Origin of the sequence: Nocardia sp. NPDC058658 (assembly GCF_042716665.1) — a bacterium.
In the GTDB taxonomy this organism is placed as follows: Bacteria; Actinomycetota; Actinomycetes; order Mycobacteriales; family Mycobacteriaceae; genus Nocardia.
The window spans coordinates 76,588-191,930 of sequence record NZ_JBHXRR010000002.1 but is presented as its reverse complement, the minus strand read 5'-3'; the positions used below and the strand labels follow the sequence as shown (position 1 = coordinate 191,930).

The 115,343-nt window shown below is 68.0% G+C and carries 101 protein-coding genes (2 of these 101 only partly in view); 50 read left to right on the top strand and 51 right to left on the bottom strand.

Annotated elements, in window-relative coordinates; genetic code table 11:
• Together ACFWUP_RS06130 and ACFWUP_RS06125 are read left to right on the top strand one after the other, a co-directional pair.
• Positions 1-666 carry the 3' portion of a PadR family transcriptional regulator gene (locus ACFWUP_RS06130; protein ID WP_379231291.1) on the top strand. The gene continues 6 nt to the left of window position 1, outside the view, so the window shows 666 of its 672 coding nt (coding positions 7-672); its start codon lies off the left edge, out of view; the stop codon is at positions 664-666.
• A 28-nt stretch (positions 667-694) separates the two neighbouring features.
• Positions 695-2,182, top strand: coding sequence for a DHA2 family efflux MFS transporter permease subunit (locus ACFWUP_RS06125; RefSeq protein WP_379231289.1), 1,488 nt, complete (start codon positions 695-697; stop codon positions 2,180-2,182).
• Positions 2,183-2,279: 97 nt separating this feature from the next.
• On the opposite strand, the gene ACFWUP_RS06120 is transcribed toward ACFWUP_RS06125, so the two are convergent.
• The gene (locus ACFWUP_RS06120) at positions 2,280-3,836 is read right to left on the bottom strand and encodes a molybdopterin-dependent oxidoreductase (RefSeq protein ID WP_379231288.1); all 1,557 of its coding nucleotides are present in this window, start codon (positions 3,834-3,836) and stop codon (positions 2,280-2,282) included.
• A 107-nt stretch (positions 3,837-3,943) separates the two neighbouring features.
• On the opposite strand from ACFWUP_RS06120, the gene ACFWUP_RS06115 reads away from it, so the two are divergent.
• Entirely contained in the window at positions 3,944-4,366 is a 423-nt protein-coding gene (locus ACFWUP_RS06115; RefSeq protein ID WP_379231286.1) for a hypothetical protein, read from the top strand.
• Between the two features lie 72 nt (positions 4,367-4,438).
• Positions 4,439-5,149, top strand: coding sequence for a cutinase family protein (locus ACFWUP_RS06110; protein WP_379231284.1), 711 nt, complete (start codon positions 4,439-4,441; stop codon positions 5,147-5,149).
• Positions 5,150-5,203: 54 nt separating this feature from the next.
• Here the strand turns inward: ACFWUP_RS06110 and ACFWUP_RS06105 are convergent, their stop codons facing one another.
• The 4 genes from ACFWUP_RS06105 to ACFWUP_RS06090 all read right to left on the bottom strand — a co-directional run bounded on the left by ACFWUP_RS06105 (position 5,204) and on the right by ACFWUP_RS06090 (position 10,434).
• Positions 5,204-7,000, bottom strand: coding sequence for an AMP-dependent synthetase/ligase (locus ACFWUP_RS06105; protein ID WP_379231282.1), 1,797 nt, complete (start codon positions 6,998-7,000; stop codon positions 5,204-5,206).
• 92 nt (positions 7,001-7,092) lie between these two features.
• Positions 7,093-8,046 carry an alpha/beta hydrolase gene (locus tag ACFWUP_RS06100; protein WP_379231280.1) on the bottom strand — a complete coding sequence of 318 codons (954 nt, stop codon included), beginning with the start codon at positions 8,044-8,046 and terminating at the stop codon, positions 7,093-7,095.
• A 13-nt stretch (positions 8,047-8,059) separates the two neighbouring features.
• Positions 8,060-8,893, bottom strand: a complete 834-nt coding sequence (locus ACFWUP_RS06095; protein WP_379231278.1) for an SDR family NAD(P)-dependent oxidoreductase — start codon at positions 8,891-8,893, stop codon at positions 8,060-8,062.
• Positions 8,890-10,434: a flavin-containing monooxygenase gene (locus ACFWUP_RS06090; protein ID WP_379231276.1), complete on the bottom strand. Its 1,545-nt coding sequence runs from the start codon at positions 10,432-10,434 to the stop codon at positions 8,890-8,892. Before ACFWUP_RS06090 ends, ACFWUP_RS06095 begins: the two co-directional genes overlap by 4 nt.
• A 68-nt stretch (positions 10,435-10,502) precedes the next feature.
• Between ACFWUP_RS06090 and ACFWUP_RS06085 the strand changes: the two genes are divergently transcribed.
• Positions 10,503-11,138 (top strand): TetR/AcrR family transcriptional regulator, encoded by a 636-nt coding sequence (locus tag ACFWUP_RS06085; RefSeq protein ID WP_379231274.1) that lies wholly within the window; start codon positions 10,503-10,505, stop codon positions 11,136-11,138.
• A gap of 9 nt (positions 11,139-11,147) precedes the next feature.
• Here the strand turns inward: ACFWUP_RS06085 and ACFWUP_RS06080 are convergent, their stop codons facing one another.
• From ACFWUP_RS06080 to ACFWUP_RS06070, 3 genes are read right to left on the bottom strand one after another with little or no spacing between them, the layout of a single operon-like run.
• Positions 11,148-11,552 (bottom strand): type II toxin-antitoxin system VapC family toxin, encoded by a 405-nt coding sequence (locus ACFWUP_RS06080; protein WP_379231272.1) that lies wholly within the window; start codon positions 11,550-11,552, stop codon positions 11,148-11,150.
• Positions 11,549-11,785, bottom strand: a complete 237-nt coding sequence (locus ACFWUP_RS06075; RefSeq protein ID WP_379231270.1) for a hypothetical protein — start codon at positions 11,783-11,785, stop codon at positions 11,549-11,551. Before ACFWUP_RS06075 ends, ACFWUP_RS06080 begins: the two co-directional genes overlap by 4 nt.
• 36 nt (positions 11,786-11,821) lie before the next feature.
• Positions 11,822-12,418, bottom strand: a complete 597-nt coding sequence (locus tag ACFWUP_RS06070) for a helix-turn-helix domain-containing protein (RefSeq protein WP_379231268.1) — start codon at positions 12,416-12,418, stop codon at positions 11,822-11,824.
• A gap of 82 nt (positions 12,419-12,500) precedes the next feature.
• Between ACFWUP_RS06070 and ACFWUP_RS06065 the strand changes: the two genes are divergently transcribed.
• A complete protein-coding gene (locus tag ACFWUP_RS06065) occupies positions 12,501-13,595 on the top strand; it encodes an NAD(P)/FAD-dependent oxidoreductase (protein WP_379231266.1) in 1,095 nt (364 codons plus the stop codon).
• Between the two features lie 83 nt (positions 13,596-13,678).
• On the opposite strand, the gene ACFWUP_RS06060 is transcribed toward ACFWUP_RS06065, so the two are convergent.
• Together ACFWUP_RS06060 and ACFWUP_RS06055 are read right to left on the bottom strand one after the other, a co-directional pair.
• On the bottom strand, positions 13,679-13,897 hold the full coding sequence (locus ACFWUP_RS06060) for a hypothetical protein (protein ID WP_379231264.1): 219 nt from the start codon (positions 13,895-13,897) through the stop codon (positions 13,679-13,681).
• Positions 13,898-14,034: 137 nt separating this feature from the next.
• Positions 14,035-14,640 (bottom strand): TetR/AcrR family transcriptional regulator, encoded by a 606-nt coding sequence (locus ACFWUP_RS06055; protein WP_379231262.1) that lies wholly within the window; start codon positions 14,638-14,640, stop codon positions 14,035-14,037.
• 79 nt (positions 14,641-14,719) lie between these two features.
• Here ACFWUP_RS06055 and ACFWUP_RS06050 point away from each other — a divergent pair, with 79 nt between their 5' ends.
• Positions 14,720-15,334: a hypothetical protein gene (locus ACFWUP_RS06050; RefSeq protein WP_379231260.1), complete on the top strand. Its 615-nt coding sequence runs from the start codon at positions 14,720-14,722 to the stop codon at positions 15,332-15,334.
• A 105-nt stretch (positions 15,335-15,439) separates the two neighbouring features.
• Here ACFWUP_RS06050 and ACFWUP_RS06045 read toward each other — a convergent pair whose 3' ends face one another.
• Positions 15,440-15,817, bottom strand: a complete 378-nt coding sequence (locus tag ACFWUP_RS06045) for an ADP-ribosylation/crystallin J1 (protein ID WP_379231258.1) — start codon at positions 15,815-15,817, stop codon at positions 15,440-15,442.
• Positions 15,818-16,064: 247 nt separating this feature from the next.
• Between ACFWUP_RS06045 and ACFWUP_RS06040 the strand changes: the two genes are divergently transcribed.
• Positions 16,065-16,496 (top strand): VOC family protein, encoded by a 432-nt coding sequence (locus tag ACFWUP_RS06040; protein WP_379231257.1) that lies wholly within the window; start codon positions 16,065-16,067, stop codon positions 16,494-16,496.
• Position 16,497: 1 nt separating this feature from the next.
• Here the strand turns inward: ACFWUP_RS06040 and ACFWUP_RS06035 are convergent, their stop codons facing one another.
• From ACFWUP_RS06035 to ACFWUP_RS06010, 6 genes are all read right to left on the bottom strand, one after another.
• Positions 16,498-17,670, bottom strand: coding sequence for a hypothetical protein (locus ACFWUP_RS06035; RefSeq protein ID WP_379231255.1), 1,173 nt, complete (start codon positions 17,668-17,670; stop codon positions 16,498-16,500).
• Between the two features lie 286 nt (positions 17,671-17,956).
• Positions 17,957-21,736 carry a multifunctional oxoglutarate decarboxylase/oxoglutarate dehydrogenase thiamine pyrophosphate-binding subunit/dihydrolipoyllysine-residue succinyltransferase subunit gene (locus ACFWUP_RS06030; protein WP_379231253.1) on the bottom strand — a complete coding sequence of 1,260 codons (3,780 nt, stop codon included), beginning with the start codon at positions 21,734-21,736 and terminating at the stop codon, positions 17,957-17,959.
• Between the two features lie 104 nt (positions 21,737-21,840).
• Positions 21,841-25,488: an ABC transporter ATP-binding protein gene (locus ACFWUP_RS06025; protein ID WP_379231251.1), complete on the bottom strand. Its 3,648-nt coding sequence runs from the start codon at positions 25,486-25,488 to the stop codon at positions 21,841-21,843.
• The gene (locus ACFWUP_RS06020; protein WP_379231249.1) at positions 25,488-26,273 is read right to left on the bottom strand and encodes an ABC transporter permease subunit; all 786 of its coding nucleotides are present in this window, start codon (positions 26,271-26,273) and stop codon (positions 25,488-25,490) included. The genes ACFWUP_RS06025 and ACFWUP_RS06020 overlap by 1 nt, the downstream gene beginning before the upstream one ends.
• Positions 26,270-27,226 (bottom strand): ATP-binding cassette domain-containing protein, encoded by a 957-nt coding sequence (locus ACFWUP_RS06015; protein ID WP_379231247.1) that lies wholly within the window; start codon positions 27,224-27,226, stop codon positions 26,270-26,272. Before ACFWUP_RS06015 ends, ACFWUP_RS06020 begins: the two co-directional genes overlap by 4 nt.
• Entirely contained in the window at positions 27,223-27,939 is a 717-nt protein-coding gene (locus ACFWUP_RS06010) for a hypothetical protein (RefSeq protein ID WP_379231245.1), read from the bottom strand. The genes ACFWUP_RS06015 and ACFWUP_RS06010 overlap by 4 nt, the downstream gene beginning before the upstream one ends.
• A 160-nt stretch (positions 27,940-28,099) precedes the next feature.
• Here ACFWUP_RS06010 and ACFWUP_RS06005 point away from each other — a divergent pair, with 160 nt between their 5' ends.
• Together ACFWUP_RS06005 and ACFWUP_RS06000 are read left to right on the top strand one after the other, a co-directional pair.
• The gene (locus ACFWUP_RS06005) at positions 28,100-28,894 is read left to right on the top strand and encodes an enoyl-CoA hydratase/isomerase family protein (protein WP_379231243.1); all 795 of its coding nucleotides are present in this window, start codon (positions 28,100-28,102) and stop codon (positions 28,892-28,894) included.
• Positions 28,895-28,971: 77 nt separating this feature from the next.
• Positions 28,972-30,216: a class I adenylate-forming enzyme family protein gene (locus ACFWUP_RS06000; protein WP_379231241.1), complete on the top strand. Its 1,245-nt coding sequence runs from the start codon at positions 28,972-28,974 to the stop codon at positions 30,214-30,216.
• A gap of 384 nt (positions 30,217-30,600) precedes the next feature.
• On the opposite strand, the gene ACFWUP_RS05995 is transcribed toward ACFWUP_RS06000, so the two are convergent.
• Positions 30,601-31,344, bottom strand: a complete 744-nt coding sequence (locus tag ACFWUP_RS05995; protein WP_379231239.1) for a tyrosine-protein phosphatase — start codon at positions 31,342-31,344, stop codon at positions 30,601-30,603.
• A 314-nt stretch (positions 31,345-31,658) separates the two neighbouring features.
• Here ACFWUP_RS05995 and ACFWUP_RS05990 point away from each other — a divergent pair, with 314 nt between their 5' ends.
• Positions 31,659-32,195 carry a TetR family transcriptional regulator gene (locus ACFWUP_RS05990; RefSeq protein WP_379231237.1) on the top strand — a complete coding sequence of 179 codons (537 nt, stop codon included), beginning with the start codon at positions 31,659-31,661 and terminating at the stop codon, positions 32,193-32,195.
• A gap of 46 nt (positions 32,196-32,241) precedes the next feature.
• Entirely contained in the window at positions 32,242-33,420 is a 1,179-nt protein-coding gene (locus ACFWUP_RS05985; protein WP_379231235.1) for an amino acid deaminase/aldolase, read from the top strand.
• Between the two features lie 175 nt (positions 33,421-33,595).
• Here ACFWUP_RS05985 and ACFWUP_RS05980 read toward each other — a convergent pair whose 3' ends face one another.
• A complete protein-coding gene (locus tag ACFWUP_RS05980; protein ID WP_379231233.1) occupies positions 33,596-34,216 on the bottom strand; it encodes a phosphoribosyltransferase in 621 nt (206 codons plus the stop codon).
• Positions 34,217-34,227: 11 nt separating this feature from the next.
• Complete coding sequence (locus ACFWUP_RS05975) at positions 34,228-35,085, bottom strand: carbon-nitrogen hydrolase family protein (RefSeq protein WP_379231231.1); 858 nt, start codon at positions 35,083-35,085, stop codon at positions 34,228-34,230.
• Between the two features lie 62 nt (positions 35,086-35,147).
• Here ACFWUP_RS05975 and ACFWUP_RS05970 point away from each other — a divergent pair, with 62 nt between their 5' ends.
• Together ACFWUP_RS05970 and ACFWUP_RS05965 are read left to right on the top strand one after the other, a co-directional pair.
• Entirely contained in the window at positions 35,148-36,950 is a 1,803-nt protein-coding gene (locus ACFWUP_RS05970) for a DEAD/DEAH box helicase (protein ID WP_379231229.1), read from the top strand.
• Positions 36,951-37,082: 132 nt separating this feature from the next.
• Entirely contained in the window at positions 37,083-41,093 is a 4,011-nt protein-coding gene (locus ACFWUP_RS05965) for an AAA domain-containing protein (RefSeq protein WP_379231738.1), read from the top strand.
• Between the two features lie 11 nt (positions 41,094-41,104).
• Here the strand turns inward: ACFWUP_RS05965 and ACFWUP_RS05960 are convergent, their stop codons facing one another.
• Genes ACFWUP_RS05960 through ACFWUP_RS05945 form a run of 4 tightly spaced genes read right to left on the bottom strand, consistent with a single transcriptional unit; the run spans position 41,105 to position 44,179 of the window.
• Positions 41,105-41,809, bottom strand: a complete 705-nt coding sequence (locus tag ACFWUP_RS05960; protein ID WP_379231227.1) for an ESX secretion-associated protein EspG — start codon at positions 41,807-41,809, stop codon at positions 41,105-41,107.
• Positions 41,806-43,164, bottom strand: a complete 1,359-nt coding sequence (locus tag ACFWUP_RS05955; protein WP_379231225.1) for a WXG100 family type VII secretion target — start codon at positions 43,162-43,164, stop codon at positions 41,806-41,808. Before ACFWUP_RS05955 ends, ACFWUP_RS05960 begins: the two co-directional genes overlap by 4 nt.
• Positions 43,157-43,555 carry a hypothetical protein gene (locus ACFWUP_RS05950; RefSeq protein ID WP_379231223.1) on the bottom strand — a complete coding sequence of 133 codons (399 nt, stop codon included), beginning with the start codon at positions 43,553-43,555 and terminating at the stop codon, positions 43,157-43,159. The genes ACFWUP_RS05955 and ACFWUP_RS05950 overlap by 8 nt, the downstream gene beginning before the upstream one ends.
• 18 nt (positions 43,556-43,573) lie before the next feature.
• On the bottom strand, positions 43,574-44,179 hold the full coding sequence (locus tag ACFWUP_RS05945; protein WP_379231221.1) for an alpha/beta hydrolase: 606 nt from the start codon (positions 44,177-44,179) through the stop codon (positions 43,574-43,576).
• A 299-nt stretch (positions 44,180-44,478) separates the two neighbouring features.
• Here ACFWUP_RS05945 and ACFWUP_RS05940 point away from each other — a divergent pair, with 299 nt between their 5' ends.
• A complete protein-coding gene (locus ACFWUP_RS05940) occupies positions 44,479-45,393 on the top strand; it encodes an SMP-30/gluconolactonase/LRE family protein (RefSeq protein WP_379231219.1) in 915 nt (304 codons plus the stop codon).
• A gap of 168 nt (positions 45,394-45,561) precedes the next feature.
• Here ACFWUP_RS05940 and ACFWUP_RS05935 read toward each other — a convergent pair whose 3' ends face one another.
• Positions 45,562-46,368: a hypothetical protein gene (locus ACFWUP_RS05935; RefSeq protein ID WP_379231217.1), complete on the bottom strand. Its 807-nt coding sequence runs from the start codon at positions 46,366-46,368 to the stop codon at positions 45,562-45,564.
• A 168-nt stretch (positions 46,369-46,536) separates the two neighbouring features.
• On the opposite strand from ACFWUP_RS05935, the gene ACFWUP_RS05930 reads away from it, so the two are divergent.
• The 3 genes from ACFWUP_RS05930 to ACFWUP_RS05920 all read left to right on the top strand — a co-directional run bounded on the left by ACFWUP_RS05930 (position 46,537) and on the right by ACFWUP_RS05920 (position 50,138).
• On the top strand, positions 46,537-47,679 hold the full coding sequence (locus tag ACFWUP_RS05930; protein ID WP_379231215.1) for an RNA-guided endonuclease InsQ/TnpB family protein: 1,143 nt from the start codon (positions 46,537-46,539) through the stop codon (positions 47,677-47,679).
• Between the two features lie 149 nt (positions 47,680-47,828).
• Positions 47,829-49,001 carry an acyl-CoA dehydrogenase family protein gene (locus ACFWUP_RS05925; protein WP_379231214.1) on the top strand — a complete coding sequence of 391 codons (1,173 nt, stop codon included), beginning with the start codon at positions 47,829-47,831 and terminating at the stop codon, positions 48,999-49,001.
• A gap of 9 nt (positions 49,002-49,010) precedes the next feature.
• The gene (locus tag ACFWUP_RS05920) at positions 49,011-50,138 is read left to right on the top strand and encodes an acyl-CoA dehydrogenase family protein (RefSeq protein ID WP_379231212.1); all 1,128 of its coding nucleotides are present in this window, start codon (positions 49,011-49,013) and stop codon (positions 50,136-50,138) included.
• Positions 50,139-50,249: 111 nt separating this feature from the next.
• Here ACFWUP_RS05920 and ACFWUP_RS05915 read toward each other — a convergent pair whose 3' ends face one another.
• Positions 50,250-50,825 (bottom strand): hypothetical protein, encoded by a 576-nt coding sequence (locus ACFWUP_RS05915; protein ID WP_379231210.1) that lies wholly within the window; start codon positions 50,823-50,825, stop codon positions 50,250-50,252.
• A 256-nt stretch (positions 50,826-51,081) separates the two neighbouring features.
• Here ACFWUP_RS05915 and ACFWUP_RS05910 point away from each other — a divergent pair, with 256 nt between their 5' ends.
• Positions 51,082-51,366: a hypothetical protein gene (locus ACFWUP_RS05910; RefSeq protein WP_379231209.1), complete on the top strand. Its 285-nt coding sequence runs from the start codon at positions 51,082-51,084 to the stop codon at positions 51,364-51,366.
• A 53-nt stretch (positions 51,367-51,419) separates the two neighbouring features.
• Positions 51,420-52,262, top strand: a complete 843-nt coding sequence (locus tag ACFWUP_RS05905; RefSeq protein ID WP_379231207.1) for a GNAT family N-acetyltransferase — start codon at positions 51,420-51,422, stop codon at positions 52,260-52,262.
• Here the strand turns inward: ACFWUP_RS05905 and ACFWUP_RS05900 are convergent.
• From ACFWUP_RS05900 to ACFWUP_RS05890, 3 genes are all read right to left on the bottom strand, one after another.
• On the bottom strand, positions 52,244-53,545 hold the full coding sequence (locus tag ACFWUP_RS05900) for a protein kinase (RefSeq protein WP_379231205.1): 1,302 nt from the start codon (positions 53,543-53,545) through the stop codon (positions 52,244-52,246). The genes ACFWUP_RS05905 and ACFWUP_RS05900 overlap by 19 nt on opposite strands.
• Complete coding sequence (locus tag ACFWUP_RS05895; RefSeq protein ID WP_379231203.1) at positions 53,545-55,377, bottom strand: protein kinase; 1,833 nt, start codon at positions 55,375-55,377, stop codon at positions 53,545-53,547. Before ACFWUP_RS05895 ends, ACFWUP_RS05900 begins: the two co-directional genes overlap by 1 nt.
• A 137-nt stretch (positions 55,378-55,514) precedes the next feature.
• Positions 55,515-56,690 (bottom strand): serine/threonine-protein kinase, encoded by a 1,176-nt coding sequence (locus tag ACFWUP_RS05890; RefSeq protein WP_379231201.1) that lies wholly within the window; start codon positions 56,688-56,690, stop codon positions 55,515-55,517.
• 121 nt (positions 56,691-56,811) lie between these two features.
• On the opposite strand from ACFWUP_RS05890, the gene ACFWUP_RS05885 reads away from it, so the two are divergent.
• From ACFWUP_RS05885 to ACFWUP_RS05860, 6 genes are all read left to right on the top strand, one after another.
• Positions 56,812-57,579: a deoxyribonuclease IV gene (locus ACFWUP_RS05885; RefSeq protein WP_379231199.1), complete on the top strand. Its 768-nt coding sequence runs from the start codon at positions 56,812-56,814 to the stop codon at positions 57,577-57,579.
• A gap of 102 nt (positions 57,580-57,681) precedes the next feature.
• Entirely contained in the window at positions 57,682-58,611 is a 930-nt protein-coding gene (locus tag ACFWUP_RS05880) for a TauD/TfdA dioxygenase family protein (RefSeq protein WP_379231197.1), read from the top strand.
• A gap of 137 nt (positions 58,612-58,748) precedes the next feature.
• Positions 58,749-59,969, top strand: a complete 1,221-nt coding sequence (locus ACFWUP_RS05875) for a CaiB/BaiF CoA transferase family protein (protein WP_379231196.1) — start codon at positions 58,749-58,751, stop codon at positions 59,967-59,969.
• A gap of 163 nt (positions 59,970-60,132) precedes the next feature.
• The gene (locus ACFWUP_RS05870) at positions 60,133-61,059 is read left to right on the top strand and encodes a hydroxymethylglutaryl-CoA lyase (RefSeq protein ID WP_379231194.1); all 927 of its coding nucleotides are present in this window, start codon (positions 60,133-60,135) and stop codon (positions 61,057-61,059) included.
• 116 nt (positions 61,060-61,175) lie between these two features.
• The gene (locus ACFWUP_RS05865) at positions 61,176-61,946 is read left to right on the top strand and encodes an ABC transporter ATP-binding protein (protein WP_379231193.1); all 771 of its coding nucleotides are present in this window, start codon (positions 61,176-61,178) and stop codon (positions 61,944-61,946) included.
• Positions 61,943-64,474: an ABC transporter permease gene (locus tag ACFWUP_RS05860; protein ID WP_379231191.1), complete on the top strand. Its 2,532-nt coding sequence runs from the start codon at positions 61,943-61,945 to the stop codon at positions 64,472-64,474. Before ACFWUP_RS05865 ends, ACFWUP_RS05860 begins: the two co-directional genes overlap by 4 nt.
• Positions 64,475-64,563: 89 nt before the next feature.
• Here ACFWUP_RS05860 and ACFWUP_RS05855 read toward each other — a convergent pair whose 3' ends face one another.
• From ACFWUP_RS05855 to ACFWUP_RS05835, 5 genes are all read right to left on the bottom strand, one after another.
• A complete protein-coding gene (locus ACFWUP_RS05855; protein WP_379231189.1) occupies positions 64,564-66,708 on the bottom strand; it encodes an ADP-ribosylglycohydrolase family protein in 2,145 nt (714 codons plus the stop codon).
• Positions 66,709-66,966: 258 nt separating this feature from the next.
• A complete protein-coding gene (locus tag ACFWUP_RS05850) occupies positions 66,967-68,130 on the bottom strand; it encodes a VWA domain-containing protein (RefSeq protein ID WP_379231187.1) in 1,164 nt (387 codons plus the stop codon).
• Between the two features lie 97 nt (positions 68,131-68,227).
• Entirely contained in the window at positions 68,228-71,020 is a 2,793-nt protein-coding gene (locus tag ACFWUP_RS05845) for a DUF5682 family protein (RefSeq protein ID WP_379231185.1), read from the bottom strand.
• 48 nt (positions 71,021-71,068) lie between these two features.
• The gene (locus ACFWUP_RS05840; RefSeq protein WP_379231183.1) at positions 71,069-72,169 is read right to left on the bottom strand and encodes an AAA family ATPase; all 1,101 of its coding nucleotides are present in this window, start codon (positions 72,167-72,169) and stop codon (positions 71,069-71,071) included.
• Positions 72,166-75,048 carry a DUF5691 domain-containing protein gene (locus tag ACFWUP_RS05835; RefSeq protein WP_379231181.1) on the bottom strand — a complete coding sequence of 961 codons (2,883 nt, stop codon included), beginning with the start codon at positions 75,046-75,048 and terminating at the stop codon, positions 72,166-72,168. Before ACFWUP_RS05835 ends, ACFWUP_RS05840 begins: the two co-directional genes overlap by 4 nt.
• Positions 75,049-75,430: 382 nt before the next feature.
• Here ACFWUP_RS05835 and ACFWUP_RS05830 point away from each other — a divergent pair, with 382 nt between their 5' ends.
• The 4 genes from ACFWUP_RS05830 to ACFWUP_RS05815 are packed head-to-tail and all read left to right on the top strand — an operon-like array spanning position 75,431 to position 79,085.
• The gene (locus tag ACFWUP_RS05830) at positions 75,431-77,944 is read left to right on the top strand and encodes an AAA family ATPase (protein ID WP_379231179.1); all 2,514 of its coding nucleotides are present in this window, start codon (positions 75,431-75,433) and stop codon (positions 77,942-77,944) included.
• Positions 77,945-77,967: 23 nt separating this feature from the next.
• Positions 77,968-78,366 carry a hypothetical protein gene (locus ACFWUP_RS05825; RefSeq protein WP_379231178.1) on the top strand — a complete coding sequence of 133 codons (399 nt, stop codon included), beginning with the start codon at positions 77,968-77,970 and terminating at the stop codon, positions 78,364-78,366.
• 26 nt (positions 78,367-78,392) lie between these two features.
• Complete coding sequence (locus tag ACFWUP_RS05820) at positions 78,393-78,791, top strand: YchJ family protein (protein WP_379231176.1); 399 nt, start codon at positions 78,393-78,395, stop codon at positions 78,789-78,791.
• Positions 78,792-78,809: 18 nt separating this feature from the next.
• Entirely contained in the window at positions 78,810-79,085 is a 276-nt protein-coding gene (locus ACFWUP_RS05815) for a SelT/SelW/SelH family protein (RefSeq protein WP_132369677.1), read from the top strand.
• A gap of 4 nt (positions 79,086-79,089) precedes the next feature.
• Here the strand turns inward: ACFWUP_RS05815 and ACFWUP_RS05810 are convergent, their stop codons facing one another.
• Entirely contained in the window at positions 79,090-79,311 is a 222-nt protein-coding gene (locus tag ACFWUP_RS05810; RefSeq protein WP_379231174.1) for a zinc ribbon domain-containing protein, read from the bottom strand.
• Between the two features lie 356 nt (positions 79,312-79,667).
• Between ACFWUP_RS05810 and ACFWUP_RS05805 the strand changes: the two genes are divergently transcribed.
• On the top strand, positions 79,668-81,242 hold the full coding sequence (locus tag ACFWUP_RS05805) for a carboxylesterase/lipase family protein (protein ID WP_379231172.1): 1,575 nt from the start codon (positions 79,668-79,670) through the stop codon (positions 81,240-81,242).
• Positions 81,243-81,341: 99 nt separating this feature from the next.
• Here ACFWUP_RS05805 and ACFWUP_RS05800 read toward each other — a convergent pair whose 3' ends face one another.
• Genes ACFWUP_RS05800 through rfbD form a run of 3 tightly spaced genes read right to left on the bottom strand, consistent with a single transcriptional unit; the run spans position 81,342 to position 84,219 of the window.
• Positions 81,342-82,421: a sugar phosphate nucleotidyltransferase gene (locus ACFWUP_RS05800; protein ID WP_379231170.1), complete on the bottom strand. Its 1,080-nt coding sequence runs from the start codon at positions 82,419-82,421 to the stop codon at positions 81,342-81,344.
• A 35-nt stretch (positions 82,422-82,456) separates the two neighbouring features.
• Entirely contained in the window at positions 82,457-83,356 is a 900-nt protein-coding gene (locus tag ACFWUP_RS05795) for a glycosyltransferase family 2 protein (protein ID WP_379231168.1), read from the bottom strand.
• Positions 83,357-83,367: 11 nt separating this feature from the next.
• A complete protein-coding gene (rfbD, locus tag ACFWUP_RS05790) occupies positions 83,368-84,219 on the bottom strand; it encodes a dTDP-4-dehydrorhamnose reductase (RefSeq protein ID WP_379231166.1) in 852 nt (283 codons plus the stop codon).
• A 216-nt stretch (positions 84,220-84,435) separates the two neighbouring features.
• On the opposite strand from rfbD, the gene ACFWUP_RS05785 reads away from it, so the two are divergent.
• The 3 genes from ACFWUP_RS05785 to ACFWUP_RS05775 all read left to right on the top strand — a co-directional run bounded on the left by ACFWUP_RS05785 (position 84,436) and on the right by ACFWUP_RS05775 (position 87,997).
• Positions 84,436-85,848 (top strand): LCP family protein, encoded by a 1,413-nt coding sequence (locus ACFWUP_RS05785; RefSeq protein WP_379231736.1) that lies wholly within the window; start codon positions 84,436-84,438, stop codon positions 85,846-85,848.
• 3 nt (positions 85,849-85,851) lie between these two features.
• The gene (locus ACFWUP_RS05780) at positions 85,852-86,565 is read left to right on the top strand and encodes a TIGR03089 family protein (RefSeq protein ID WP_379231164.1); all 714 of its coding nucleotides are present in this window, start codon (positions 85,852-85,854) and stop codon (positions 86,563-86,565) included.
• A gap of 76 nt (positions 86,566-86,641) precedes the next feature.
• Complete coding sequence (locus ACFWUP_RS05775; protein WP_379231162.1) at positions 86,642-87,997, top strand: cytochrome P450; 1,356 nt, start codon at positions 86,642-86,644, stop codon at positions 87,995-87,997.
• A gap of 18 nt (positions 87,998-88,015) precedes the next feature.
• On the opposite strand, the gene ACFWUP_RS05770 is transcribed toward ACFWUP_RS05775, so the two are convergent.
• On the bottom strand, positions 88,016-88,714 hold the full coding sequence (locus ACFWUP_RS05770) for a response regulator (RefSeq protein WP_379231160.1): 699 nt from the start codon (positions 88,712-88,714) through the stop codon (positions 88,016-88,018).
• Positions 88,711-90,264, bottom strand: a complete 1,554-nt coding sequence (locus ACFWUP_RS05765) for an ATP-binding protein (protein WP_379231158.1) — start codon at positions 90,262-90,264, stop codon at positions 88,711-88,713. The genes ACFWUP_RS05770 and ACFWUP_RS05765 overlap by 4 nt, the downstream gene beginning before the upstream one ends.
• A 96-nt stretch (positions 90,265-90,360) precedes the next feature.
• Between ACFWUP_RS05765 and ACFWUP_RS05760 the strand changes: the two genes are divergently transcribed.
• Complete coding sequence (locus ACFWUP_RS05760; RefSeq protein WP_379231156.1) at positions 90,361-91,722, top strand: cation:dicarboxylate symporter family transporter; 1,362 nt, start codon at positions 90,361-90,363, stop codon at positions 91,720-91,722.
• A gap of 61 nt (positions 91,723-91,783) precedes the next feature.
• Here the strand turns inward: ACFWUP_RS05760 and ACFWUP_RS05755 are convergent, their stop codons facing one another.
• Together ACFWUP_RS05755 and ACFWUP_RS05750 are read right to left on the bottom strand one after the other, a co-directional pair.
• The gene (locus ACFWUP_RS05755; RefSeq protein ID WP_379231154.1) at positions 91,784-92,002 is read right to left on the bottom strand and encodes a DUF4287 domain-containing protein; all 219 of its coding nucleotides are present in this window, start codon (positions 92,000-92,002) and stop codon (positions 91,784-91,786) included.
• Between the two features lie 71 nt (positions 92,003-92,073).
• Positions 92,074-92,490 (bottom strand): DUF4267 domain-containing protein, encoded by a 417-nt coding sequence (locus ACFWUP_RS05750; RefSeq protein ID WP_379231152.1) that lies wholly within the window; start codon positions 92,488-92,490, stop codon positions 92,074-92,076.
• Positions 92,491-92,598: 108 nt separating this feature from the next.
• Here ACFWUP_RS05750 and ACFWUP_RS05745 point away from each other — a divergent pair, with 108 nt between their 5' ends.
• Both ACFWUP_RS05745 and ACFWUP_RS05740 read left to right on the top strand, forming a co-directional pair.
• Entirely contained in the window at positions 92,599-93,171 is a 573-nt protein-coding gene (locus ACFWUP_RS05745) for a TetR/AcrR family transcriptional regulator (RefSeq protein WP_379231150.1), read from the top strand.
• A 222-nt stretch (positions 93,172-93,393) separates the two neighbouring features.
• Positions 93,394-94,863 (top strand): phytoene desaturase family protein, encoded by a 1,470-nt coding sequence (locus ACFWUP_RS05740; RefSeq protein WP_379231148.1) that lies wholly within the window; start codon positions 93,394-93,396, stop codon positions 94,861-94,863.
• Here ACFWUP_RS05740 and ACFWUP_RS05735 read toward each other — a convergent pair.
• From ACFWUP_RS05735 to ACFWUP_RS05700, 8 genes are all read right to left on the bottom strand, one after another.
• Positions 94,860-95,810: a cation diffusion facilitator family transporter gene (locus ACFWUP_RS05735; RefSeq protein ID WP_379231146.1), complete on the bottom strand. Its 951-nt coding sequence runs from the start codon at positions 95,808-95,810 to the stop codon at positions 94,860-94,862. The two genes, ACFWUP_RS05740 and ACFWUP_RS05735, sit on opposite strands and share 4 nt — an antisense overlap.
• Positions 95,811-96,014: 204 nt before the next feature.
• Entirely contained in the window at positions 96,015-96,929 is a 915-nt protein-coding gene (locus ACFWUP_RS05730) for a cation diffusion facilitator family transporter (RefSeq protein WP_379231144.1), read from the bottom strand.
• A gap of 85 nt (positions 96,930-97,014) precedes the next feature.
• The gene (gene manA / locus ACFWUP_RS05725; RefSeq protein WP_379231142.1) at positions 97,015-98,235 is read right to left on the bottom strand and encodes a mannose-6-phosphate isomerase, class I; all 1,221 of its coding nucleotides are present in this window, start codon (positions 98,233-98,235) and stop codon (positions 97,015-97,017) included.
• A complete protein-coding gene (locus tag ACFWUP_RS05720) occupies positions 98,235-99,455 on the bottom strand; it encodes a tobH protein (RefSeq protein ID WP_379231140.1) in 1,221 nt (406 codons plus the stop codon). Before ACFWUP_RS05720 ends, manA begins: the two co-directional genes overlap by 1 nt.
• Positions 99,456-99,591: 136 nt before the next feature.
• Positions 99,592-100,971: a phosphomannomutase/phosphoglucomutase gene (locus ACFWUP_RS05715; protein ID WP_379231139.1), complete on the bottom strand. Its 1,380-nt coding sequence runs from the start codon at positions 100,969-100,971 to the stop codon at positions 99,592-99,594.
• A 52-nt stretch (positions 100,972-101,023) separates the two neighbouring features.
• A complete protein-coding gene (locus ACFWUP_RS05710; RefSeq protein ID WP_084472805.1) occupies positions 101,024-101,401 on the bottom strand; it encodes a DUF3499 domain-containing protein in 378 nt (125 codons plus the stop codon).
• Positions 101,402-101,593: 192 nt separating this feature from the next.
• Positions 101,594-102,076, bottom strand: coding sequence for a metallopeptidase family protein (locus tag ACFWUP_RS05705; RefSeq protein ID WP_194826429.1), 483 nt, complete (start codon positions 102,074-102,076; stop codon positions 101,594-101,596).
• Positions 102,077-102,196: 120 nt separating this feature from the next.
• Positions 102,197-102,430, bottom strand: coding sequence for a WhiB family transcriptional regulator (locus ACFWUP_RS05700; RefSeq protein WP_133733920.1), 234 nt, complete (start codon positions 102,428-102,430; stop codon positions 102,197-102,199).
• Between the two features lie 545 nt (positions 102,431-102,975).
• On the opposite strand from ACFWUP_RS05700, the gene cofD reads away from it, so the two are divergent.
• The 9 genes from cofD to ahcY all read left to right on the top strand — a co-directional run bounded on the left by cofD (position 102,976) and on the right by ahcY (position 111,178).
• Positions 102,976-103,944: a 2-phospho-L-lactate transferase gene (gene cofD / locus ACFWUP_RS05695; RefSeq protein ID WP_379231734.1), complete on the top strand. Its 969-nt coding sequence runs from the start codon at positions 102,976-102,978 to the stop codon at positions 103,942-103,944.
• A complete protein-coding gene (locus ACFWUP_RS05690; protein WP_379231137.1) occupies positions 103,941-105,287 on the top strand; it encodes a coenzyme F420-0:L-glutamate ligase in 1,347 nt (448 codons plus the stop codon). Before cofD ends, ACFWUP_RS05690 begins: the two co-directional genes overlap by 4 nt.
• 91 nt (positions 105,288-105,378) lie before the next feature.
• On the top strand, positions 105,379-105,906 hold the full coding sequence (locus tag ACFWUP_RS05685; RefSeq protein ID WP_379231135.1) for an NUDIX hydrolase: 528 nt from the start codon (positions 105,379-105,381) through the stop codon (positions 105,904-105,906).
• 203 nt (positions 105,907-106,109) lie between these two features.
• Positions 106,110-107,345 carry an alkane 1-monooxygenase gene (locus ACFWUP_RS05680; protein ID WP_379231733.1) on the top strand — a complete coding sequence of 412 codons (1,236 nt, stop codon included), beginning with the start codon at positions 106,110-106,112 and terminating at the stop codon, positions 107,343-107,345.
• The gene (locus tag ACFWUP_RS05675) at positions 107,342-107,515 is read left to right on the top strand and encodes a rubredoxin (protein ID WP_379231133.1); all 174 of its coding nucleotides are present in this window, start codon (positions 107,342-107,344) and stop codon (positions 107,513-107,515) included. Before ACFWUP_RS05680 ends, ACFWUP_RS05675 begins: the two co-directional genes overlap by 4 nt.
• Positions 107,512-107,694: a rubredoxin gene (locus tag ACFWUP_RS05670; RefSeq protein WP_379231131.1), complete on the top strand. Its 183-nt coding sequence runs from the start codon at positions 107,512-107,514 to the stop codon at positions 107,692-107,694. The genes ACFWUP_RS05675 and ACFWUP_RS05670 overlap by 4 nt, the downstream gene beginning before the upstream one ends.
• Positions 107,691-108,350, top strand: coding sequence for a TetR family transcriptional regulator (locus tag ACFWUP_RS05665; RefSeq protein WP_379231129.1), 660 nt, complete (start codon positions 107,691-107,693; stop codon positions 108,348-108,350). The genes ACFWUP_RS05670 and ACFWUP_RS05665 overlap by 4 nt, the downstream gene beginning before the upstream one ends.
• A gap of 131 nt (positions 108,351-108,481) precedes the next feature.
• Positions 108,482-109,639 carry an alkane 1-monooxygenase gene (locus ACFWUP_RS05660; RefSeq protein WP_379231127.1) on the top strand — a complete coding sequence of 386 codons (1,158 nt, stop codon included), beginning with the start codon at positions 108,482-108,484 and terminating at the stop codon, positions 109,637-109,639.
• A 57-nt stretch (positions 109,640-109,696) separates the two neighbouring features.
• Positions 109,697-111,178 (top strand): adenosylhomocysteinase, encoded by a 1,482-nt coding sequence (ahcY, locus tag ACFWUP_RS05655; RefSeq protein WP_379231125.1) that lies wholly within the window; start codon positions 109,697-109,699, stop codon positions 111,176-111,178.
• A gap of 55 nt (positions 111,179-111,233) precedes the next feature.
• Here ahcY and ACFWUP_RS05650 read toward each other — a convergent pair whose 3' ends face one another.
• A complete protein-coding gene (locus tag ACFWUP_RS05650) occupies positions 111,234-111,527 on the bottom strand; it encodes a hypothetical protein (protein WP_379231123.1) in 294 nt (97 codons plus the stop codon).
• Between the two features lie 75 nt (positions 111,528-111,602).
• On the opposite strand from ACFWUP_RS05650, the gene ACFWUP_RS05645 reads away from it, so the two are divergent.
• The 4 genes from ACFWUP_RS05645 to lpqB all read left to right on the top strand — a co-directional run.
• The gene (locus ACFWUP_RS05645; protein ID WP_379231121.1) at positions 111,603-112,250 is read left to right on the top strand and encodes a dTMP kinase; all 648 of its coding nucleotides are present in this window, start codon (positions 111,603-111,605) and stop codon (positions 112,248-112,250) included.
• A gap of 77 nt (positions 112,251-112,327) precedes the next feature.
• The gene (gene mtrA / locus ACFWUP_RS05640) at positions 112,328-113,005 is read left to right on the top strand and encodes an MtrAB system response regulator MtrA (protein ID WP_379231119.1); all 678 of its coding nucleotides are present in this window, start codon (positions 112,328-112,330) and stop codon (positions 113,003-113,005) included.
• A 70-nt stretch (positions 113,006-113,075) separates the two neighbouring features.
• Positions 113,076-114,905, top strand: coding sequence for an MtrAB system histidine kinase MtrB (gene mtrB, locus ACFWUP_RS05635; RefSeq protein ID WP_379231731.1), 1,830 nt, complete (start codon positions 113,076-113,078; stop codon positions 114,903-114,905).
• Positions 114,902-115,343, top strand: the beginning of a protein-coding gene (gene lpqB, locus ACFWUP_RS05630) for an MtrAB system accessory lipoprotein LpqB (protein ID WP_379231117.1). The gene runs 1,376 nt beyond the window's last position; only the first 442 of its 1,818 coding nucleotides appear in the window; its start codon is at positions 114,902-114,904; its stop codon lies beyond the right edge, outside the window. Before mtrB ends, lpqB begins: the two co-directional genes overlap by 4 nt.

Sequence of the window (115,343 nt, the reverse complement as noted above, 5' to 3'; positions counted from 1 at the left end):
CGGAGTGCGTTGACGCCGTTGGCTATCGCGGTGCTCGCGTTGCTCGATGAGCGGCCTATGCATCCGTATGAGATGTATCAGCTGCTGATCGCTCGGCGGGAGGATCTGCTGGTCAAGGTGCGGCCGGGGTCGCTGTATCACGTGGTGGCGCGGTTGGCTGATGACGAGATGGTGGTTGCGGAGGGGGTCGGGCGGGCGGGGAATCGGCCCGAGCGGACCACGTATCGGATCGCCGAGGCGGGGCGTAGCGCGTTGCGGGGGCGGATCGCGGAGCTGTTGCGCCTGCCGGTGCAGGAGTATCCGATCTTCCGGGTGGCGCTGTCGGAGGCGCACACCCTCCCGCAGGATCAGGTCGTCGCGCTGCTCGAGGAACGCGCGGAACACCTGAACCAGGCCTGCGTCGACATGGACGCGCTGCTCGACTGGACGCGCGGCCGTGCCATGCCGCGCCGCTATTACGTTGTCCTGGAATACATTCGCGCCACCGTCCACGCCGAACTCACCTGGATCACCGACTTCGCCGCCGAACTCGGCAGCGGTGCCGTGCCGTGGGAGCAGTTCGATCCCGACACCGGCGAACGGATCACCGGCGATCACACCCACGAATGGCCGAGCGGGGATCACCCGGACGCCGCGCCTCGGCCGCGCTGGGCCGCCCGAAGCTGAATCCTTCTCCCCGATTGGAACGAATTCGATGACCACCCAACGTAATCCGTGGCTGGCGCTGTTCGCGCTGGTGGTCGGGTTCTTCATGATCCTGCTGGACATGACGATCGTCGCGGTCGCCAACCCGGCCATCATGACCGAGCTGCACACCGACATCTCCAACGTCATCTGGGTGACCAGCGCCTACCTGCTCACCTACGCGGTGCCGCTGCTGGTCACCGGCCGTCTCGGCGACAAGTTCGGGCCGAAGAACATCTATCTGATCGGCCTCGCGGTATTCACCGCAGCCTCGCTGTGGTGCGGCCTGTCGGGCAGCATCGGGATGCTGATCGCCGCCCGCGCCGCGCAGGGCATCGGCGCCGCGCTGATGACCCCGCAGACCATGGCCGTGATCACCCGCACCTTCGCGCCGGACAAGCGCGGCGCCGCGATGGGTCTGTGGGGTGGTGTCGCCGGGCTGGCCACGTTGATCGGCCCGATCATGGGTGGTGTGCTGGTCGACAACCTCGGCTGGGAGTGGATCTTCATCGTCAACGTGCCGGTCGGGGTCATCGCGTTCGGGCTGGCCGTGTGGTTGGTGCCCGCGCTGCCGACGAGCGACCACAAGTTCGACATCGTCGGCGTCGTACTCAGTGGAATCGGCATGCTGGCCCTGGTTGTCGGTATCCAGGAAGGCAATTCGCAGGATTGGTCGTTGCGGATCTGGCTGTTGATCGGCTTCGGCGTGGTGATGCTGATCGTGTTCGTGATCAACCAGGCGCGCAACAAGGGCGAACCGCTGGTGCCGCTGAGCCTGTTCCGCGACCGCAACTTCGCGCTGTCGAACCTGGCGATCGCCGCCATGGGTGCCGCGGTGACGTCGATGATGGTGCCGTCGTACTTCTATCTGCAGGCGGTGCGGGAGATGTCGCCGACCATGTCGGCGCTGGTCTTCGCGCCGATGGCGATCATCACCGGTGTCACCGCGCCGTTCATCGGCAGGGTGTCGGACAAACTACCGCCGCGACTGTTGCCGACCATCGGGTTCGTGCTGTTCGCAGGCTCGGTGGCGTCCTTCGGTGTGCTCATGAGCCCGGACTCGTCGATCATCTGGTTTCTGATCGCCGCCGGCGTCGGTGGACTCGCCAGCTCCTGCATCTGGGCCCCGCTCGCCTCGACCGCCACCCACAACTTGCCGGTCACCCTGGCCGGAGCGGGTGCGGGCATCTACAACACCACCCGCCAGGTCGGCGCGGTCCTCGGCAGTGCCGCGATCAGCGCCCTGATCGCCGCCCGCCTCACCGCCAACGGCCTCGGCGACAGCGGCCCGGTCGGCGAGGGCGCCGCCACCGGCCCCCTCCCGCCCCACATCCTCGACGAATTCAGCACCTCACTGGCCCAGTCGATGATCCTGCCCGCCGCCATCCTGCTGATCGGCGTGGTCGCCTCGGCTTTGTTCGTGGGACACGGGAAGTCGGGCGCGCGCAAGAAGGCCACCGATTCGACCGGTGAATATGTGGGCGGCGTGCCCCGGTAGACCCGGTTCGGACCGGCGTAATCACACACTTCGCGCGTTTTGAATCAGTTTTCTGACTGAACAGGCACGAAGTGTGTGATTACGCCGGTGGTGGCACTCAGCTCACCTGGATGGTGAGGGCGGGGTAGCCCGTCGCGCCATCGGGGATGACGTCCTGGGAGACGGCGGTTTGGGGGCCGGTGGGGTCGAGGGTGCGCGCGCGGAAGGTGTGTTGGCCGGGGGTGGCGTCCCAGTCGTAGGTCCATTGGCGCCAGGTGTCGATGGTGACCTCGGTGGACAGCTGGGCGGGCTGCCAGTCGCCGTCGTCGATCTGGACTTCGACGGCGGTGACGCCGCGATGTTGGGCCCAGGCGACACCGGCGATCACGGTGCGGCCCTGCGGGATTCGACCCCGGCCGCGTGGGGTGTCGATGCGGGTGCCGGTTTTGATCGGGCCGTGGGCGGCCCAGCCGCGGCGGGTCCAGTAGGCGGTGGCTTTGTCGAAGCGGGTGACCTCGAGTTCGGTGACCCACTTGGTGGCGGAGACATAGCCGAAGAGACCGGGGACGACCAGGCGGGCGGGGTAGCCGTGCTGGATCGGGAGGGGCTCGCCGTTCATACCGATGGCGAGCAGGCCGTCGCGTCCGTCGGTGAGGGCCGCGAGGGGACTACCCGCTGTCCAGCCGTCACTGCTGTGAGACAGAACCATGTCGGCATCGGGGAGCGGGCGGGCCTGGGCGAGGAGTTCGTCGAGGCGGTAGCCGAGCCAGCGGGCGTTGCCGATGAGGTCGCCGTTGACCGGGTTGGAGACGCAGGCGAGGGTGACCAGGCGCTCGACCGGGGTGCGGCGCAGGAGGTCGTCCCAGGTGAGCGTGATTTCCTGTTCGACCATGCCGTGGATGCGCAGGGACCAGGTGTCTGTGGATACCTGGGGAACGATCAGCGCGGTATCGATGCGGTAGAAGTCGCTGTTGGGGGTGAGGTACGAGGTCAGCCCGGGTACCCGTAGATCGGCACCCGGCGGAAGCTTCGGCAAAGGTGTTGCGGGCGTGGGCAGTTCGACTGCTGCCCGCTCGGCCGTCACATCACGTCGTGCCCCGCCGAGCAGCCTTCCCGCGAGCCCGGCCCCGATCGCCAACACCCCGGTCGCGGCGATCCCACCGAGCACCCGCCGCCGCCCGGCCTTCGCGACGAGTTCCTCAGCGCCACTGGCATTCGATTCCGGCGCAACATGTTTCGCCGCCGACCGTTCGGATGTTGTGTCGATCCGCCGCGTGAGTCCGCGCAACGCGAGAATCCCCGCCGCGGTCCCGATCAGCGCGGGGAGTGCCCCGGCGAAACCGCCGATCCGACCGGCGCCGATCGCCGCGGCTCCCACACCGAACACCGCGAAAACCACCGACCCGATCGGCCGATTCTTACGTTCCAGCACCCCGGCGATCCCGGCGACAACCACCGCCACCACACCCATGCAGACGAACAACACGGCCTTGTCATGCGTCCCGAAGGTCGAGATCGCCCACTCCCGAAGTCCGTCGGGCGTGTGGTCGACAACGGTCGCACCGAGCGCGTACGCGGGCGCGCTACCGACCCCGGCGAACACCGCGACCAACTCCGCAACACCGAGCACCAGTGCCGCGGCCACGACCCCGGCCACCGCCCGCAAGAACACCATCAACCGAGCCTACGTCGGTGACCAACTCGTGACGGCCGAACCCTCCCGCGAACACCTGCTGAAAACTACACTGTGTAGTAGGAAGTCCACCCTCGGCAGGAGGCAACATGACCGAGACATCACCCGAACAGACACTGCGCGTCACCGCCGCGGTCTTCACCGTCGCCCTCCTGGTGCACGGCGCCGACCACATGCGCCGCGGCATGGACGCGACCTCAGCCCTGGTCAACACCCTCGGCACCCTGCAACTCCTCTTCGCGCTGTTCACCGTGTTGCTGGTGTTCCGCGGCCATCGCGAAGGCGCCCGTGCCGCTGTCTTCATCGGCTTCGCCAGCGCGGCCGGCTTCACGATCGTGCACCTGCTCCCGGACTGGTTCGGCCCACTCAGCGACAGCTTCATCAACGCCCCGCCCAGCGCCGGAGTCACCGGATTCTCCTGGTTCGCAGCACTTTTCGAGATCACGGCCGACATCGCGATCGCCATCGCCGGCCTGCGCGTGCTGCGGTCGAGGCAGGTGAGCGTGGCCTGAGGCGGCATACCTATGGCGGCGCGCCGGTGGTGAAAGCGCTGGTGAGCGGCGGCGGTCGGTAGTCTGCGCGGCATGACAGCACGTTCTCTTCCACGATTCGTGTCTGCAGTCTTGATGGCAGCCGCGATTCCCCTGGTATCGCCCATCCACTCCGCCACCGCCGCGCCGTGCTCCGACGTCGAGGTGGTGTTCGCGCGCGGGACCGCGGAGCCCGGTGGCGCGCTCGGTCTCACCGGTTTGTCGTTCGTCGAAGCGTTGCGCGCGAACGCCGGTGGACGTTCGGTCGGCTCGTACGGGGTCGACTACCCGGCGAGCAGCGACTTCGCCGACCGGCTCGGCTTCGCGCACACCGTCCTGCAGGGGATCGACGATGCGCAGCGGCGGGTCGAGTACGTGGCGACCAACTGCCCCGGCACCCGGATCGTCCTCGGCGGATACTCGCAGGGCGCGGCGGTCGCCGGGTTCGCCACCGACGGTGACGTGCCGGAGGGTGTGCCGCCGGAGTACGAGCGGTATCTGCCAGAGCCGATGGCACCCGAGGTGGCCGAGCACGTGGCGGCGGTCGTGCTGTTCGGCAAACCGTCGGACCGGTTCATGCGTGACGCCGAAGCACCCGCGGTATCGCTGGGCACGGCCTACCGGAACAAGACCATCGACCTGTGCATCCAGGCCGACAACATCTGCGACGGTTCCCCACTGGCCCAACCCAATGCCCTGCACACCCTCTACGGCATCAACGGAATGACCGTCACCGCAGCACAATTCGCTGCACAACGACTCTAGAGAAGCCGAAAGGCCGGTTGCCACAAGAGCAACCGGCCTTTCGAACAGCGAGGATCAGGAGTAGATCTTGTCTACTTCGCCCGCGTACTGCTTCATCACGACGGCGCGCTTGAGCGACATCTTCGGGGTGAGCTCACCGGTCTCCTGGGTCCAATCGACCGGCAGGATGCGGATCTTCTTGATCGCCTCGGCCTTGGAGACTTTGCTGTTGGTCTCGTCGATCGCGGCCTGGATCTCGGCGACGAGCGCCTCGTTCTCGATCAGGGTCTCGATCGCGGTGTCGGCGGCGACGCCGTTGCGATCCTTCCAGCCCGGCAGGGCTTCGGGATCGAGGGTGATCAGGGCGCCGATGAACGGCTGACCGTCACCCACGACCATGACCTGGCTGATCAGCGGGTGCGCGCGCAGGGAGTCCTCGAGGATCGCCGGGGAGACGTTCTTGCCGCCCGCGGTGACCAGGATTTCCTTCTTGCGACCGGTGATGGTGATGAAGCCGTCGGCGTCGATGGCACCGAGGTCGCCGGTCTTGAACCAGCCGTCCTCGAACGACTCGGCGGTGGCCTCGTCGTTGCCCCAGTAGCCGCCGAACACGACCGAGCCCTTGAGCAGCAGCTCACCGTCGTCGGCGATCTTGGCCGCGTGGCCCTGGATCGGGCGACCGACCGAGCCGACCCGGATCTGCGACGGGGTGTTGACGCTGAACGCGGCGGTGGTCTCGGTGAGTCCGTAGCCCTCGTAGATCGTCACGCCCGCACCACGGAAGAAGTGGCCCAGACGCGCGCCCAGCGGGCCACCGCCGGAGACAGCGGCCAGGCACTGGCCACCGAGGGCCGCGCGCAGCTTGCTGTAGACCAGCTTGTCGAACACGAAGTGCTTGACCTTGAGGGCCAGGCTCGGGCCCTCCTTGGTCTCCAGTGCGGTGCTGAAGGCGATCGACACGTCAGCGGCGGCGTCGAAGATCTTGCCCTTGCCCGCGTCGTGCGCCTTCTGCTTGGCGGAGTTGAACACCTTCTCGAACACGCGCGGCACCGAGAGGATGAAGTCCGGCTTGAACTCGCCGAACTGCTCGACCAGCGTGGTCCAGTCCGAGCTGTGGCGGATGGTCACCTTGGAATCGAAGGCGATCAGCGCGACGGCGCGGGCGAACACGTGCGCCAGCGGCAGGAACAGCAGGGTCTTCTGGCCCTCGGCGACGAACGCGCTGAGTTCGATGCCGCCCGAACGCGATTCGGCCCACAGGTTCGCGTGGGTGAGCTGCACGCCCTTGGGCTTGCCGGTGGTGCCCGAGGTGTAGATCAGGGTGGCGGGGGAGGCCGCGCCGACCTGCTTGCGACGCTCGTGCACGACCGAATCGTCGAGCTCGGCACCACGCTCGGTCAGGGTGGCGATCGCGTCCTTGTCGATCTCGAGGGTCTCGGCGAGCGCGGGCAGCGAGCCTGCTTCGATCTCGTCGATCGTGGCGCGGTGCTTGGCGTTCTCGACGACCAGCAGCTTGGTCTCGGAATCCTGCAGGATCCACTTGGCCTGCTCGGCGGCCGAGGAATCGTAGATCGCGACGGTGACGCCGCCGGCGGCCCAGATCGCGAAGTCGAGCAGCGTCCACTCGTATCGGGTGGCCGCCATGATCGCGACGCGGTCGCCCAGCTCGATGCCGGAGGCGATCAGGCCTTTGGCGACGCCGGTGACGGCTTTCTCGAACTGTGCCGCCGTGACGTCATTCCAGCCGCCGCTGCCGTTCGGGACGTTGAACAAGACCGTGTTCGGCGTCTCCTGCGCGAAGCGGAAGACGTTGTCGGAATTGTTCGCATCGTCCGGGATGGTGTAGGAAGCCGGAACTTCGAACTCTCGCATCTGTGCCCTTCCAGTGGGTTCTACTCGCCAGTAATCTACGACACGTTCGGCCGGGTCGCGATATCGCCGCCCGAATTGCCCGTCACCAGGCTTTATCGTAAATCGTTGATCGATACCGGCTGTATTGCTTCTCGCAGGAATTCTGCGAGTTCGCTGAGTGCCAACGCTGCCTCGGTGACCAGCGCGGCTTGCAGTTGCGCGACGTGCCAGAGGCCGCGGGTTTCGGTGAAGCGGACGTGCACTCCGGCTCCACGCAGGGCTGAGACGAGCTTGCAACACTGGTCGTGCAGGAGTTCGCTCACATCGACTTGCACATAGGTAGGTGGCAGGCCGATCAGGTCTCCCGAGAGCGGGGCGTAACCCACTTCGGTTGCGGCGGCGTCGCCGAGGTAGTAGGCGGCGCACGCCTGTGACCACGCCCGGTTGATCACCAGGTCGCGGTCCTTGCTCGGCACTTCGGTGGGGTCGACCCACGGTGCGATGAGGCCCAGTGCGGCGGGCGTCATCTGGTGCCGTTCGATCAGTCGCTGGGTCAGTGCCATCGCCAGGCCGCCGCCCGCCGAGTCACCGGCCAGACAGATCTGATCCGGTCGGTAGCCGACATTGCCGACCAGCTCCAGGAACGCGGCCTCGGCGTCGTCGAGACCGGCCGGGAACGGGTGCTCCGGCGCCAGCCGGTAGTCCAGCGAATAGACCGCGCACGAGGTCTCGAGCGCGAGCCTGGCCACCAGCGACCGGTGCGTGGCCAGCGAACCGACCACATAACCGCCGCCGTGCAGGTACAAGATCGCCCCCGCCGCACGTTCCGGCGGGACCGCCCGGGTACGCGAACCCGGAATGGCGGTTTCGGCGATCACGCGCTCGGCCGGGCGGCCACCCAGCTGCAGGTGCTGCACGACGGAACCGTCGGGCATCAGCTGCAGCCGGGAGGCGACGTCGAGCAGCACGCGCTGCACCGCGACCGGCATCCGTGCGTGCAGACTCACTCGGTAGACCGGGTCGAGCACCGCGCGCACGATCGGCAGCGGAATCTTGAACTCGCGCATGGAGTTTCCTGTGTCAGTTCGGCATGAAGCGGCCGTTGATCACGGCCGAGATGCGGTTGTAGCCGGAGGCGAGGAAGCGCACGCTCACGTCGAGCACCTTGGCCTCCCAGCCGATCAGCACGCGGGCGTGGCCCTTGCGCACACCCTCGGTGATGGTCTGCGCGGCCATCTCGGGGGAGTGAATCGCCAGGTACTTGTCGAACAGAGTGGCGGCCTGGGCGCCGTCCATGCCCTCGGCGTAGGTGGCGTTGCGGGCGACCGCGGTCTTGATGCCGCCGGGGTGCACACAGGTGACCTTGACGGGCGCCTTGGCGACCTTCATCTCCTGGTAGAGCGCCTCGGTGAAGCCGCGAACGGCGAACTTGGCCGAGTTGTAGGCCGCCTGGCCGGGCACGGTGACCAGGCCGAACAGGCTGGAGACGTTGACGACGTGGCCGTCGCCGGACTCGATCAGCATCGGCAGGAACGCCTTGGTGCCGTTGACGACGCCCCAGAAGTCCACATCCATGATGCGTTCGATGTCTTTGAACTCGGTCTTGATCACGTCACCGTGGTAGGCGATGCCCGCGTTGTTGTAGATCTGGTGCACGACGCCGAAGTGCGCCTTCACCTGATCGGCGTAGAGCAGGAACGCCTCGCGCTCGGCCACGTTGAGCCGATCGGACTTGACCTGCGCGCCCAGCTTCTCGCAGGAGGCGACGGTCTGGGCCAGGCCCTCGGCGTCGATGTCGGACAGCGCGAGCTTGGCGCCACGGGCGGCCAGGTTCTCGGCCAGCGCGCGTCCGATGCCGGAACCGGCTCCGGTGATCACGCAGACTTTGTTCGTGAAGTAAGCATCTTTGCTCACTGAGCTACCACTTTCTGATCGTCTGCGCGCGCGGCGGCAGAGGTTGTCACATTGTAGGCGTCGGCGTCGAATTGTCTTGTGAGACTGCGGAACCGGAAGGTGAAATCGGGCCACAGGGTGGTGTTGTTGCCGTGCTTGTCCAGGTACCAGCTCGCGCAACCACCAGTGTTCCAGACGGTCTTGGCGAGCTTGTCCTGCAGTTCGCGGTTGTAGGCCTGCTGGACATCCTTGCGGACCTCCACCGTGCGCAGGCCCTCGGCGTCGATGGTCGCGAGCGCGTCGGCGACGTAGTTGATCTGCGATTCGATCATGTACACCATCGAGGTGTGGCCGAGGCCCACGTTCGGGCCGACCAGGAAGAACATATTCGGGAAGTTCTCGATCGCCGCACCCTTGTACGCCTGCTGGCCCCCCTCGTCGAAGACCTCCGACAGCGAGCGGCCGTCGCGGCCGTACACCGTCTCGTAGACCGGGGAGTCGGTGACGTGGAAGCCGGTCGCCACGATCAGCGCGTCGATTTCGCGCTCGGTGCCGTCCTTGCTCACGATCGAGCCCGGCTTCACCTCGGCGATGCCGTCGGTGATCACGTCGACATTGTCGCGGTCCAGCGCCGGGTAGTACTCGTTGGAGATCAGCATGCGCTTGCAGCCGATCCGGTAGTTCGGGGTGACCTTCTTGCGCAGTTCGGGATCGCGGATCTCGATCTGCAGCTTGGCGCGCGAGAGGCCCTCGAAGGCCTTCATCAGCAAGGGCAGCCTGGTCAGGCCGACGACCTGGGTCTCGCGGATGGCGTAGATGGCCGCGCGGGACAGGCGCTGGAAGCCGGGGATGTGCTTGAACGCCAGGCGCTCGGGCAGCAGGTAGGGGCGGTCCATGCGCGGCAGCAGCCACGGCGCGGTGCGCTGGTAGACGTCGAGCGAGGCGACCTCGCTCGCGATCGAGGGCACGATCTGGATCGAGGAGGCGCCGGTGCCGATCACCGCGACGCGCTTGCCCGCGAGGTCGGCGTCGTGGTTCCAGCGGGCGGAGTGGAAGATCTCGCCCTCGAAGTCGTTGATGCCCTTGATATCCGGCAGCGACGGCTCGCACAGCGCGCCGATGGCCGAGACCACGGTGTCGGCGGTGAACTCGCCCTGGCTGGAACCGATTTCCCACCGGGCGGTGTCGTTGTTCCAGCGGATGCTGGTCACGTCGCAGTCGAAGATGTGGTTGCCGAGCACGTCGTGGCGCGCGGCGACCGACTTGATGTAGCTCTGGATCTCGCCCTGCTTGGAGAACGAGCGCGTCCAGTCCGGGTTCAGCGCGAACGAGTACGAGTACAGGTGCGAAGGCACGTCGCAGGCGGCACCGGGGTAGGTGTTGTCGCGCCAGGTGCCGCCGACATCGCTGCCGCGCTCGAGCACGAGGAAGTCCTCGCGGCCCTGCTGACGCAGGCGGATGGCCATGCCGAGGCCGGCGAACCCGCTACCGACGATGATCGTCTTCGCGTGGCGGGCGTCTGCTCGGGGTTCGACAACTTTGTCTGTAACCTTGCGACTCATGTAAAGCAGAATACGGTCTTATTGAGACGGAGTCAACAGCTATTGAATCATATTCAGTAGTGGTTAGGATGGCCGTTGTGAGCACCAGGAATGCGGGAGAGACCAAGCGTGTGCGCCTCAGTCCCGAGGAGCGCAGGCTGCAGCTGATCACCCTCGGCGCCGAGATGCTGGTCGACCGGCCGCTGGAGGGGATCTCGGTCGACGACATCGCCAAGTTGGCGGGTATCTCGCGCGGGCTGCTGTTCCACTACTTCGCCTCCAAGCAGGAATTCCACGAGGCGATCGCCCGGCACGTGAGCACCGAGTTCTTCACCGCGGTGATGCCCAATCGCGAACTGGGGCTGTTCGACATGCTGCGCGACTCGATCGAGCGCTACGTCGACTACGTCACCGAGCACTCCGCGCCCTACCGCTCGGTGCTGCGCGGGCCGGCCAGTGTCACCCCCGACATGGCCGGTTACGTCGACCAAACCCGTGGTGCCATCGCCGATCTCATCATCAGCGAACTGCCGCTGCCGCCCGAGGGCGCCGAACTCGCCCGGCTCGCCATGGCCATTCGTGGCTGGATCGCGTTCGTCGAGGAGACCATCCTGATCTGGATCATCGAGAAGCCGATCAGTCGCGAGGCATTGGTCGACCTGCTGGTGGAGTCGTTGCCCGCACTGACGTTGAGCCCGGCGCTCATCGCCGCGCTGCAGGGCTGAGGGCTGTTCTTACAGCAGGGTTACCTGGATGTTCGGTGCGGCGATCCCGGCGGCCTTGGCGAGGCGGGCATCGAAGGTCACCACTGGGGCATCGTGAACGGCGGCGACTACCAAATATGCCGCGTCATAGGCAGAGACGTTGTTGCGCATAGCCCAGACCGCGTGGAGCAGACCTGCGCTCATGTCGATGTAGTCGATCTGCATCGCCGACAACGCACCGAACGCGGCATCCGCGTCGGCACTGTCCAGGCGTTTGCCGAGTACGGCCTTGCGCAGTGTCCGCAGTACCTCGAGCGGCATATGCGCGGGCGCGATCCAGTTGTCGTCGGCGAGCATGGCGGATCGGGCGGAGTCGCCTTGAGATGTCGGGTTGGCAAGTGCCATCACCATGACATTGGCGTCAATGACGATCACTCGTCGCCTTCCCTGCCGCCACGGATCTCGTCAACTACCTCGTCGGCGCTCATTGTCAGATGTCGACGCCCGATCGTGCCCTCGAGGAGCGTTCGGTTTCGCTCGGCGCGGAACTCGCGATCCAGCAGCGCGCGAAGGTAGGCCTGTGTCGACTGGCCGCGTGCGGCCGCGCGTGCGGAGATCGCGTCTCGGACCGCCTCGGGTACGTCTTTGATCTGAATAGCTACACCCATGAATCCATAGTACATGCGCATGGCATGCGCATGTCGCTATTTCGTGTGCTGGGTGGCGCTCTTGGGTTGCGCGCGCAGGTGAGCGCGCTCGCCCTGTTTGCCGAAAAGGCTGATGAACTCGACGGATTGCTCGTCGGCGGCACCGAACCAGTGCGGGATATGGGTGTCGAATTCGGCGGCCTCGCCGGGGCTGATGACGAGGTCGTTGTCGCCGAGGATCAGGCGTAGGCGACCGTTGAGGACATAGAGCCACTCGTAGCCCTCGTGTACCTGCGGCGTCTGGGGTCGATCGCGGGCGCCAGGGGCGATGATCATCTTGAAAGCCTGGATGCCGCCCGCCCGTTTGGTGAGCGGAATCATCGTCATGCCGTGGCGGGTGATCGGGCGCATGTGGATACGCGGATCGCCGGTGGGCGGGGCGTCGACGAGCTCGTCGAGGGTCACGCCGTGCGCCTTGGCGAGGGGGAGCAGAAGTTCGAGGGTGGGTTTGCGGTCGCCGGATTCCAAGCGCGACAGGGTGCTCACCGAGATGCCGGTTTCCTGCGAGAGGTCGGCGAGGGTGGTCTGGCGCTGTTTGCGCAGGGTGCGCAGGCGGGGGCCGACCGAGTCGAGGGTTTGATCGAGGTCGTCCATGGGGCCCAGTTTGCCATATCGGCAAAGAAGGTTGCCAGTATTTGATGCTGGGGAGCACTGTGGAATCTCGAAGGAGGTCGAGATGACGCAACTGAACGATTCGTATGACGTGGTGGTGCTCGGTGGCGGCGCCGCCGGGCTGAACGCAGCGCTGATGCTGGCGCGTTCGCGGCGCTCGGTGCTGGTGATCGACGCGGGTTCACCGCGTAACGCACCTGCTCAGGGGGTGCACGGACTACTGGGGCGCGAGGGGATGTCGCCGTTGGAGCTGCTCGAGCTGGGGCGTGCCGAGGTGCGCGGGTACGGCGGGGAGGTGGTGTCCGGCGAGGTGGTGTCGGTCGATCTCGTCGCTGAATCTGTATCGGGCGCACGAGCGTTCGGCAGCGATGGTTCGAGGCAGTCGGCGGTCGACAGTGCGGACGTCGAGAATCGTGACCTCCAGGGCGACGGTGCGGGTAGCGCACTCGATGACGGCGGGGCGAATTTCGCGGACTTCCGGGTGACGCTGACCGATGGGCGAACCGTGCGCGCCCGGCGCATCCTGATCGCGACCGGCCTCGCCGATGTGCTTCCCGAGATCCCCGGCTTGCGGGAGCGTTGGGGCAACGAGGTGCTGCACTGCCCGTACTGCCACGGCTGGGAAGTGCGCGATCAGCGGATCGCGGTGCTGGCGAGCGGGCCGATGTCGGTGCACCAGGCGCTGCTGTTCACCCAGCTCAGCGATGACATCGTGTTCCTGACCCATACGTCGGACGCGTTGAACGCCGAAGACGCGGAAAAGCTTGCGGCACGGGGTGTTCGGATCGTCGAGGGTGAGGTCGTCGAGGTACTCGCCGACGACCATCTGACCGGAATCCGCCTGGCCGACGGCACCGTCCTCGACCGCGATGCCGTGGTGGTGGCCCCGCGCATGAACACCCGCGCCACCTTCCTGACAAGCCTCGGCCTCACCCCCGAACCCCACCCCGCGGGCATCGGCGACCACATCCCCGCGGACCCAGTCGGCCGCACCTCGGTCCCCGGCATCTGGATCGCGGGCAACGCCACCGATCCCACCGCCCAGGTCGGCGCCGCCGCGGCAGCCGGTGCGATGGCCGGCGCGCAGATCAACGCGGAGCTGGTGATGGCCGACACCGCCACCGCGGTCGCGGAACGCGCGGCCGGAATCCGCGTCTGAAGCGGCCCGCCGACGCGAAAAGCGTGGTCTGACAGGACGATTGCCCCGTCGCAGGACGCGGCGGGGCAATTCGGCCGGGTTGCTCAGTTGTCGGTGGCCGGGCACACCGTGCTGCTGAACGGGCACGGCTTGAACAGTTCCTCGATGAACATCGCCAGGGTGGCGCTCCCGCTGGTCGCATCGGCGCTACCGCTGTCCGCGACCGGTGCGGTTACGGTCGGCGCGGCCATGGCGGTGGCGGGCGCCAAAGCTCCCAGCGCCACGACCGTCATCCCGGCCATGACAATTTTTCCGATCGACACGCTGTCTCCCAAGTTCGAAAAGTGTTGCCACAGAGCGGGCCACAGGAATCATTCCTTCTGAACCGACCGACCGGTAGCCCTGAAAACGTGGGCATCCACTCGGCTCGGTGTGAGTGTGCGAGCGCGGTGGCCGGGGATCAGTCTTGATCTGCTGCTGGTTCGTCGTCGGTCAGGAAGGGGTTGTGGCCGCGTTGGCGGTAGCCGTTGACGTCATCTATGGCCGCCGTCAGCAGTGCCTGCGCCTTCTCCGGGGAGAGTTGGCCGATGGTGACGTGCAGGGCGAGGCCGTCGAGTAGTGCGAGGAGAGATTCGGCGGCAGCGGTGGGGTCGGGGTGGTCGGTGATCATGGTGGCGATGTGGTCGCGGAAGCCCACACCGTTGGTAGCGAGGGTTTCGGCGATGTGGGGGCGGACCGAGGCGAAGGCCAGGTAGCCGATCAGGACGCGGGCGTCGGCGGCCGATTCGGGCCCGGTGGGCAGGAGCGCGGTGAGGATCTGGTGCAGGTCGGGGTCCGGGCCCGCGGCGGTGATGCGGGCGGCGATCCGTTCGGCGATGGTGGTGGTCGCGAACTCCATCATCGCCTCCTTGCTGGGGAAATAGTGCTGCACCTGACCCGCGGAAACCCCTGCCTCGGCGGCGACATGACGCAGGCTGATCGACTCCAGGCCGTCGCGGGCGAGCAGCCGCATCACCGCGTCGCTGATCGTCGCGCGTCGGGAACTGTGATCCACCTGCTTCGGCATTGGCTCATCTTTTCACAATGCACTTGTATTGCCATGCTTCCCATCTTTACAATGCGAGTGTATTGAAAAGGAGGGTCCGATGCGCCCGATCACCCGACTCGCACGAGGTTTCGTCCGCCTCGAAATCGACATGTGGGTGAGCCTCGCGCGCGCCTTCGCCCGGCGACCCGACATCGCGGGCGGCACCCCGATCCGCTACGCGGGCGCGGAATCGGCATTCCTCTGGGCGTTCCTGGTGATCAGCGCCGTGGAGATCCCCGCTGTCCACCTGCTCATCCCGTGGCCGCCGGTCCAGCTCGTCGCCCTGATCCTCGGCGCCTGGGGACTGTTGTGGATGGCAGGCATGCTGGCCGCGCACCACATGTATCCCCACCTGCTCACCGACGAACACCTGCGCGTCCGCTACCTACGTCGACTCACCCTCGACCTCCCACTGGCCGACATCCGCGCCGTCCGCAATGACCTCCGCGCCTACGACGGCCCAAAAACCTTGCAGCTCACCGGCCCCAACGGCACAACCCTGGCCGTCATCCTCGGCAACTCGACCAACATCCGCATCGACCTGACCGAGCCGCGAACCTTCCACACCCCACACGGCGACTTCACAGCGAGCACCATCGCGTTCTGGGCCGACGACCCGCAGACCACCGTCGCATCAATCCGCGTGGCGATGGTCGCCGACCGAACCGCCTGACTTCTGCGTCGAACTCGGAGGGAGCCCGGCATTTTCGTACAATTCGCGGCGTTCCAGTCAGAAAACTGACTGAACGGAGACGAATTGTACGAAAATGCCGGATATTCACGGCCGGTCAGGAAGCGGCGCGTCCGCCGGGAACCTGCGGACGACCTCGATCTCGCCGACCAGGTTCCGATTGAACGCGTCGAGATCCTCTGCGGGGATCCAGTATTCGAGGATGTCGCGGCCACCGGCCTGCTGCACGTCGTAGTTGTCGAGGTAGTCGGTGCGGACTTCGAATCGGGTGACGTAGCCGGCGCCGGACGCGGGCACGTTCCAATCGCGAGCGATCAGCACCGCGTAGGCCTCGTTGAGAACCGGGTAGAAGATCGGCTGGTCCGGCAGCCGCGGCGGCCATGCACGCCACCCGGATTCAGCCACCAGCGCCAGCTCGCTGGGACCGGTCGGACGCCAGAGCGTGGTGGTGCGTGCGGTTGTCATCGTTACTCCTTCGCGAGAACCGCACCGTATCCGAGCGGGCGCGTGGCAGGCCATCGGTTATTCGGCGGGCGACGACAGCCGCAGATCTCGACGAGCACAGTAGTTTCCGGACCGTCGGCGAAGGCGCCGAGGCGATTGTGGCGATGCCTTGCGCCGCTGGGTCGATCCCGCTGATCCGGGAGCCGCACCGCCGCACGCTGTGCCAGCATTGCGGGGTAGTGCCCGTTCGCGAAAGGAGCACCATCCGATGACGTCCAGCGATTCATCGATACCCCGATTCCACCTGGCTGTGCCCGTTGACGACCTGACCGCCGCGCGGCACTTCTACGGCGAGGTGCTCGGGCTGGAGCAGGGCCGCAGCTCCGACAGGTGGGTGGACTGGAATCTGCACGGCCACCAGTTCGTCACGCATCTAGCGCCGGGTCCTGTTGCGCGAGCGCACAATCCGGTGGACGGGCACGACGTGCCGGTGCCGCACTTCGGACTCATCCTCCCCGTCGCGCAGTTCCACGCCCTGGCGGACAAGCTGCGTGCGGCGAACACGGAGTTCGTGATCGAGCCCTACGTGCGTTTCGAAGGTCAAGCCGGCGAGCAGTGGACGATGTTTTTGCTCGACCCGGCGGGTAATGCCCTCGAGTTCAAGGCTTTCGCCGACGAGTCGCAGATCTTCGCCGTGTAGGTCAGCGGTGGCCGCCGCCGTGGTCGCCGTGGCCGCAGGCGTCGGTGCGGCGGCCGTCGGGGGCGGCTGCCTGGCCCGCGCCGTGGCCTTCGAGGGCGGCGAAGGGGCCGCATTCGTGCGGGGCGATCCACACGTGCACCATCGGATTGCCCGCGCCGGGGTTGATCGAGTTGGGCGGGCAGTTGCCCTGTTCGTCGGTGACCCCGGCGACCTGCGGGCCGTTGTCGCCCGCCTTCCAGCACAGGTTGTCGTGGACGTGCCACTGCATCAGCGACCCGCCGAAGTCGGTGAGGGCCGGGTCGTCGATCTTCTTGCCGTTGGCGATGTACATGGCCGAGACGAGCGTGCGGTTCGTGCCGTCGACCCGGTAGACCAGCGACTCGGGGTGGGTGGCGTCGAGGAAGTTGTTGTCGCGGATGAAGCCGGTGTTGATGTAGTGCTCGTAACCGGTCGCCGCGTCGCCGATCGAGCGGAAGCCGAGCGCGCCAACGGTATTCACATCGGCGAAGGCGGGCAGGCCGTCGAGGGTGCTGCGGACCAGGTTGGTTGCGCGGGTCTGCTGCTCGGCGGTCACGCCGGAGACACCTGACAGGTCGATCGGCTTGGTCGGGTCCCAGGGGCGAGGCCAGTTCGAATCGGAGCCGTGGTCGTCGCCCGCACCGTGTGCGTGGTCGTCGCCCGCGGCGTGCGCGTGATCGCCGGTGTCGCCGTGACTGTGGACGTGTCCGACACCGTTGAGCATCGCAGCCAGCGCGAGCACACCCACCGCGGCGGCCGCGATCCCGGAGCGCAGCGGCGGCAAGGTGGCGTCAGGTCGGAGCAGGCCGATTCCTGCGGCGAGAGCAGCCAGCGCACCCAAAGCGGCGCACACGGTGTCGGCCACCTGCGGTGACTCCGCGGTCAATCCGGCGATCCACCCCACATCGGCGAACCGAGTGAACGCCCACATTGCCACCGCGAAACCGTTCACTGCGAGCATCGAGCTCACCACGATCTTGCGCTCGCTGAGGAGCACCGCCAGTCCGGTCGCGCACTGGATCGCCGCGAGTACCACCATCAACCGCGCCAACGTCGCGTGCTCGGTGTGCATCCCGGCCGCCATGAAATGCACGGCCCCGGCTCCGACCGAGGCGATCCCGCCCAACAGCAGGTATCCATTACGTCCACTCGCCATACCAAGCTCCTGCGTTTTGGAGCGCCGGCGCGCTCGAGGCGGTGCCCTTCGGGCCCATGATCTTCCCTCCGCCGGGGACTCCTTCGTCGCGGGAGTGCCCGTCAGCTCCAACCCGGGGTCCAGATCAGGGCGGGCCCCTCAGGAGAATTCGGACACTACCGGGACACACTGTGGCGCCGTTGCCGCCCGGATAAGAGAACTCTGTGACCCACGTCTCGCCCGGAAACGGCGAACGCCGAGCGGATCGCGATGATCCACCCGGCGTCAACCGTTGTGCGAGAAGAACTTACGTGGTCGGCGCGAAGGCCTCGCCGATGATCTCGGCCTGTTCCACGGCGTGCACCTTCGACGAACCCGAGGACGGGGCCGACATGGCGCGACGCGAGATGCGGCGCAGTCGGCCCAGGCGCTCGGGCAGCACCTCGGGCAGGTTGAGGCCGAAGAACGGCCAGGCGCCCTGGTTGGCGGGTTCTTCCTGGACCCAGGCGATGTCGGTCGCGTTGGGGTACTTGGCCAGTGCCTCGTTGAGGCGGTACGTCGGGATCGGGTAGAGCTGTTCGATCCGGACGATGGCCACGTCTTCGCGCTTGTGCTTGGCCTTCTCCGCGGCGAGCTCGTAGTAGAGCTTGCCCGAGGTCAGCAGGATGCGCTTGACCTTGGCGGTGTCGCCGACGCCCGATTCGTAGGTGGGCTCGTCGAACACCGAACGGAACTTCGACTCGGTGAAGTCCTTGACGTCGGACACCACAGCCTTGTTGCGCAGCATCGACTTCGGGGTGAAGACGATCAGCGGACGACGGATCCCGTCGAGCGCGTGGCGACGCAGCAGGTGGAAGTAGTTCGCCGGGGTGGACGGCACCGCCACGGTCATCGAGCCCTCAGCGCACAGCTGCAGGAACCGCTCGATACGACCGGAGGTGTGGTCGGGACCCTGACCCTCGTGGCCGTGCGGCAGCAGCAGCACCACGTCGGAGAGCTGGCCCCACTTGGCCTCGCCGGAGGAGATGAACTCGTCGATGATCGACTGCGCGCCGTTGACGAAGTCACCGAACTGCGCCTCCCACAACACCAGTGCGTTGGGATTGCCGAGGGAGTAGCCGTATTCGAAACCGACAGCGGCGTATTCGCTCAGTGCGGAGTCGTGCACCGCGAACCAACCCGGCTTCTCCGAGCCGATGTTGTGCAGCGGGGTGTACTCCTGCGCGTTGACCCGGTCGATGATCACCGAGTGGCGCTGGGTGAACGTGCCGCGACGCGAGTCCTGACCGGTCAGGCGCACATCGTGGCCCTGGTCGATCAGCGAACCGAAGGCCAGCAGCTCGGCGAAGGCCCAGTCGACCTTGCCCTCGTAGGCCATCTCGCGACGCTTCTCCAGCACCGGCTTCACACGCGGGTGCACGTTGAAACCGTCGGGAGTGTTCAGGAACGCGTCGCCGATACGCTGCAGGACCGACTTGTCGACCGCGGTGACCACGGTGGCGGGCACCTTCTGGTCGTCCTCGACGGACTCCGACGGCTCAGGAACGTACTTCTCCAGCTCGCGGACCTCGTTGAACACGCGCTCGAGCTGACCCTGGTAGTCACGCAGCGCGTCCTCGGCCTCCTTCATGGAGATGTCGCCACGGCCGATCAGCGATTCGGTGTAGGCCTTACGCACCGAACGCTTGGTGTCGATGATGTCGTACATCTCCGGTTGGGTCATCGAGGGATCGTCGCCCTCGTTGTGCCCGCGACGGCGGTAGCAGACGAGGTCGATGACGACGTCCTTGCGGAACTTCTGCCGGAAGTCGACAGCCAGGCGCGCGACCCAGTCGCAGGCCTCGGGGTCGTCACCGTTGACGTGGAAGATCGGCGCGCCGATGAACTTCGCGATGTCGGTGGAGTACTCGGTGGAGCGGGAGTTCTCCGGTGCGGTGGTGAAGCCGATCTGGTTGTTCACCACGATGTGAATGGTGCCGCCCACGCGGTAACCACGCAGACCCGACAGGTTCAGCGTTTCGGCGACCACGCCCTGACCGGCGAACGCGGCGTCACCGTGCAGCATCAGCGGCATCACCGAGAAGCCGTCGGGGCCGTCGCCCTTGTCCAGCAGGTCCTGCTTGGCGCGGACCAGACCCTCGAGCACCGGGTCGACCGCCTCGAGGTGCGAGGGGTTGGCGGTGAGCGAGACCTCGATCTCGTTGTCGCCGAACATCTGCAGGTACTGGCCGTGCGCGCCGAGGTGGTACTTCACGTCGCCGGAGCCGTGGGTGGCCGCCGGGTTCATGTTGCCCTCGAACTCGGTGAAGATCTTCGAGTACGGCTTGCCGACGATGTTGGCGAGCACGTTGAGGCGACCGCGGTGCGGCATGCCGATGACGACCTCGTCCATGCCGTACTCGGCGCACTGGTCGATGGTGGCGTCCATCATCGGGATGACGGCTTCGGCGCCTTCGAGCGAGAACCGCTTCTGGCCGACGTACTTGGTCTGCAGGAAGGTCTCGAACGCCTCGGCGGCGTTGAGCCGGTTCAGGATGTACTTCTGTTGCGCGACAGTCGGTTTGACGTGCTTCTGCTCGACCCGATCCTGCATCCACTTGAGCTGGTCGGTCTCGAGGATGTGGGTGTACTCCACGCCGACGTGGCGGCAGTACGCGTCACGCAGGATCGAGAGCACATCGCGCAGCTTCATCCGCTCCTGGCCGTGGAAACCGCCCACGTCGAAGGTGCGGTCCAGGTCCCACAGGGTGAGGCCGTGCTGGGTGACGTCGAGGTCGGGGTGGCTGCGGAACTTGTCCTTGACCAGGCGCAGCGGATCGGTGTCGGCCATCAGGTGACCGCGGTTGCGGTAGGCCGCGATCATCTCGAGCACGCGCGCGCTCTTGTCGACACCGCGCGCGCTGATGTCCTTGCGCCAGCGGATCGGCTCGTACGGCACGCCCAGGCCGTGGAAGATCTCGTCGTAGAACTCGTCGGAGATCAGCAGGTTGTGGATGGTGCGCAGGAAATCGCCCGACTCGGCACCCTGGATGATGCGGTGGTCGTAGGTCGAGGTCAGCGTCATCAGCTTGCCGACGCCGATATCGGCGAGGCGTTCGTCGCTCATGCCCTGGAACTCGGCCGGGTACTCCATCGCACCGGCGCCGATGATCGCGCCCTGGCCCGGCATGAGGCGCGGCACCGAGTGCACGGTGCCGATGGTGCCGGGGTTGGTGAGCGAGATGGTGACGCCGGCGAAATCGTCGGCACCGAGCTTGCCCTCCCGGGCGCGGCGCACGATGTCCTCGTAGGCGGCGTGGAACTGACCGAAGCTCATGTCTTCGGTTTCCTTGATGGCCGCCACGACCAGCGAACGGTTGCCGTCCTTGCCCGCGAGGTCGATCGCCAGGCCCAGGTTGGTGTGGGCCGGGGTGACCGCGTTCGGCTTGCCGTCGATCTCGGCGAAGTGGCGGTTCATGTTCGGGAACGCCTTGATGCCCTGCACGATCGCGTAACCCAGCAGGTGGGTGAACGAGATCTTGCCGCCGCGAGTGCGCGCGAGGTGGTTGTTGATCACCAGGCGGTTGTCGATCATCAGCTTGGCCGGGATGGCGCGCACCGAGGTCGCGGTGGGGATCGTCAGCGAGGCCGACATGTTCTTGGCGATGGCAGCGGCGGGACCGCGCAGCACCTTGTTCTCCGGACCGGCGGCGGGCGCCTTGGGTGCGGAGGTGGTGGCCGGTGCGTTCGACACCGGTGCAGGTGTGGTCTGCGGTGCGCGCACGGTCTTGGGCGCGGGCGCCGCAGCGGGGGCAGCGGCAGGCTTCGGCGGTGCCGTAGCTACCGGTGCCTTGGGAGCCGGGGCCTTGGGCGCCGGAGCCTGCGCGGCGGCGACCTCGGGAGCCGCGGCTGCCGCGGGAGCGGTGGAGGCTACCGGTGTGCTGCTACCGGCTTCGGTGGCTTCCGGGGTGTAATCCGCGAGGAACTCGTGCCAACTCGCGTCGACCGAGGACGGGTCCTGTTTGAACTTCTGATACATCTCGTCGACTAGCCACTGGTTCTGTCCGAACTGGGAAGTTGAGCTGCTCACAGCTGGTGTTCGCCTCATTTCGTTCTTCGCGCTGCGACGTTTGTGACGTGCCCGGCAGGGGTATCAGCCATGTCTGCCGATGCGCCCGCACCGAGCATATGCCCAGCGGTTGACAGGCGTCGCTACCGGTCTTGGGTCGACACTATGCCCTCTGCCTGCCTCCCCGCCGCCCAGAGTCGGGAGTACGGTCCGCTACTGGCGAGTAATTCCGACGGGGAGCCGAATTCCACGATACGGCCGTGTTCGACCACCGCAACCAGATCGGCGCGCGCCGCGGTCGCGAGTCGGTGCGCGACCACCACGGTGGTCCGGCCGCGCGCCAGCGATCGGCTCGCTACCAGCACCGATGCCTCGGTTTCCGGGTCGAGGGTGGAGGTTGCCTCATCGAGTAGGAGCAGGTCGGGATCGACTAGTTCGGCCCTGGCCAGCGCGATCAGCTGACGCTGTCCCGCCGATAATCCGCGCCCGCGTTCGCCGACCGGATGCGCCATTTTTCGTGGTAATCCGTTGATCATCTCGGTCGCGCCCACCTTGTCGGCGGCGGTCGCGATGTCCACCGATGTAGCGAATGTTTGCCCGAATGCAATGTTGCTCGCCACGTCGCCGGTGAACAAGTGAACTTCTTGGGGGACTATTCCCAGCCGCGAGCGGTAGTCGGTGAGCACAAATTTACGTAAATCGACGCCGTCGATCCGGATCGCGCCCGCGGCCGGGTCGGGCGGCAGGTCGTAGAGGCGGGCGAGCAGTTTCACAATGGTCGATTTGCCCGCGCCGGTGGGGCCGACGAGGGCCAGCGTCGCGCCGGCCGGGACGGTGAAGGACACGCCGTCGAGCGCGGGGTTGTTAGCGCCCGGGTAGCGGAATCCGACGTCGTCGAAGACGATCTCGCCGCGCAGTCGCTCGATGCCGATCGCGTCGGGTGGGTCGGCGGCGATCGAGGACTCGGTGCGCAGCAACTCGCCGATGCGCCGAAGACCGACTCTGGCCTGCTGATATCCGTCGAAGACCTGCGACAACTCCTGGATGGGACTGAACAGCAGGCCGAGATAGAGCACGAAGGCGACGAGCGTTCCGGTGGTCGTCCGACCGTCGGCCACGGCGTTCGCGCCGAGAAAAACCACCACGGCCAGCGCCAGGTCGGCCCAGGCCAGCCCGAACGAGAAATACGCCGCGATGGCCCGCTGCGCGCGAATCCGCGCGTCGCGGTAGCGGTGGGAGTATTCGGCGAAGCGGCGCGCGGCCCTCGGTTCGTCGCGGGCGGCCTGCACGGCGCGCAGGCCCGCGATGTTCTCCTGGAATCCGGCATTGACCGCCGAGACCCGTTCGCGCGAGACGGTGTAGGCCGCCGAGGAAACCCGCCGGAACAGCAGCGTGGCCAGCAGCATCGGCAACACGATGATCAGCACGACCGCGGCCAGCCCGGCGTCGATGAAGAACAGCCCGATCGCGACACCGACCAGGGTGATCAGCGCGACCAGTCCGGTGGCGACGCCGGTCTGCAGGAACGTCGACAGTGCGTCGACGTCGGTGGTCATCCTGGTCATGATGCGGCCGGACAGTTCGCGTTCGTAGAAATCCAGGCCGAGGCGTTGCAGCTGGGCGTAACTGCGCACCCGCAGCCCGAACAGCACGCGCTCGCCCGTGCGCGCGGTGAGCACGGTGACCGCGGCGGTGACGACCAAGCCGGCCAGGACCAGCCCGATCCCGATCACCCCCGAAAGAACGAGCGCGGTGTCGTCGCCCGCGGTGACGCCGGTGTCGATGGCATAGCGGACCAGCGGTGGGAAGGCGATGCCGAGCAGGGCGTCGACGATGAGCAGGCCGACGACCACGCACACCAGGCGAGGCACCGGGCGCAGGAGTGCGCGCAGACCGAAGTCGGGTTGGGGTGCGCGCAGGTCGCCGGGCAGAGCCGGTTGTTCGGTCGCCGGTGGCAGGGCGTCGACGGCGGCACGCAGTTCCGGTGTTTCGCTGAGGTCGTTCGACGCCGACGACATCGAGCGCGGTTTGCCCGCGTCGCCGAGGGTTTTGGTCAACGCGGCCACCGTCGGTGCCATCGACCCGGTGCCGGGGTCGACGGCGCTGTCGGCGGCCCGGCGCGGGTTTCCGGGTGCGGGCAGCCGGATGACGCGGTCGGCGTGGGCCAGCGTCGACTCGCGGTGCGCCAGGATCAGCGTGGTGCGCCCGCCCGGATCGGGCAGCCTGCGGAAGATCTCCGCCTCGGTGACGGCGTCGACCGCGGAGGTGGCGTCGTCGAGCACCAGCACGCGCGGGCGGGTGAGCAACACTCTGGCCAGGGCGATGCGCTGGCGTTGGCCGCCAGACAGCGTGAGCCCGCGTTCGCCGATGACGGTGTCGTAGCCCTCGGGCAGCGCGTCGATGAACTCGTCCGCGGCGGCGGCCTTCGCGGCTTCGGCGATCGCGGCGTCGGTGGCCTCCGGCACGCCGAGCGCGATATTGGCGGCGATGGTGTCGGAGAACAGGAACGGATCGTCGAAGACGACACCCACCGCACCGCGTAGTTCCTCGGCGCGCAGGTCGGCCAGATCGACGCGGATGCCGTCGGTGCCGACGAGGTTGATCCGGCCCTCGTCGGGTGCGTAGAAGCGGGGGAGCAGCAGCGACAGCGTGGACTTGCCCGAGCCCGCGGGCCCGATCACCGCGACCGTCTCACCGGGCCGCACGCTGAGATCGAGGTCGTGCAACACCGGCCGATCGGCTTCGAAACCGAAACTGACGGCATCGAATTCGATGCCGAGCGGACCGGGTGGCAGCGAGGTGGGGTCGTCGGGGTCGACCAGGACCGGCGCCGCGTCGATGACTCCGAACACGCGATCGACCGCGGCCTTGGTGAGCTGGGCCATGATCACCACCGAGGTGATCGTGCGGGCCGAGGACGTCATGGTGGCGAGGTAGGCGGTGAACGCGAGAAAGGTGCCGATGCCGATCGTGCCGTGCGAGGCGAGCACGCCGCCGACGATGATCACCGCGACGAGCCCGGCCTGCGGTAGCGCCGACACCAGCGGTGCGAACCTGGCATTGATCCGCGCGGCGCGCATCCGCTCGGCGAACAACAGCCGGCCGTGGTCCTCGAGGATGTCGACCATCCGGGCTTCCTGCCCGAAACCCTTTACCACCCGCACGCCCGTCACCGTCTGCTCGACGTGCTCGGCCAGGTCGGCCGCGCGCTGGGACGCCGACCAGGTGGCCGCGTAGAGCCGGGGCCGCAGCCGCAACACGATCACCGCCATCGCGGGCGCCACCAGCAGCGCGGCCAACGCGAGCGGCGGACTCAGCCACACCATCACGACCGCCGACAGCACGAACTGCAACACCGCCAAACCCGACCACGGCACCATCGCCAGCAGTCCCTGCACCAGTTGCAGATCGGTGATCGACCGCGACACCACCTGCCCGGTCCGAATCGCGTCCTGGCCCGCGCCGTCGAGCCGCTGCAGCGCGCCGAGCAGCGAAACACGAAGGCTGTGTTGCACTTCCAGCGACAGCTTGCCCGCCCAGAGCCTGCGCGCGAAGGTGACGACGAACCGGGTCACCGCCAGTACGGCGAGCAGTGCGGCGGCGCCGCCGATCACCGCGGTATCGCCCACCTGCGCGGCGTCGACCGCGCGTTTGGTGGCCAGCGGCGCGGCGATCGCGACGGCCGCACCGGCCAGCACCGAGACCGCGATCCCCGCCAGCAACCGGGGATGTTCCAGACACAGGCGCCACAGCCTGCGGATCCACCCGGGCGTTCCCGTGGCGGCAGGCACTACAGGTCTCGGTTGCGCAGGTCCCACCACCCCGCGGCGCCGACCGCCGCTGTCCACAGCAGCAGGACAACCAGTGCCGCCGGAGTCGGCGCGAAGACCTCGGCCTCGTCGAACGAGCCCGCGCTCACCCCGGCCACCGTGGCCGAAACGGGCAGCAGCGCGGCGAGCCAGCCCGCCCCGAAACCCTTGGCCACCACCCAGATCAGCGGTTCGAGGACGAAAGCCCAGCCGAGCACCAGCCAGGCCGCGCCGCTGACAGTGCGCAACAGCAGCCCGATTCCGGCGCCGAGCACGGCCCAGCACATGGCGACAAGGAGCCCGGCGGCGAGCACTTCGATCAGCCGCCAGCCGAGTTCGAATTTTCCACGCGCGGCGACCAGCAGCACCAGGAAACTCACCAGTTCGGCGGCCAACGCCAGCGTGAACGCGACAGCCGCGCCCGCGACGTATTTCGCCGTGACCAGCCGGTCGCGATCGGGCGCGAACAGCACGGTCAGCGCCATGGTCTTGTGCCGGTATTCGCCACCGGTCGAGGCGATGCCGAGCAGTGCGGCGACCACGAAGACGGCCACCATCCCGACATAGAGGCCGATCGTGGCGGCCCCGGTCGCTGGCTGGCCCTTGGGATCGGCCGGTCCCGACATGATCGCCGTGATCAGCGTCGCGACCAGCGCCAACGCGATCGGCGCGGCCAGCAGCAGCCGGGTCTGGCGCAGCGCGACGATCTTGCGCGCCTCGGTCTCGATCCCGGGAACGAGATCGGCGGGGATCACGGAGGTGGTCATCGAGGCATCCCATACGAGGTCGGTGCGGGGGCGTACGCGGCGGGCGCCGGGGTGGGCACGGTGTGGCGGTGACGGCGCGGTTTGGTCAACGAGGCCAGCACCCGGTCGGGGTGGATGGGGTCGGCGACGATGCTGCCGAGCTTGACCTGCGCGCTCGCCGCGATCGACCGGATGGTCGCCTCGTTCGCCTCGGCGACGGCCAGGCGTCCGTCGGGTCGCATGACCGCGTCGGTGAAGCCATGACCGGCCAGTGCTGTCGCCAGTGCGATCGAGGGTTGCGCGGCGACGACGAGACGATCGGGATGGCCGCGGCGCAACTTGGCCGGTGTGCCCTGCCAGACGACGGTGCCCTCGCTGAGCACCACGAGTTGATCGGCGCTCGACACCACATCGGCCAGCGCGTCGGAACTCACCAGCACGGTGCCGCCGCGGTTGGCGTGGCGGCGCAGCAGTTCGTGCAGCCAGCCACGTTCGATGCCGTTCGCACCGGCGAACAGATCGTCGAGCACGAGCAGCGGGGGATCGGCCAGCAACGCCAAGGCCAGGGCCAGGCGCGTCTGCTGGCCCGGATGCAACTGGCCCACAACAGTTTCGGCGGCGGCGGTCAGCCCGGTCTCGTCGAGCACCGCGGCGACCCGACGCCGCGACGCACCCGCGACCGGCGCGTAGCACCCGAGCTGATCGCGCACCGTGCGGCCCGGATGCAGGCCACGCGGACTCAGCACGGCGCCGACCGCGGCCGGGCCACGCTCGACGCCGGCGATGCTGCCCGTGGTCGGCTGCTGTAATCCGAGCACCATCTGCAGCACCGTCGACTTGCCCGCTCCCGCGGGTCCGACGAGCGCGGTCACCGAACCCGTCGGCACGGCGAAGTCGATCTCGTGGACCGCGCTCACCTGGCCGAACTGTTTGCCGACGCCACGCACCAGCACGACATCACCGCTCTTGCTCACTTCTTGGTCACCTTGCTGCCGATCGCGGGCAGCGGATCGGCGTCGATCACGTTGTGCAGCGGGGTGAGCCACAGCGCGGGCGGGGGCCCGAAAGCCTTCTGCGCGTTCTCGATGGTCACCTTGCCCAGCGCCCGGTTACCCGCGCCACCGATGGCGGCACCGATACCCGCGGGCAGCACCTTGCCGGCCATCAACGCGACCCGCTTGGTGATGAACCGCTTCATGAACTGCTGCAGCAGTTTGCTGTTGATCCCGCCGAGGCCGGGAACCTTGCCCGCCAGCGCGCCCGCCCAATTCTTCGACTGGGTGCTCAGCCCCTTCTGCACGATCGCCATCCCCGCGTCGCCGAGTACGACCGCGAGCACCAGCGCGCGCCGCGCCTCCTTGTCCTCGGGCTCGATGCCGTGCACCGCCGCCCTGGCCAGGGTGAACAGGGCCGACGCCTCCATGAAGAACACGGTCTCGGCGCTCACGGCCCCGAGCGCGGCGATGGTGCCGATACCGGGCACCGCCGCGGTGGCGCCGACCGCCGCGCCGCTACCGGTGACGGCGAGCAGATACTGCTTCTCCAGCCGCGCCACGATCTGGCCCGGACTCTCCCCGGGATGACGCTCACGCAGGAACTCGACATAGCGGCGCACGGCAGGCGCCTGCAGCTTGGACCCGGTGTCGAGCACATCGACCACGGCTTTTTCGATCGCGTTCTTGAACACGGGTTCGCCTCCTCTTCGCCCCAACGAGTCGAACTGTAGGGCACTTCCGTGCCGGTGGGTTCATCATCCCAACGACCACCGACAGTCCGCGGTTCCGTGACGTAGGTGACCAGTTTCCACTGCCCTGTCGGCGGCGGGGCGGAAGTTCTACGCTGACCCGATGAGCGAAACCCTGCCGACCCGACTATCGCGCGAGTTCACCGAAGGTGGTGCCGAGGTCGCGACGATCACGATCGACCACCCGCCGCTGAACCTGTTCGATCGCGCCCTCATCGACGCGCTGATCGCCGATATCGCCGCAGTGAGCGCGCAGCCGCCGCGGGCGCTGTTGATCAGGGCCGAAGGCAAAGTTGTCTCGGGTGGCGTCGATGTGAACATCTTCGACGGGCGCACCGTCGAGGAGGGCGCGCAGCTGTGGCGTGAGCTGTTCGAGCAGATCATCCACCCCCTCGAAGCGCTGCCGTGCCCGGTGGTGTTCGCCGCGCACGGGCTCACGCTGACCGCCGCGTTCGAAATGTCCCTCGCCTGCGACATCATCCTGGCCGCGCCGAAGGCCAAGTTCGGGCTCGTCGAGACCGTCGTGGGGCTGACGCCGTCGATGGGTGGACCGCAGCGCCTGGCCGAACGGGCGGGCTCGGGCCGCGCCCGCGAGTTCGTGATGACCGGCGACCTCTACACCGCCGCGACGATGGCCGAGTGGGGCGTGGTGAACGCGATCCACGAAGACCTGGAAACCGCCGCTCGCGCCCTGGTCACCCGGCTCGCCGACGGCCCCACCCGCGCGCACGCCGCGACCAAGCAGATCATCGAGGCGTGGCGTTCCGGCGGTGTGGCACACGCCGATTCGGTGACCCCGAAGATCTCGGGCGAACTCTTCGGCACCGCGGACCTGCGCGGCGCGGTCCGCAGCTTTCTCGACATCGGCCCGGGCAAGGCGACCTATCGCGGCGAATAGGGGCGCCGAGTGCCTGACAGCGGTGTGATCCACGTCATATAGTCGTGTTGCGGCTGTATCGACGTACGGAGGTCCGGATGGGTCATGGCGAGCACGAACCGGGCGCGGCCGTCTTCGAGTTCCCCGCCACCGGTGCGGCAACGCAGCTGCGGCGGGGCACCGACGGGGTGCTGCGCTATGGCGACCTCAATCCGGCCCTCACGGAACTGCTCGATCTGCGGGTGCACTCGTTCACGAATCGGGAGGCGGTCGTCGAGGTCGGCGGGCCGCGCCTGACGTATCGCGAACTGTGGCACAGCGCCTCGCGGATCGCGGGCGGGCTGCAGGACCACGGCATCGGCTACGGGGATCGGGTCGCGGTGCACATGCCGACCGGTGCGCGCTGGGTGCAGGCGTTTCTCGGGGCTTTGCTCTCCGGGGCGGTGCCGGTGCTGGTGCCCGATGCGTTGCCCGCTGGGATCGCCGAGCGGGTGATCGCTGACAGCAGAGCGGATTTCGTGCTCGGGCCGGATGGGCCGCTGCCCGACAGCACCGCTTACATCGATGATGGTGCGGCGCTGGATGATCCGGCGCTGCTCTGCTACACCGGGGCGCGTCAGGCGATGCCCGCTGGTGTCGAGTTGACCAATGAGAACTTGCTGTCTGCGGTGTCGTCGGTGGTCGGTGCGCTCGGGTTGCCCGCCGATGGGTTGCGGAATTTGGTGCTGCTGCCGTTGGCGCATGCCAGCGGATGTGTGGATCAGTTGCTGCCCACCTTCGCTGTCGGTGGCACTGTTGTTCTCGCGCCGGGTGCTCGTCGGTTCGCCGATGTGCTGGTCAGTGAGCGGATCGACACGGTCTCGGCGACGCCGCGGATCTTCGCGGGGCTGGTGCCCGAGCTTGTCGCTCGCCGGGCCGGGGCTGGTGTGCGGCGGATCAGCAAGGCTTGTCACCGCTCCGAGCGTGCTGCCGCCGCCGCGCCCGCGACTCTCACCACCGCGCTGCGCGGGCTGTTTCCTGAGGCCAAGCAGTGGTCGGTCTGGGGGGCTACCGAGACGAGTGGTATCGGCCTGATGGTCGATGACACCGACCTCGCTGATTCCGATGCGACGCTCGGGTTCGCTTTTGGTGGAACGGAATTGGCGCTTGCTGGACCGCAGGCCAGTGCTGGTCATGGCGAATTGCTGTGTCGTGGACCGAATGTCAGCCGACGCTACTGGAACGATCCTGGTGCCTCGGCTGCTCGGTTCAGTGGAAGCTGGTTCCATACGGGGGATTTCGTGAGTATCGATGCTGATGGGCTGGTTCGGGTGGAGCCGGTTCGGCGGGTTAGTGGGTTGTGATCGGTGCGGGTTGGAGGGGGAGCCGAGGTTTGGGGTTTTGAGTGGGCCCGGGGTGGGTTGTGTGGGAGGGCTTCGGGGTTTGAGTTGTCCCAGAGGTTTGAGGCTGTGTTTATTGGAGCGCTGGCGCGCTCGAGCGCGGCCCCCTTGGGGCCGCGAGTTAGCCGCCGTTGCTAGAGGCTGCGCCTCGACGCAACGGCGGCTAACTCGCGGCCGGGCCGCTACGCCGCTTCGCGGCGGCCCTCCCCAGGGGTCGGGCGTGGGGGTTGGGAGTGCGGGTGTGGCGGATACGGGGTGTGCGGTGTGGTTGGGAGTGGGGGTGTGGCGGATGGGGGGTGTGGCGTGTGGCTGGGGGTGTGGGTGTGGGTGTGGCGGATTTTGGGTTGTTTACACCAGGCGGGACTGTAGGGCTGCGCGTAGTTCGCCGGTGAGGCCGACGGTGGTGAGGTAGTTCTCGATGTTGCCGTGGTGCTCGTGGACGGCGGCGTCGGCGGTGCGTAGGTATTCCTCGCGCACGCCGAGGAGGTCGGCGGAAAGGGCGTCGCCGTTGCCGATCTTGGGTTCGAGGAGTCTGCGCAGGGGTTCTACGGCGGCGTTGCTGGACAGGAAGTCGGCGTAGACGTCGTCCTCGGTGACGCCTACCGCGCGCAGGAGGGTGGCGACCGCCCAGCCGGTGCGGTCTTTGCCTGCGGCGCAGTGGACCAGGACGGCGCCGTCGCCGCGGACGATCGAGCCCGCCAGTTCGGCGATTGCGGTGTGGGCTTCGGGCAGGGTGGGGAAGGCTCGGTAGACCTCGATCATGTGGGCGAAGGCGGAGATGGTCTTCGCCTCGTGCGGGGGCGCCTCTTCCATGCGCGAATCGAACGGTGTGACGTGCAGGCGCACGTCGTCAGGGAGGGCGTCGTGGCCGATGTGGTCGATCTCGACGATGCCGCGCAGGTCGTGTACGTCGGTGACGCCCCATTCACGCAGGGTGGCGTGGCCTTTGTCGTCCAGACCGCTCAGTTGGGCGGAGCGCAGCAGCACGCCGGGGCGCACCGTGGTGCCGTCGGCGGTGCGCAGGCCGCCCACATCGCGGAAATTGAAGGTGCCGCTGAGGGCGAACTGGTCGGCGGGAGGCGAGAGAGTCACCCGATCAGGTTATCGGCGATTCCGGTGCCGCCGCGCCCGAGTTCGCGGATCGTCATCGGATGTGTCGCGTCCGTTCCCGCAGGTGCCACTGTGCCGTCGCCCACACCCCGCGGGGTCGGCCATAGCCAACTTGTACAATTGACCAGGTGCGCGGATTCCGGCGCGGGGGTGCTGGATATCCAGGGATGCGAAAAATTGAGGCCGTATGGTCGGTTTTACAAAAGGTCGCATTCGGATAACAAAACAATCTTTCAGTCTGAAAAGGATGGCTGAACCAGTTCGTGAATCCTGAAAACCTTCTAAGATCGAGCTCGGTGACCACCAAGCTCGCATCGCCGCGGGCAGCGATATTTGTTGCCGAGGAGTCGTCGTTGAGCGCCAGTCGTGAACTAACAGAAATTTCGCTACGGCCTGCCGTTTGCGATGCCGTCGAACAAGCCGCCGCCAGTACCGACGCCACCGGTGTCCGTGCGCTGCGGATTTTCCTCCATGCTGGGCTCAGCACGTACTGGCCATTGGTGAAGGCCGCGCCCGCTCGGCGAATAGCCGCCTACGAAGCCGCGCTGCAGACGCTGCGTCAGCGGTGGGTGCCCTCGGGTGAAACCGTCGGCGATCCGACCGCGGTCGCGATGTTCCGCGAGATGGACAACGAGGCCACCGACTTCCTCACGATGTGTGCGCGCCTGTCCGGCACGCAGTGGCTCGAGCCGGTCGATTCGGTCGCGGGCTACCTCGTGTCGGTGTTCCATGGCGCGGTACTGCGCTGGCTCGCCGACGGCAACGACGAGACCATTCTCGTGGTGATCGACGACCTGGTCGGCTGCCTGACCCTGAAGGCCGTCGAAAGCTGATCACGCGGTGCTGGACGATTGACCAAATAGGTGGTTCAGTAGACGCGTGACCGAGACGACATCGCTGCACCAGCTGCACGCGGCGACCGCGGAGCTCGACCCGCCGCTGGCCGCCGTCGACCTGACCGCGCTCGACCGCAATGCCGCCGACCTCGTTCGACGGGCGAACGGCATCGCGGTGCGGGTGGCCAGCAAATCGGTGCGCTGCCGGGCCGTGCTCGAGCGCGTGCTCGGTGATGGCCTCACCGCCCGCGACGGCTTCGCCGGGATCATGGCGTACTCGCTGCGCGAGGCCATCTGGCTGGTCCGCCTCGGTGCGCGCGATGTCCTGCTGGGCTACCCGGTCCTCGACCGCGCGGCGCTGGCCGAACTCGCCGCCGCGCCCACCCTGTTCGACGCGATCACGCTGATGATCGACGACGTCGCCCAGCTCGAACTCACCCGCGCCGCGCTGGGAACCGATCTTGCCCATCCGCGCGTCTGCCTCGATGTCGATGCCGCGCTGCGGATCGGCCCGCTGCATCTGGGCGCCCGCCGCTCGCCGGTGCGCACTCCCGAAGAGGCCGCCGAACTGGCCGCCGAGGCTGTGCGTCGCGGATTCAACGTGGTCGGCGTGATGACTTATGAGTCACAGATCGCCGGCCTGCCCGACAGCAACCCCGCCGTCCGCGTGGTGAAACGCCTGTCCGCCCTCGAAATCGGACGCAGGCGCACCCGGGTGCTCGACGCGGTCCGCGCGGTGGTCGGCGAATTGGAGATCGTCAACAGCGGCGGCACCGGTTCGATCGAAGTCTCGATCAGCGACCCCGACGTCACCGAGGTGACCGCCGGTTCCGGCCTCTACGTGCCGACCCTGTTCGACCACTACCGCTCGTTCACGCCCCGCCCCGCGCTGTTCTTCGCCACTCCGGTCCTGCGCAAACCCGCCCCGACCATCGCGACCGTCTTCGCGGGCGGCTACATCGCCTCTGGTCCCGCGGGCCCCAGTCGCGTGCCGGTTCCCGTGTGGCCCGCCGGGCTGAAACTGCTCGGCTCCGAGGGCGCCGGCGAGGTCCAGACACCCCTCGCGGGTGGCGCGGAACTCGAGATCGGCGACCGGGTCTGGTTCCGTCACGCCAAGGCGGGCGAGCTGTGTGAGCGCTTCGCCGAGATTCACCTGGTCGACGAGTCCGGTTCGCGCACAACGGTTCCCACCTACCGTGGCGAAGGGCAGTGCTTCGGCTGAGACCGCACGGCGCGGCAGCACGAACTGCCTCGGTGCGGCAGCACGAACTGCCTCGGCGCGGCTACGCGAACTACTTGGCGGGGTTGCGCGCCTGCCTTGGCGCGGCCGGCTCGGCGGGGTGCGCGATTGGCTCGGCGGAGTTGAGCGAACGGCTCAGCGCAGTAGCGCGAACGGCTCAGCGCAGTAGCCCGATGACCTCGTCGTCGGCCAGCTGATGGAAGTCGCCGTACGCCATGCCGACCCCGCCGAGATCGGTAGGCGTCCACAGGCAGACGAGTTCATCGCACTCCCGCTCCACCCGCGCAGCCGCCTCGGGTGAGGACACCGGCATCGCCACCACCAGCCGATCCGGCCGCTGCGCCCTGGCCACCCGGCACGCGGCCACCACCGTCGCCCCGGTCGCCATTCCGTCGTCGACGATCACCACCGTGCGCCTCGACAGGGGGATCGGCGCGCCGACGCGCAGCAGCGCCTGCCGACGACGGAGTTCGGCCCGCTCGGCCTGCTCCACTTCGTCGAACGCCTCGGCGGTGACCCCACTGCGCTCGACGACATCACGATTCAGCACCAGAAGCCCGCTCTCCCCGAGCGCCCCCATCGCCAGCTCCGGCTGCCACGGCAACCCCAGCTTGCGCACCAGCAGCACATCGAGTTCCCCGCCGATCGCCGCGCTCACCGCCGCCGCCACCGGCACACCCCCGCGTGGCAGCCCGAGCACCAGCGGACGGGTGGTCCGCAGGTGTTCGAGGGCCGTGCCGAGGGCGCGGCCCGCCGCTGCGCGATCCGGGTAGACCATCGCCTCGAACGCTACTCCGGTGCCGCGGCCTCGGAAATGGTGAAACGTCGCAGTGAAAGGCTGGGATTGGCGGCCCGCACCTTCGCCAGGTGCGCCGGATCCACGGTCGCGGTGAGCACGCCCGGCTCGTCGCCGAGTTCGGCCAGTACGGTTCCCGCCGGATCCACGATCATCGACGCGCCCGCACCGCGCGGCGCGCACTGATCGGCCGCCGCCACGTACACGGTGTTCTCGATGGCGCGGGCCCGCAGCAGCGTCGTCCACTGGTCGACCTTGGCGGGCCCCGGAATCCATTGCGCGGGGAGCAGCAGCACGTGCGCGCCCGCCGCCGCGACACGCCGACACCCCTCCGGAAATCGCAGATCGAAACACGTCTGCATGCCGAATATCACACCGTCGACGGTGAATGTGGCAGGCGCGACGATCGGTCCGGCGGCCACCACATCCGATTCCAGATGCCCGAACGCGTCGTACAAATGGACCTTCCGATACAGCGCCACCCGCGCGCCGTCGGGACCGTGCGCGACGAGCGTATTGCTGATCCGGGTGGCGCCCGGCGCGGGCAACTCCACCACGCCGGCCACCAGGAACACTCCGAATTCGGCTGCGAGCGCGGCGAGTCCGGTGGTGAAAGGACCGTCGAGCGGCTGCGCGATCGCCACGACACGCTCGTCCAGGCGCGTCACGGCAAACATCGAGTATTCGGGTGCGACCACCACGCGAGCGCCCGCGTCGGCAGCCGTCCGAACGTGTTCGCGCAGGGTCGACAAATTCGTGTCGGGGTCGGTTTCGGGCGCGAATTGGACCACCGCGATCGGCACCGTCACCGGCTCGAGTTCCTGATGTGTTGACCCGTTCTGCAGTTGCATAGGTCTCACCGTATTCACCTGGTGGTTGGGGCAGCTACCTCCAGGCAGTAAACTCGTGGTCAATGAACACAAATGAGGTCGACAGCGTTCCTGCCGACAACGACAGGAACGACACCGGCCCGACTTTCGCCGATCTCGGGATCGATGACCGCGTGCTGCGGGCCATCGCCGATGTGGGCTACGAAACCCCGTCCCCGATCCAGGCGGCGACGATCCCCCCGCTGCTCGCGGGCGCGGACGTCGTCGGCCTCGCGCAGACGGGCACCGGCAAGACCGCCGCATTCGCGATCCCGATTCTGATGAATCTGGACACCGCGCAGAAGAAGCCGAGCGCCCTGGTGCTCGCGCCGACGCGTGAGCTCGCGATCCAGGTCGCCGAGGCCTTCGGCAAGTACTCCTCGCACATCCCCGGCCTGCACGTGCTGCCGATCTACGGCGGGCAGAGCTACGGCGTGCAGCTGTCGGGTCTGCGTCGCGGCGCGCACGTGGTGGTGGGTACCCCCGGTCGCGTGATCGACCACCTGGAGAAGGGCACGCTCGATCTCTCCGAGCTGCGCTACCTGGTGCTCGACGAGGCCGACGAGATGCTCAAGATGGGCTTCCAGGAAGACGTCGAGCGCATCCTGCGTGACACCCCCAAGGACAAGCAGGTCGCGCTGTTCTCGGCCACCATGCCGGGCGTGATCCGCAAGATCTCCAAGCAGTACCTCAACGACCCGGTCGAGATCACGGTCAAGTCAACGACCCAGACCAGCTCGAACATCACCCAGCGCTACGTGCAGGTGTCGCATCAGCGCAAGCTAGATGCCCTGACTCGCGTGCTCGAGGTCGAAGCCTTCGAGGCGATGATCATCTTCGTGCGCACCAAGCAGGCCACCGAGGAGCTGGCCGAGAAACTGCGCTCGCGTGGTTTCTCCGCCGCCGCGATCAACGGTGACATCGCGCAGAACCAGCGTGAACGCACCATCGGGCAGCTGAAGTCCGGTGGCATCGACATCCTCGTCGCCACCGACGTGGCTGCGCGTGGTCTGGACGTCGACCGCATCTCGCACGTGGTCAACTACGACATCCCGCACGACACCGAGTCCTACGTGCACCGCATCGGCCGCACCGGTCGCGCGGGCCGTTCGGGCGAGGCGCTGCTGTTCGTGGCCCCGCGTGAGCGGCACCTGCTCAAGTCGATCGAGCGGGCCACCAAGAGCGCGCTCACCGAGATGCAGTTGCCGTCGGTCGACGACGTCAACGCCACTCGCGCGTCGAAGTTCGGTGACTCGATCACCGAGAACCTGGCCTCGGACAACATCGCGCTGTTCCGCAAGCTGATCGAGGACTACGAAGCCGAGCACAACACCCCGCTCGCCGACATCGCCGCGGCCCTTGCCGTCGGCGGCTACGACGGTGACAACTTCTTCATGTCGCCCGAGCCGGAGCCCGCGCCGCGCCGCGAGCGTGACTTCGATCGCGACCGTGAGCGCGCACCGCGCCGCTACGACGACGAGGACCGGGCCCCGCGTCCGCCGTCGTTCAACCGGGAGAACGGCGAAGAACTCGCCACCTACCGGATCAGCGTCGGCAAGCGCCACCGGGTGGTGCCGGGCGCGATCGTCGGCGCCATCGCCAACGAGGGCGGCCTGCGTCGCAGCGACTTCGGGCACATCAGCATCCGGCCCGACTACAGCCTCGTCGAGCTGCCGGCCAACCTGCCCAACGAAACGCTGGAAGCCTTGCGGCGCACCAGGATCAGCGGCGTGCTGATCCAGCTGACGCCCGACCAGGGCGCCCCGGCGCAGCGGCTGAACGCTCGTGGCCCGCGCCGCGACCGTGAGGCGCGTCCGCGTACCGAACGGCGCAAGCCGCGCACCTGAGTCCCGCTCGTGTGCACCACGCCCGTGGTCGGCGCCTTCGCGCTGTTCGCGGGTAGTGTGCTGGTCTTTCGCCACGCTGGTTAAGGTGTTGGGCGTCGGGTGTGCGTGAACACAGGAGGGCCGCGCTTGTTCGTGTCGGGTGATCGGGTGGTCGGTGCCGTCGGCGATCTCGCGCGCGCGGCGAACTGTGAGTTCGCGGTGCTGCGCGGAATCGACGCCGCCCTCGGCAACCTGCCCGGAGTACCCGACACCACTGCGCTCGTGCGTTCGGCCGAACCATCCGCCGAACTGCTCGCTCATTTCGGTGAGCGGCTGGTTCGGATTCCGTCGGCCGAGGTGGTCGGTGGGGATGCGTCGGCTCGGATCGCCGCCCTTTCAGCTGCCGCTGAGGCGACTGCGCAAGCCTTGTCTGCCGGTGCCGAGGCGATTCACGGTGCGGTGTTCTTCGATGGTCGATTCGCCTGCGGTGCAGAACTATTGGTCCGCTCTACCGACCTTGCTGACGAGCAATCGCGCGGTGCTGACGGGGAATCAGGACCTGGCGGTGGCGAATTGCGCTACACGCTGCACGGCGGTGTCGGTCGGGTAGCGGTTGGCGTGCCCACGTCGTTGCGGAGCGGGGCCGTCGCGCAGGCATGGATGGCGGGGGTCGACTCGGAGGCGGCAGTCGGACAATCTGCTGCGAGTTCCGGGGCAGTGCTGCCGAATTCGGATGTTTCGGGCTGGTCGCGTGCTGTCGATTCAATGCCGGAGTCGGGGTCTGCCGGCGGCGAGACCAGTGGATTCGTCGGGGCGACGGTTTCTCCCGCCGATGGTCGGGTGCTGCGGCGCGAATTGGCTGCTGGGCGGACGCCTTTCGAGCGCATCGCGGCCTCGGTGCAGGCGGTCAAGGTCGACTCTGCCCGTGAAATGCTGTGTGCTCGGCTCGAATTCGCGGCATGTGCGCAGGCGCTTGCCGACATGGGTGTTGGCGTTGATCCCTCGGCGTATCTGTCGACGGCTGAAGGTGTGCGGCGGGTGGCGACACACGAGTTGGCGCCGGTGTATTCGGCGCGGCGGGCTCGGGTGGAGCTGATCATCGAGGACAAGCTGGCGGAATTGCTGCCGGTGCAGTGGGGTGATCCGCGCTATCTGGCGTGCGGTCGGTGCCCCACTTGTCGTGCGGCCGCGGCTAATGCGCGAGACCTGTTGCTGGTCGCGGGAATCCGTGCCGCGCAGCGAGCCAGGCTGCGCGAGGCGGGCGTGCTCACCATCGACCGCCTGGCGACCTCCGACACTCCCGTCCCGGGCCTCGCGCCCCGCACTCTCGCGGCCCTGCGCAAACAGGCCGACATCCAACTCGTCCGCGAACGCACCGGCCGCCCCGCCTACGTCCTGCGCGACGCCACCGCCCTCGGCGCCCTCCCCGCCCCACGCCCCGGCGACCTCGCCCTGGTCATCGACCTGGACCGCCACGGCTCCATCACCGGCCTCGAACTAGCCGACGCCACCACCATCGTCTTCCGCCCGGTCATCGCCGGTATCGCGCAGTCGAGCACCGCCGGCCATCGAACTGCCACGGTCGGTCCGAGGGACACGAACGCCGTGGTCTTCGGCCCCGGTGGCGTCGAACCCGCGAATCCGGCCGGTTATCCGCGCGCCGACTCGTCGGGTGCGGGTGCTGTCGGACGAATGGACGATGGCCTCACCGCCCACGGTCGCGCGGACGGTGGTGTCGACGGTGGTACCCGTGGCCCTGATCATTCTGTAGTCGGTGGGGCGATCGGTTCTCTGCCGGGGGCAAGCGAAGCCCGCACGGCCGGTCCGGGCGAGTTGAACCCGGTGAATGCGGGCGGTGGCGCAAGCGGTTTTCGGCCGGATGCAAGCGCTGCCCGAGCGCCCGATCTCGGCGAATTCGACGCGGTGACCGTGGGGGGTGGCGCCCCGTCGGCGCAGGGCGTGCTCGAGGAGTTGCTCGAGATCATTGCCGAGCATCGGGCGGTGGATCCGAATGTGCGGGTGTACCACTACGGTTCGGATGTTCGGACGGCCCTGCTCGATGGGGCGGGACAGCTCGGGACCGGGGCTGATCTGCTGGACGAACTGCTGGCTGATCGGGCGCTGGTGGATCTCGCGCCGATCGTGCGCACCGCGCTGCTGATCGGTGAACAGTCTTATGACGCAGCGGGTCTCGCCGCGTTACTGCCGGATACGCCGGGGCGCGCGGCGACGGTGCTCGGTATCCGGGACTGGTTGCTCGATCGGGCGGCGGAAGCGGGAATCGCGGTGCCGGGCAACGGGTTCGTCGTCGCGGAATCCGATGTGCCGCCATCGCTGCATCCGGGTTCGCTGGAAGCGGCGCTGAGCGAGTTCGCCGCTGACGCGCAAGGAGAGTCGGCTCGTGCGGCCTCCTTGACAGCGGCTGTTCTCGGCTATCACCGGCGCGAACGGCAGCCTCGCTGGTGGGCACATATCGATCGCCTCGGCCATCCCGTCGGCGAGTGGGCCGACGCGCCGGGCGTGCTCGTCGTGGAGTGGGGCACTGTCGACACCAAATGGCATCGCACGCCGCAACTTCCGACGATGCGCCGTTACCTCACGCTCACCGGCAGGCTCGGCACGGGCGCCACGCTCACCCCCGGAACGCAGATGGTCACCATCTACGACGGTGCCGCCGCGGCGGGCATGACCCAGACCCTCGGCCGCCGCGCCACCGCCACCGCCACCGTGCTCGGTTGTGCTGTCGACCCGAATTTCGACGACACCGTGCGGCTGGAAGAACTGCTCCCGGCGGGTTGCCCGCCCTACGACGACCTGCCCGCCGCGATCGCCCCCGGTCCGCCCGAGGGCGAAGCCGAAATCGAGGCCGCCCTCGAGTACACCGCCCAGGACCTGCTGATGAGCCTGCCGTGGGTGCCGGAGAACGCGGTCTACGACCTGCTGCTGCGCCGTGCGCCACGACTGCGCGACGGGATGGCGCTGCCGCGGCCCCACGACGACCTCGGCGCCGTCCTCGCCCACGCGGTCGGTGCTCTCGACGCCTCGTACCTGGCTGTGCACGGCCCGCCCGGCACCGGCAAGACCGGGATCACCGGGCGTGCGCTCGAGCGGCTCGTCACCCGGCACAAGTGGCGGATCGGCGTGGTGGCGCAATCGCACGCGGTGATCGAGCGAATCTTCGACGCGGTGGTCGAGGCGGGGTTGCTGCCCGAACTCGTGGCGAAGAAGGACGTCGCGTCGGTCGGTCCGGAATGGTCGGCGATCGATGCCACGCGGTATCCGCGCTTCCTCGACAACGCTGTGAACGGTTGTGTAATCGGTGGCACCACAGCGGATTTCGTCGACGACCGGCTGATCGCGCCCGGGGCACTCGACCTGTTGGTGATCGCGGACGCGGGTGAATGCTCGCTGGCCGACACCGTCGCGGTCGCAGTGAGTGCGCGCAACCTGCTGCTGATCGGTGATCCGGTGCCTGCCAGGTCGCAGGCGAAACATCCGGAGCCGGTACAGGTTTCGGTGTTGGAGTGGCTGTGCGAGGGTGCGGCGACGTTGCCCGTCGAGCGCGGGTACTTCCTCGACCGTACTTGGCGCATGCACCCGGCGATCTGTGAACCGGTTTCGGCGAGCTGCTATGACGGGCGGTTGCTGGCGGACGAAGCGATCACGCTGACAAGGGATTTGGCGGGTATCGCACCCGGGGTGAGTACGGTGCTGGTCGAACATCGGGGCAGTGCCACGGAATCCGACGCCGAGGCGCGGGAAGTGGTGCGTCAGGTGCGGGTGCTGCTCGGTGAGAGCTGGACTTCCGATGGGGGCACTCGCAAGCTCCATCCGCACGACATCGTTGTCGTCGCGCCCTATGCGGCGCAGGTGGCGCGGATTCGAACATTGTTGGCGCGGGCCAAGATCGAGGATGTGCTCGTAGGGACACCTGATCGTTTCCGTGGGCGCGAAGCCGCGGTTGTGCTGCTGTCGATGACTACGTCGACGCCTGCTGACGCACCGTTCGGGATGCGACCTCTGTTGTCGCGCACTGTCATTCACGCCACGCTGTGCCGGGCGATGTGGAAGGCCATTGTCATCCGGTCGCCGTTGCTCACCGAGTACCTTCCCGACACGGAGGAAGAGCTGGCTGATCTGGCGGGGTTCCTTCAGCTCGGCTAGTGGCTGGTGATTCAGGCGCTGCGGAGTAGGCGGCGTAGCCATTCGACGGCGGAATCGGGGGTGGCGGGGGTGATGTCTATGTGGCGGCTGGCGTGGACGAGGTAGCGGCCGTCGCCGGACAGGTCGATCCAGGACAGCACGCCCGCGGGTTTCGGGTCGGTGCCTGCGGCTACGAGGATCTGGCCGATGCCGGTGCGGGGGCGTTGGAGGAGCCGGCGGATGCGGGCGGCGTCGGAAGGGCCCGCTACGGGGGCGGTGACCAGGTCTCGGCTGTCTTCTTCGACGCGGGTCGCGGGGGCGGTGATGCGGGGGACGAGGCCTGGGGGTTGGGGTGGGAGGCGGGAGAAGATCTGGGCGGCAAGGCGTTTCGTGCTGCCTACCTGTACGTGGACCTGGCCGCCGCGGTCGGGTGCGCTGCCGGGGTCCTGTACCGCGAGAACCGCGACGTCGGTGGTGACCGCACCGAGCATCCGCACCGGGGCGGGTGCGTGGCCGCAGACCTCGACCCGGATCTCCGGCTTCGCCAGTACGCGCAGGGCGGCCGCGAGGTCGGCGTCGAGGGTGCGCGCGCACCAGGCGTCGAGCGCGGGTTGCTGGGCGGCGCGCTCGACGGTGTCGCGCGCGGACGCACGGACGGCGAGCGGATAGGGGATCCGGTCGCCGTCGGTGCGGGCCCAGGTCAGCGCGAACTGGTCCGGGGTGAAATGCCAGTTCACTCCCGTTCGGTCCACTCACCGAGCACGGCGGGACTGGTCGGCTCCATCTTGCCGATCAGCGCGTTCACCTCGTCGGCGGGCTCGAGGTAGGTCGGCTCGTCCTCGAGGTATCGCAGGAACTCGTCGTCCTCGTCCTCGGGCTCCTCCGCCTGCGGCGCGGGCCGAGGCCCATTGGCCGGCCGTGCCTGATCGGCGGCGGCGATCGCCCCACCCATCATTCCGCCGACAGCGCCCGCACCCATCCCCGCCGCGGCCTCACCGCCGGACACCGTGGCGTCACGCTCCTGCCGCCCGTCGCCGGCGGGCTCGGTCGAAGTGCTGCTGTCCTGGCCGGCGGCCGAGGAGGCGCTGCCCGCGCCGGTGTCGGCTGCCGCGCTGCTGGTCGCACTGGTATCCACCGGGGTTGGACGGGTCTGCGTCTGTTCAGCTTTCGCCGCAAGACGGGGTCGGTTGCCCGTGGGCACTGCGCCAGACGAAGTCCCGGTGGTCGCTGCCGGGGCGGCGCCGGCGCTGGTCAGCGGCTGGCCGGGGGTCGGCGTCGCGGCGGGAGCTGTAGTGGCCGGGGTTGTCGCGTTGGCGGAAACACCAGGGGCCGTGGCGTTTCCGATGGCTGCGGATGCACCGCTGCTCGGCACAGCCGTCGTGCCCGCGCTGACGATCGCCGTCGATCCGGCGGGCATCGTGGCAGCGGCCGTGGTCGCCGGTGTGGCCGCCGAGGCGATGGCCGCAGATGCGGTCGACTGCGGAGTTCCAGCAGACGGCACGGTGCCCGACGGAGCTGCACCGGCAGGCGCGGTCCCTGTCTCGGCGGCGACTCCGGTGAAGGCGGGCACGCCCGACCCGGTCGGCAGGAAGGCGCCGACGTAGATGGTCTCCATCGCCTGCACCGCATCGAGTCGCGCGTTCTCGGCTTCGCGAGCCATCGTGGCGTTGTTGGCGGCCTGCTCGGAGTCGAGCAGAGCGGCAGCCGGATCAGGCTGTGCCCCAGTCGGTTCCGCGACAGCGGCGCGAACGGACTCAGCCGCATCGCTGGCCTGGCTGAGCCGTACACCGACCGCCGTCAGCACGTCGGCGATCCGCCGACCCGCCTGCTCGAAATCGCGCACCGTGTCCGAGGCCTGCTGGGCGGCCGCACCGCGCCAGCCGTCGGCGATCGCGGCCCGGATCTCACCGTGCGCGATCTCCACTCCGTCACCGAGACCGGTCGCGGTGGTCAGGAACGTCTCGCCGGCACTCGCCAGCGCAGCGGGATCGAGTTGCCTTACCGCACTGTGTATTTCGGCGTGAGTGAGGTTGTCGAAAACTTCGACGACGGACACGAAGTCCGCGTCGGTACGCCCGGAAAGACTACGCATCGCCGCCTCCGGGAACCTCGATCGCGCCCACCGCGCCCGCCAGTGCCTGATCGGCCTCTCGGTAGCTCGCCCCGGCGGCGCGGAACACCGCGGCCAACTCGCGCGCGGTGCTCGCGTAGGCACGCAGTTCGTCGAGCGCCGCGATCGCCTTGGTCTCGAAGCCGGTGCGCAGGGCAGCGCCCGAGTCGAGCCCGCCGAAACCGGGAATGACCGCGGTCTGGCTCAGCGCGCGCACCTGGGCGTCGACTTCCTCGGCCAGGCGCTCGTAGCGCAGCGCGCACCGTTCGGGCGCGCCGTCGGCGACGAGCACCCCGTCGATCCACAGCCCGCCCTCGTCGACGGCTCGGCCGAGGGCCGCCGTATTCGGCAGCCCCGTTCGATTCGGTTGCACCGGTTCCCCCTTCGTCGTTCATCGCACCGCGGCGAGTACCCACTCCGCGATATCGGCCGCCACGCGGTGCTGCACCGGTTCGTGCAACAGGTCGTGTCCGGCGTCGGCGTACTCGCGCAAATCTACCGATCGGTGCCGCTGTGTCCATAGCCGGATTACATCGATGGGTGCCCGCCGGTCGTCCACACCGTGCACCGCGAGGACCTCCAGACCAGGGTCCACGGTGATGTCGGCGGCCCGGCGTGGGGTGCCGCAAACGATGAGTCCGGCCAGGTCGGAAGGGTTTTCGCGCGCGAGGTTCAGTGCGGTCACCGCGCCGAGGGAGTGACCCATCAACACCGGCGCGCCAGTGTGATCGGCTCGGACGAGTTCGAGAAATCCGCGCGCGTCGGCGGTCAGCTCGTCGATGGTGCCCGGCGCGTCGGGATCGCCTTCGCTCAGTCCCTGCCCCGAGGTGTCGAGGGTCCACAACTCGATCCCCGCGGGCCGCAGCGCCGCGGCGAACCGGTGGTAGTGCCCGCTGTGCTGACCGGTTCCCGGCAGCAGCGCCACCCGCGCCGCGGGTCGGTCGACGGCCCACCGGCGGCAGTGCAGTTGTCCGCGTTCGGTTCCGAAGAAGGGCACAGCCGATTATCACCGCAGAACGCGAAGCCCGTTGTGCGGCCCGGAGCCGCAGGTGTTCGGAGCCTCCGTGCGACGCGAGCCACCGACTGCGCACCTGGCCGCCGCGCTGGTGCAACTCGATGCGAGCCATCGGACGACGGCCACCGAAGGCCCGGCGCGGCCCGATGAATTGTCATGGGAGACAGCACTAGTACGTGATACGCCGTGATCGCAACCGCAGGTGACATGTGTTGCCCACGGCGGGCCCGCAGCCGTTAGACTTCGCGCGTCGAACCGGTCAACAGAGTCGAGGGTTGCAGATGTTGTCGTTGGGCCGTGGCGTCGTCCGTGTCGTGGTCGGCGCGGCTGTCGTGAGCTGCGCGTCGCTCGGTTCCGGTGCCGTCGCGGGGGCCGCGCCGCTGGCCTCGTGCGGTCCGGCCCGCCAGGATGTCGCGATCAGATCGAGTGTGCCGCTGCTGGACTGGTCGGAGAATTTCGGCATCGACGCCAAGGGTGACCTGTGGGTTTCCCGGGTCATGCGCGGCGAGGTGCAACGCTACGACCGCGACGGTCGACTGACCGCCACCGTCGCCGTGCCTTCACCCGGCGCGGTCCGGCTCGGCCCCGACGGCCTGCTCTATGTGGTCACCGGCAACTCACCGCTGGCCGGTTCCGGCGGCATCGTCCGCTTCGACCCCGCGGCCGCGAACCCCACCCCCGTCGCCTTCGCGACCGGGTTCCCGCATCCGAACGGCGCGGCGTTCGACGCCGAGGGCAATCTGTATGTGACAACCGGCAACGGCCTGCACCGGCTGCGCAGCGACGGCAGCGAGGACATGGACTGGTGGTCGGCCGTCGATATCGACGGCCCCAACGGCATTGCGGTGTCGGGTGATTCGGTCTACGTCACCGCGAACTTCGCCGGGAGCGAGGGCCCGGTGGGTCGGGTGCTGCGACTGTCGCGCACCAACCCGGCGGCCGTGACCACCGTCGCCGACCTGACTTCGTTCGGCGCGCTGCCCGATTTCGTCGACGACCTGGTCGTGCGCGACGGCGCCCTCTACGTGACCACGCTGGCCGGACACCTCGTCCGCGTCAACCCGACCACCGGCACCGCCTGCATCGTCGTCTCCACCACGCCGCTGACCGCCGTCGTCGCCGACCCGTCCGACCCGTCCGCGCTGCTCGCCGGGTCCGAAGAAGGCACGGTTCTGCGTATCCGGCCGATCAGCTGAGTTCCGCAGTGGCCCACTGGGTCGGCAGACCGGCGTAATCGTCCAAAACGTCGCTCGAAAATCAGTTTTCTGATTAATCGGCGACGAATTGTACGATTACGCCAGTCCATCTCGTTCTACGCAGGCGCGTCCATCCGCTCGGGGACCGGCATACATCAGCTCGGTGAATCAGCCGCCGACATTGGTCGCTGCCGGCGGGGCCGGGCGAGCGGACGTGGGGGCAGGCTGCGGCGTTTCGGCCGGGGCCGCAGCGGCGGGGGCCCGTGATGTCGGTGTGCCAGAGGCGGATTCGCCCGAGCCGGGGTTCACGGCCTGCGGTTCGGGAGCGGGCGGAGCCGCGGGAGCTTCGGGGACCACGACCGGCAGATCGGGCACAACGAACGTGCCGACGGTCGGCGTCATCACGCAGCGCGCGCCCGCGTAGTCGATGGTTCCCCACATGGAGGCGACCACCGTGCCCGCGCCGCTCTGCACGGTCTTCGACAGCGACGGCAGGTTGAATTCGGTCTGATCGTCGAGGCCGACGATGCCGCTCTGACCGTTGTTGACGTTGACCCAGGCGACATTCAGGCCCGAGGCCAGGGGGACACCGGTGTGGCGCGGGCTCGCGCTGAAGCGGATGTCGCCCGGCATCATGCTGGTGTCGGTGCGCGGGCCCGGCCCCTCGAACGAGGCCGCGGCGATGATCGTGGTGATCGGTCCGTTGCTGCCGCAGCCGAAGGTGGGGGCCGCGTAGGTGAAGGGGGTGAACTGCGTCGAGATGTCACGCAGGGTGTCGGCGCCGACGATTTTCGTGAAGCTGGCGATCGCACCGACACCGGCCTTCGTCGAGGCGTCCTCGCCCGCGAGGTGGGTGAGGTGGTTGATCGCGTCGTCCACCGGTGTCGCAGTCGCGCTCGGTGCCAGCAGCGCCAGTGCGCCGAGACCGGCCGCGGTGATCGCCGCCGCTTTACCTGCGATGGATCTGCCGTTCACCCGTAACTCCTCGGTGGATGCTCGTCGCCGGATAGTCCGGTTCGTCTTGGAACGTACCAGGTCGTCGCAACGGTCGCCGAGCACGCGCCGGGTTGGCGGGCGACGGTGTACGGGCTGGATTCAGCGCAATTGGTCGATCATGACAGCGCGGCCTGATAATTTGTCACGATGGCCGCCACGGTGGTGAGACGCGCATACAGGTACCGCTTCTACCCTACCGGCGAGCAGGCGGAGCAGCTTGCGCGGACCTTCGGGTGCGTCCGCTATGTGTACAACCGGGCTCTCGCCGAGCGTTCCCGCGCGTGGGCGGTGGAGCAGCGTCGGGTCTCGCACGCGGAGACGGACAAGATGCTCACCGCGTGGAAGCGCGACCCTGAGACAGGTTGGCTGGCCGAGCCGTCCAAGGGGCCGTTGCAGGCAACGCTGCGTCATTTGCAGGGAGCTTTCGACAAGTTCTGGCGAAAGCAGTCCGCTTATCCGAAGTTCAAGAAGAAGGGTAAGTCGACAGAGTCGGCCACTTACTTCTCGAACTGCTTCACCTACCGCGACGGGCGGGTGAAGCTGGCGAAACAGTCCGAACCGCTCGACATCGTGTGGTCTCGGCCGCTGCCCGAAGGGGCGGTGCCCTCTCAGGTCACCGTGTCCAGGGACGCGGCCGGGCGTTACTTCGTGTCGATCCTGGTGGAAGCGACCGTCGTTGACCATGCGCGGACAGATACGACGGTGGGCGTGGACGCGGGGATCACGTCGCTGTACACATTCTCGACCGGGGAGAAGGTTCACAATCCTCGCCACGAGAAGCGCGACCGGGCCCATTTGGCGAAGGCGGCGCGGGAGCTGTCGAGGAAACGGAAGGGTTCGGCGAATCGAGCGAAGGCCCGGCTGAAGGTGGCTCGTGTTCATGCGCGGATCGCGGATCGCCGCCGCGATCATCTGCACAAACTGTCGACTCGGTTGGTACGCGAGAACCAAGTGATTGCCATCGAGGATCTGAGTGTGCGGAACATGGTTCGAAATCGCTCGTTGGCGCGGGCGATCTCGGATGCCGGTTGGTCACAGTTCCGGTCGATGGTGGAGTACAAGGCTGCCTGGTACGGGCGTACTGTGGTCGTGATTGATCGGTTCTATCCGTCGTCGAAAACGTGTTCGGCCTGTGGACGGATTGCAGGCGAGTTGCCGTTGCGTGTCAGGGAATGGAGGTGCCGGTGCGGCATTCTCCATGACCGGGATGTGAACGCGGCCATCAATATACGTGCCGCAGGGCTTGCGGTGCTCGCCTGCGGAGATGGTGTGAGACCGTCCCGCGGTTGACGCGGGAAGGCGACTATCGGTGAAACAGGAATTCTCTGTCGTGAGGCAGGGATTCCCGGTCTCTCGGGGCCGGGAGGATGTCAATGGGAGACCCGTATGAGTTCTTTTCCGTCACCTCTAGGCCACCGAGATCCCGATGGGAGATCCCTATGAAGTTAGCCCTGTCCCCTGAAGAGGTCGCCTTCCGCGACGAGCTCCGGCATTTCTACACGACCGAGATCCCCGCCGACATCCGCGACCGGGTGAAACACGGCGAGGATCTGTCCCGCGAGGACATCGTCACGGCGAACAAGATCCTCAATGACAACGGTCTGTGTGTGCCGAACTGGCCGCCTGCGTGGGGCGGCAAGGACTGGACGCCGATGCAGCGCCACCTGTGGCTCGACGAGATGCAGCTGGCCTCGGTGCCGGAGCCGCTCACGTTCAACGCCTCGATGGTGGGCCCGGTGATCGCGCAGTTCGGTTCCGAGGAACTCAAGCAGCGCTTCCTGCCGCCCACCGCCGCGCTCGACATCTGGTGGTGCCAGGGCTTTTCCGAGCCCGACGCGGGTTCGGACCTCGCCTCGCTGCGCACCACGGCGGTACGCGACGGTGACTCCTACATCGTGAACGGCCAGAAGATCTGGACCACACTCGGCCAGTACGCCGACTGGATCTTCTGCCTCGTGCGCACCGACCCGAACGCGCCGAAGAAGCAGGCGGGCATCTCCTTCCTGCTCTTCGACGTGCGCTCGCCCGGTGTGACCATGCGCCCGATCAAGCTGATCGACGGCAGCTACGAGGTCAACGAGGTGTTCTTCGAGAACGTCCGGGTGCCCGCCGATCAGCTCGTCGGCGAGGAGAACCAGGGCTGGACCTACGCCAAGTACCTGCTCGGCAACGAACGCACCTCCATCACCGGCGTCGGCAAGACCAAGGTCAAGCTCGGCCTGGCCAAGGACTACGCCCGTCAGACCAAGACCGGTCGCGGCACGCTGCTCGAGGATCCGGTGTTCGCGGCACGGGTCGCCGAGCTGGAGAACGAACTGCTCGCCCTGGAACTCACCCAGCTGCGCGTGGTCTCCAATTCGGTTGCCGGCAAGCCGAATCCGGCCTCCTCGGTGCTGAAGTTGAAGGGCACCGAGTTGCAGCAGGCAGCCACCGAACTGCTCCTCGACATCGCCGGAGCCGACTCGCTGCCCGTCGACGCCGAGAACATCGCCTCACCCGCGTGGGCCCAGCACACCGGCCCCGGCTACCTGAACTACCGCAAGGTGACCATCTACGGAGGCTCGAGCGAAGTTCAGCGCTCGATCATTTCCTCCACGATCCTCGGATTGTGAGGCGCTGACATGGAACTCGCACTGACCGAAGAACAGACGATGCTGCGTGACACCGTGCGCGAACTGCTGCACCGGTTCTACGACGGCGAAGCCCTCACGAAGGTGGGCGACACCGACCCGGGCTGGAGTCGCACGGTCTGGAAGCAGCTCGCCGACCTGGGCGTACTCGGGCTGACCATTCCCGAGGACGACGGCGGCGTCGGCGCGGGCCCGGTCGAGGCGATGCTGGTGCAGGAGGAGCTCGGTCGCGCGCTGGCCAAGGAGCCGGTGCTCGACTCGGTGGTGATCCCCGCCGAACTGCTGCGCTTGGCGGGCAGTGCCGAGCAGCGCGGGCGATTGCTGCCCGCGCTGTCCGAAGGCACGACGCTGCTCGCCTTCGCCCACACCGAACCCGGCATCCGCTGGCCGTCCACCGAGCTGACCACCACCGCGGTGGCCAAGGGCGACAAGTACGCGCTGACCGGCGTGAAGAATCCGGTGCCGCGCGGCGATGTGGCCGACGAGCTGATCGTGAGCGCGGCGCTGCCCGACGGCGGGACCGGGCTGTTCCTGGTCGACCCGAATCAGGATGGGGTGCAACGGCGAACGTATCGGACCTTCGACGGGCTGCGCGCCGCCCAGTTCGATCTCGACAACGCCGCCGGCGAACTGCTCGGTGACAACGCCGACGCGGCCGCGCATATCGCGCAGACCCAGAACTACGCGCAGGCGGCCCTGTGCGCGGAATCGGTGGGCGCGATGGAGGTCGCGCTCACGCTGACCACCGAATACCTCAAGACCCGCAAGCAGTTCGGGGTCACGCTGTCGAAGTTCCAGGTACTCACCCAGCGGGCGGCGGACTGCTACGTCTCGCTGGAACTGGCCCGCAGCATGAGCCTGTACGCCACGGCCGCGCTGGCCGACGGCGGCAACGATCCGGCGGTCGCGTCACGGGCGCGGTTGCAGGTGGGCAAGTCGGCCGAACACATCGGGCAGGAGGCGATCCAGATGCACGGCGGCATCGGCGTCACCGCGGAGTATCCGGTGAGCCACTACGTCGCGCGGTTGACCGCGATCGGGCAGACGCTCGGTGGGGCACTGGAACATCGGCGCGAGCTGGCCGATCGGATCGGCGACTACGACCTGGTCGAGCTGTAGTCGGTCGGCTCGAGCCACGCTGGGCGGACAATTTCCGTCGCCACGGTCAGATTCTCGACCGTTGCGCCAGAGAATGTCCGCCCAGCGTGGTCTCGGCGGGCGGTTGCCGCGTCAGCCCTCGTAGGTGCGCGGGTTCTCGATGACCGTGGGACTCGGGTCGGTCGCGTTGTCCTGGGAGTGAGTGGGCTCCACCGTTTCCTCCTCGCTGACGTGCGGCGGGGTGACGGTGCGCGTCGGGATCGGCCGGGTGGTGATCGGGGGCCTTGTGGTGATCGGCGGCCGGGTGGTGGTCGGCTCGTCCTCGGTGGTCACCGGCGGGCGAGGTGTCGTCTCGGCGGGCCGGGTTTCGGTGGTCGGCTCGCCAGGAGGGGGCTCTGGGGCTGGTTCGCCCGGCGAGGGCGTCTCCGACGGGGAGGGCTCGGTGGAGCTGAGGCTGAACGGTTTACGCGGCGACATGTACGGCGCGATCCGCCAGGTCGGTGACGGCGGAATCGGGATCTGCACCGTCGTCGACGTGGCTTCGTCGGCCACCCGCGCGGGCGCGGCGGCCAGATCCGCGCTCAACGGCGGCGCCGGCACGTAGACATCCTGCTGTCCGACACCGCACGCACCGATGATGATCAGTCCGAGCGACACCGCGCCAACAGCGACTGCCGGACCTACGAACTTGGCCCTGCTGTTATCCATCGCCTGTTACTCCTCGTCGGCTTCGAGATCGCCTCACAGTAGTGCAGGTCGGTCGAATCGGCGCATTTTAAACATTGCTGGTCCAGATATCGGATTGATCAAATCAGCGTGTCGTGGGGACGTGTCGCGCGCACTCGGCGTCACCGAGTCGTAGCGTGTGTGAGCAAAGTTACGCATGAGACGCCCGGAACGAAACCCCTGTCGCGCGAAGTCTGCGCTGTGCAAGTATCTGATCGGCGTCATCGAGGAGAATCTCATGGGAGCACTCTCGACACCCCGGCTGGACGCTTCGACACCCCGGCTGGAAGCCACGGCGGCGAACGCCGATTCGGCGGTTGCCGAGCAGGAACCGCCCGGCGCCTTCCCGGTTGTCGCGCGGATCATGGGCTGGCTGTTCTTCGTCGGCGGACTCGTCGGCGCGGGCCTCGGTATCGCGGGCCTGCACGTGGAGATCACCGTCGCCGGGCTGATCCTGGCCTGTACGGCTGGACTCATCCTATTGAAACTGCGCACCGATCGGGAAGCGCGCGAAACAACCTGAGACACCTCATAATTCGAATGCGGCCGCCGGTGTGAAGGCTTACCGTCGGTGTGGTGCGCATCGACATCACCACCGACGCTGCCCGGCTGCTGAACGACACCGAGTCGTTCCTGCGGCGTGACCCGTTGCGCCACACGGTGATCGCGACGGTCCTGGTCAACCGGATCAACGGCAGGTCCGGCGCGATGGAGACGCAATTCCTGAGCGTCCGTGACAGCGCGGGCGTGGTCGTCGGTATCGCCCAGTGCACGAACGGCGCCGTCTACCTCGGAGAACTACCCGCACACAGTATTTCGGCCGTCGCCGATGCCTTCCTCGCCCATGGCATCGTGTTGCGCAGCGTCGAAGGCGACAACGCCGATGCTGCTGCCTTCGCGGCACATTGGTCGGCGGTCGGCGGCGGTACCTTCTGTGAGAAGTACTCGACCCGCCTGTTCGGTCTCGGCGAGTTGTCCACGCCCGAGGCCGTCGGCGCTCCCCGCCAGGCCGTTGTCGACGACGTTGCCCTCGTCATCGAGATGATCGAGGCGTTCGGGGTGGAGGCCGATGTGTCGCATCGCCTCGACGAAGCGGCGGTGCGCAAGCGCATCGAGGCCGGAACCACGTGGTTGTGGGAGCACGACGCGACGCCCGTCACGCTGGTCGCCCGGCACGCAGCGGTGTTCGGCTGGGCCAGGATCGGGCCGGTCTACACGCCACCGCGGTTCCGGGGCAACGGATTCGCCAGCGCGCTCACGGCGACGGTCGCGAGCCGGATCCGGGCCGAAGGCGCCGATGCCTGCCTGTTCACCGACCTGGCCAATCCGACGTCGAACAAGATCTACCAGCGCATCGGCTTCGAGCCGGTCCGCGACTTCGTGCACTACGCGCTGACCGATCAGCCCATCGGGACGTAGAACAGGATCCAGAAGATCCACCCGAGAAACGCGACGATCGCGAGCATCGCGAGCCAGCCGATCGGCGAGGCCTGCCAGCGTGATTCCCGCTTCTTGCCGAGATACTGATCGCGCACCGAGGGGCGCTCGCCGGTCGACCTGGCTCGCGCGGCTTCACGGGAGCGCTGAGCGAGCGCGCTCGGCTGGTACGGGGCCGACCCAATGGGCCACGAAGGGTTGTGCTGCGCGGGCCGTTCCGACGCCCCGGCGGGCCACGGCTGGTTGGGAGCCCATTGTGGGTGGTAACCCGCGGGCAGCGGCGGGCTCGCGGCCCACGGTTGGTCCGTTGCGCCCGGCCGAGAGGCTTGCCCGCCCGGACCGGCTACCGGGTATCCGCCGCCAGGGGTGTACGCCGAGTTCGGCGGATAGGTCCTGGTCGGCGCCGCGCCGGGAAACTGTTGGGCGACAGCGTGACCGGACAGTGCCTGCAGTGCGGCCGAAGTGAACTCGGTGCAGGAGGCGAAGCGTTCTTCGGGGCGTTTGGCCATGGCGCGAGCGAGGGCCGCGTCCAGAGCCGGGGTGATGCCCGACCGCAGCGTGCTCGCGCGGGGCGGGGGTTGCTGGAGGTGGCCCTGGATGACCGCGACAGGGTTGGTGGCGTCGAACGGGGTGGTGCCGGTGAGCAGGCTGAAAAGGGTGCAGGCCAACGAATACTGATCGGCGCGACCGTCGAGGGCGATGCCGGAGAGCTGTTCCGGCGAGGCGAAAGCCAGTGTGGCCGTGAAGGTTCCGGTCTGGGTCAGTTTGACGGCATTGTCGTCGTGCAGGCGGGCGATACCGAAATCGGTGAGGTAGACGCGTTCGGTACCGTCGACCGGTTCGATCAGGATATTGGCGGGCTTCACGTCGCGGTGCAGCACACCTCTGCTGTGCGCGAAGTCCAGTGCCGCAGCGGTTTCGGCGACGATGCGGACCGCGCGGGCCGGGTCGACGGGAGACGGCAGCGATGACGCGTCGGCACCGTCGATGAAGCGCATCGAGATCCACAGCTGATCGTTCTCGACACCCCGGTCGTACACGGTGACGATATTCGGGTGATCCAGCTGCGCCACGAGATCGGCCTCGCGTTCGAACCTGGCCCTGATCTCGTTGTCGAAGAACAACTCCCGGTTCAGCAGCTTCATCGCGGTGCGCCGGGGCAGGCGCGGATGGCGCGCCAGATACACCGAGCCCATGCCGCCACGGCCGAGCAGTCGCTCGATCGTGTACCCGGCGAAAACGCTGCCGTCTGTCTGCGTCGTCATCAGTTCAGCGGAGCCGTCCGCCACCAGCGCAGCAACTCGGCCGCGTCGTCGTAGTTGTAGGTGAACATGACGAACTGGGCGCGGTCGGGGTCGCCGGTGAACTGCGTGATGATCTTGTTCCCGTTGTCGGTGTACTTGTAGTTGGTGTACTGCTTGCCGCCGTTGCTGTCGGTGGACTTGGTGTTGGTCGGCAGGCCGTCGAGCATCGCCTCGACGTCGGCGGCGGAGTTGAAGGCGTAGATCCGGTAGAACGGATCGTCGTTGTCGCCGCCGAAGCAACTCCACAGGTGCGCCCATGCGCCGAAATCCGGGTCGCCCTCCGAGGGCTCCGGGGGATCGCTGCTGTCGGTCTGCCAGCAGGTGGCTCCGTTGTACCCGGTGGAATCGTCGGTGCTCGCGGGCACGATCCGGCCGAACTCGGCGCTGATGGCCTCCGCGCTCGGGGTGATGACGGGGGCCGCTGCCGCGGTCGTTGTCGTTGTGCGGTTGCCGCCGCCGGTGTCGTCACCGCTGGCCGCGACGCCGATGCCGATCAGGAGCGCGATCACGAGCACCACCGCGACGACGATGCCGATGATCAGCCCGGTGTTCGACTTCGACGGTGGTCGCTGCGGGTATTGGCCGAAATCCTGTGGGCGCGGCGCGGATCGGTGCTGCGGGCGCGACTGCTGGGTGTAGGGATTCTGCGCGGCACCGGTCGTGGGGCGCTGGGCGCCGCCGGTCATCGGGCCTTGCGCGGTGCCCATCGGACCTGCGGTCATCGGGCCTTGCGCGGTGCCCATCGGACCCGCGGTCATCGGGCGCTGCGCGGTGCCCATCTGGCCGCCGGTCAGGGGACTCTGCGTACCCATGGGACCGCCGGTCATCGGACCCTGTGTCGCAACGGGATACGGCAGCCCGGTCTGCGGAATCGCCCCACCCGTGGTGGGTCGTCCGGCTATCGGGTGCGCGCCACCGGTGCCCGGTCGCGGCCCGACGATCGGCAACGCGGGCGCGCTCGGACTGTTCAACGCCTCGATCGCGGCCGCGGCGAAATCCGAACAGGAATCGAACCGGTCATCGGGCCGCTTGGCCATTGCCTTGGCGAGCACGCCGTCGAGTGCGTAGGACAGGCCGGGCCGCATGCTGCTCAGCGTCGGCGGCGGTTGCTGCAGGTGACCCTGGATGACCGCGGCCGGGTTGGTCGCGGCGAACGGTCCGGAGCCGGTGAACAGCCAGAACAGCGCGCAGGCAAGGGAATACTGGTCGGACCGGTGGTCGAGGGCGGCGCCGGTGAGCTGTTCGGGGGAGGCGTAGGCCAGCGTCGCGGTGAAGGTGCCGGTCTGGGTGAGATGGCCGGTGTCGTCACGCAATCGGGCGATGCCGAAGTCGGTGAGGTAGACCCGTTCGCCACGGCCCGCGCCCGAGCGGGCGAGCAGGATGTTCGCCGGTTTCACGTCGCGGTGCAGCACACCCATGCCGTGCGCGTAGTCGAGGGCGTCGGCGGTTTCCTTCACGATCTGCAGCGCGCGGGCGGGCGGCAGCGTCTGCGGATCCACCGAGGCGGCATCGACGCCGTCGATGAACTGCATGGAGATCCACAGCTGTTCGTCGTCGTGGCCGCGGTCGTAGACGGTGACGATGTTCGGATGATCGAGGCGCGACACGAGATCGGCCTCGCGCTCGAACCGCGCGCGCACCTCCTCGTCGAAGAACATCTCGCGGTTGAGCAGTTTCAGCGCCGTCATCCGCGGCAGGCGAGGATGTTTGGCGAGATAGACCGAACCCATGCCACCACGGCCGAGCTGCCGTTCGATGACGTAGCCGGCGAAGACATCTCCGTTGGCCAGCATGTCTGCTCCACTTCCCGCGGCGCGCCGGGACCCACCAGCGCACGCGCGTACAGCATAAAAGCCGCGGCCGAGGTTGCCCGCCACGGGAAAATTCAACGAAACCTTATCAGTCGGCTACGCGCCGAAAGCGGCCACGATCACGGCGGACGTCGCTGCTGGGGCGGCACGATATAGCCGGGATGATTACGGCCACCGGGGAAGTCGATGGTGCCGGGACGTGCGGTTCCGCGTCGCGGTGGCACCGCCGGACCATGGGGCCGCGGCGCGTGTGTGTGCGGCTGCGCGGGAGTGGTCGGCTGGACGTGCGGGTGCGGCTGGGCGGGAGTCGTCGGCTGCACGTGGGGGTGCGGCTGCGGCGGGGGCGCCTGGCGGTAGGGCTGCGCCGGGGTGTGCGGTCGTGGTGGCTGCGGGTAGGTCTCGCGGGCGCGCAGCACGACGCCGGGCGGGCTGTACTGCTGCTGGTGATGCCACGGACCGGGCACCGCGAACAGCGCGGCTTTGGCGGCCTTGGCGAACTCCGCACAGCTGGCGAAGCGCAGATCGACCCGCTTGGCGGTGGCCCGTGCCAGCACCGCGTCGAGGGTGGCGGGCAGGTCGGGGCGCAGGCTGCGCAATGGCGGCAGCGGCTTGCTCATGTGCGCCTGGATCACCGCGGCCGGACTCGGCCCCGGGAACGGCACCGAGCCGGTGAGCATCCAGAACAGCGTGCAGGCCAACGAGTACTGATCGGCGCGATGGTCGAGGGGTGCGCCCGCCAGGTGCTCGGGTGCGGCGTAGGCCAGGGTGGCGGTGATCGTGTCACCCGAGGACAGCGTGGTCTCGCTGTCGCGCACCGCGGCGATGCCGAAGTCGGTGAGTACCACGCGTTCCGGGCGGCCGATCGGGGGTTTGGCGAGCAGGATGTTGGCCGGTTTCACGTCGCGGTGCAGTACCCCGCTCGCGTGCGCGAAGTCGAGCGCGGTGGCGGTCTCGGCGGCGATCTGTACCGCCCGGCCCGGGGTCAGCACGTTCACGTCGGCGGTCGCCACGTCGGTGCCCGCCACGAACTGCATGGAGATCCACAGCTGGTCGTCGTCGTTGCCGCGGTCGTAGACATTGACGATATTGGGGTGCTCGAGCTGGGCGACCAGATCGGCTTCGCGTTCGAAGCGGCGGCGGATCTCCTCGTCGACGGACAGGTCGCGGCTGAGCAGCTTCAGCGCGGTCAGCCGGGGCAGACGCGGGTGGCGGGCCAGGTACACCACGCCCATGCCACCCTGGCCGAGCACACGCCGGATCGTGTACCCGGCGAACACGTCGCCTTTGCGCAACACGCGAAGTCACCCCCTCCAGGGCAGAGCACCCGCCCGAATTCTACCGATGTATCTCCCGAAGCCACCACGGTGCAACATCGCGGGCAAAAGTTTGTCGGTGCCCGATATTAAGGTGGGATCTATGCGCATTGGAGCACACGTTCGCGACGAGAGCGATCCGATCGGCTTCGGCGAAAAGCTCGGTGCCGAGGTCGTGCAGATGTTCGTGGTCGATCCGCAGAGCTGGGACAAACCCCAGCCGCATCCCAAGGCTGCCGAGATTCTCGCCAGTCCGATCGACGTTGTCGTGCACTCGTCCTATCAGATCAATGTGGCGAGCCTGAACAACCGATTACGGATGCCCTCGCGCAACGCGGTGGCCCAGCAGGCGAAGGCCGCGGCCGAGCTCGGTGCGTTCGGGCTGGTCGTGCACGGTGGACATGTGCGTTCCGACGCCGAGTTCGACACCGGAATCGACAACTGGCGCAAGCTGTTCGAACGTCAGCAGGACAAGGGCGGGTTCGCCGTGCCGATCCTGATCGAGAACACCGCCGGTGGCAATCACGCGATGGCCAGGCATTTCGATACGATCGCGCGGCTGTGGGACGCGGTCGGCGAGTACGGTGCGGGATTCTGTCTCGACACCTGTCACGCCTGGGCTGGTGGTGAGGAACTGGTCGGGGTGGTGGAGCGGATCAAGGCCATCACCGGGCGCATCGATCTGGTGCACCTGAACTCCTCGCGCGACGAATTCGATTCCGGCGCCGACCGGCACGCCAATTTCGCCGACGGCACCATCGACCCGCAACTGCTGGCCGAGGTCTGCCGCACGGCCGGTGCGCCGGTGATCCTGGAAACCCCGGCCGACGGGGTGGCCGAGGACCTTGCCTACCTGCGGGAGAACCTCTAGCGGGTTTGGGATCACCCCGAGGCAAAACCTGTCTGTCGAACCGGATTCGCGGTGTGCTTGACGCGTACCAACCGATCGAGAACGACAGTGAAGGTGATCCCCATGACGGTCGACCACGCCATCCCCGCCACCGTGACGGTGACCAAGCTCGGCGCCCACATCGGCGCGCAGATCGATGGTGTCCGGCTGGGTGGTGACCTGGACGCGGCAACCGTGGCGACCATCCGGCGCGCGCTCAACGAGCACAAGGTGATCTTCTTCCGCGGACAGAACCACCTCACCGAGGACGGCCAGTACGAATTCGCGCAGCTGCTCGGTACGCCGACCACCCCGCATCCGACGGTGAAGTCGGCCGGGGTGAAGAGCCTGGCCATCGACTCCGAGCGGGGTCGCGCCAACTCCTGGCACACCGACGTGACGTTCGTCGATCGGGTGCCGAAGGCATCGATTCTTCGTGCCGAGTACCTGCCGACCTATGGCGGCTCGACTACCTGGGCATCCACGGTCGCGGCCTACAACTCGCTGCCCGCGCCGCTCAAGGCGCTGGCCGAGAACCTGCGCGCGGTGCACACCAACCTCTACGACTACGCCGGGGCGGTCGACAGGGTTCGGCCGGGGCAGGTCGAGTACTCGCGGGAATTCCAGTCGGATGTGTACGAGACCGAGCACCCTGTGGTGCGAGTGCACCCGGAGACCGGTGAGCGTTCGCTGCTGCTCGGCCACTTCGTGAAGCAGTTCGTGGGGATCCCGTCCAAGGAGTCCGAGCAGCTGTTCCGGTTGTTGCAGGATCGGGTCATCAAGCTCGAGAACACCACCCGCTGGAACTGGTCCGACGGCGACGTCGCGATCTGGGACAACCGTGCCACTCAGCACTACGCCATCGACGACTACAACGACCAGCCCCGTCGCCTCACCCGAATCACCCTCGCCGGCGACATCCCGGTCGGCATCGACGGGCAGACCAGCAAGGTATTGAAGGGTAACGCCGAGGACTACTCGATCATCGAGGAAGTGGAACTTCTGGCCAGCTGAGCTGGGAGAAAGGGGACGAGACCCAGTGATTTCGCGAGCACATGGGTAACTTCCCAGCCACCTCGCGGCTGTGGCGTGCGTGACGTTAGCCCGACTGCCAACGGTCGAGCTACCGGGCGGCACGCTAGAGTCGCGGGGTGGCGGACAAGCGTATTCGGCCCCTGGACGGAGTTCGTGTCCTGGAACTCGGTAATTATGTTGCCGCTCCCACTGCCGGACGTATTCTGGGCGACTTCGGCGCCGAGGTGATCAAGGTGGAACGCCCTGGTACGGGCGATGAATTGCGGAATTGGCGGTTGTACGGGGGTGACACCTCGATGCTGTATCGGACTGTCAATCGGAACAAGAAGTCGATCGTGCTCGATCTGCGGACCGAGGCGGGGCGTGCGGTCGTGCTGGATCTGGTGAAGCAGTGCGATGTGCTGCTGGAGAACTTCCGGCCGGGGATGCTGGAGAAGTGGGGGCTCGGGCCGGAAGCGCTCGAGGAAGTGAATCCGAAGCTGGTGATCACGCGGATCTCGGCGTACGGGCAGACCGGGCCGATGGCGGCGCGGCCGGGATTCGCGGCGGTCGCGGAGGCTGTTGGTGGCCTGCGTGAGCTGGTGGGCGATCCCGATCGGCCGCCGGTGCGTACCGGGGTGTCGATCGGTGATTCGATCGCGGGGATCTACGCGGCGTTCGGGACCGTGATGGCCCTGTTCCAGCGTGAACGGGTCGAGGGTCCGGTGCCGCAGGTGGAGCGGATCATCGATGTCGCGCTCAACGAGTCGATCCTGTCGGTGATGGAATCGCTGATCCCCGACCACCTCGCCTACGGCATCAATCGCGAGCGCGTCGGCGGCCGGATGGAGGGCATCGCACCGTCGAACGCCTACCCGACCAGCGACGGCTACTCCATCATCATCGGGGGCAACGGTGACGCCATCTTCCAGCGATACATGCAGGTCATCGGCCGTCCCGACCTGGCGAAGGACCCGGAACTGGCCGACAACAACGGCCGCTGGCGCAACCGCGAACGCCTCGACGCCTCGATCGCGGAATGGACGATCCTGCACACCCGCGAAGAGGCACTGAAACTGCTCGACGATGCCGCCATCCCGTGCGGCCCGATCTACACCGCCGCCGACATCGTGGCCGACGAGCAGTACCGCGCACGCAATATGATCCAGATGTTCCCCGTCGACGTGGGCGAGGCCGAACCCAAACAGGTGGGTTTCGGTGGCATCGTCCCGGTGATCGGGGGCCAGTCGCTGCCGATCCGCAATGTCGGCCCCGATCTCGGCGAGCACACCAGGGAAGTGCTCGGCGGGCTGCTCGGGATGAGTGAAGATCAGATCGACGCGCTGGAGGCATTGTGACGAGGCGAGTACACGGCAGGCGCCGGCCTCCGGTGCGCAACAAGTGGGAGCCGCGCGGTCCGGGTCATGTGCGTCCGACGGTCCATCCGACCCCCGCCAGCGTGGGTGACAAACCGTGCGGTGGCGTGATGTGTGTGCCCGCCCAGGTTCCGGAGCAGCGTCGGTGACCGCACCGCTGCTGCGTGATGTGACGTTGCGCGACGGCTTGCAGCTCACCGGCAAGGTGCTGCCGGTGGAGCGCAAGCTCGACGTGGTGCGCAGGTTGCTCGCCGCCGGTGTGCCCGCGCTCGAGATCGGTTCGATGGCGCGGCCCGATCTCGTTGCGCCGATGGCCAATTCGCTCGAGTTGATCACGGCGCTCACCCCGGACGAACTGGCGAAATGCTGGGTGTGGGTGGCCACGCCGCGCCATGTCGAGAAGGCCGCGGTGGTCGGTGCGCGCAATTTCCAGTACTGCTTCTCGGTGTCGGATGCCCACAACAGAGCCAATATCGGCCGCGATACCGAGACCTCGGTGGCCGCGATGCCCGACGCGATCCGCCTCGCCCACGAAGTCGACGGCCAAATCCAGCTGTGCCTGGCCACTACGTTCACCTGCCCGTTCGACGGCCCCGTCGACCCCGAACGCGTCCTTGCCATCGCCAACGACCCGCGCACCGAAGGCGCCGCCGACATCGTCCTCGCGGACACCCTCGGCCAGGCCCACCCCGGTCAGGTGAGCGCCCTCGTCACCGCCGTCCGCACCACCACCCCGCCGCGCCGGATCGTCTTCCACGGTCACGACACCTGGGGCATGGGCGTGGCCAACACCTTGGCGGCCGTCGGCGCGGGCGCGACCATGGTCGACGGCGCGCTCGGCGGCCTCGGCGGCTGCCCCTTTGCCCCCGGCGCCAGCGGCAACACCTCGTCCGAGGACATCCTCTTCGCCACCCGGCCCGACTGGTTCACCCCCGATACCCTGGCTGACCTGGTCGTCCTCACCGAGGAACTCCTCACCGACCTCGATGAGCCGAACCGTTCGCGCGCCGTGCAAGGCGCCCGCTCCGAAGCCGAGGCCTTCGAATGGGTCGTGCGCAGGCCGACAGCGTGATGCGCGGCGTCGGCCGGATCACCTCGGCCGCTCGCTGTGTGAGAGTCCCCTAAGACCTGCGGTATCAGGGGTATCCCGGATGGCGCGGTTCACACCCGCCAGCCAGACTGGACCCCATGACATCGCTTGACAAGGGGACCGACGCGCCCCTGGCCGACTCCGACACCGCGGCCGCCGCACTTGACCTGGTCAAGTTGTACGGATCGGGAGATACACAGGTCAAGGCCCTTGACGGGGTGTCGGCTGACTTCGCGAAGGGCGAATTCACCGCGATCATGGGTCCGTCGGGGTCGGGTAAGTCGACGCTGATGCACTGCCTGGCCGGGCTCGACAGTGCCAGTGCGGGCGAGGTGCGCATCGGTGACACCGCGCTCACGGGCCTGTCCGACAAGCAGATGACGGCGCTGCGGCGCGACCGGATCGGGTTCGTCTTCCAGGCGTTCAACCTGGTGCCGACGCTCACCGCGCTGGAGAACATCACCCTGCCGCTCGATATCGCGGGTCGCAAGGCCGACCAGGAATGGCTCGACACCGTGGTCAAGCGCCTCGGCCTCGGCGATCGTCTCGAGCACCGGCCGTCCGAGCTGTCGGGTGGTCAGCAGCAGCGGGTGGCGTGTGCGCGGGCACTGGTGGGCAAGCCGGAGATCATCTTCGGTGACGAGCCGACCGGCAACCTGGATTCGCACTCCTCGGGTGAGGTGCTGTCGATCCTGCGTGCCTCGGTGGACGAGTTCAATCAGACCGTCGTGATCGTCACCCATGATCCGCGCGCGGCCGCGTATGCCGATCGCGTCGTGTTCCTCGCCGACGGGCGCATCGTCGACGAATTGCGTGATCCCACCCAGGATTCGATCCTCGACCGGATGAAGGCGCTGGAAACCCGATGAGCTCACCCATGCGCAAGGTCGCCTTGCGTAACCTCGCCGCGCACAAGGTGCGTTTGGCGCTGACCCTGTTGTCGGTGGTGCTCGGTACCGCCTTCATCTCCGGATCGTTCGTTTTCACCGACACCCTGCAGCGCACCTTCGACGGAATTTTCGAAGGTCAGGCCCAAGGTGTGGACGTGCGTGTCGGCCCGTCGGCTCGCCAATCACTCGGCGTGCCGACGAATATCGTCGACGCGCTGGCCAAGACTCCCGGCGTCGCCCGGGTCGCGCCCGCGGTGAACGGTCCGGTCGTGCTGCTCGAGCCCGACGGCAAGAAGGCCGTACAGACCGGTGGCGCACCGAGTTTCGGCCTGTCCTACCTGCCGCCGGAGAAGGCCGTCGAGGAACCCGACAAGTTCGTCGCCGGTGCCCCGCCCACCCAGCCGACCGAGATCGCGCTCAACACCGGTGGTGCCGAAAAGGCGGGGCTGAAGGTCGGCGACACGACCAAGGTGCTGATTCCGTCCAAGGGTGATCCGTTCGAGGTGACCCTGTCCGGCATCTACGAGATGCCGGGTGCCGAGGGCGGCGGTGTGGTGGCGGTGATGTTCACCGAGCCGCAGGGCCGCAAGCTGTTCACCGACGGCTCGCACGTGGCCTACGCCGATATCGCGGCAGCGCCCGGTGTTTCGGCCGATGACCTGCGCGACCAGCTCGCCGCCGGTCTGCCGAACTACAAGGTGCAGAACTCCGACGAGGTCCGCGAGGACATGAAGAAGGAGATCTCCGAGGCGCTCACCTTCATCAACTACTTCCTGCTCGCCTTCGGCGCGATCGCGCTGATCGTCGGCACGTTCATCATCTACAACACCTTCTCGATGATCGTGGCGCAGCGGCTGCGCGAACTCGCGTTGCTGCGGGCGATCGGGGCGAGTCGTCAGCAGGTCGGGCGGTCGGTGGTCAGTGAGGCCATCGTGATCGGCCTGATCGGCAGCGTGCTCGGCCTGGCCGCCGGGATCGGGTTGGCGTACGGATTGTCGGCATTGCTCAACGCCTTCGATCTCGGACTGCCCACCGGGTCGCTGACAGTGCTGCCGCGGACCGCGATCATCGCGCTGCTCGTGGGCCTGATCGTCACCGTGGCCAGTGCCTACGCCCCCGCCCGACGGGCCGCGAAGGTGCCGCCGGTGGAGGCGATGCGCTCCGAATTCGCCAGTGCGGGTGACTCTTTGCGACTGCGCACGATCGTCGGTGCGGTGATGGCCGTGGCCGGTGGCGTGCTCGTGTACGTGGGTGCGCAGGGGACCGGTAAGGGCTCGGCGGTGACCGTCGGTGTCGGTGCGCTCGGGTTGATTCTGGCGGTGCTGCTGGCCTCGCCCGCGCTGTCACGGCCGATGGTGGCCGTGCTCGGGGTGCTCACCCGGCCGTTCGGCGCGATCGGGCAGATGGCGCGCAACAATGCCACCCGCAACCCGCGCCGCACCGCCGCCACCGCGTTCGCGCTCACGCTCGGCCTGATGCTCGTCTCGGCGATCGGCATTCTGGGCGCTTCGGCGAAAACCAGTGTCGGCGTGCTGATCGACAAGGGCGTGAAGGCCGAATACGTGCTCGCCGGTCCACAGATGATCGGAGCGCCGATCGGTGCGGTCGACGCCGTGCGCACCCAGGTGCCGGGCGTCAGCGATGTGACCGGGGTCCGGGTCGTGGCGTTCAAGGTCGGCGACGACCAGCTCGGCGCCACCTCACCGGACGGCCCGATCGACCCGGTGATGGACATCGACATGCTCAGCGGCACCAGCACCATCCCCGCCGGTGGGGCGCTCGTCAGCGAGACCGAGGCCGCCGATCGTGGGTGGAAGCTCGGTGAGAAGGTCGCGATCACCAGCCTCGACAAGAAGCAGCTCGAGCTCACTGTCGCGGGCATCTACGCCGACTCGCAGCTGCTCGGTCCGATGGTCGTCGATCCCGGCGTCTACGAGCAGCTGATGCCACCGGCCTTGCGCACCAATGTGTTCGTGCTGGTCAAGGCCGAGCCGGGCGCGGATCTCACCGCGATGCGGGCGAATCTGGAAAAGGCCACCGAGCCGTTCGTGGTCGTTCAGGTCCAGGACCACGAGGAATTCAAGGGCGCGCAGGGCAAGCAGATCAACACCCTGTTGGCCATCCTCTACGGGTTGCTCGCACTGGCCGTGGTGATCGCCGTGCTCGGCATCATCAACACCTTGGCGCTGTCGGTGGTGGAACGTCGCCGCGAAATCGGCATGCTGCGTGCGGTCGGCACCCAGCGCGCTCAGGTGCGGCGCACGATCTACCTGGAATCCATGCTGATCGCCATCTTCGGCGCCATCGTGGGTCTGGTGCTCGGCATCGCGCTCGGCGTCGGATTCCTGCGCACCCTGCGCGATATGGGCATCGACCAGATCACCATTCCGTGGTCGCAGCTGGTGATCGTGCTGGTCGCCTCGGGTGTGGTGGGTGTGCTGGCGGCGGTGTGGCCGGGTGTGCGGGCCGCGCGTACGCCACCGTTGGCGGCGATCGCGGACCTGTAGATCCTTCGGGACCGGCGTAATCACCCAGTTCGTTGACTTCCAGTCAGGATTCTGACCGATCGGAGGCGAAGTGGGTGATTACGCCGGTTTCACGCAGGGTAGCGGTCGAACCAGGCCTTGGTGGGCTGGCCGGACTCGTCTCGCGGTGGGGTGAGGCCGAATTCGGTGCAGTAGTCGGTGGCGAGCCGGTCGAGGACCGGGCGGGCGTCGACGGTGTGCGACCAGCGGTGGGGCAGGGCCGTGCGGCCGTAGCGTGCGCCGAGCAGGCTGCCCGCGATCGAACCGGTCGCGTCGCTGTCGCCGGAGTGGTTGACCGACAACAGCAGTCCGTTGCGGACGACGAGGTGGTCGGGCCCGCCGACGGTCTCCGCGGCCAGCACCGTGAAAACGGCGATGGCGAGAGCTTCGGGGGCGATCCAACCCTGGCCGAGCGTTTCGAGGTCCTCGGGCCGGGGTTGACGACCGGGCCTGCAAGTGCGGGCGGCCAGCGAGATCGCCGCTTCCAGCGCGGCGGAGGTCTCCTCGTGGTGCGGGTACCTCGCCAGTTCGGCGCGCGCCCGATCGAGCGCGGTCATCGTGGTGACTCCGCGCGTGGTCTGATACACCAGTGCGGCGAGGACGCCGGCCGGTAGCCAGCCGCTGGGGTGGCCGTGGGTGAGTGTGGCTGCGTCACAGCCCAATTCGAAGATGGTGGTGAGGGCGGAGCCGCCTCGATCCGCGGCGTAACCGAATCCGCACGGCGAAGCCCGCATCACCGCCCCGCTGCCCTTGGAACTGTTGATCGGGCGATCACGGGTGCCGAGTGGGTTCGTCGGATCCCGGCGCTCGGCCGCCGCACGCAGCGCGGCGTGCACCGAGACCGCCACGCCGCGCTGTTCGGTCAGCTCGGGGTGGTCGGCGAGTGAACTGTGCAGCGTGATCGGCTGATCGGGTATCTCGCGTACCTGCCCGCGTAACCACACCAGCATCCCCTGCTGCAGCAAACCCAGTGTCGCCCCGCCGGTTCCCTTCGCCCGTGCCCGCACCGAGCCGCGGATCAAAGCCTCCACCGTGAACGCCGTCAGCTGCGTCTCCTCCGAGATCCGCAGCTGATCGGCGTCGTCGCCGATCCCGAGGTGACCGTGCTCCTCGCGAATCTGTTGCAGGGTACTGGCTTCCACCGGCGCGCCGAGTGCGTCGCCGATCGCCCCGCCGAGGAGGCATCCGCTCACCCGACCTGCCCATATCGATGCGGCCGTCGCGGGCCGAGTATCGCTGGGCACATGGTTTTCCGGCTCGGCCGCGGGATCGCGAAGGGCGGTCGGGTCGTGTCGACGCGGGGCGACCGTCGGCATCGAATGTCGAGAATCGGCGGTGGAGGCCGACAGCGCCGGCTGGGAGTTGGTTCGCGGCTGGTGGCGCAGGGCGTCGGTGAGGGCGGCGGCGAAGTCGGCGCAGGTGCGGAATCGATGTTTGGGGTCTTTGGCCATGGCTTTGGCGAGGACGGCATCGACTGCGGCAGGCAGCGTGGTGCGGCGGGTGCTCGCCATCGGAGGTGGGGCGTTGAGGTGGCCGAGCATGACCGTGGCCGGGTTCGGGGCATCGAAGGGGCCGGTGCCGATGAGCAGGCGAAAGACGGTGCAGGCCAGGGAGTATTGGTCGCTGCGGCCGTCGAGGGGCGCGCTGGTGAGCTGTTCGGGGGAGGCATAGGCGATGGTGGCGGTGAACTGGCCGGTGCGGGTGAGGCCGCCGGTGTCGTCGAGGAGTTTCGCGATACCGAAGTCGGTGAGCACGACTCGTTCGTCGAAGCCGGCGCCGACGCCCGCGGTGTGCGAGAGCAGGATGTTGGCGGGCTTCACGTCGCGGTGCAGTACGCCCTGGCGGTGGGCGTAGTCAAGGGCGCTCGCGGTCTGGGTGGTGATCTGGGCGATCCGCCCATTTCCGAACTGCTGCACCGGAACCGCCGAGGCATCCGTGCCGTCGACGAACTGCATGGATATCCAGAGACGTTCCTCGTCGACGCCACGGTCGTAGACGGTGATGATGTTGGGGTGGTCGAGCTGGGCGATCAGGTCGGCTTCGCGTTCGAATCTGGTCCGGATCTCGGAGTCGGAGAACAGGTCTCGATGCATCAGCTTCAGCGCGGTGAGCCGTGGCAGCCTGCGGTCGCGTGCCGCGTACACCGCACCCATGCCGCCGCGCCCCAGCTCTCGTTCGATGACGAAACCGGCGAACACCGCCCCGCGCCGCAACATCGCCTCACCCCGTTCACCGAACCCGATCGTTCGCAGCCTAGTGGGCGCCGACGCTGAACGCTCCCGAGTCCCACACACCGCTCGGAGTGGGCACCCTCCAGTTCCCCTGGGGCGAGGTCGAGGCGGGCGGCCCCGACACCGGTGAGCGACCTCGGCGTCGACTCGCGTTCCGGCAGGCCGGGCGGTCCGTCGAGCCGTAAAATGCCAGTGCCAACCGGATGCGGCGCTGAGCGTCGGATCGGCCGTGGAACGTCTCGGTTACACCGCCGGGGCGTGGGTGTCGGCCCAGCGCGTGATGTCGCCGCGGTCGAGGGCGGTGGCCAGTAAGTCGGGGAATTTGTCCGGTGTGCAGGCGAAGGCGGGAATGCCGAGAGCTGCCAGGGCCGCGGCGTTGTCGTGGTCGTAGGCGGGGGCGCCCTCGTCGGAGAGGGCGAGCAGCACGACTACCTGCACGCCCGCCTCCTTCATCGCGTTGCAGCGGCGCAGCATCTCGTTGCGAACGCCGCCTTCGTACAGGTCGGAGATGAGCACGAACAGGCTGTCGGTGGGCCGGGTGATCAGGGTTTGCGAATAGGCGATGGCGCGGTTGATGTCGGTGCCGCCGCCGAGTTGGGTGCCGAACAGGACGTCGACCGGGTCGCTGAGTTGATCGGTGAGGTCGACGATCTCGGTGTCGAACACGACCAGCGAGGTCTTCAGCGAGCGCATGGAGGCCAGCACGGCGCCGAAGACCGAGGCGTAGACGACGCTGGCCGCCATCGAACCGGATTGGTCGATGGCCAGGACGACATCGCGTTGGATCGACTGCGACTTGCGGCCGTAGCCGACGAGCCGTTCGGGCACGATGGTGCGATGTTCGGGCAGGTAGTTGGCAAGATTCTTGCGGATGGTCCGATTGAAATCGATGTCGCGCAGTTTCGGCCGGTGGGTGCGCGCGGCCCGGTTGATGGCGCCGGAGACCGCCGCCACGGTCTTGGCGGCGATGCGCTGCTCGATCTCGCGCACCACCTTCTCGACCACCATGCGCGCGGTGGCCTTGGTGGTTTCGGGCATCACGCTGTTGAGGCCGATCAGGGTTCCCACCAGGTGTACGTCGGGTTCCACCGATTCCAGCAGCTCGGGTTCGAGCAGCAGTTGGGTGAGATTCAGGCGGTCGACGGCGTCGCGCTGCATCACCTCCACCACGGTCGCGGGGAAGTAGTTGCGGATGTCGCCGAGCCACCGGGCGACGCGGGGCGCTGAACCACCCAGTCCGCCCGACCTTTTCGTCGTGCCGCCGGCTTCACCGGTGTTGTAGAGGGCGCCGAGAGCCTGGTCCATCGCCTGGTCGGCGCCGGAGCTCAAGCCGCCGAGTTGTTCCTCGGCGGCGCTACCGAGTACGAGACGCCAACGGCGCGAATGGGTTTCGTCAGGATCGGTCATCGATGCTCCTGGTGGTCGAGCGGGAGATCTGGATGCGGAGTCGCGAGGCGCTGGGCTCGATGCGACCGGCTCGGCGTGCGACGCCTGCTGCGGCGGGTCATCCTGCCGCCCCGAGGATTGCGGTCGCCGCGCGCAGTGCTAGTTGTCCGCGAATCGGATCGATGGCGGTGGGGGTGTCGGCGATGGTCGGTGCGGTGCCGGTGTCGCGCAATGCTTGGCTGATGGCTCGGCGTTCGCCGGATTCGAAGGAGCCGAAGGTGCGGCGCAGCAGGGGGAGGGTGGCGACGAACTGGTCCTCGTTGAGGTCGCGCAGCCACTCGTCGATGCGGCGCAACAACTCTCGGTCGTGGACGAGGAGTAGGCCGCGCCCGCCGAGGAAGCCGTCGATCCAGGCGGCTTTGGCGGCGGGGGTGTTGCCGATGGAGAGGGCGGCGGCGAGACGGCGGGCGGAGTCGGCGTCGTCGATGCGTTCGGCGTCGCAGAGCAGGCGCACCGCGCGGCCGCCGATCGCGCCGTGCACGTCGTCGCGGTCGGCGATGCGCTGCAGGGTGGCCAGCCATTCGGTGCTTGCGTGCTCGTCGTCGCGGGTGCTGATGGCGGCGTGCGCGGCGTCGATCTGGGTGCGCAGGGCCACGGCCGCGTCGGTGTCGAGGCCGGTCACGGCGCCGGGCAGGCCCGCGCAGATCCGGACGAGCAGACCGTCGGCGACGTGGGCGAGCGCCTTGATATCGGTGCCGCGGACGTCGCCGTAGCGCAGGGTGCGGGTCAGGCCAGGAAGGGCGCCGAGCAGGTGGGTGACGTCGTGGTCGAGCGCGGCCGCCGCTTCGAGCCTGGTGATCAAACCGTCGGTGGCACCGCCCAGGTCGGCCAGCAGGGCCGTTTCCAGTGCGGCGGCGAGGGCGGTGACGGTGACGTCGTCGCGACTCGCGGTATCGAGGATCTTGGTCTCCGCTGCGGTGCGCAGGGTGGTGCCCCAGATCGCGGCCTCGACGATGCGGACCTCGAATTCCGGTTCCCAGCGCAGGGTCCAGGTCTCCCGGAAGGTACCGGTACTGCGCACCTCGCCGAGTGTCGGTGTACCCCAGTCGATTCCGAGCAGGCGCAGGCGGTGCAGCAGGTGCGAGCGTTCGACGTCGCGTTCCTTGCGCAGGTCGAGGTCGACAGTGCGGGCGAGTGCTTCCTGCTTCAGCCGCAGGGTTTTGCTGCGCGCCCGCAGGTCGGCGGCCAGGGGGACCGTCGGGGTGTCCTCGGGGACGCCGCCGAGCGTCTCACCGACCACGAGTTCGTCGACGACGAGCCGCAGCATGGTCTCGTCGCCACCACACATCACCGACCGCACCGCCTCGGTGACTTCGGACAGGCCTGCCAGCGGTCGGCCGCGCAATGCCGCGAGGGTGTCGGCCAGCCGCACCGCCTCGATGATGTGTGCGCTCGACACCGGCAGATCGTGCCTGCGCAGCACACCGGCGACCTTGGTCAGCCAGCGCGCCACCGGGCGCTCGGTCTCGGTGAACAGGTGGTGGTACCACCCCGGTGAGGTGACTCCTGCCCCGTAGCCCGAGCCTGCCGCGAGTCGCGAATGCGTCCACGGCACCCAGGTCAGTGCCGCCTTCGTCTTCGGTAAGCCTGTGAGTAGCCGCTTGTCCGAAGCCGCAGGGCCGAGCGGCCCGACCAGTGCGGGCGCGTGCCAAGCGCCACACACCACGGCCAATCGCTTCGCCCCACCCTTGAGTACCTGCCGCATCACCTGCCGCATATGCGCTTCGCGGACCAGGGTGTGGTGGTCGACGACCAGCGGTGCGATCGCGGCGTCCGGTCGATCCGCGGATGGTAGGAGCTCGAATCCCGTTGCCGCCGACGGTATCTCCGCCAGCCCTGGATCGGCGGCCGGTGTCGGAACGGCCGTCTGAGTCGTACCGCTCGGCTGCGCCGACAGGTCGACCTGCGCTTCACCGGGCTGTGTCGCGATGCCGGGTGCTGACGGGTCGGGCTGTGTCGCGATGCCGGATGCCGACGGGTCAGGCTGTGTCGTGTCGCCTGCCTGGGGTGCTATGCCATCGTCCGGTTGCGACGCGTGGGGAGCGGTGTGATCCGCATCCTCGCGTAGTGCGGCCATAGCTTCGGTGATGGCATCGAAAGCCGCACTGTCGGGGACGGATTCGACGACGGCGTCCCACCAGCGTTCGGCGTCGTCGTAGCCCGCGGCCGAGGCGAGGGCGGCCAGTGGGTCGGAGCCGCCGCCGCGCGCGTCGTCCTCGGCGCCGAGGACGTTCGCGGCGGGGAGGTCGCAGAAGCGGACCGGGACGGAATGGTCGACGCCGTAGCGCATGGCCTGCCACTCCGGGGAGAACACGGCGAATGGCCAGAATGCAGCTCGCGCAGGCGAATCCGGGACGTAGGCGAGTAGGGCGACCGGTGGCGTCATCGTATCGGCCGCGACGAATCCGACGAGCGGATCGGCGTCGGAAGGGCCCTCGACGAGGATGGCGTCGGGCTGGAACTCCTCGAGCGCATGGCGCAGTGAGCGCGCCGATCCCGGCCCATGGTGCCGAATGCCGAACACCCGCGTCACCGGGGCGGCCTCCACACAGGCACCGGCATTCGCCCGGGGGGCGGTGCCGGCAACTGAGCCCACGCCGGCACCCGAGTTCGAGCCCAGGTCGGCACCCGAGCGCGAGCCCGCATCCGTGCTCGCGCGGCCGTCGGCATCCGCGCTGGTGGCGTCGCCGGCTGCGGAGGTGTCCGTGCTCGTGTCCGCGTCGGCACCCGCGTCCGTGGCGGAGCGGGAGTTTGCGTCCGCAAGCCCCGTGTGGCCCCCATCGTCGTCCGCTGGATCGATCGGCATGTCGACGGCAGGTGCTGATCGGGCGTCGCCCGCTTGTTCACTCATCGAAATCCCCATGTGTGCTGTGTGGTCCGTCCTCCCCTACGGTGGGTGTCAGCTGGCGATTTCGCGGCAGGCTCGGTAGAAATCGGCCCAGTCGGGGCGTTCGCGGACGACGGCCTCGAGGTATTCGGTCCACACCACGGTGTCGGCGACCGGGTCTTTGATCACCGAGCCGAGGACGGCGCCGGCGATGTCGGAGGCGCGCAGGACGCCGTCGCCGAAGTGGGCGGAGAGGGCGAGGCCGTTGGTGATCACCGAGATCGCCTCGGCGGTGGACAGGGTGCCCGAGGGGGACTTCAGTTTGGTGCGGCCGTCGGCGGTGATGCCGGAGCGCAGTTCGCGGAAGACCCTGACCACCCTGCGGACTTCCTCGGCGGCGGCGGGGACCTTGGGCAATTCCAGTGCGGCGCCGAGCTGTTCGACGCGACGGCTCACGATGGCGACCTCGGAGTCCTCGTCGGCGGGCAGCGGCAACACCACGGTGTTGAAGCGGCGGCGCAGGGCCGAGGACAGGTCGTTCACGCCACGGTCGCGGTCGTTGGCGGTGGCGATCACGTTGAAACCCTTGGCGGCCTGCACTTCTCCGCCGAGTTCGGGGACCGGAAGGGTCTTCTCGGACAGGATGGTGATGAGCGCGTCCTGCACATCGGAGGGGATGCGGGTGAGCTCTTCGATGCGGGCGATGGCGCCGGTGCGCATAGCGGTCATCACCGGCGACGCGACCAGTGCGGCATCGCTGGGGCCCTCGGCGAGCAGGCGGGCGTAGTTCCAGCCGTAGCGGATCGCCTCCTCGGCGGTGCCGGAGGTGCCCTGCACGAGCAGGGTCGACTCGCCACTGATGGCGGCCGAAAGGTGTTCCGACACCCAGGTTTTCGCGGTACCAGGCACGCCGAGCAGCAGCAGCGCCCGGTCGGTGGCCAGCGTCGCGACGGCGACTTCCATCAGCCTGCGCGGTCCGACGTATTTGGGCGTGATCACGGTGCCGTCGTCGAGCGTGCCACCCAGGATGTAGGTGACGACGGCCCAGGGAGACAGCTTCCACGACGGTGGACGTACGCGGTCGTCGACGCGGTCCAGGGCGGCCAACTCGTCGGCGAAGGCTTGTTCGGCGTGCGGGCGCAGCAGGGTGGTCGACGGTTCGGTGGTGGTCATCGCAGCTCCTCGAGCATGGTGGCACGGTCGGTGAGATCGTGGGCGAGTCGGTGGAATGCCTGTTGCCAGGCGGGGTCGTCGGTGGTGTCGGCCAGTGCGGTGACGCGTGCGGCCAGCTCGACAGGTAGATGGACGCTCGCCGCGGTGAGCAGCGCCCGGTCGGTGTACACGCCCGCACTGGCATGCGGCTGACGCGCGGTGGTGCGGGCGCGATCGCTGAGCAGGCGCAACACATGGGCGGCCACCTGTTCCGGCCACGGGTGATCGAGTCCGGGCAGGATCGCGTGCAGTTCGTTGAGCTGGTGCGCGTCGAGGTCGAGCACGTGCTCGATCCGGTCGGCGGCATCGAGCAGGGTGAACAGTTCGCGGCGCCGCAGCACCGCCTGCTCGGTCGGGGTCGCGTGGGCGAACAACGCACGGGCCCAGACGGTGTCGCCCTGGGCGAGCGTCGCATCGACCCAACCGTCCACGATCGCCTTGGCGTAGCGCGGTGGCAGCGACAGGGTCAGCGCGGTGCTCGCGACTTTGTCGTCGGTGGCGTGCACGATCGGCGCCCACGCCGAGAGCGGCGTCGCGGCGATCGCCTGGTGCAGGGTCGTGATCGTCGAATCCGGGGTGTCCCAGCGCAATTTCGCCTGATCGGTCGCGTCGGTGATGCCATCGCGCCGGGCCTGCGCGTCGAGCTCCGCGGGCACCGTCACCTCGACGGTGCCGTCGTCGGCCACCCGAATCCACGATGCCACCAGCGCTGCCATCCGCTGCCCGAAAGCGGCGTCCGGGAGCTGGTTCAGCAGTGTGGTCGCGGTGCGCCGGACATCGCCGCGCCGATCATCGAGGGCCCGCTCGAGCAGCGGTTCGTCCGCCGAACTCAGCCCGTCGGCGAGCAACGCCAGCAGCTCCGCCTTGACCGGCCCGGATTCCTTCGGCCACGCCGCTGTCAGCACGGCAAGGGCCGCGGCCGGATCCGCCCGGCGGGTGCGCGCGAACCAGTCCTTTCGCTCCCCGGATGTCCCGAACAGCCACACATCTTGTGACGCGACGGGTTCCTCGGTGCGCAACGTGGATGTCTCGCTGGGGAATTCGTCGACGAGTTTCGTCCAGGCGGGGTTGTGGGCGGCGAGCCAGCGTCCTCGACGGCCTGCCAGGCGCAGCAGTGGCGCGCGCAGGGCGGTGTCGGAGGCCGCGGACAGCGCCTGGACGCACAGCACATCGGGCAGCCGGAAGTCGAAGGGTGCTGCGGCGGTGAACCATTCGGGCAGGAACGGGGACTTGTCCGCGAGCAGGCGGCTCAACCGATCGGCGGCGGGGCGCGGCAGGAGGGGGCGCGGATCGTCCACGGCGGGTTCGGGTTTCGATGCGGTGCGGGGCAGTTGACCGCCGCGCACGTACAGGTCTTGCAATGCGGCTGTGTGGAGCAGACGGGTGGCCGGTTCGCCCGCGTGCTGCGGGACGGCGGTGGCGACCGCGGCGTCGAGCTGGACGCCGTCGGCGCTGCGGCGGGCGGTGCCGAGCAGGGCGACCGAGACCAGTTCGGCCAGCGCGGGAGTGGGCGTGGTCTGGGTGGGGAAATCGGTTTCCAGGTCGCTCACCTCGCCGGCGAAGAACACCGAGATCGGGTCGAAGCCGTCGGCACGCCACTCGCCGCACACCGTCACCGGGTGACCGCCCGCGACCGCGATCAACCGCCACGGGCGCACCCCGGCAGGCAGCGGCAGCGCGGTCCCATCAGCGGCGACCAGCTGCCAGCCGTTGTCGTCGAGCACCGGAACGACATCGGTCAGCAGTGCGGGCCAGGCGCGGATCCACGGATCGTGGCTCAGGGCGTCGGCGTAGGCGGCCAGCGTGTCGTCGATCGTGGTACCGCAGACAGCGGGGATCGTGGTGAACGGCTCGGGTGCGCCGTGGCGGGTACCCCACTGCGCACGTAGGGACGCGGCGCCCGGGTAGTAGTGCAATTCCGCGTCGACCTCGCTGCCAGGCGCCGGTACCTCGCCGGTGAAATTCGGTGTGCCGAAGGAATGTTCGATGAGCAGGGCCCACCGCCCACTGCTGCGACCGCGCAACCAGGTTCGTCGCGTGTGCAGTCGATCCTCCTCGCTCGCCCGCATCCCGAGCACCGACCAGCGATCCCGGACAGCAGGCTCGGACAGCACCGACTCGGCCGCCATCGGATAGCCGATATGAGTCCGAATTCCCGCTTGCAGCGGCTCGGGGAGCGCGTCGATTCGCTGGTGGGCCAGCACCAGCAGGTGCAGCCGGGCGTACTCGCGCAACAGCAGTTCGGGCCAGTGCTCGGTGGTGACGGCCGCGGTGGGCAACCGGCGTAGGGCCTCGGCGATGCGGGGCGCCTGGGCATCCACCATCCGGGCCGCGATCGCCTCGTAGGCGGCGAACGAACGGTCGGTCTGGGCCAGGCCGGTCCGGATCTGGTCGGTCAGCCAGACCTCGAGTTCGGTGAGCCCGGCGGCGACACGGGTGCGCCGCTGCTCGACAGTCGCCTGCGACGGCGTGCTCGCGGCCTTGGCCTTCGGTGGCGCGGCGGCCTTCGCGGCGCGCCCCGCCAGCCACTCGGCCGCGAAATCGGCGGGGGCGTCCATGACCGGCGTCTGGCCGCTCGACCACGTGAGCAACAGCGACAACGTGTGCTTACAGGGGAACTTGCGGCTCGGGCACGAGCACTTGTACGCGGGCCCGTCCAGATCGACGATCGCCTGATACGGCTTGGCGCCGCTGCCCTGGCACAGCCCCCACACCGCATTGTCGACGGTGCCGGTCTCACGCCAGCGACCTGCCAGCTTGCGTGCGGCAGCCAGCGAGCTCGCATCGGGTGCGAGCGCACGGACCTGGTCCTCGGTCCACGGCGTGCGTTGCTCGGTCATCGGTTCCCCCGTTCTCTGTTCGCCGAAATATCTACCGCAACCCACCGACAACAATCGGTCGTGGCGCCGAAAATGCTGGCGCTGAGGAAATTTCGTGGTCCAGATCTTGCCGTGAACGGTGATCTCTGGCATTCTGACCTGTTCGGCACCGCCCGGACCGCCCGTGCCGCTCGATGCAGCGTAACGCGGGTGTGAACACCTCATCGAGCTGCCCGCCGGGGTGGGCGAGGGGTGGACATCGAGGGTCCCGCGCGGTCCCACGATGGCCATTCCACTCCCGCGGGCAGATTCGCTGAGGCCCTGCGCATCCCCTGGGCGAACATCCGGCGATCGGGTAGCGTTTCCACCAGGATCGCCGCGTTGCGCGCCGACGCGAAGGGGGATGTCGCCAGTGTGCTCGGATCGGATCGCCGAGGTGGTCGCGCGCGAGCTCGCCGCCGACCCGGCTGTGGAGGAACGGGTCGCCGGCTGTGTGCTCGCCGCGCTCACGGCTGTCGACGGTGGCTCGGCCGCAACGGATTCCGGTGACACCGGGGTTTTTCTGCGGTCGATCACCGTTCAGGGTTTTCGCGGGATCGGGCCCGCGGCCACGTTGCGATTGAACCCTGGTCCCGGCCTGACGCTCGTGGTCGGACGTAACGGCAGCGGCAAGTCGAGTTTCGCCGAGGCCGCCGAATTCGCGTTGACCGGTGGCAATCGACGCTGGGACGGCCGCTCGACCGCGTGGCGGGAAGGGTGGCGCAACCTGCACGAACCCGAGACCGCCCGGATCGACGTCGAACTGCTCACCGCGGGCGCGCAGCCGCAACTCTCGGTCGCCACCAGCTGGGACCCGAGCGCTGAACTCGTCGACGCGCGGTGGACCGAACGGCGTGGCTCCGACCCGGCTGTCTCGGTCGACCCGCACGGCCGCAGGCAACGGCTCGATCTGTACCGGCCGTTCCTGTCCTACAGCGAACTCGGCGCGCTCGTCGACGGGAAGCCGAGCGACCTGTTCGACGCGCTGCACCGCCTGCTCGGCCTCGACGATTTGGCCGCCGCGGCAGAGCAGATCCGGTTGCGCAAGCTCGAACTCGAGCGCGCCGTGAAGGATTCGCGCCAGTCGCGCGCCGATCTGCTGGTCGAACTCGCCGAGGCCGACGACGAACGTGCCCGTGCCGTTGCCGACCTGCTGCGCGACCCCGACCCTGATCTCGACGCGGTGGCGAACGCGGTCGCCGGTTCGGTCCTCGGCATCGACGGGCCCGAGGGTTTACGCGCGATCCTGCGGCTGACCCTGCCCGAGGCCGCGCAGGTCGCCGCGATCACAGATCGGCTCGCCGAGGCCGCCCGTAACGTAGCGCGCCACGCGACCGTCGACACCGACGCCGATCTGCGAGTTCTCGAATTGCTCACGCGGGCACGCGAACACGTCACCGCGACGGGTTCGTGCCCGTGCCCGGTATGCGGACGCGACGAACTCGACACCGACTGGCTCGCGGCCGCCGATGCCGAAATCGCCCACCGCACCGCGGAACTCGCCTCCTTGCAGGCGGCAACCACGGAGTTCGAGGCGGCTCTGACGGAGGCCCGCGACCTTCTCGCGGAACTACCGATCGAACTCGGCCCGGCAATCGCAGGCAGTTCCGGCGCCACCGGCCGCCCGGTCGAGCCGTCGGATTCACCCGCAGGACAATATAGTTCGTACGGATCCTCGGACTCGTTGTGTAAACAGCGCGACATCGTCGGCCAGCTCTGGACGGAGTGGGCCGCGCTCGCGACAGCCGACTACGACGATCAATTCCCGGATCGACTGCGCGAACTTCACACCGACCTCCTGACGGAACTCACCGCACTGCAACGAGATACGCAGATCGAGCTGGACCGCCTGGATACGGTCTGGTCGCCCCTGGTCCCGCGCATTCTCGCCTGGCTCGACCCCGCTCGCGCCGTCGCCGACCACGCCGGCGAACTGCGGGTGGTGAAGAAGGCGGCCGACTGGCTCAAGGCGGCCACCGCGACCATCCGCGGCGAGCGGATGCGGCCACTGGAGACCACGGCCCGCTGGGTATGGAGCACACTGCGCCAGCACAGCAATGTGGAACTCGGCGCGATCCGGTTGCAGGGCAGCGCGGGCACGGCGCGGCGGGTACTGCTCGATGTCACCGTCGACGACGTGGACGGCGCGGCGCTCGGCGTGATGAGCCAAGGCGAGCTGCACGCACTCGGGCTGTCGCTGTTCCTACCGCGAGCCACGGTGGCGCACAGTCCCTTCCGGTTCGTGATGATCGACGATCCCGTGCAGGCGATGGATCCCGCGAAGGTCGACGGCCTGGCCAGGGTGCTCGCCGAGGTGGCGGCCTCGCGGCAGGTGGTGGTGTTCACCCACGACGAGCGGCTCGCCGAGGCGGTGCGCCGCATGCAACTCGATGCGACAGTGCTCGAAGTCCAGCGTCGCGAGCGGTCGATCGTGGAGGTGCGGGTGACCGGCGATCCGGTGCGCCGCTATCTCGACGACGCTCGATCTCTTTTGCGCACACCGCAACTCCCGCCCGCCATCGCCGACGAACTCGTGGCGACCTGCTGCCGTTCGGCGATCGAAGCGGCAGGCCTGGCGAAGGCACGCCAGGAACTCCTCGCCGCGGGGCTCGCGCACGGGGAAGTGGAACGGCGCGTCCGCAACGCCCACACCACCCGCGCGATGATCACCCTCGCCATCATGGGTGTCGGCGCTCGCGTGGACGACCTGAACAAGCATCTGAGCGCGGTCGGCGGACGCTGGCTCGTCGGCGTCCTGCGCGATGCCACGGCGGGCGCGCACGTGCCGATCGACCGGCCGATGCGCGAATTGATCAGTGACACAGAACGATTCATCACCTGGCTGCGCGCGCACGAGCCTGCCGTGGTGCGAACGTGAATCGGCGCGGCAGGCCGAATCGGGTGAAGTTCAGCCCGCGACCGTCCGTGGCGGCACGGCTCGAGGCGGCGGAGAACCTGCTCGACGGATCGGTCTCGGATGCCGGTGGGGTGTGGTCGCGGGCCGTGGCGTGGATTCTGCGACTGGCCCTGGAACAGGCGGTGGACCAGCTGTGGGCGCAGGTGGCGCCCGAGCTGATGCGGTGTCCGATGCGTGCCCAGCTGCTCGCGTTGCGGGTGTACGCGGGGCCGGAGGCCGCCGGCCAGGTAGGGGCGCTGTGGGCGGCATTGTCGCGCGCGGCGCATCACCTCGACTACGAGATGGCGCCCAGCGTCACCGACCTGCGGCGCTGGCGGGACCAGACGGCCGAGCTGGCGCGGGTGCTGGAACTGGCGCCGCTCGCGAATCAGCCGTTCGGGTGAGGTGGTAGCGCTTCGAGTCCGGCAGGATGGCCCGCATGGGTGAAGTGAAGATGTGTCCGTGTCGTCGGGGCGAGCCGTTCGATGGGTGCTGCGGGCCGATTCTTGCGGGGGAGAAGGCCGCGCCCACCGCGGAGACATTGATGCGGTCGCGCTATACCGCCTACGTCGTCGGCGATGTGGACTACCTGCTGCGCACCTGGCATCCCAGCACCCGCCCGGCCGACCTCGAACTCGATCCGGATCAGCGGTGGCTGTTCCTCGAAATCGTGGGGACCCAGCGTGGCGGGCCGTTCGACGACAACGGCACGGTCGAATTCATCGCCCACTACAAACTCGACAGCGCGCGCGACGCCATGCACGAGCTGAGCACCTTCGTGCGGGTCGACGGGGCGTGGGTCTACCTCGACGGGACGTTCCAGGCCTGAACCGGGGATACTGCTCGGGTGCCCCGTATCGCGATCGAGTACTGCACCCAATGCCGCTGGCTGCTCCGGGCGAGCTGGATGGCGCAGGAACTGCTGACCACCTTCGCCACCGAACTCGGGGAGGTGGCGCTGGTGCCGGGGCAGGGCGGGATCTTCCGGATCACCCTCGACGGCGAACAGCTCTGGGAACGCAAGGCGGACGGCGGTTTTCCCGATATCGCCGTCCTCAAGCAGCGGGTCCGCGACCGGATCGCACCCGATCGCGACCTCGGCCACGTCGACCGCCGCGACTGACGGCTCAGCAGCAGCCGCCACCACCGCAGCAACCGCCACCGGCCGGGCGTGGTGCGGGCGAGGGTGCGGGAGCGGATCCGCGTCCCACCGCCGCGAAGGTGGTGAGCAGTTTGACGGTGTCGTCATGGCCGGCAGGGCACGTGGCCGGGTCCGAGGACTGCGCCATCGGCCGGTTGACGTCGAACGTGTCGCCGCAGGAGCGACACCGGAAGCTGTAGTTCGGCATCGGCCCAGTGTAAGCAGTGGATCGACTGCCGTCGTGTCGGCGGGCGCGTCCGGCTAGAAGCGTTCAGCACATTTCTGGCTAACCGAACCGATAGGAAATCGGGCGAGGGGCGTCGTGCCGCCGGTAGTAACCCCAGCGGGGTAGCAATCCGCCGAATACGGCTGACTTCGCACCGTCCCGCGCGCCGAATCGCTGCTTCCATCTGTACCGCGCAGTAACTGTTACCTGCGGAAATGCCTCGTAGAGCGACTGTAGGGCCGGTGCGCACGTACTCTCGTAGGAAGTCACCAGGTGCTGCGGCCAGCGGGAGCAAATGCACAGGCACCCGTGCGGTCGCGCCGGCTAGGAGGTGTGCGATGAGCATTCAGCCCGATCTCGACCCCGCCACGCGGACACGCGAGGCCGACCCGATCGCGGATACCGAATACGGCCTCGTCGGCGGAACCTGGGACGGTCCGGTCGCCGTGTGGCGCAGCATTCCCTACGCCACCGCACCCGCCGGACCCACCCGATTCACCAAGCCCGAACCACCGAAGTCCTGGGACGGCGTGCGTGACTGTGTGGTGTTCGGCTACATCGCCCCGCAGGCCATGGGCGCGATGGTGCCGGTGGATTCCGATCTGCAGATGGGCGAGGACTGTCTGTGGGTCAATGTCTGGTCGCCGCACCCCGAACCCGGCGCCGACCCGCGACCGGTGCTGGTGTGGCTGCACGGCGGCGCCTACTGTCTCGGCACCGCCGCCCAGACCATCTACGACGGGCGCAAGCTGGCCGAGGCCGGCGACGTGGTGGTCGTCTCGGTGAACTATCGACTCGGGGTGCTCGGCTTTCTCGACCTGTCCTCGTTCGGCGAACAGTTCACCGCGAACCTCGGCCTGCACGATCAGGTCGCCGCGCTCGCGTGGGTGCGCGACAATATCGCCGCGTTCGGCGGCGACCCGGGCAATGTGACGCTGTTCGGTGAGTCCTCGGGCGCGGGATGCGTGACCGCACTGCTCACTTCACCTGCGGCGGCCGGACTGTTCCACAAGGCGATCGCCCAGAGTCCGCCCGCCACTACGGTTTTCGGGCAGGAACGGGCCGCGGTCGTCGCCCGGCGCTATCTGGAACTCCTGGAGCTCGGGCCGAACGAGGCGAATCGGTTGCTGGAGTTGCCGATCGAGCAGCTCGTCGACATCGGCTCCATCCTGCTGGACGAGGTGCCGATCAAGGAACCCGGCCGCCTCGCCGCGGCGCCGGTGGTCGACGGAGATCTGTTGCCGGGCTACCCGATCGACCGATTCCAGCAGGGGCGTTCGCACCGGGTGCCGCTGCTGATCGGCACCAATCGTGATGAGGCGTCACTGTTTCGGGTGTTGCGCTCGCCGATCATGCCGGTGACGCCGGATGCGGTGAACGCGATGCTGCGCGATGTCGCCGCCTCGCACCCGGAGATGTCGCCGGAGCGGATCGCCGAGATCACCTCGGCCTACCCGGATCTCACCAAAACCCGTGGGGCACTGGCGATGTCGACCGACGCCGCGTTCCGGATGCCCGCGGCCTGGGTGGCAGAGGGGCACGCGCAGCATTCGCCGACCTGGATGTACCGCTTCGACTACGCAACCCCGATGCTGAAAGCGGCAAGGGTCGGCGCGGGTCACGCCACCGAATTACCTTATGTCTTCGGCAATTTCGGTACCTTCAACCACGACCCCACCTTCTGGCTCGGCGGCCGCAAGGCCTCGGTCGCGGTCTCCGGTCGCATGCAGCGCCGCTGGCTGGCCTTCGCCGAACACGGCGTCCCCGCCGCCATCGACGGCTCCAAACACTGGCCCCACTACCGCCCCGCCGCCCGCACCACCCTGCTCATCGACACCATCGACCGCGTGGTCGACAACCCCGACGCCGACCTGCACACCGCATGGGGCGACCAGGCCGTCGGCTTCAGCTAGCCGCGGCGCGGGCACGTTCGATCTCGTTGGTGGGCTCAGGTGAACAGCACAACGCCGGGCCACGACCGAGAGAATCGGCGGTGCCCGGCGTTGTGGGTGTCAGACGTCGGTGGAGAAGCGGATGCCGCCGTCGGGGATTTCCACGCCCGGCCACACCCGCGCACCACGCAGGAGTTCACAGCGAGCGCCGACAACGGCGCCGTCACCGATCACCCCGTCGCGAACCAGCGCGCGCGGGCCGATCCGAGCACCGAAGCCGATGATGGAACGTTCGACCGTCGCGCCCGCTTCGACAACAGCACCATCGAAGATCACCGCACCGTCCAGTCGGGCACCCGCGCCGATCTCGGCACCGCGGCCGACCACCGTGCCGCCGATCAGCAGCGCGCCCGGTGCCACCCCGGCACTGGGATGAACCAGCGATTCGCCACGCTGACCCGGAAGAGCAGGCGAGGGCGCGATGCCACGGACCAGGTCTGCCGAACCACGCACGAAGTCTTCGGGGGTGCCCATATCGCGCCAGTAGGAGGCATCGACATGGCCCTGCACGCGCGCGCCCTCGGCCAGCAGCGCGGGGAACACCTCGCGTTCCACCGACACCGGACGACCCGTGGGGATCTTCTCGATGTATTCGCGACGGAACACATAGCAACCCGCGTTGATCTGGTCGGTCGGCGGATCCTGGGTCTTCTCCAGGAACGCGGTGACGCGGCCGTCGGCGTCGGTCGGCACGCAACCGAACGCGCGCGGGTCGCTGACCCGGACCAGATGCAGGGTGACGTCGGCGTTGGTCGACTCGTGGGTGTCGAGGATCGCGCCGAGGTCGGTGCCGCCGAGCACGTCGCCGTTGAACACCATCACGTTGTCCGCGCGCAGCTTGGGCAGCACATTGCGGATACCGCCGCCGGTGCCCAGCGGCTCGGTCTCGGTCACGTACTCCAGTTCCAGGCCCAGTTCGGAGCCGTCACCGAAGTGCTCTTCGAAGACCTCGGCCTTGAAGGAGGTGCCAAGCACCACGTGGGTGATCCCCGCGTCGGCGATGCGCGCCAGCAGGTGGGTCAGGAACGGCAGCCCGGCCGTCGGCAGCATGGGCTTTGGCGCCGAGAGGGTGAGCGGCCGCAGCCGCGTGCCCTGTCCGCCGACGAGGATGACCGCGTCGGTGCCTGCATTGCCTGCCATCGAATTTCCCCTGTTCACAAGTAATCGGCGCCCACTCAGGCGCCGGTTCGCGCTTTCTCACGCAGCGCCGATCGAACCGCAATCTTGGAGCGAACCGCAAGTCCGGCCCGCAGCGCACCCCGCAACGGTGCCTGCCACCAGTGCGGATGCCGATCCGCCTGGAAGCGGTAGGCGCTGGCGTGGTGGGCGGGCAGCATCAGTTCGGGGTGCTTGCCCGCGGCGTGGCCCTTGGCGTGGGTCACCTCGGCGTCCGGGACGAACACATTGTGCCAGCCCGCCTTGCCCATGCGGTCACCGAAGTCCACGTCCTCCATGTACATGAAGTAGCGCGAGTCGAAACCGTCGATGGTGTCGAACGCAGCCCGGCGCACCAGCAGGCAGGAGCCGGACAGCCAGCCGACCACCCGCTCGGAGATCTGCTCGTTCTCCTGGCGGTAGCGCACCGACCAGGGGTTCTTCGGCCAGACCGAGCCCAGAATCGCGTGGCCTGCACCGTCGGCGAGGCCGGGGACCTGCCGGGCGGAGGGGTAGATGCTGCCGTCGGGCTCACGGACCATCGGTCCGATCGCGCCCGCACGGGGCCAACGCTTGGCGGCCTCGAGCATCTTGTCGATGGAGTCGACACCCCAGCGGATGTCCGGGTTGGCCAGGATGACGAATTCGATCGACGGGTCGATCTCGGCGACGGCCCGGTTGATGGCGCCGCCGTACCCGATATTGCCGCCGGTGTGCAGCAGCGTGACGTGCGAGTTGGCCTCGGCGACGAGTTCGGGGACGCCGTCGGTCGAGCCGTTGTCGGCCAGGATCACCTGCGGCTTCTCGCTGGTCGCGTCGGCCAGGGTGGTGATGAAGTGCTCGAGGTGCTCACCCGGTGAATAGGTCACCGTGACCACGGCGAGGCCGGCGGGGGCTGGAGAATCGGCTGCGTCGTTCACGAGAGCGGAGCCTAGTCGGACAATCGGCTCAGTGTGTCGGTGAGTGCGATTCGCCAAGGGCGCAGAGGGGTGAGGCCGGCCGCGTTCCAGGCCGCCGGGGACAGCACCGAATACGCCGGGCGCGGTGCGGGTCTGGGGAATTCGGTGGACGCGCACGGCAGTACCCGCGCCGGGTCGGCGCCGAGGTCGGCGAAAACCGCTGCGGCGAGGTCGAACCAGGTCGCGGTGCCGGAATTGGTGGCGTGCAGCACACGCGGGGTATCGGGGCGGGTGCTCAGTTCCAGCAGCGCGGCGGCCAGGTCGGCGGCGCTGGTGGGGGAGCCGAGCTGGTCGTTCACGACGGTGACGGTGTCGCGTTCGGCCTCCAGCCTGCGCATGGTCGCGACGAAATCCCCCTCGACACCGCCGTATACCCAGGCGGTGCGCACTACCTGGGCGCCGAGTTCGAGCACGGCCTGCTCACCGGCGAGCTTGGACTGTCCGTAGACCGTGTGCGGGCCGGTGGGGTCGCCCGGCTCGTAGGGCGTGTGCGCATTCCCTGGGAAGACATAGTCGGTCGAAACGTGAATCAGCCGCGCACCTGCGTCGACACAGGCGGCCGCGAGCACAGCGGGCCCGGTCGCATTGGCGGCGTAAGCGGCCTCGACATCGGTTTCGGCGGCGTCGACCGCGGTGTAGGCCGCGCAGTTGATCACCACGGCACCCGGCGTGAGGACGGCATCGACGGCAGCGCGGTCGGTGATATCGAGTTCGGCTCGCCCGAAGCCACGCGCCTCGGGTGCCAGACGCAGGATCTGTCGCCCCAGCAGCCCACGTGCGCCGGTTACGATCAGGTGAGCGGGGGCGGGGAAATCGGCGTACACGCGGCCAGTCTGGCACGCCGGGGCACCTGCGGTTGGGCCGGAGTGTGGTAACTAATGGTTAGCCTGTGATGGCCGGTGTTCGCGAACCGGCCCGGGTCAACAGCAAGGCGGTGTTTGCCGGGGGGATAGCGGACCGGGCGCGGAGTTCGTCGAGAGGATGCACGAGTGCGAGAGTCGACAAGGCCGGTCAGCGCGACCTTCGGTCCGGCCAAACTGATGGTGGCGATCTCGGCGGTGCTTGTGCTGTGCCTCACCGGATTCGCCTGGCGCAGTGTCGACAACCTGATCGCCAATATCGACCGGATCGGTGGGCTCGGGCTCGGTGGTGAGCGCGACGGCGCCGTCGACATTCTTCTGGTCGGCGTCGACAGCCGCACCGACGCGCACGGCAATCCGCTCACCAGCGCCGAGAAAGCCATGCTGCACGCCGGCGACGAGGTGGGCACCAATACCGACACCATCGTGCTGGTCCGCGTCCCCAACGACGGCCGCTCGGCCACCGCCATCTCCATCCCGCGCGATGCCTACGTCGACATCGGCGGCCAGGGCAAGGCCAAGATCAACTCCGCCTACGGCGCGACCAAGGAGACCGAACGCGCCGAACTGCTCGCCGACGGCAAGTCCGAGGCCGACGCCGAGAAGGAGTCGACCAAGGCAGGCAGGCAGGCGCTGATCAAGTCGGTGGCCACCCTCACCGGCATCACGGTCGACCACTACGCCGAGGTGAGCCTGCTCGGCTTCGTCCTGCTCACCGACTCGGTCGGCGGCGTGGAGGTGTGTCTGAATCAGGCGGTGGACGAACCGATGTCGGGCGCGGACTTCCCGGCCGGACGCCAGCGCCTCGACGGCCAGGAGGCATTGAGTTTCGTGCGCCAGCGCCACGATCTCGAACGCGGCGACATCGACCGGATCGTGCGTCAGCAGGTGTTCATGGCGCAGTTGGTCGGCCAGCTGCTCAATGCCAAGACCCTCGCCAACCCGGGCAAACTCAGTGAGATCAGCGAGGCGGTCGGGCGCACCGTGGTGCTCGACGAGGACTGGGACGTGCTGGCCTTCCTGCAGCAGCTCAAGGACTTGTCCGGCGGCAAGGTGGAATTCGACACCATTCCCGTCACCGATCTCAACGGCATGACCTCGGCGGGGGAATCGGTGGTCAAGGTCGACCCGAAGACGGTGCAGCGCTTCGTCGCCGGGCTGGTGGGGGAGGAGAAGACCGACGACACCCCGAAACTCGACCCATCGACGGTGACGGTGAGCGTGCTCAACGCGGGCGGCGCCACCGGGCTCGCGGGCAAGGTGTCGACCGCGCTGACCGGCAAGGGCTTCAAGGAGGGCACCGTCGGCAACTACACCGGCGGCAGCGTGAGCTCGAGCCGCGTGCTGGCCGCCGACTCCGACGATCCGAAGGCGGCCGCCGTCGCCGAGGCACTCGGCGGTCTCACCGTGGTCGCGGATGCGTCACTGTCGCCGGATTCGGTGAGCGTGGTGCTGGCGAGCGACTACTCTGGTCCGGGCTCGGCCGCGGCAGGCATGTTCGATCTCGACGCGACATCCTCGGCGACCGCGACGCCCATCCCGCCCGCCCCGCCGATCGACGCAGGCCAGAACGGACCGAAATGTGTGAATTGACCCATGCGTGAGCCGAACTCGACCCTGACCGACGCCCTGCTCGACCCGATTCTCGAACGCGATCCCGCCGGACCGCGCGTCACCTGGTACGACGACGCCACCGGAGCCAGGATCGAACTGTCGGGTCTGACGTTGGCCAACTGGGCCGCCAAGACCGCGAACCTGATCCGCGACGAATTCGCGCTCACCCCCGGCGCCAGGGTGGCGGTGCTGTTGCCCGCGCACTGGCAGACCGCCGCGGTGCTGCTCGGCTGCTGGTGGGCGGGAACCGAAGTGGTGCTCACCCCCGATCCCGACGCCGACCTCGCGCTGGTCACCCCCGACCGGCTCGACGACGCCGACGGTGTCGGTGAGGTGGCGGTGCTGTCGCTGGACGCGATGGGGACACCGGTGCGTGATCTGCCGGTCGGCGTCACCGACTTCGCGACCGCGGTGCGGGTGCACGGTGATCAGTTCCTGCCCGGTGGTTTCCGGGCCGCGCTCGACGGGCTCTCGGTGGACGAGGTTCTCTCCGCTGCCCGGAAATCCGCTGCGCTGCAAGGGTTTTCCGCTGGCGACCGGGTGTTGTCGAGTTCGCCGTGGGAGACGGTGGCGGAAGTGATCGACGGGTTGGTCGCGGTGTTGTTCGCGGGGGCTTCGCTGGTGCAGGTCGTCAATCCCGATCCCGCGGGGATCGAACATCGGGTGGTCACCGAGAAGGTGACGGTTCGCCGCTAGCTCCTACTCAGGTATGAGTGCGTCTCCCTCTCTGGACCGTGGTGTGTGTCACAGCCCGCCCGTACTGTCGAAGTCAGTGTTCGACTCGAGGACAGGGGTGGCGATGATCGCGAAGTACTGGGTTCGATGGTCGGCTGAGCACGGGGCACCGCGGGCGATCCTGCGATGGCAGGTGCGCAAGGGTGACCCGTTCGCGACGTTGCTCAGCGGTCAGCGGGGATTGCACGACCCCTACCCGCTGATCGAGGAACTGCGTGATTCCGGCGGATTGCGCAAGACACCACTGGCCTATGCCGCGTTCGACCACGCGCCGGTCCGCGCGATTCTGCGCGACCCGAGGTTCGGTGTGCGGCCCGCCCTCGGCGATGATCTGCCCGCCCCGTGGCGCAAGCTGGCCGAGCGGGTGGTGGTACCGCCCAATCCTGTTGAGCCACCGTCCATGTTGGTCATCAACCCGCCCGAGCACACCAGGATGCGCAAGCCGGTGGCCTCGGCGTTCACCCCGCGCGCCATCGCCAGGCTGCGCGATCGGGTGGAGGTGGTCACGGCCGAACTCCTCGACGCGATGCCCGCCCACGGTTCGGTCGATCTGATCACCGATTTCGCCGCCAGGGTGCCGATCGCGATCATCGCCGAGATGCTCGGTTTCCCACCCGAGGACCGCGACCGGTTCCTCGCCTGGGGCGACAAGGTGACGCCGCTGCTCGACATCGGCACCTCGTGGAAGTCCTACCGCGGTGCGATGAGCGCGATCGAGGACATGGACGGTTTCCTCGCCGACCACATCGCCACGTTGCGCCGAGCGCCGGGCGAGGACATCCTGTCCACGCTGGTCAGCTCCGGTGACCTGAGTCTGCCGGAGTTGCAGGCGGGTGCTGGTCTGCTGATGGGGGCCGGTTTCGAGACGACCGTCAATCTCATCGGCAATGCGGTGGCCGCGCTGTCGGCCCATCCCGACCAGCTCGCCTTGGCACAGGACGATCCCGAGCGGTGGCCCGACGTGGTGGAGGAGACGCTGCGGTTCGATCCGCCGGTGCAGAACACGGCCCGTCAGGCACTCGAGGATGTGGAGATCGAGGGGGTGCGGTTGCCTGCGATGACCACGGTCATCCTGTCGCTGGCCGGAGCCAACCGCGACCCGGCCGTCTTCCCCGACCCACACCGCTTCGATATCGACCGCCCGAACGTCAAGGAACACGTGGCCTTCAGTAGCGGCATCCACGCCTGCCTCGGCGCGAGCCTGGCCAGGATGGAAGCGGTACACGCCCTGCGCGCGCTCTACACCCGCTACCCGAACCTGCGCTTACGCGGCGAGCCGGTCCGCCGAAACCTGTTCACGCTGCACGGTTTCGAACACATGCCGGTCGACCTCGGGCCCGTCGCGCGAACCTCGGTGCCCGATGACATGGCGGGTGCCTCTCGTCCCGCCTGAGTTCGTTGCTCGCGCTCCCTAGGTGCTCGCGCGCCAGCGGTAGCGGGTCTTCGGGCGACCGGCACGACCGTAATCGGCTCGGCGTTCGGCCAACCCGTCGTCGGCGAGCTTCTCCAAGTATCGCCAGGCGGTGATGCGCGAAACACCAACGGCGGCAGCGGCATCCGTAGCCGTGATGCCTGCTTCGGCCGCGCGGACCGCCCGCGAGACCTCTTCGAGGGTGTGCTGCACAACGCCTTTGGGCGCACCCGCCTTCTGGTCGGCGGTGCGCAGCGCGCCGAGCGCACGGTCGATGTCGTACTGCGACAACGCCGCCTCGCCAGCGGGCAGCGCCGTGTCGAAATCGCGGTAGCGCTCCAGCTTTTCGCGGAAGGCGGCGAAGGTGAACGGCTTGAGCAGATACAGCACCACACCGTGCGCCACCGCACTGCGCACCATGTTCAGCTCGCGCGCGGAGGTGATCGCGATGACATCGGGTCGCGGCTGCAAACCGTTGAGGGCGGCGGCCACATCGAGGCCGCTGATATCGGGCAGCCCGATGTCCATCAGCACCAGGTGGAACGGATTGCCGTCGGCGATGGCGTCGGCGGCGACCCGCAGCGCGTCGCGCCCGGTGTGCACGACCCCGCCGGTGACGAAACCGTCGAGCCGTTCGAGATAGGCCCGATGTGCCTGGGCGATCAACGGTTCGTCTTCGACGATCAGCACGCGGATCAAGGTGTCTCCTTCAGCGGAATGCGAACGATGACCGCGCTGTGTGGTGCGGCCGTGGTGGTGATGGTGCCGCGATGTCGATCGACGAGGCGGTGCACCAGGGCGAGGCCGAGGCCCGCGTGGTCGGACTTGGTGGTGTAGCCGCGTTCGGCGGCTCGCGAGAACATCTGGGCCGACATGCCGGGCCCGCTGTCGGACACCTCGACCCACAGTGCGCCGTCACGATGACACACCGACACCTCGACGCGCTTGTCGACGGTCCCAGCGGCCGCGTCGATCGCATTGTCGATCAGGTTGCCGACCAGCGTCACGGTCTCGTGCGCCGAGAGCGGATCGGTCGAGTCCAGGGCGGTGTCCTCGCTGATGGCCAGGCTCACGCCACGCTCGGCGGCCTGGTCGACCTTGCCGAGCAGCAGCGCGGCCAGCGCCGCGTCGCCGACGGCGGCCAGCAGCCGGTCGATCAGCACCTGCGAGAGCTGCAGTTCGGCGGTCGCGAAGGCCACCGCCTCGTCGGGTCGGCCGAGCTCGACCATTGTGACGACCGTGTGTAGCCGGTTGGCCGCCTCGTGCGCCTGCGCGCGCAGCGATTCGGCGAAGCCACGCACCGAGTCGAGCTCACCGAGCACCGCCCGGAGTTCGGTCTGATCGCGAATGGTGAGCACGGTGCCGATCTCGCGGCCCTCCCAGCTCACCAGATCCTGGTTGACCAGCAGGATCCGATCGGTGGTCACGTGTGTCTCGTCGCGGACCACGCCCCCGCTCATCTGCTGCAGGGAGACGGGCAGGTCGCGGCGGTACACCGGCCCGTCGGGCAGGTCGAGCAGGGTGCGCGCCTGGTCGTTGACCACCTCGGCGGCCTCGGCCTGGGCGCCGAACACCACGAGGCCCTCGTGCACGGAGTGCAGCACGGCGTCGTGGTGTTCGTAGAGCGCGCGCAGCTCGTCCGGGGCGAGGCCGTGGGTCTGGCGGCGCAACCTGCGGCTGATCAGGAACGACGACAGTGCGGCCAGCGCCAGACCCACCGCCGCCACCCCGAGGATCAGCGGTAGCTGGGTGGCGACCTGGGTGGTGATCTTGGCCCGGGTGACCCCCGCCGACACCAGCGCGACCACCCGGCCGTTGTCGTAGACCGGGGTGACCGCGCGGATCGAGGGGCCGAGGGTGCCGGTGAAGGTCTCGGTCAGGGTCTGGCCCGCCAGCGCGCCGTCGATGCTGCCGACGAACGGCTTGCCGATCAGGTCGGGGTTGGTGTGGGTGTAGCGGGTGCGGTCGGGCGCCATCACGACGATGAAGTCCATGCCGGTGGCCGCTCTGATCCGCTCGGTGGTCGGCTGCAGCAGCCCGCTCGGGTAGGGCGAGTTCACCGCGGCCAGCGTGGACGGTGAGCGCGCCACGGTAATCGCTACGTCTCTGACCTGCATTTCCGCGGCCAGGTCATGGTCGCGCTTGGCATCGAGCACGGCCAGGATCGTGCCGACCGCGATCAGCAGCGCCAGCACCACCAGCTGCCACACGAAGGCCTGTCCCGCGAGCGACAGTCGTCCTCGTCGCACCTCTAGCCTCCGACCTGCTGTGAACGTAATGCACTGGATTTGAACGTTATGCACCAAAAGTGACGGCAGTCACAGTACTTGCCCATGCTCGTGCGCATGAGTACAACCACCGCACCGCGGAAACGCGACCATACCCACTGGCTGTACATCGCGGTGATCGTCGCCGTCGTGGCCGGCGTCGTTGTCGGCCGGGTGGCACCCGAATTCGGTCAGTCACTGGCGCCGCTGGGCACCCTGTTCGTGAATCTGATCAAGATGATGATCGCGCCGGTGATCTTCTGCACGATAGTCCTGGGCATCGGGTCGGTGCGCGCCGCCGCCACGGTCGGCAAGGTGGGTGGCCTGGCCATCGGCTATTTCCTGGTGATGTCGACGGTCGCGCTCGGCATCGGACTCGTCGTCGGCAACCTGATCGATCCCGGTGAAGGGCTCAACGTCACCGCCTCGGGCGCCGGTGCGAAATACGCCGATCAGGCGCACAGTGCGGGCGGCACGTGGGACTTCATCCAGAACATCGTGCCCACCACGCTGGTGTCCTCGCTGACCGCGGGCAGCGTGCTGCAGGCGCTGTTCGTCGCGCTGCTGGTCGGGTTCGCGGTGCAGGCGATGGGCGATGCGGGCGCGCCGATTCTGCGCGCGGTGTCGCTGTGCCAGAAGCTGGTGTTCCGGATCCTGTCGATGATCCTGTGGCTGGCCCCCATCGGCGCGTTCGGCGCGATCGCGAACGTGGTCGGCCGTACGGGCTGGTCAGCGGTGGTCCAGTTGGCGACGCTGATGATCGCGTTCTACCTGACGTGCCTGGTGTTCGTGTTCGGTGTGCTCGGCGTGATCCTGCGGGTGGTCTCGGGTGTGTCGATCCTGAAGCTGTGCCGCTACCTGTCGCGCGAGTACCTGCTGATCGTGGCGACCTCGTCGTCGGAATCGGCACTGCCGCGACTGATCGCGAAGATGGAGCACGCGGGTGTGGAGAAGACGACCGTGGGTGTCGTTGTGCCGACGGGCTATTCGTTCAACCTCGACGGCACCGCCATCTACCTCACGATGGCGTCGATCTTCATCGCCGACGCCATGGGCAAGCCGCTCAACCTCGGCGAACAGATCGGCCTGCTGCTGTTCATGATCATCGCGTCCAAGGGCGCCGCGGGCGTCACCGGCGCAGGCCTGGCCACCCTGGCCGGCGGCCTGCAGAGCCATCGCCCCGACCTCCTCGACGGCGTCGGCCTGATCGTCGGCATCGACCGCTTCATGTCCGAAGCCCGCGCCCTGACCAACTTCTCGGGCAACGCCGTCGCCACCCTCCTCATCGGCACCTGGACCAAAACCGTCGACGCCGACCGCACCAAGCGCGTCCTCGACCGCGAACTGCCGTTCGACGAGGAAACCATGGTCGACGACCACGAACTCGACGAGCCCGTCGACATCACGAAACCGGTTCCGGCGCAAGCCGTCGACGCGTAGTCCAGACAGTCGAAAGGCCCCGCGAGGCGAATTCGCGGGGCCTTTCGCTGGGCATCGGGGGCTAGATTCTGGCCCACTTGCCGGGGTTGAGGTGAAACTGGACCAGGGCGGTGGCGTGGCCGTGGCCGAGGCCGTGTTCGTACTTCAGCCAGGTGACCAGGGCCGTGTGGCCGGTCGGCTCGGCCGCGTCGAGCAGGGTGAACCACTCGTCGACGGTGCGCCCGTACTTGGTCTCGATGGTGGGGAAGTAGGACGCGGGTCCGTGCGGTGCGTTCGCCATGGTGGTTCTCCTCGACAGGTGTTCGTTATCGGTGAAGACGGTGCGGCGGGCGGGAATTCATCGCTGGTGGGTCATTCCGCGACGAGGGCGGGTTCGGTCGAGCTCACGCGGCGTTCGCGGATCAGGAGGATGCCGGCGAGGGCGACGAGGACCGCGGTGAAACCGTGGACGCCGAGGGCGGTGGCGGTGGAGCCGTGCCAGCTCAGGACGGTGGTCATGTCGCCGAAGGGGGTGAGGGAGGTGGCCAGCATGGCGACGCCGAGGGCGAAGCGCTGCTTGGTGGCGAGTAGGCCGAGGATCACCAGGCCGCTCACGATGTCGCGGACGCCTTTGAGGTTCAGGAAGGCCACGGCGTCGCCCTCAGGCACCACCGGGAGGCCGAAGCCTGCGGCCGTCGCCACCGGGACGACCAGGTAGTTGATGCCGACGTAGATGATGAACAGCCCGCCGAGCAGGGAGAGTGCGGTGGCGATGCGCGAGGTGGTCATGGTGTGCTCCTGAATCTTTCACTGTGCTCTGAAATCTAGCGGCGCTAGGTATTGAGAGAACTGTAACCCGTCCTCGCTATCTTGTCTAGCACTGCTAGAATTTCGAGCATGAGTACTCAGCAGCGCAAGGAGCGTGAACGTGCCGAACGGCACCAGCGGATCATCGACGCCGCACGGGAGATGGCCGAAGCGGACGGCTGGGACGCGGTGACCATCCGAAAACTGGCCGACCGCATCGAGTACAGCCAGCCCGTGCTCTACAGCCACTTCGCGAACAAGGCGGCGATCGTCGGGGCCGTGGCGCTGGAGGGCTGTGTCGAGTTCGCCGAGAAACTGAAGCGGGCCAGGGAGGCAGCGACCACCCACACCGAGGTGGTCGCCAATGTCGCCCGCGCCTACCTCGACTTCGCCACCGAGAACCCGGCCCGCTACGACGCGATCTTCGAACAGAAGACCGACCTCGAGTTCGGCCTCAACGCGCCACAGCCCCTGCGCGACGCCTTCGCCGGGCTCGAAGCGATGTTCACCCCGTACGCCGAAGGCGACGACCTGGGCGCCCGCACCGAAGTCGCCTGGGCCTCCCTGCACGGCCTCGCCACCCTCGAACGCAATGGTCGGCTGCGCCCTGAACTGCGCGAACGCCGGATCGCCCTACTCGTCGACGGGGCTGCGTCGGATTGAGCGCCGACGCGCTCGAGGCGGGCCACCCTTGGGGCCTCCCACCGGGCACTCCTTCGTCGCACCCTCCACTTCAGTCCAGATCGGGGCGACCTCGCCCTAGCGCACCTCGGCGTCGCGGCTGCTCGCCACGTGAGTGAACACTCATCGGCGCACGCGCTCGCCCCGCGTAAGTTGGAGATAACGACGCAGGTCGGCAGAGCAGCCGAGGGCGAAGGGACGGCGATGGCGGAAGTCGTAGTAGTGGGGTCGGGGCCGAACGGGCTTGCCGCGGCGGTGATCGCCGCTCGCGCCGGGCTGTCGGTGCGAGTTCTCGAAGCACAGGAGCAGGCGGGCGGTGGGTCGCGCACGGCCGAGCTGACGCTGCCCGGATTCCATCATGACGTCTGCGCCGGTGCGCATCCGATGGCCTTGGCGTCACCGTTCTTTCGCGCGTTCGACCTCGAGGTACACGGCGTCGAACTGCTCACCCCGACCGTCTCGTACGCGCATCCCCTCGACGGCGGGATCGCCGGATTGGCTTGGCGCAACCTCGAATCCACCGTCGCCGACCTCGGACGCGACGGACCGGCCTGGCGCGAGATGTTCGGTCCGCTGGTGGAACGCTGGCGCGACGTGGTCGAGCTGGCCATGTGCGACCTGCGTCATCCGCCACTGCGGATAGCCGCAGGCACCGACTTCGCGCTACGCCTGCTCGCCCAGGCATCGCCGTTGGCCAACAAGCGTTTTCACGGTGACGTCGCGCCCGCGATGTTCACCGGCGTCGCCGCCCACGCCATCACCTCCCCGCGCGCTTTCCCTGCCGTCGGCGCCGCGCTGCTGCTCGGCACCCTCGCCCACGCGGGCGGCTGGGTGATCCCGCGCGGTGGCAGCCAGGCCATCCCGAACGCGATGATCGCCGAAATCGAAAGCCTCGGTGGGGAAGTGATCACCGGACATCGGGTGGACGATTTCGCCGAACTCGCCGATGCCCGTGCCGTGCTGTTCGACACCTCACCCGCCGAACTCCTTCGCATCGCCGGCAACCGCCTCCCGACCCGATACCGCAACGGTCTCGGGCATTTTCAGTACGGCAACGCCGCCTGCAAGGTCGACTTCGCGCTGTCGGGCCCGGTCCCGTGGACCGCACCCGGCGCCGAACTGGCGGGCACCCTGCACGTGATCGGTGATGCCGCCGAGTCCATGCGCGCCGAAGACGCCGTCAACGCAGGCAGATTCGCCGATCGGCCGTATGTGATGACGATCCAACCCGGTGTCGTCGACGACACCAGGGCACCCGAGGGTATGCAAACCCTGTACACCTACGCTCACGTTCCCAACGGCACCGATCGCGATATCAGCGAACAGGTGATCGACCAGATCGAACGCTTCGCCCCGGGCTTCCGCGACCTGATCCTCGCCAAACATGTGACCCCAGCGGCCTTCATGCCCGCCCACAACGCCAACTACATCGGCGGCGACATCTCCGCTGGCGCGATGACCACCCTCCAAACGGTCTTTCGCCCCCTCGCCCGCTGGAACCCGTACTCCACTCCGATTCCGGGCACCTACCTGTGTTCGTCGTCCACCCCGCCCGGCCCCGGCGTGCACGGCATGTCCGGCCTACACGCCGCACAACACCTGCTGCGCAACCGTTTCGGCATCGTCACCGACCCACTCGACCTGCTGCGCGGCGAGGCCCCGGCGTACCGCTAGGGCTTCTTCATCGGTGCGTCGTGGACCTTGTCCGGCTTGAACACATCGGGCTCGAGGTAGATCGTGCAGGCGTTCGGGACGGCGGCGTGGATGCGATCGTCGGCGGCGTCGATCGCCTCGGCGACCTGGGTGATGTCCAGGCCTGCGTGCAGCGCGATCTTGGCGTTGATCAACAGGTCCTGGGGGCCGAGGTACTGGGTCTGCATCCGGATGACGCGCTCGATCCGCGGATCGGCGAGCAGCGCGGATCGAATCGCGGTGTCGTCCTTGGCCGTCGCACCTTCACCGATGAGCAGGCTCTTGGTCTCCACGATCAGGATGATCGCGTTCACGCCGAGCAGGGTGCCGATGAGCAGCGTGCCGATACCGTCCCAGACCGCGTTGCCGGTGAGCACCGACAGGCTCACGCCCAGCAGCGCGAACATCAGGCCGATGATCGCGCCCGCGTCTTCGAGCAGCACTACCGGCAGTTCGGGATTACGGGTGTTGCGGATGAAATGCCACCAGGAATTCTTGCCCTTCAGCGGCTCCGACTGCTTGCGCGCGGTGCGGAAACTGGCGCCCTCTAGCACCATCGACACCCCGAGGATCCCGATCGCGACCCACGGCGACTCGATCTCCTCCGGGAACCGGATCTTGTGGATCGCCTCGTTGATCGCGAACAGGGAGCCCACCGTGAACAGCACCAGCGCCACGACGAACGAGTAGAAGTACCGATTGCGCGAGTACCCGAACGGGTGCAGCGTGTCCGGTGGCTGGTCGGCCCGGTTGTGGCCGACCAGCAGCAGCGCCTCGTTGCCGGTGTCGGCGACCGAGTGCACCGCCTCGGCCAGCATCGACGACGACCCGGTGATGAACGCACCGATGAACTTCGCGACCATGATGCCCGCGTTCGCACCGAGTGCGGCGAGGATCGCGATCTTGCTGTCTCCACCTTGCTCGGCCATACCAGAACGCTACCGCCAACTCCGAGGCCACACCCCCGACCCCGGCCCCGTGTCGGCGTACCCAGTGTTCTCGGCGCGCCTCCGCCGATGGACTGACCGGAGGGTGCGACGAAGGAGTACCCGGAGGGAGGGAAGAGGTGGAGTTAAGCGCCGAGAACCGCGGCGCCAGCCGCAAATAGATACCGAGAACCGCGGCGCCAGCCGCTATTTGACTCTGTACAGGTCCGGCTCCAAGTAGATGAGGCGGGCGGTCGGGACCGCGGCGCGCACGCGCATCTCTGCCGCGTCGATGGCCTCGGCCACGTCGGCGATGTCGAGGTTCGGCGCCAGGGCGACCTTGGCGGCCACCAGCATCTCCTCCGGGCCCATGTACTGGGTCTTGAGGTGGATGACCGAGGTGATCTTGGTGCCGTCGACCAGTTCGTCGCGGATGGCGTGGGTCTGGTCGGCGGTGGCGCCCTCACCGATGAGCAGGCTCTTCATCTCGATGATCAGCACGATCGCGATGATGCCGAGCAGGATGCCGATGGACAGGGTGCCGAGACCGTCGAAGATCGGGTCGTCGGTGACCATGGTGAGTCCGACACCACCGAGGGCAAGAACCAGACCGATCAGCGCGCCGGTGTCTTCCAGCAGCACCACCGGCAGCTCGGGGCTGCGCGAGTTGCGGATGAACTGCCACCAGCTGGCATTGCCCTTGAGCGGCCGGGATTCGCGCACCGCGGTGAGGAAGCTGTAGGTCTCCAGCCCGATCGCGATCACCAGGATCACGACCGCGACCATCGGCTGACTCAGCTCTTCGGGATGCTGGATCTTGTGGATGCCCTCGTAGATCGCGAACACCGAGCCGAGGGTGAACAGCACCAGCGCCACGACGAACGAGTAGAAGTAGCGGTTGCGGCCGTACCCGAACTGGTGCAGGTCGTCGGCGTCCTTGGCGGCGGCGCGCTGCCCGAACAGCAGCAGGCCCTGGTTCGAGGTGTCGGCGACCGAGTGCACGCCCTCGGCCATCATCGAGGCCGACCCGGTGATGAACGCGCCGATGAACTTCGCCACCGCGATCCCCGCGTTGGCGGTCAACGCCGCGAGAATCGCCTTCTTGCCACCACCAGCCGACATGCCGGCCCGCCCTTCTGTTCGCTGAACACGACTCGGCACAGCTTAGTAGGACACGGGCGTGAAACGGTGATCAGTCGGGCGGCTTTCAGGCACTGTCCCCGACGCAGGCGCTGAAAAGCTGCGCGGGTCCGCGAACGGCGCGCGCCTTGATGTCGGTGTCGGAGGCCGAAATCCAGGCCGCACCGCCACGTTCGACGATCAGCGTGCGCCCGTTCTCGGAGAGCTCGACCGTGCCCGCGGTGCACAGCACGATGCCCGGTCCGGCGTCGGCGAGCACCACCGGTTCGTCGTCGGTGCCGAGATCGAACCGGCACAGCGCGAATTCCGGTGCGGGCGTGCGATATCGGATGCCGCCGTCGCCGCCGGGTTCGGGTTCGATCACCGGCAGGTCGATCGGATCGAAGTCGAGCACCCGCAGCAATTCGGGCACGTCGACGTGCTTGGGGGTGAGGCCGCCGCGCAACACATTGTCGGAGTTGGCCATGATCTCCACCCCGACCCCGCGCAGGTAGGCGTGCAGATTTCCGGCCGCGAGGAACAGTGCCTGGCCGGGTTCGAGGGTCAGCCGGTTGAGCAACAGCGCGGCGAGAACACCCGCGTCGCCGGGGTAGACCTCGGCCAGTTCCAGCGCGGTACGCACCTCCGCGGTGAACTCGCGTGCGCCCTTGCCGGACAGGTACTGCACGCACCCCTCCAGCACCGTGGGCAGTAACTTCGACAGGGCGGCGGGCGGCAGCGTGATCCAGGTGGTGAACAGCGTCCGCAGGCCGGCCGAATCGGGCTGGGCGGCAAGCAGTTCGGCGTACATATTGAGACCCGGTACGTCGAGCGCGCGTAACAGCTCGACGGTGCGGTGCGGGTCGCGGAATCCGGCCAGCGCCTCGAAACGTTCCAGTGCGACAACGAGTTCGGGTTTGTGGCTGTCGTCGCGGTAGTTGCGCAGCGGCGAATCCAGTGCGACCCCGGTGCGGTTCTCCCGTTCGAAACCGGCGCTCGCCTGCGCCGAACTCGGGTGTGCCTGCAGCGACAACGGTTCCTCGGCGGCAAGGATCTTCAGCAGGAACGGCAGCCGAGCACCGAAAGTGTCGGCCACCCTACCTAATTCGGCGACCGGGTCGGCGGTGAGAACCTCGAGCAGCGAGCGTTTGCCCGAATCGGTTTTCACGTGCGCGGGATCGGCCGGATGCGCGCCGAACCAGAGTTCGGCTTCCGGATGAGCCGATGGCACCGGCCGTCCGCACAGCTGAGCGAGCGCGGTGCGCGACCCCCATGCGTAAGAACGCAGCGCACCAACGAGTTCCTGCACTAGTAGCGTCCCCCGTCGTATCGATCCGGTTCCGGCGCGGCGTTACCGTGCGTTCCGGTCAGTCGAAGATAAGCCGCGGCCATCTCGAGTCGCAGCGCGAGCACGGCCAGCTGCTCGAGTTCGCTGCCGTGGCCGCCCCCTGCGGCGGACTCGGCAGCGGTTCGTTCGATCGCGGGTGCGGCACCCGGGTCGGCGAGCTGGGATTGCAGCACGTCGATATCGGCATGCACCAGCTCGGCGTCGATGAGACCACCGCCCGCGCCGTCGAAGACAGTGAGTTTGCGGCGCGCGGCCGCCTGGTCGGGATGCACGCTCATGGCGAGTACCCGCACCCGCTCGACCGGGGCCGGTCCGTCGAGTTCCTCGTCGTGGAACAGCGGATCGAAGCCCGGCGCGCTTCCGGCGGTGGCCTGCGACAGCCGACCGATCGAGGCGACGGCATCGGCCAGATCGGCCGCCGAGGCGAGCCTGCCCGCCGACTGCAACAGCACCTCGCAGCCGTGGCCCGCCAGTTCGACAGCGGCAGGCGAGTCGCCCGCGAGCACCACGCCGACACCGTGCATCCGGGCCGCGAGGGTCTTGGCCGGATTGCGGAAGACCTCCGTCTGCGGGGCATCGCGCAGCGCTTCGGCATCGAGCATGTCGGCCAGCGCGGTCAGATCGGGCGTGACCGGTCCGCTGCGCTGGGCGTCGACCCCACGCAGCACCGCGATCCCGACGGCGAGGAAACGCAGCAGCCGATTGTGATCGAGCACGGGCACCCGCGGCTCGAGCACGATCGCGCGACCGGCGGCGACCGCACGCAGCGGACCCTCGTTGGGGGCCGCGATCACTACTTCGGCGCTGCGGCGGATGGCCCGGTCGACAGCATCGATGAGCCGCGGATCGCCCGCGTCGTCACCGGCCACCAGCACCACGTCCAGCGGGCCGACCCACGGCGGCAATGCGGTGACGGGCACGATCGGCAGCCCGGCCCGGTCACCCAGCGTGGCGACCAGCAGTCCGGCCGCGCGCGTGGCCCGGCCCGAGCCCGTGACCAGCACCAAGCTGCGCGGGCGCAGGTCGGCGAGCCGTTCGATGAGCGAGGTTTCCGCGACCGCGGCCGCGGTGGCACGCACCTGCGCGCCGCCCGAGGCCGCCGAGCGCAGGGCGCCGCCGGTGTCGGCTGCCGCCAGCGACTCGGCGTCGTCGAGGTCGAATACCGGTGTTCCAGCGATCATCGCCGAATCCACCTCCCCTCATCGCGCTGTGTCGTCTGTGACTCCACTATTCCAGTCAGGCTCCGGCAATGCTCGTGATCCGCCGTCGCCGAATACCGGGCTTGTGATTCCACGGGTACTGGTTTCATCTTCCCAGTCAGGCGCGGACGATGCTCAGGATCTCGGTCACGAGTGCGTTTACTTCGGCCTGCGATCCGGCCTCGACGTTGAGTCGAAGCAGCGGTTCGGTATTCGAGGCGCGCAGGTTGAACCAGGCGTGGTTGCCCAGGTCGACCGTGACACCGTCCATGCGGTCCACCGATTCGGTGCGGTCGGCGAACGCGGCCAGTACGGCGGCGGTGCGTTCGGCGGCATCGGCCACGGTCGAGTTGATCTCGCCCGACGCGGCGTACACGTCGTAGGCGGCCATCAGGTCCGAGACCGTGCGCTCGCCCTCACCGAGCGCGGCCAGCACGTGCAGCGCGGCCAGCATGCCCGAGTCGGCACCCCAGAAATCGCGGAAGTAGTAGTGCGCCGAGTGCTCGCCGCCGAACACCGCGCCGGTCGAGGCCATCTCCTGCTTGATGAACGAGTGCCCGACGCGCGTGCGCACCGGCTTGCCACCCAGCTCCTCGACCAGTTCGGGCACCGCGCGCGAGGTGATCAGGTTGTGGATAACCGTCGCGCCCGGCTCCTTGGCCAGCTCGCGCTGCGCCACGATCGCGGTGATCGCCGAGGGGGAGACCGGCTCGCCGCGCTCGTCGACGACGAAGCAGCGGTCGGCATCGCCGTCGAAGGCGAGGCCGATGTCGGCGCCGCTGGAACGCACGAGCGTCTGCAGGTCGACGAGGTTCTTCGGGTCGAGGGGGTTGGCCTCGTGGTTGGGGAACGAGCCGTCGAGTTCGAAGTACAGCGGCACGATCGTGATCGGCCCGAGCGTGCCGAGTACGGCGGGCACGGTGTGGCCGCCCATGCCGTTGCCGGCGTCGACCGCGATGGTGAGCGGGCGGATCTCGTCGAGATTCACCAGTTCGCGCAGGTAGGTCGCGTAGTCGGCGAGCAGATCGGTGCTGGTCGCGGTGCCGGGCGTGCCGTCGTAGGCGGGCACGCCGTCGATGACCTCGGCGGAGATGGTGGCAAGACCGGTGTCCTGGCCGACGGGCAGCGCGTTCGCGCGGCACAGCTTGATGCCGTTGTACTTGGCCGGATTGTGGCTGGCGGTGAACATGGCGCCGGGACAGCCGAGCTTGCCGGAGGCGAAGTAGAGCTGGTCGGTGGAGGCGAGGCCGATGTGCACCACATCCAGGCCCTGGGCCTGCACGCCCGCGGCGAAAGCTTGGGAGAGCGCGGGGGAGGACTCGCGCATGTCGTGGCCGATCACCACGCGGGTGGCGCCTTCGGCGCGCATCAGGCGAGCGAAGGAGGCGCCGACATCGCCGACGAACGCCTCGTCGATCTGTTCGCCCACCACCCCGCGGACGTCATAAGCCTTGATCACGGCATTCACGAGTTCGCCAGAGCGCGCGAGGGTCGTCATAGCTCAGTACCCTAGCGGGCTCGGCTGACAATCCGGGATCGTGGCCGGATAGTTACGGGTCGGGCAGGACCCGGAGGTGGCCGCGGCGGCCCGTTCGCGCGGTGCGCGGGGCGGCGGGGGCGTTGTCGCGGTAGCCCGGCTGATCGGCCTCGGCGGCCGGACGGCGGCGCAGGCCCGCTTCGCGGACGGCTTCGGCCAGGGCGGTCAGATCGTCGTCGTCGGGCGTGCTCGAGGAGAAGCCGCCTTCGTGGCGGACCAGCTCCCAACCCTTGGGCGCGGTGATACGGCAGGCGTGCGTTTCGCAGAGATCCCAGGAGTGCGGTTCGGCGACGGTCGCCAGGGGTCCGACGACGGCGGTCGAGTCGGAGTACACATAAGTCAGCGTCGCTACTGCCGGATTCTTGCAGCCTGGTCGGCAGCAACGACGCATAGGGATCACGACGTCGAGATTAGCCCTCCACGCGGCAAAAGTGGATACGGACACGCGCTAAAACGGGCACAGTCGCGCAGCGTTCCTCAGACTGCGCACGGCCGGAGCGCATGCGGAGGTTTCGCCGAAGGGGCACAGTCGCGCCAGCGTTCGTCAGACTGCGCACGGCCGGAGCGCATGCGGAGGTTTCGCTTATTCGGGTTCTGGATCTATCAGATCGGGGTCGACGCCGAGGTAGGTGGCGATCTGTTGCACGAGGACCTCGCGCAACAACTCGACGAGATCGTCGGGGTCGGCGGCGCGCAGTTCGAGCGGTTTGCGGAACAGCACCACCCTGGCGCGGGTGGCCGCACCGTGGCGGTCGACGCCGGCGGGGATGAGCCGCGACAGCGGAACCGGTCCGTCGGCGACGACCTCGTCCGGCCAGGTGACCGAATCAGGATGCAGCGGACGGATTTTCGGCACGTCGTCGACGGCGATATCGAGCTTGGTGAGCCGATCGTGCCAGCGGGTGTCGAGCGGAGCGAAGGCCTCGAGCACGAGTCGATCGAATTTCTGCCCTCTGGTGCGCCACGCGGGCACCGTCGGCGGGAGCATGGGACCACGAACACCTCGGCCGCGGCGGGTCACCGAACGGGCGGTGGGTGCCGGGGAATGACGCCGGGAACGTGCCATGGGTCTTTCACCTCTCTCGCCTGCACCGTGTTGAGTAGGGCGTTCGCCCGGAGACACCGACGTACTGCGCCTGCGTGACTCCGGGCCAGGCCTGGAGAGAGTCTACTTTCGAACAGTCACTTAACCGATTCCGCGCTTCAGCCTGCGACGCTCTCGTTCCGAGAGACCGCCCCAGATGCCGAAGCGTTCATCATGTGCCAGTGCGTATTCCAGGCACTGGTCACGTACTTCACAACCCAAGCAGATGCGCTTGGCCTCACGCGTCGAGCCGCCCTTCTCGGGGAAGAACGCCTCTGGATCGGTCTGGGCGCAGAGGGCACGTTCCTGCCACTGCTCCTCGATCGATTCGAACATTTCGTCGAAGCCCGTGACGACCAGACTCAGCCGGGGAGCCGCGACTTCGCTTACTACGTCCGGTTCCTGCCAGCTCATGTCAGCGCAGACAGCGTGAGCTGCGCCTGCTGTGGAATCGGTCGGCGAGACCAGATCTTCGGTCATCGTTCCGCCTCCTCACTATGTGTTAGCGCAGAATGATTCTTTCCGTCGGACCAGATGAAACTCCGACGGCCCAACACCGCGATGTAGTCTCGCGGGCTTCCCCGAGCCTGCCTTCCGATGCGGTGGCACTCTCGGCCTTTTCAGGCGAGTTGGAACCCTCTCGCAAACGCCCCCGCGCTATGCCCTCTCGCGGTGACCGGAATGACATGTCTGTGATTAGACACGCCGCACTTGCCGGTGGTCAACCCGCCGTCACCCTTCCGTTACACTCCGGACCCGCCTTTCGTGTTGATCTTGTTATGTGCCGTGGCAAATGACCAGCAACTTCCCTGGAATTCGGCGCGAAATCGTCCGGCAACCCTCGGTCACTAGGCTGTGACCTTGTGACTGCACAACACGCGGTGCGCGAGCCCAAGATCGCCGTTCTCGTCGGCGGCGTCGGCGGTGCCCGGTTCCTCCAGGGCGTCCGGCAGCTGCTGCCCGAAGCCGACATCAATGCCATCGTCAACGTCGGCGACGACGTCTGGATGCATGGCCTCCGCATCTGTCCCGACCTCGACACCTGCATGTACACCCTCGGCGGTGGCATCGATCCCGAGCGTGGCTGGGGCCACGCCGACGAAACCTGGCACGCGAAAGAGGAGCTGGCGAAATACAACGCCCAGCCCGATTGGTTCGGCCTGGGCGATCGCGATATCGCCACCCATCTCATTCGCACCGAAATGCTGCGCGCCGGATATCCGCTGTCCGCGGTCACCGAAGCGCTGTGTAATCGGTGGCAACCGGGCGTGAAGCTGATCCCGGCTACCGACGATCGTTGCGAAACCCACGTGGTGGTCAGCGATCCCGATAATGCTGGCGAACGTCGCGCGATCCACTTTCAGGAATGGTGGGTGCGGTACCGCGCGGCGCTTCCGACTCACGGATTTGCCTCGATCGGCGCCGAGCAAGCCTCTCCGGCGCCGAATGTGACCGAAATCATAGCGTCGGCTGACGCCGTGTTGCTGGCCCCTTCGAACCCCGTCGTGAGCATCGGCGCGATCCTCGCGGTGCCCGGAATCCGGGGTGCGCTGCGCACCACCGACGCCAAGGTGATCGGGCTCTCGCCGGTGATCGACGGAAAGCCGTTGCGCGGCATGGCCGATGAGTGTCTGACGGCGATCGGCGTGGAATCCACCGCCGAGGCGATCGGCCGCCACTACGGTGCGCGCTCGGCCACCGGCATCCTCGACGGGTGGCTGGTGCACTCCACCGACACCGCCGAGGTGCCCGGCGTCGAGGTGCGCAGTGTGCCCCTGCTGATGAGCGACCCGGGGGCGACTGCCGAAATGGCCCGCGCCGCACTGGAATTGGCGGGTGTGAAGGCATGAGCGTCCTGCCCGATCACGCGGCCGACGAGCTGCGGATTCTGCCGGTGCGCGGTCTGCCGGAATTCCGGCCGGGCGACGACATCGCCGAACACCTTGCGGCACAAGCGCCTTGGCTCGCCGACGGCGACATCATCGTGGTCACCAGCAAGATCGTCTCGAAGGTGGAGGGGCGCATCGTCGCGGCGCCGACCGATCCGGAGGAGCGCGACACCGCCCGTCGCGAGCTGGTCGAGTCCGAGGCCGTTCGGGTGCTCGCGCGCAAGGGCCGCACCCTCATCACCGAGAACCGCCTCGGCATCGTGCAGGCGGCCTCCGGCGTCGACGGCTCCAATGTGGCCGAGGGCGAATTGGTGCTGCTGCCAGTCGATCCCGACGGCAGCGCCAAAGCCCTGCGCACCGCGCTGGCCCAGCGACTCGGTGTCGACGTGGCCGTGGTCGTCACCGACACGATGGGCCGGGCTTGGCGCAACGGGCAGATCGACGCGGCCATCGGCGCGGCCGGGCTGCGGGTGCTGCACGACTACGACGGCTCGGTGGACGGGCAGGGCAACGAACTGCACGTCACTCAGGTGGCCATCGCCGACGAACTCGCCGCGGCCGCCGATCTGGTCAAGGGCAAGCTCGGCGGCGTGCCCGTGGCGGTGGTGCGCGGACTGCGCACCGACGACGACGGGTCGACCGCGGCGACGCTGCTGCGCGGCGGTGTCGACGACCTGTTCTGGCTCGGCACCGCCGAGGCGCTGGAACAGGGTCGCAAAGAGGCTGTGCCGCTGCGTCGTTCGGTGCGCGCGTTCAGCGACGAGCCGGTGGACCCGGAACGGATCCGCGCCGCCGTCGCGGTCGGCCTCACCGCGCCCGCACCGCACCACACCCGTCCCGTGCGCTTCGTCTGGCTGCGCAAGGCGACCCTGCGCGCGCAGCTGCTCGAGGCCATGACGGAGAAGTGGAGCGACGATCTCACCGCAGACGGACTCGACCCCGAACGCGTACGGCGCCGAATCGCGCGCGGGCGCATCCTTTTCGACGCGCCGGAGGTGGTCATCCCGTTCTGCGTGCCCGACGGTGCCCACCACTATCCCGACGCGCGTCGCCAGGCCGCCGAGCAGACGATGTTCACGGTGGCGGTCGGCGCGGCGGTGCAGGGCCTGCTGGTGGCGCTGGCCGCCGACGGTCTCGGCAGCTGCTGGATCGGCTCGACCATCTTCGCGCCGGAGATAGTCCGCGAGGTGCTGGGTCTCGACGAGGACTGGATGCCGTTGGGCGCCATCGCGATCGGTCATCCGCTGGAAGCGCCGGTTCCGCGCACCGTCAGCTCGGCAGGCGCCGGCCTGGTGGAACTGTGAGTTCGACGCCACGCGCCGCCACGTCGGTGACCGAGGAGTCCGCATGGCCGGAGCCGAGCGCGCAGACGCGCGCCGAGACAGGGGAGTCGAGATGAGCGCGGAGTCGCTGCACGCTTCGGCCACGGAGCTGCTCACCGAATGGAAGCCGGAACCAGGCCCGGATCACTCACTGCGCGAAGCGATTCTGGCCTTCCTCGGTTCCGCGCCCCGCGGCTGCCTGCGCGAACACGCCCCTGGCCACATCACCGCCTCGGCCATCGTGCTGTCCCACGATCGCCGCGAAATCCTGCTCACCCTGCACCCGCGCGTGGGTCGCTGGATCCAGCTGGGCGGTCACTGCGAACCCGGGGACGAGACCGTGCAGGACGCGGCGCTACGCGAAGCGGTCGAGGAATCCGGCATCCCCGACCTGGTGCTCACGCCCGGTCTCTACGGCGCGCAGGCGCATCCGATCACCTGCTCGCTCGGCGTGCCGACGCGCCATCTCGACCTGCTCTTCGAGATCGTCGCGCCGCCGAACGCGATGCCGGTGCGCAGTGCCGAATCCGACGATCTGCGGTGGTGGCCGGTCGACGGGCTACCGGTCGGCACAGACGTGCTGCTCCGGTCAGCGCCCTGATGTAAAGGGGCCTTGAAAGGTCTCTGACCTGTAACGATGGCGACCGCGCCCTGGTGGCGCGGTCGCCTTTTCTGTTATCCGGCCAGCACAGCTTTACAAATTGCGGAATTTGTCTAGACAGCGGACAGATCCAGACATATCGTCTGTGACAGAGAGTTACGCACATCACAGGTGTGAGATGTGCCTCTGGGATGGAGACGATGATGTCGACCGATGCCAACACGTCCGAGCAGCGGGTAGCCCCGCCGCAGTGGCGAGATTCCAAACGCTATTTGTGGCTGTGGGGCCTGTTCGCCCCGACCGGCCTGTTCACGATCGCGATCCCCCTGATCTGGGTGATCAATCAATTCGGCTGGCATCGCCTGGCCGAAGTCCCGTTCTGGCTGGGTCCGATCCTGATCTACATCGTGATCCCGCTGGCCGACCTGTTCTTCGGGCCCGACGGCGACAACCCGCCCGACGAGGTCATGGAGGCCCTGGAGAACGACAAGTACTACCGGTACCTGACGTACCTGTACCTGCCGTTCCAGTACGCGTCGCTGATCTTCGCCTGCTACATCATCACCGCGCCGAACCTGCACTGGCTCGGTTTCCCCGGTGGCGCCAATGTCGTCGACAAGATCGGTATCGCGATCAGCGTCGGCATGATCGGCGGCATCGGCATCAATACCGCGCACGAACTCGGCCACAAGAAGGTCGAACTCGAGCGCTGGCTGTCTCGCGTCGCGCTGGCGCAGTCGTTCTACGGGCACTTCTATATCGAGCACAATCGCGGCCACCACGTGCGCGTCGCCACACCGGAGGATCCGGCGAGTGCGCGTCTGGGGGAGTCGTTCTGGGCCTTCTGGCCACGCACGGTCTGGGGGAGTCTGCGCTCGGCGTGGCATCTCGAGAAGGAACGTCTCGGGCGGCTGGAGAAGGGACCGTGGACGTTGCGCAACGACGTGCTCAATGCCTGGGCGATGTCGGTGGTGCTGTGGCTGGGTTTGATCGCGGTGTTCGGCATCGAGGTGCTGCCGTATCTGATCCTGCAGGCCATCTTCGGTTTCAGCCTGCTCGAGTCGGTGAACTATCTCGAGCACTACGGCCTGGTCCGGCAGAAGACCGCGAGCGGACGCTACGAACGCCCGGCGCCCGCGCACAGCTGGAACAGCGACCACATCGTCACCAACATCTTCCTCTATCACCTGCAGCGCCACAGTGACCACCACGCGTATCCGACCCGGCGCTACCAGACGCTGCGCAGCTGGGACGGTGCGCCGAACCTGCCGAGCGGCTACGCCAGCCTGATCCTGATCGCCTACTTCCCGCCGATCTGGCGCAAGGTGATGGACAAGCGCGTACTCGCGCACTACGGCGGCGATGTCACCCTCGCCAATATCGAACCCAAGCGCCGGGAGCGGGTGCTGGAAAAGTACGGAACCGAGGTTCAGTCATGAGTGCCTACAAATGCCCGGTATGCGACTTCGTCTTCGATGAGGCCAAAGGTGCCCCACGCGAAGGATTTCCGCCTGGCACACTGTGGACGGCCGTCCCCGACGACTGGTGCTGTCCGGACTGTGGGGTACGGGAGAAGATCGACTTCGAGGCGGTAGGAGTTTCCCGGTGACCGACTACAAGCTGTACCAGTGCGCACAGTGCGGTTTCGAATACGACGAGGCGCAGGGCTGGCCCGACGACGGCCTGGCCCCCGGCACCCGCTGGGACGACATCCCCGACGACTGGACCTGCCCGGACTGCGGCGCTCAAAAGTCCGACTTCTTCATGGTCGAGATCGAACGTTCGTGAGCGTCGCGGGCACTCCGCGCACCGGTTCGCGCATCCCGTACCAGGAGGCCGCGCGCGAACTGCTGCGCAACTCGGTCCTCGACGGGATGCGCGAACTGCTCACCGAGCGTGACTGGTCCAAGGTCACGCTCGGTGACGTCGCCGCCACGGCGGGGGTGAGCAGGCAGACGCTCTACAACGAATTCGGTTCGCGCTCCGGTCTCTCGCAGGCCTACGCGCTGCGCCTGGCCGACGACCTCGTCGACCACGTGCGCGACGCACTCGACGCCAATGTCGGCGACGCGCGCGCCGCGATCCGGGTCGGGATGAGCGGCTTCTTCCTCTCCGCCGCCGGCGACCCTCTGGTCCGATCGCTGCTGAGCGGGGAGATGAAACCGGACCTGCTGCGGTTGATCACCCTCGACGCCGCACCGCTGCTCGAGCACGCCACCGCGCGCCTGACCGGAGTTTTCACGCACAGTTGGGTGAACGCGACCGAGGCCGAGGCCGATCTGCTCGCGCACGCGCTGGTTCGGATCGCGCTGAGCTACATTCCGAATCCGCCCGTGCCCGAGCGGGACGCCCCCGCCGAGATGAGCGCACTGCTCAGTCCGTACGTGGAGGCAATTGTGCAGGTACGAGGCGTGCGCGTCCCATCTGGTGACCTGGACCACTAAGAGAAGTCACAAGGCCTGATTCGCCCGTGTGTAACCATCACCACGTTTGAGGATCTGCCGCTGTGTAACGCGCCTACGGTCTGTCAGTATTCACATCGGTCGGCGATTGGTCTTTTTGTAGCGGAGCGGGTGTGCAAACGGTTGGCAAACCGGGGGGTTTTCGTGATCCCAAACGGTATCTCTGGGCTTTAGGGCTGATCGCCCCGGCGTGCGCGCTGCTGCCTTCCCAACTGGTGTACTGGACCAAGGCGGAAGTGTTCTGGTGGATCGGGCCGGTCATCGTCCTGATCGCCATCCCCGTGCTGGACTGGATCGTCGGTGAGGATGGCAACAATCCCCGCGACGAGGACTACGCCGCGCTGTCGGCCGACCGGTACTACCGGTGGTGCACCTATCTGTTCCTGCCGATCCAGCTGATCAGCCTCGGCGTGGCCTGCTTCATGTGGACGAGTCCGGAACTGGCGCTGGTCGACAAGCTCGGCTTGGCCGCCACGGTCGGCTTCGTCAGCGGCATAGGCATCAACGCCGCCCACGAACTCGGCCACCGCGTCGAGAGTGCTGAGAAATTGCTGTCGAAGATCGCGCTGGCCCAATCGGGGTACGGGCATTTCTTCGTCGAACACAACCGTGGACATCACGCCCGGGTGGCAACACCGGAGGATCCGGCCAGTGCGCGGCTCGGTGAAACGCTGTGGGAGTTCTTGCCGCGCAGCGTGATCGGCGGATTCCGATCCGCCATCGAGCTGGAGCGCGCACGGCTGCTGCGACGCAATCGTGGCTGGTGGAGCGTCGAGAACAACATCCTGCAGGCATGGGCGATAACGGCGGTGCTGTCCGGTTCGCTGATGCTGGTGTTCGGCCCGACGATCGCGCCGTGGCTGGTCATCCAGGCCGTGATCGGCTTCGGACTGCTCGAGACGGTCAACTACGTCGAGCACTACGGACTGCTGCGCGCCCGCAAGGCCAACGGCCGCTACGAACGGTGCTCCCCGCGCGACAGCTGGAACTCCGACCGCCTGGTCACCAACATCTTCCTGTTCCATCTGCAGCGCCACAGCGACCACCACGCCAACCCCGGACGTCGCTATCAGACCCTGCGCAGCAGCGAGGAAGCCCCGCAGCTGCCCGCCGGGTACGCCACCATGATCGTGCTGGCGGCCGTCCCGCCGCTGTGGCGTGCGGTGATGGACCCCCGCGTCGCCGCCCATTACGGCGGCGATCTGAGCCTGGCCAACGTCGCACCGGAGAAGCCGCGACGGTTGCTGACCCGATACCGCGCGGCGGCCTGAGACCCCACCTCGACAGACCGGGGAACTCGCGCCGCCCCAACCGGTAACCTAACCAACGTGACGACCTCAGAACTCCCCGCGCGCACCGAGCTCACCCCCGACGTCCGCAACGGCATCGACTACAAGGTGGCAGACCTCTCGCTGGCCGAATTCGGCCGCAAGGAGATTCGCCTCGCCGAGCACGAGATGCCGGGCCTGATGGCGCTGCGCCGTGAATACCACGACGTCCAGCCGCTGAAGGGCGCGCGAATCTCCGGATCGCTGCACATGACGGTCCAGACCGCCGTCCTGATCGAAACCCTCGTAGCCCTCGGCGCCGACGTGCGCTGGGCCTCCTGCAACATCTTCTCCACCCAGGACCACGCCGCCGCCGCCATCGTGGTCGGCCCGCACGGCACCGTCGACAAGCCCGCCGGTATCCCCGTGTTCGCCTGGAAGGGCGAGACGCTGGAGGAGTACTGGTGGGCCGCCGAGCAGATGCTCACCTGGCCCAACGAGCCCGCCAACATGATCCTCGACGACGGTGGCGACGCGACCATGCTCGTGCTGCGCGGCGCCCAGTTCGAGAAGGCCGGTGTTGTCCCGCCCGCCGACGCCGACCACTCCGCCGAGTACACCGTCTTCCTCGACCTGCTGCGCGAAAGCCTCGAGGCCGACAAGACCAAGTGGAGCACCATCGCCGAATCGGTCAAGGGTGTCACCGAGGAGACCACCACCGGCGTGCTGCGGCTGTACCAGTTCGCCGCCGCGGGTGAGCTGGTGTTCCCGGCGATCAACGTCAACGACTCGGTCACCAAGTCCAAGTTCGACAACAAGTACGGCACCCGCCACTCGCTGATCGACGGCATCAACCGCGGCACCGATGTGCTCATCGGCGGCAAGAAGGTGCTGATCTGCGGTTACGGCGACGTCGGCAAGGGCTGCGCGGAGTCGCTCGCGGGCCAGGGCGCGCGCGTGCAGGTCACCGAGATCGACCCGATCAACGCGCTGCAGGCGCTGATGGACGGCTACGACGTGGTCACTGTCGAGAACGCGATCGGCGACGCCGACATCGTGATCACCTCCACCGGCAACAAGGACATCATCACCCTCGACCACATGAAGGCGATGAAGGATCACGCGATCCTCGGCAACATCGGCCACTTCGACAACGAGATCGACATGGCCGCGCTCGAGCGTTGCGGTGCCACCCGGATCAACATCAAGCCGCAGGTCGACGAGTGGACCTTCGACTCGGGTAAGTCGATCATCGTGCTGTCGGAAGGCCGCCTGCTCAACCTGGGCAACGCCACCGGCCACCCCTCGTTCGTGATGTCCAACAGCTTCTCCAACCAGGTCATCGCCCAGATCGAACTGTGGACCAAGCCGCAGGAGTACGACAACGAGGTCTACCGCCTGCCCAAGCACCTCGACGAGAAGGTCGCCAAGATCCACGTCGAAGCCCTCGGCGGCGAGCTCACCAAGCTCACCAAGGACCAGGCCGAATACATCAACGTGGACGTGGAAGGCCCGTACAAGCCCGACCACTACCGCTACTGAGTTCCGCACACCACGGTGGCCCGTCGACCCTGCGGTCGGCGGGCCACCGTCGTCATTACCCGACGATTCCGGTGTCGCAGATGGAGGGGCCGCCCGCGCTGCTCATGGCGAGCAGGCCGCAGAGCAGTGCGCCTGCCAGGTCGCTGGAGCCGGTGGTGGCGGCGGCGTCGTTGCTTCCGGTCAACAGGGCGGGGCCGGAGCCGGTCGTGACCAGGCCGGTGACCAGCTGACTCAGGGAACCCGATCCGTCCGCCTGTGCTGTTGCGGTCGGGGCGGTGACGGCCGCGCACGCTGCCATGAGGGCGGTGATGGCGAGGGTGGCCGCGCAGGTGCGGAAGATCGTTGTCATGGCGGAAGCATTGCCGGTGCGAAGGGAGTGGGCCAGACCGCAGAACTGGGGTGTCCGGCGGGTAATCTGCTGCGCATGGGCGTACTGATTGCGGTCGAGGGGCTCGACGGTGCCGGCAAACGGACTTTGATCGATGGGCTGATCGCCGAATTGTCCGGCAAAGGGGTGCGGGCGGACAGTCTGGCCTTTCCGCAATACGGGCATTCGATCCACGCCGACCTCGCCGCGGAAGCGCTGCGCGGGGGCAATGGCGACCTGGCGGGGTCGATCAACGCGATGGCGATCATGTTCGCGCTCGACCGGGCCGCCGCGCGCGCGGAACTAGCGGACCTGTTGGGCGGCAACGACATCGTGATCCTGGACCGCTGGGTGGCCTCCAACGCCGCCTACTCGGCCGCACGGGCGCACCAGGACGCCGACGGCGAAATCGTCTCGTGGGTGGGCGATCTGGAGTTCGGCAGGCTCGAACTGCCCACGCCGGACCTCACTGTGCTGCTCGACATTCCCACCGAGGTCGCGGCCGAACGTGCCCGTCTCCGAGGCGAACTCGACGACGCACGCGCCCTCGATGCCTACGAACGGGACGGCGGTCTGCAGCACCGCACCGGCGAGGTCTATCGTGAACTCGCCGACCGCGACTGGTTCGGCCGGTGGTGGACATACCGATCCGATGACGACAGGCCTGCGTTACTCACCCTCTGTTCGGAAATCTTTTCCGGATAAGGTTGGATACGCGACGGGTTCACACCATTAATGGCGTGGCAGCCCGATCCTGGCCATGGAGATGACAACATAGGACTATGAAGCCCAAGATTCTGGTCGTCGACGGCGATATGGCACTCGCTGAGATGCTGACCATCGTCTTGCGCGGGGAAGGGTTCGACCCGCATGTGGTCGGCGATGGCACACAGGCCCTGTCGGCGGTGCGGGAGATCCGCCCCGACCTGGTTCTGCTGGACCTGATGCTGCCCGGCATGAACGGCATCGACGTATGTCGTGTGCTGCGGGCCGATTCCGGCGTTCCGATCGTCATGCTCACCGCCAAGACCGACACGGTCGATGTGGTCCTCGGCCTGGAGTCCGGTGCCGACGACTACATCGTCAAACCCTTCAAGCCCAAGGAACTCGTCGCCCGCGTGCGAGCGCGCCTGCGCCGCACCGAGGACGAGCCCGCCGAGCTGCTCTCGATCGCCGACATCGTCATCGATGTGCCCGCGCACAAGGTGACGCGCGGTCCCGGTCAGATCTCGCTCACCCCACTGGAGTTCGACCTGCTGGTCGCGCTCGCGCGCAAGCCGCGGCAGGTGTTCACCCGTGAGGTGCTGCTCGAACAGGTGTGGGGTTACCGGCACGCCGCCGACACCCGCCTGGTGAACGTGCACGTGCAGCGACTGCGCGCCAAGGTCGAGAAGGATCCGGAGAACCCGGAGATCGTGCTGACGGTGCGCGGGGTCGGATACAAGGCCGGACCGCCGTGATCGGTCACTGCGGGGCGCCGCTGTGACCACTGGTCCAGTGGCGCGGCTGCGGGGATGGGCGACTCCGATCATGGCCTGGTTCCAGGCCGTCGGGACCGCACTCGGCCATCTGTGGCGCCGTTCGCTGCAGTTGCGTGTCATCGTTTCGACGCTGACCCTGTCGCTCATCGTGATCACGATCCTCGGGGTCGTGCTGACCGGTCAGATCACCGACCGGCTCCTCGAGGCCAAGATCAACGCGGCCGTCGAGGAAATGGAGCGTGCCCGCAGCACGATCGAGAACAAGATGTCGGGCCCCCAGGTCGGCAGCCAGGACCAGCAACTCGCCGACGCGCGCTCCGCGCTGTCCAGCCGTGGCGGCACCGGCCAGTCCACCGGCGCCGCGGGCAGTTTCGACTCCGCGCTGGCCATGGTCGGTGGCACACCGCCGCACGAGATCCAGGTCGGCCCGCTCGGCGAGGTGCCCCAAGAACTGCGCCGGTTCGTCCAGCGCAACCAGATCTCCTACCAGTTCACCACTGTCGCCGACCCCGACGGTTACCGCGGCCGCGCGCTGGTGATCGGCAGTCCCAGTGCCGAGGTCGCGACGCTGGAGATCTACCTGATCTTCCCGTTGGCCAGCGAGGAATCGAGCCTGTCGCTGATGCGCGGCACGATGCTCATCGGTGGTGTGGTGCTGCTGGTGTTGCTCGCCGCGATCACCGCCCTTGTCACCAGGCAGGTGGTGCTGCCGATCCGGTCGGCGGCACGGATCGCGGGCCGATTCGCCGACGGCCGACTCAAAGAACGCATGCTGGTGCGCGGCGAGGACGACATGGCGCGCCTGGCGCAGGCGTTCAACGAGATGGCCGAGAGCCTGTCGAACCAGATCACCCAGCTCGAGGAATTCGGCAATCTGCAGCGCCGCTTCACCTCCGATGTCAGCCACGAACTGCGCACCCCGCTCACCACGGTGCGTATGGCCGCCGACCTCATCCACGGTTCCAGCGACGAACTCGACCCGGCCCTCGCGCGCAGCTCGGAGCTGCTCGTCAACGAACTCGACCGGTTCGAGGGCCTGCTCAACGACCTGCTCGAGATCTCCCGCCACGACGCGGGTGTGGCCGAACTGCAGGTCGAATCGCTGGATGTGCGGATGTGCGCGCGGGCCGCGATCTCCACGGTGCGCCACCTGGCCCGCGACGCCGAGATCGAAGTCGTGGTCGACCTGCCGGAGGAGCCGGTGATCGCCGAGGTCGACCCGCGCCGCGTCGAACGCGTGCTGCGCAACCTGCTCGCCAACGCGATCGACCACTCCGAGGGCAAACCGGTGCTGATCCGCATGCGCGGCGACGCCGAGACCAACGCCGTCGCGACGGTGGTGCGCGATCAGGGCGTCGGGCTGCGGCCGGGCGAGGAGAAGCTGGTGTTCAACCGGTTCTGGCGCTCCGACCCTTCGCGCGTGCGCCGCTCGGGCGGCACCGGGCTCGGCCTTTCGATCAGCGTCGAGGACGCGAATCTGCACGAGGGCAGGCTCGAAGCGTGGGGCGATCCTGGCGTCGGCGCGAGCTTCCGGTTGCTGCTGCCGATGGTGCGTGGCCGCAAGCTCGGTCAGAGCCCACTGGCTCTGGAACCGATGCTGCGCAAGGTCCCCGCGCTGCCGGAAATCGGAGCCGCCGAGTCGACGATCATCGACGTGCCCGCGGCCGATGTCGAGTCGAACGGAGCCGAGCCGGCGAGCGTGGTCGATCCGACGGCTGCCGAGTCCGACGGCCATGAGATGGTCGAACCGCGCGAAGCCGGACCATCGACCGACGAGCCCGGTATCGAAACGCCCACCGCGGGCGCGCAGCCGAACGGGCGCGGCACCGCCCCCGCCGACACATCGAAACCCAGCCAGACGGGAGAGACCGAGTCATGACCAGCGCGCGTGGTGATCGTCGGGATCGGCACGGCGCCGCACTGGTCGCAGCGGTACTCACCGCCCTGATGGTGCTCACCGGGTGCGCGAGTCTGCCGGAGTCCTCCGCGCCGCAAGCGCTCGGCACGATCAACCGCGCCCCGACCTCGGAGGGTCCGACGCCGCCGATCGCAGGCCGCGACCCCGACCTGCTGCTCGGCGATTTCCTCACCGCCAGCGCCGATCCCACCAACCGCCACGCCGCGGCCCGCCAGTACATGGCGCCCGAGACCGCGGGCAGCTGGAACGACGAGGCGAGCACCACCATCGTCGACGACCGCCCCGACACTCTGCGCGAGTCGCGGTCCGGCGACAAGGCCAGTTACGTACTGCGCGCCCGCAAGGTCGGCGAGCTCGCCCGCGACGGCGGCTACCGCGCCACCGAGGGCACCCTCGAGA

Coding starts and splice junctions, on each gene's coding strand:
- ACFWUP_RS05805 (WP_379231172.1), top strand. CDS start 79,668: ATGAGCATTCAGCCCGATCTCGACCCCGCCACGCGGACACGCGAGGCC.
- ACFWUP_RS06055 (WP_379231262.1), bottom strand. CDS start 14,640: ATGCCGAAGCAGGTGGATCACAGTTCCCGACGCGCGACGATCAGCGAC.
- ACFWUP_RS06035 (WP_379231255.1), bottom strand. CDS start 17,670: ATGGCGAGTGGACGTAATGGATACCTGCTGTTGGGCGGGATCGCCTCG.
- ACFWUP_RS05740 (WP_379231148.1), top strand. CDS start 93,394: ATGGCGGAAGTCGTAGTAGTGGGGTCGGGGCCGAACGGGCTTGCCGCG.
- ACFWUP_RS06105 (WP_379231282.1), bottom strand. CDS start 7,000: ATGCGAGAGTTCGAAGTTCCGGCTTCCTACACCATCCCGGACGATGCG.
- ACFWUP_RS05835 (WP_379231181.1), bottom strand. CDS start 75,048: ATGACCGAGCAACGCACGCCGTGGACCGAGGACCAGGTCCGTGCGCTC.
- ACFWUP_RS06075 (WP_379231270.1), bottom strand. CDS start 11,785: ATGGGTGTAGCTATTCAGATCAAAGACGTACCCGAGGCGGTCCGAGAC.
- ACFWUP_RS05880 (WP_379231197.1), top strand. CDS start 57,682: ATGACGGTCGACCACGCCATCCCCGCCACCGTGACGGTGACCAAGCTC.
- ACFWUP_RS06110 (WP_379231284.1), top strand. CDS start 4,439: ATGACAGCACGTTCTCTTCCACGATTCGTGTCTGCAGTCTTGATGGCA.
- ACFWUP_RS06065 (WP_379231266.1), top strand. CDS start 12,501: ATGACGCAACTGAACGATTCGTATGACGTGGTGGTGCTCGGTGGCGGC.
- ACFWUP_RS05745 (WP_379231150.1), top strand. CDS start 92,599: ATGAGTACTCAGCAGCGCAAGGAGCGTGAACGTGCCGAACGGCACCAG.
- ACFWUP_RS05715 (WP_379231139.1), bottom strand. CDS start 100,971: ATGACGACCCTCGCGCGCTCTGGCGAACTCGTGAATGCCGTGATCAAG.
- ACFWUP_RS06050 (WP_379231260.1), top strand. CDS start 14,720: ATGCGCCCGATCACCCGACTCGCACGAGGTTTCGTCCGCCTCGAAATC.
- ACFWUP_RS05980 (WP_379231233.1), bottom strand. CDS start 34,216: ATGGTCTACCCGGATCGCGCAGCGGCGGGCCGCGCCCTCGGCACGGCC.
- ACFWUP_RS05705 (WP_194826429.1), bottom strand. CDS start 102,076: ATGGCACGTTCCCGGCGTCATTCCCCGGCACCCACCGCCCGTTCGGTG.
- ACFWUP_RS06020 (WP_379231249.1), bottom strand. CDS start 26,273: ATGACCACCTCCGTGATCCCCGCCGATCTCGTTCCCGGGATCGAGACC.
- ACFWUP_RS05920 (WP_379231212.1), top strand. CDS start 49,011: ATGGAACTCGCACTGACCGAAGAACAGACGATGCTGCGTGACACCGTG.
- ACFWUP_RS05680 (WP_379231733.1), top strand. CDS start 106,110: ATGTCGACCGATGCCAACACGTCCGAGCAGCGGGTAGCCCCGCCGCAG.
- ACFWUP_RS05865 (WP_379231193.1), top strand. CDS start 61,176: ATGACATCGCTTGACAAGGGGACCGACGCGCCCCTGGCCGACTCCGAC.
- ACFWUP_RS05915 (WP_379231210.1), bottom strand. CDS start 50,825: ATGGATAACAGCAGGGCCAAGTTCGTAGGTCCGGCAGTCGCTGTTGGC.
- mtrB (WP_379231731.1), top strand. CDS start 113,076: ATGGCCTGGTTCCAGGCCGTCGGGACCGCACTCGGCCATCTGTGGCGC.
- ACFWUP_RS06000 (WP_379231241.1), top strand. CDS start 28,972: ATGGGTCATGGCGAGCACGAACCGGGCGCGGCCGTCTTCGAGTTCCCC.
- ACFWUP_RS06045 (WP_379231258.1), bottom strand. CDS start 15,817: ATGACAACCGCACGCACCACCACGCTCTGGCGTCCGACCGGTCCCAGC.
- ACFWUP_RS05895 (WP_379231203.1), bottom strand. CDS start 55,377: ATGCTGGCCAACGGAGATGTCTTCGCCGGCTACGTCATCGAACGGCAG.
- ACFWUP_RS05845 (WP_379231185.1), bottom strand. CDS start 71,020: ATGAGTGAACAAGCGGGCGACGCCCGATCAGCACCTGCCGTCGACATG.
- ACFWUP_RS05750 (WP_379231152.1), bottom strand. CDS start 92,490: ATGACCACCTCGCGCATCGCCACCGCACTCTCCCTGCTCGGCGGGCTG.
- ACFWUP_RS06005 (WP_379231243.1), top strand. CDS start 28,100: ATGAGCGAAACCCTGCCGACCCGACTATCGCGCGAGTTCACCGAAGGT.
- ACFWUP_RS05840 (WP_379231183.1), bottom strand. CDS start 72,169: ATGACCACCACCGAACCGTCGACCACCCTGCTGCGCCCGCACGCCGAA.
- ACFWUP_RS05910 (WP_379231209.1), top strand. CDS start 51,082: ATGGGAGCACTCTCGACACCCCGGCTGGACGCTTCGACACCCCGGCTG.
- ACFWUP_RS05785 (WP_379231736.1), top strand. CDS start 84,436: ATGGTGGCGATCTCGGCGGTGCTTGTGCTGTGCCTCACCGGATTCGCC.
- ACFWUP_RS06090 (WP_379231276.1), bottom strand. CDS start 10,434: ATGAGTCGCAAGGTTACAGACAAAGTTGTCGAACCCCGAGCAGACGCC.
- ACFWUP_RS05850 (WP_379231187.1), bottom strand. CDS start 68,130: ATGACCGATCCTGACGAAACCCATTCGCGCCGTTGGCGTCTCGTACTC.
- ACFWUP_RS05685 (WP_379231135.1), top strand. CDS start 105,379: ATGAGCGCGGAGTCGCTGCACGCTTCGGCCACGGAGCTGCTCACCGAA.
- ACFWUP_RS06125 (WP_379231289.1), top strand. CDS start 695: ATGACCACCCAACGTAATCCGTGGCTGGCGCTGTTCGCGCTGGTGGTC.
- ACFWUP_RS05940 (WP_379231219.1), top strand. CDS start 44,479: ATGTTGTCGTTGGGCCGTGGCGTCGTCCGTGTCGTGGTCGGCGCGGCT.
- ACFWUP_RS05650 (WP_379231123.1), bottom strand. CDS start 111,527: ATGACAACGATCTTCCGCACCTGCGCGGCCACCCTCGCCATCACCGCC.
- ACFWUP_RS05860 (WP_379231191.1), top strand. CDS start 61,943: ATGAGCTCACCCATGCGCAAGGTCGCCTTGCGTAACCTCGCCGCGCAC.
- ACFWUP_RS05820 (WP_379231176.1), top strand. CDS start 78,393: ATGGCCCGCATGGGTGAAGTGAAGATGTGTCCGTGTCGTCGGGGCGAG.
- ACFWUP_RS05710 (WP_084472805.1), bottom strand. CDS start 101,401: ATGCGTCGTTGCTGCCGACCAGGCTGCAAGAATCCGGCAGTAGCGACG.
- ACFWUP_RS05925 (WP_379231214.1), top strand. CDS start 47,829: ATGAAGTTAGCCCTGTCCCCTGAAGAGGTCGCCTTCCGCGACGAGCTC.
- ACFWUP_RS05800 (WP_379231170.1), bottom strand. CDS start 82,421: ATGGCAGGCAATGCAGGCACCGACGCGGTCATCCTCGTCGGCGGACAG.
- ACFWUP_RS05645 (WP_379231121.1), top strand. CDS start 111,603: ATGGGCGTACTGATTGCGGTCGAGGGGCTCGACGGTGCCGGCAAACGG.
- ACFWUP_RS05675 (WP_379231133.1), top strand. CDS start 107,342: ATGAGTGCCTACAAATGCCCGGTATGCGACTTCGTCTTCGATGAGGCC.
- ACFWUP_RS05970 (WP_379231229.1), top strand. CDS start 35,148: ATGAACACAAATGAGGTCGACAGCGTTCCTGCCGACAACGACAGGAAC.
- ACFWUP_RS06040 (WP_379231257.1), top strand. CDS start 16,065: ATGACGTCCAGCGATTCATCGATACCCCGATTCCACCTGGCTGTGCCC.
- mtrA (WP_379231119.1), top strand. CDS start 112,328: ATGAAGCCCAAGATTCTGGTCGTCGACGGCGATATGGCACTCGCTGAG.
- ACFWUP_RS05720 (WP_379231140.1), bottom strand. CDS start 99,455: ATGATCGCTGGAACACCGGTATTCGACCTCGACGACGCCGAGTCGCTG.
- ACFWUP_RS05830 (WP_379231179.1), top strand. CDS start 75,431: ATGTCGCCAGTGTGCTCGGATCGGATCGCCGAGGTGGTCGCGCGCGAG.
- ACFWUP_RS05700 (WP_133733920.1), bottom strand. CDS start 102,430: ATGTTCGAATCGATCGAGGAGCAGTGGCAGGAACGTGCCCTCTGCGCC.
- ACFWUP_RS05735 (WP_379231146.1), bottom strand. CDS start 95,810: ATGGCCGAGCAAGGTGGAGACAGCAAGATCGCGATCCTCGCCGCACTC.
- ACFWUP_RS05780 (WP_379231164.1), top strand. CDS start 85,852: ATGCGTGAGCCGAACTCGACCCTGACCGACGCCCTGCTCGACCCGATT.
- ACFWUP_RS06085 (WP_379231274.1), top strand. CDS start 10,503: ATGGCCGTTGTGAGCACCAGGAATGCGGGAGAGACCAAGCGTGTGCGC.
- ACFWUP_RS05955 (WP_379231225.1), bottom strand. CDS start 43,164: ATGCGTAGTCTTTCCGGGCGTACCGACGCGGACTTCGTGTCCGTCGTC.
- ACFWUP_RS06115 (WP_379231286.1), top strand. CDS start 3,944: ATGACCGAGACATCACCCGAACAGACACTGCGCGTCACCGCCGCGGTC.
- ACFWUP_RS05690 (WP_379231137.1), top strand. CDS start 103,941: ATGAGCGTCCTGCCCGATCACGCGGCCGACGAGCTGCGGATTCTGCCG.
- ACFWUP_RS05975 (WP_379231231.1), bottom strand. CDS start 35,085: ATGCAACTGCAGAACGGGTCAACACATCAGGAACTCGAGCCGGTGACG.
- ACFWUP_RS05855 (WP_379231189.1), bottom strand. CDS start 66,708: ATGTTGCGGCGCGGGGCGGTGTTCGCCGGTTTCGTCATCGAACGAGAG.
- ACFWUP_RS05810 (WP_379231174.1), bottom strand. CDS start 79,311: ATGCCGAACTACAGCTTCCGGTGTCGCTCCTGCGGCGACACGTTCGAC.
- ACFWUP_RS05930 (WP_379231215.1), top strand. CDS start 46,537: ATGGCCGCCACGGTGGTGAGACGCGCATACAGGTACCGCTTCTACCCT.
- ACFWUP_RS06030 (WP_379231253.1), bottom strand. CDS start 21,736: ATGAGGCGAACACCAGCTGTGAGCAGCTCAACTTCCCAGTTCGGACAG.
- ACFWUP_RS05885 (WP_379231199.1), top strand. CDS start 56,812: ATGCGCATTGGAGCACACGTTCGCGACGAGAGCGATCCGATCGGCTTC.
- ACFWUP_RS05900 (WP_379231205.1), bottom strand. CDS start 53,545: ATGACGACGCAGACAGACGGCAGCGTTTTCGCCGGGTACACGATCGAG.
- ACFWUP_RS06100 (WP_379231280.1), bottom strand. CDS start 8,046: ATGCGCGAGTTCAAGATTCCGCTGCCGATCGTGCGCGCGGTGCTCGAC.
- ACFWUP_RS05760 (WP_379231156.1), top strand. CDS start 90,361: ATGAGTACAACCACCGCACCGCGGAAACGCGACCATACCCACTGGCTG.
- ACFWUP_RS06120 (WP_379231288.1), bottom strand. CDS start 3,836: ATGGTGTTCTTGCGGGCGGTGGCCGGGGTCGTGGCCGCGGCACTGGTG.
- ACFWUP_RS06070 (WP_379231268.1), bottom strand. CDS start 12,418: ATGGACGACCTCGATCAAACCCTCGACTCGGTCGGCCCCCGCCTGCGC.
- ACFWUP_RS05755 (WP_379231154.1), bottom strand. CDS start 92,002: ATGGCGAACGCACCGCACGGACCCGCGTCCTACTTCCCCACCATCGAG.
- ACFWUP_RS05730 (WP_379231144.1), bottom strand. CDS start 96,929: ATGTCGGCTGGTGGTGGCAAGAAGGCGATTCTCGCGGCGTTGACCGCC.